Here is an 83296-nt window from a genome sequence, read left to right on the forward strand (position 1 = left end):
TATTTAGATTATGTTACTTTCACTTTAACAGCAAGTAATTATGGACCTAACGATGCAGCAAACGTTAAAGTGTACAATACATTACCTAAAGGATTTAATTATGTGTCAGATGACTCTAACGGTAAATTTAATTCTACCTCAGGATTATGGGCAGTTGGCCCTTTAGCTAACGGTGCATCAGCTATATTACATATAGTGGCGCAAGCTATGATTTCTAATGCTACAGTAACTGATACTGCTAATATAACTGATCCAGATCCTACTAACACTACCGAATTCTATGATCCAAATTCTAGTAATGACAATGCAAGTGTATCAGTTGATGTAGGGCCTGCTACAGACCCTGCTGTAACTATAACTGCATCAGCTCCACGTTGTAACTGTTTAGATAAAACTACATTTACTATAACTGCACGTAACAACGGACCAAACAATGCAACAGGAGTAACTGTAATGACCACACTGCCTGCAGGACTTAAATTTGTATCTGCCGACGGTGCATATAATTCAACAACAGGGACATGGACTATTGGAAATTTAGCAAGTGGTGCAACTGCTACACTACACTTAGTAGCACAGGCTACTGGTTCAAGAACTACAGTAACTACTGCAGCATCTATATTTGGATATGAACTCGATACAAATGATACAAACAACAATGTTAATGTAACTACAATTTTGGATCCGGTCACTGACCTAAGTATAACCAAAACAGCTGACAAAACTACAGTTAACTACCTGCAGAATGTAACCTTTACATTAACAGCACATAACAGCGGGCCTAATGATGCAACCGGTGTTACTGTAACTGATAAGTTACCTACAGGACTTAAATTCTTGTCTGCTAGTGGTAACGGCACATATAACGCTGCAACTGGTGTATGGACTATTGGTAATTTAGCTAATGGTGCAACTGCTGCCTTAAAAATAGTAGCACAGGCTATTACATCAAACACTAAATTAACAAACACAGCTGTTATAAACCCGAACACTGGTGCAAACGAAAGTGATTTAAACACTACTAACAACCAGGCTAATGTAACTGTAAATGTGAATCCTGCTTCAGATTTAAGTATAACTAAAACAGTAAGCAATGCAAACCCAAAATATCTACAAAATGTAACCTTTACATTAACAGCACATAACAACGGTCCAGATAACGCTACTGGTGTTACTGTAACTGACAAGTTACCAGCTGGACTTAAATTTGTTTCAGCTAGTGGTAATGGTACATATAATGCTACAAGTGGCGTATGGACTATTGGCAATTTAACTAACGGTGCTGATGCCATATTAAAAATTATAGCACAAGTTACTATTTCTAATGGTAAGACTACCAACATAGCTGTTATAAATGAAACCAACTACGATCAGAACAGTACTAACAATCAGGGTAATACAACTGTAGTTGTGGGTCCAGCTTCTGATCTTAGCATCACTAAAACAGCAAGCGCCAGCAAAATTAACTATTTAGGACAAGTAACTTTCACATTAACAGCACGAAACAATGGACCTGATGCTGCTACTGGTGTTACTGTAACTGATAAGTTACCTACAGGACTTAAATTCTTGTCTGCTAGTGGTAACGGTACATATAATGCTACAACTGGTGTATGGGCTGTTGGTAATTTAGCTAATGGTGCAACTGCTGTCTTAAAGATAGTGGCACAGGGTATTGTTGCAAACACTGCATTAACCAATGTCGCAATTGTAACCGGAACAAACTATGATCAGAATTCAACCAACAACCAGGGTAATACAACTGTAACCACAGGTCCAGCTTCTGACCTTGGTATAACTATGACAGTTAACAAACCACATCCAAAATATATGGAGTATGTGACTTTTACTTTGACAGCAAGCAATTATGGACCTAATGCTGCGCCAAACGTTAAAGTATACGTTACATTACCTAATGGGCTCAAATTTATCTCAGCTGATGGTACATATAACGCTACATACAACTCAACAACTGGATTATGGTCTGTAGGTCCTATGGCTGTTAACACCAGTCAGACATTACATATAGTAGCACAAGCTATGGTCTCAAACATAGTATTGACAGCTAAAGCATACATAACTGACCCTCCAGAAGATCTAAGTGAATTCTTTGATCCCAACAGTGACAATGACAATGCAGATACCATATTGGATGTAGGTGCAAATGGTTCATCAGATACAGGCACAGATACTGGTACAAATACGCCATCAAAAACTATTCCGATGCAAAAAACAGGATTTCCCATTGCGGGAATGTTACTGGCTGCATTAATGGTTTTTGCTGGAATAAGACCTAAAATGAAATAAAAATAAAATTTTTTGGCTCGAAAATCAAAGCATGCAAACACCTTGTGTTTTGCTGTCGAAATTAAAATTTCGACAGATTTTCGAGGGTTTTTATTTTTTTAATGATTTAATAATTCAAATGTATTTTTAACTTGTTCTAAAATTATAATAATTTAGTTATTGAATATGTAAATGTAATTATTTTAAGTTTACAGCTAGATTAAGTTATAATATTTAACTTTGCTTTACAAGCAGGGCATATTCCTTTTTCTTTAATTTCGTTACTTACAACTTCAAACCCATTTCGCAGTATAACCATTTTTCCACATTCTGGACAAAATGTGCTTTCTTCACCACCTGTAGAAACATTTCCAACATATACATATTTCATTCCCGCATCTTTTGCAATTTTATAAGCTCTCTGGAGTGATTCTACTGGTGTTGGTGGTAATTGGCCTAATTCATAGTATGGGAAAAATCTTGTAAAATGTAGAGGAACTTCTAATCCTGTTTCATCTACCATGAAGTTCACTAAAGCTTTAATATCTTCTTCAGAATCGTTGTACCCAGGTATAATTAAATTTGTTATCTCGATATGGATTTTATTTTCGTAAAATCTCTTTATATTATCTAAGACAGGTTGAAGCCTGGCCTGGCATAAATCCTTGTAAAACTTGTCAGACATTCCTTTTAAATCGATATTGGCAGCATCAAGGTATGGACTTATCATTTCAAATGATTCTTTACTCATGTATCCATTTGTTACATAAATTGTAGCTATTCCTTCTTTTTTTGCAAGTTTTGCTGAGTCATATGTATATTCAAACCACATAGTTGGTTCATTGTAGGTCCATGCAATGGATTTACATCCATATTGTTTGGTGAGTCTTATTGCTTCTTCAGGAGGTAGTTCCTGTGTTGGAATTTCTTCTATATCTACCTGTGAAATATTCCAGTTCTGGCAGTGTTTACATCTAAAGTTGCAACCCACTGATCCAATGGAAAAAACAGTTGAACCTGGGTAAAAATGGAAAAGAGGCTTTTTTTCGATGGGGTCTACGGCTACAGATGATGCAGCAGCGTAATTTAGGGCATAGAGTTTTCCATCCATGTTTGCTCTCATACTGCAGAAACCAGTATCTCCTTCCGCAATAACGCATTTTCGGGCGCATATTTTGCAGTTCATGGCACCATCTAATTTATCATAAATAAGGACTTCTTTTTTCATGATTACTCCCCCACTAAACCTTTTTATTTATAATTTAATCAAGAAGTTGGATATCCATATTGTAATATAATTATATTTGATTTGATATAAAAATAATTAGATGAGTATTAAATGATAATATGTTGGGTTAATTAGAATATTAAATAGAATCAATGGTTTAATTAACCTTTTTTAGGGGATAAATGTTCGTAGCCGTGGGGTTTAATTATGTTCTTTGTCCCATCTTTATGCAGAATTTCTATTTTTCCAGAAGATGTTACATTTCCTATTTCATAGAGCTGGATTCTTTCTTCAATTTGTTTAAAGCATTCTTTTTTAACAGTTAAAAGAAGTTCAAAATCTTCGCCATAGTAAAGAGCAAATTCTAGCGGATCTTTACCTGTTTTGTCTGCTACTTCCAGGATTTCTTCAGGGATAGGGAGCATTTCTTCATTTAATGTCATGCCGATTCTGTGATTATTTGCATTTACGAGCTCATCAATTTCACTTACCAGGCCGTCTGTTATATCTGTTGCAGAAGTTATAAAGCCACTTTTTGCAAGTAAAATTCCTTCATTTACTCTTGCTTTTGGATTTAAGGCATGTTTCAACAGGTGATCTTTGTAATTTGGATTCAAATCTTGAAATTTGTTTTTATTAAACAGAACCTCAAATCCTGCAGCTGCAAGTCCAACAGGACCGGTGATAGCAATTATATCTCCGGGTTTTGCTCCATCTTTCATTAAAACGTTTTCTTTTTGAACAATTCCTAAACATGTTCCACAAAGAGTAAGCTCCTGAGATTCATTTGTATCTCCTCCAATGAGCTTCATATCATATTTTGAACACATATCCAGAATGCCTTCAATTAGCTCTTCAAATTCATCAAGTAACATGTCTCGTGGCAGCCCCATGGAAACAATGATTCCTATTGGTTTAGCACCCATTGCAGCTAAATCGCTCACATTTACGGTTACTACCTTTTTACCAATCTGATCATGATTCATATCATCTGGAAAATGAGTAGATTTAAAAAGCATGTCTGATGTGGTAACTAGATACTGATCTCCTAAATTGATAAGTGCTGCATCATCACTTAAGCTTTTAAAGGAAAATTTATCTAGAAAAGTAGAATTAAATTCGGATTTTTCAGCTTTACTTAAAATCCGTTTTATAAGTCCTTTTTCCCCAACATCTGAAATTTTACGGGGCATTATTTTAACCTTGTTTAATTATAATTAATATTTAAAAAAGAAAAAAATATTAGAGGGCACTTGCTACCCTTTCCTTGATAATGTCAACAAGTCTTGCATCAGCGCCAAGAGGTTCAGTGTATATAATTTCACCTTCAAATTCAATTTCTTCTTGTTCTTCCTCTTCTTCGTGGCTGTGGCCGTGGTCATGGCCATGTGAATGTTCATGTCCATCATCTAAACCTAGGATATGTGGAATGTCTTGTTTAGTATGAACTCCATGTGCTAAAAAGACTGGTGTTACTATTATCTTTTCTACACCTTCTTTTGAAAGCTTGTTTATTGCAGAAGGTATTGAAGGTTTGGATATGTTCATAAATCCTACTTCAACAAGATAATTGGAATTCTCTTTGTACATTTCAGCAATCTGGCTAACTACATCTTTTCCATAGGGCAGCCTGCTTCCATGTCCTATAAGTAAAATACCTATTTTAGCAGTTTTTGAGTTTGAATTTGTATCCATATGATATCACTCCATCATCGCCTTCTTCTTTAATCTTTCTAAAGACCATTTCAACTTCATCACCTATTTCTACATCTTCGGGGTTGCAGTCAACAATTTGGCTTGTTAATTTTGCCCCTTCTTCAAGCTCAATTATGGCCACTACGTATGGCGCAATGGTCTTAAATTCATCTGTAGGAGTATGTATGACAGAATAAGTATGGATTTTTCCTTCTCCTTTGAGTTTTAGGTCTTCTAGTTCACCTTTTCTTCTGCATTCTGGGCATATGACTCTTTTTGGGAAAAAAACTGTTCCGCATTGTGAACATTTTGATCCAATTAGGCTGTACCTCTGTGGTATGTGGCGCCATCCTCTTACTATATCTTTCATTTGATTCCTCCAACGTTTTCAAAGTGAGTTGATATAACTCGGGTTAAATTAATTATAATAATTAATTATTATAATTTAAACTGTAAGTTTAGATGTCTTTTTGATCTATTTATATATATTTGTTAGCAATTATAAGGGCTAACTACAATAAAATTCTTTGGTTTTTATTTTCTAAAATAATATTAATTTTAAATTTAATAATATCATGACAGGATAAATTTTATGATATGGGTTCATTTGAGATTAAAAGACAGTAATATCAAAATTAAGTACTTTATATAACTTTATATTATAGTAATAAAAATATGTATTAATAAAAAGGAGTTGTATAAATGAATAAGCCATTTTTACGGATTATATATGGTTTATTAATGTTTGCAGTGTTTCTTTTATTTAAAATAAATGTCAGCTATTTTTTATGCTTCATTGGTTTAATATTCATGGTAGTTGGTGTACAAAGATATCTGGATTACAAAAATAAGATCTGTATTTCATTGGCAGCTGCATTAAGTTTGGCAGGACTGACTTCAATATATGTACAATATAAACTTAATTATATTGTAGTGGGATTGTTCATGTTAGTATTGATTGTTTTATTGATTTCAGATTTATCATATCCACGAAAGGAAGATATTATATAATCAAACTTTATCCATGTTTAGTTTTGAATAGTACTAATTTTGGTGTAATATTGATTTATACAGGTTAAATTTAATGATGTGATTCAATTTACGATTAAAAGTGGTAATATCAAAATTAAGTACTTTATATAGCTTTATATATTGTAATAGAAACAAGTATTAATTGATATTGTTGTTATTGGCTTATTATTTTCAATAATTTATGCCATTATTTACAACGGATAATTGATTAAAGTGACATGAATGGATCAAAAAGGATATTTAATGAGTGGATTGACCTTTCTACTTATAATTCCTGTTTTCCTTTTAATGGCTGTTTTTGTAGATATGGTTCACACTGGCAGCGAAACTCAAAGTTTAGGGGTACAGTCTGATGTAACATTTTACACAGCAAAAGACATTGAAGGTAACATACCTATTCTAACTGAGAAAATCCTGCAAAAAACCACAGATAATGTCGTTAAGACTGGAATTCCACTAACAGATAGCAGGAACGCTATTAAAAGTAGTTTACAGGAAGAAATGAATCAGTTATCTGAAAGATACGGGAACAGTGGAAATATAAATGTCACATGCAGGATATGGTCTGTAAATCCCACATCAGATCCTTTTAAAATTGAAGTTAATTCAACAGTTTATGTTCAGAAAGGTAACGTAGCTCATAACGAGCATATAAGCCAAAATGTTTCAATTATAGACTCAAATTATCCTATTCAAGATCCTCTGCCTTTTATAAAGTGTAAAAACTATGGGAAAATGACCAATACAAGTACAAAAATTTGTTATGGCTCAAGTCTTGCAAGCCTTTTGAAAGTTAAACATTTAAAAAATGCCAATATTTATGAAAATGCTACATCTCCTCTTTTCATTAAGAAATGCCCATATGATCCGTATATAAATCACGGGAAATCTCTTCATTTTGTGGTGCTTAAAAACTGCATAGATAACGGTTATTTTCATGAAAGCAGTGATGGGTCCTGTTTTTTATGCAGATTGGAAGGTAAAGCCGTATGTTATCATTACGGGTTTGAAACATTTATAGTGCCATCTAATTCTTCTGATTCGCGATTAATGTATGCTCCCTGTTCAATCGAGCATGTAATATTTGATGATTATCCTTATTCTGGAAAAGGAATTGTATATTATTCAAATAAGTCTAATTACTTTAAATTATTTTTAGATAATGGACATAGGCAGAAATACGGCTTACCAAAATATTAAGTGATTAAATGAGAAAAAAAGACTTTAAAAAGGATAACAAAGCACAGATATTTTCACTTGATGTGCTGCTGGCTCTCATTGTAATTACAGTTATACTGGGTATTTCTGCAGATGCTATGGACATGGTAAGCTATAAAGCGCAGGATTATTCATCAAGGCTTTCACTTGAAAGAATAACTGCAGATGCAGCAGATACACTCATAAAATCTTCAGGATCGCCTGATAAATGGGAAGAATATAGAATCAGTGGTAGTACTGTGCCAGGACTTGCAAAAAAAGAGGCAAACCAGACGGTTCCAAATACACTTTCATTTCTAAAAATTTTAAAACTGAAAGATAATTATGCTCCGCTTATGTATGGCGGTCTACTACCCTATTGTGTTGATTCCAGCATGGTGATCTATCCTATAGATCTATCATTGAGCCCAATCATAGTGATGAATGATACAGTTCCAGAGAGTGCTTCGGAAGTTGCAGTTGCAAATAGGACGGTATTGTGTGAATTTATGCATATATCTGCTGTAGTTAAAATTGGAAGACATAAAGATCAACATGGGCTTGGTGAACAAGAAATTGAAGGGGAAGTTTGCCCACAAACAGGTCATAATTCTAAAACAGGAGATCGGGGATGGACATGTCATCATTTTAATGTTACTGGAGGAGATTTAAACTCAACAGACTTTTATGTAGTTACTGATCCTGCATATGTGGTTGATTCTGCAAGGTGGGGAATTGATAGGGCCGACGCTCCTGGAGATTGTAATGAAAAATTTAATAGTGGACCGGTACTGGTAAATGATAAAATATGGAATGTCATGGGCAACAATACAAAAGCTGTTTTATGGTTCCATGTTTTAGAGGGGGATTCACGGGATAGTTTTGATAGTTACGTCATTGGTGTCCCAAGGGGAACACCTTTAGATGATGTGAAACTTAGTTATTTGGGACCGCAGCCGTGTTTTTTTGTCTTAAAAGTTTGGTATTAAATTTCAATTAGTACAATGAAATTTACATTTCTATTTAATTTTTAAAAAAACTAAAAGTAAACCAGAATACATTATATTTTAGTTATATATTTAAATAAAAAAATAAATTAGCACAGTAGCGCATGCTAAAATGCTTTTTTTACTCTAATTAGGATATAATTTATCTAAATTTGATAAAATAAGATTTAAGGAAAATTTTGATAGTTAAATTGTTAGTATTCTCATGTGAATGTCCTTAAATCAGGTAGAATTTGATTATATGAGTCTACAGCTGTGCTTCTTTGTCTTGTAGGTTTGGTACTAACTTTCATTAAAAAAATAGTGCAGGGGGTGGGATTCGAACCCACGAAGGCCTACACCAATAGGCCCTGAACCTATCCCCTTTGACCGCTCGGGAACCCCTGCAGCTTAAAATATAAATTTCATATTTGAATTTATCTAAACTCTCAAAAATAAATATTGTAAATAGTTTGATGTTATCTATCTAATATTTTTTCTATAAAAACGTTTCGTGATTCCTGTACAATCTCAAGTAGTGTTATTTAGTTGAATATAAATGTTAGATTAAAGACTTAAGAATATGCAATTTACAAATAAAATTAAAATTTCCCAATTATTTTTAGATATTGCTACTTTTTGGTCTTTTTACTCATCCGTCTGTAACGAATAGGTTCTTCAGGGATCCTTTTAGGTTTGTGAAGTTTTTTCCTATCTCTTTTTAAAACAGGCATATTAACACCATTGAGCAAGTTTAAGGTGAATAATTTATTTACGTGCTAAAGTAACTTGAATTCCAGTTTCAGATCCTACAGATATTCCGCTGGACCCTAAAATGGATACTTTCCCGTCTAAATTAACACCAACTGAAAAAGTTATTTTATCTACTTGAAAATCGTTGGGCACTGGTTTTGATTCTGATAAAAGGCTTAAAACTTCAACTAAACGGTCATTAAATTCTTTTTGGACTTTATCAAAATCCAGTTTTTGCGGTTGTCCAATGAGATATCTGTTCATATCTTCCATTGCACCTCCATACTCTCCTGATTCGCTACTTAATGGTTCATTAGTTACTCCCACTTCAAAATCAGGTATAATAAATTGAATTGTTAACGGTTTTTCAGGTTCTGCCATATTATCATCCTTTTAAATTAAGTAAATATTATATCAATTTTAGTATTTTCTTATATATGATAAGCAAAATATTTATTATTTGCCTTATAAATTAAAAGAAATATGGCCCTCTCTAAAGTGCTACTCACTTAATTAGCCTTTCAAAATAGCAAGTTTTGAGGTTACAAAAAAAATTATTTTGGGAGAGGTTAAATATAAAAAGAACATAATGTAACTATAATAAAATCTAGTTTTTTTACTGATTTATCAATATAGTTATGGAGGATTAAAATGGCATTTAAAGACCTTTTTAAATTCAACAAAGGAAAAACAACATTTGTATTTATAGGTGGAAAAGGAGGAGTCGGTAAAACAACAGTATCTGCTGCAACAGCATTATGGTTTGCAAGACAGGGTAAAAAAACTCTTGTAATTTCTACAGACCCTGCACACTCCCTTTCTGACTCTTACGAGAAAAATATAGGACACAATCCAACACCAATAGCTGAAAATCTAGAAGCAGTGGAAATCGATCCTGAAATTGCTATGCAAGAATATCAAGCACAGATGGAGCAACAGAAAGCAATGAATCCAGGTATGGATATGGGAATGCTCCAAGATCAAATGGATATGGCTTCAATGGCTCCTGGTATTGATGAAACAGCTGCATTTGATAAATTCATGCAGTACATGACTACTGATGAGTATGATATCGTTGTATTTGATACTGCACCAACAGGGCACACTTTAAGATTACTTTCTTTCCCTGAAATGATGGATTCATGGGTTGGAAAGATGATTAAAATCAGGCGTCAGGTTGGAAGTATGGCCAAAGCATTTAAAAACATCATGCCCTTTATGGGTGATGAAGAAGAAGAAGACCGTGCTTTAGAGGACATGGAAGAAACCAAAAAGAGAATACGCGAAGCAAGAGGCGTTATGGCAGATCCTGAAAGGACTTCTTTCAAGACCGTTGTTATACCTGAAGAAATGTCAATTTATGAATCGGAAAGGGCTATGGAAGCTCTTGCCAAGTACAACATAACTGCTGATGGTGTTATTGTAAACCAGATCCAGCCAGAAGAAGCTGACTGTGAGTTCTGTGCTGCAAGACGTAAAATACAAGAACAGCGCCTTAAAACTATCCAGCAGAAGTTTGGAAATCAGGTTATAGCACAAATACCTCTTCAGACAGAAGAAGTTAAAGGTATGGAAAAGCTTACCCATATTGCAGATATTCTCTACGGCGAACCAGAAGCAAACCCTGCTTCTAATTAATTAATTTTTTAAATTCTATTCTTTTTATTTAATTTTGTAAATTCTTCTGAGTTTAAAGCTATTTTTTTTAATAATTGCCTGAAAAAATGAACATTTTTCATTTATGATTAATAAAAATTAAGTATAATCTATTATTTTTTTTGATATTTCCAAAGATTTCGCGTGCTTTTGGAAAAATCCTCAACTTTTACAAAAATGTTGGTAATTTTCCCAAACCTTTATAAGTGATCATTGGTATACAGTAACCTGCAATAACCAAACAGGTGTTGGATAAACAATGGATGATATAGACACGGCTATACTCCGTTCCTTAATTAAGAATTCGAGAATTACAATATCTCAAATGTCAAAGGAAATTGATGTTCCTGATGCAACCATCTCCAACCGGCTTAAAAAGCTGGAGGCAGATGTAATAAAGCGTTATACAATGATACCCGACTGGCAAAAAATTGGCCTTAGCATAACTGCTATAATCATAATTCAAACAGAATCTGAAAAGCATGAATTTGTTAAAGAAGAGCTATCAAAGCTTGAGGAGGTATCGGAAGTATACAGTGTATCGGGAGAGTACGATATTCTCATTAAAGTTTGGGTTCCAGGTATTGGAGAGCTCAATAAATTAATAAACCGCAAGATCCGTTCAGTTGATGGTGTTGAAGATTTAACTGAAATGATTGTAATGGAGCGTGTTAAGGAAGATATGGTTCCCATAATCCCCGGGACGGAGTGATAGCAGTATTAATTGGAGGATGGTACGATGCGTTTTCTAAGTGAAATCATGAAAAAAACAGTAGTTGACCTCGACGGCAACAAAATTGGAAAGTTTAAAGACTTTATAGTATCAGTAAATATACTTTACCCGCTGGTTGAGGCAGTAAGCATACGTACGTCCGGTAAAAAAGATATACTTGTTTCATGGGAAGATGTGGATCATATAAACAAAGAAATTAAGCTTAAAGTTAAACTTGAGGATATTAAAGAGTATAATCTTAAAAAAAGGGATATTAAACTTGTAGAGGACGTCCTCGATAAACAGGTTGTTGATCTGGAAGGTAAAAAAATAAGAAGGATCAACGATCTCCAATTGTCAACTACCAGAGGATACTACAGACTTATCGGAGTAGATATAAGCTTCAAAGGTATATTAAGGCGCCTTGGTATTGAAAAGATTGCAAGCAGCCTTAAAATAAACCTTCAAGAAGATTATATATCATGGATGGATGTGGATGTACTTGAAAGTGATATCTCTCGTTTAAAATTAAAAGTGCCAGAGTACAGCTTAAAAAAGCTTCATCCTGCAGATATAGCAGAAATTGTAGATCAACTGAGTATTAATGACTCAATTACAATTATAAATTCACTTGATGATGAAGTTGCAGCTGATGCCTTGGAAGAAATATCTCCTGAAAGGCAAGTTAGCCTTTTTGAAGAAATGGAAACTAAGCGGGCTGCAGACATCCTTGAAGAAATGTCACCTGACGATGCAGCTGATTTAATAGGTGAACTTTCAGACGACCGGGCGCAGGAATTACTTAAATTAATGGATCCTGAAGAAGCAAAGGACGTAGAATCACTTTTAAAGTATCCGGAAGATACTGCCGGTGGAATAATGACCACAGAATTTGCATCGGTTAAAGAGGGCCTTACAGCACGTGAAACTCTTAACGCGCTTAGGGAAATGGCCAAAGAAGTAGAAAGTATTTATTATATCTATATTTTATCTAATTTTAATTCTTTAGTGGGTGTTATGTCTTTAAGAGAGCTGCTGCTTGCTGATCCTGAGCAAAAAATTGCAGAAGTCATGCATAGAGACATAATATCAGTCGATGTAATGGAGGAAGAGCATGATGTGGCGAAAAAAATTGCAAAATATAATTTACTCGCTCTTCCTGTAGTTAAAGATGAAAATAAAATTCAAGGTGTTGTCACTGTAGATGATGCTATAGACATTGTACTGCCTACTGCATGGAAAAAACACGTTCCAAGAATGTTTGGAAGATAATGGGGGGTTTAAATGGATATTCGAATTTTTACAAGAGTATTTAAACACCCTATTATTTTGAGTTTAATCGTTTTTCTTTCAGTAATGGGTCCGGGAATAATAACTGCTAACGTTGACAATGATGCTGGAGGTATCACGACATATTCGCTGGCAGGTTCCCAATTTGGATATGATCTAGTCTGGCTTTTTATTCCAATGATTATAGCTTTAGCTATTATTCAGGAAATGGGCGTGCGAATGGGTGTTGTGTCAGGTAAGGGTCTTGCAGACTTGATACGTGAGAAGGTAGGGTTAAAACTTACATTTGTCATGATGATTGCCCTGCTTGCTGCTAATATGGGTAATATTTTAGCTGAATTTTCAGGAATAGCTGTAAGCAGCGGAATATTTGGAGTTCCTAAATTTGTTGCATTACCTGTAGCGGCATTATTTGTCTGGCTTTTAGTGGTCAAAGGTACTTACAAAAGTGTTGAAAAGGTTTTTTTGTTAGCATCGCTGGTTTACCTATCTTATATTGTAGCAGGTTATCTTTCACAGCCTGATTGGGCTTTAGCTGCGCATAATATAGTATTTCCACAAATAGTCCCTAACACTGCTTATATTACCATGGTCATAGGACTGGTTGGAACAACCATTGCTCCATGGATGATGTTTTACATTCAATCTTCTGTTGTAGAAAAGGGAATAACTTTAAAGAATCTAAAATATTCCAAGTTAGATGCAGTATTTGGGGCAATAGTCGTAAATATCGTGGCATTTTTCATAGTGATAGCATGTGCAGCTACCATAAATGCCAATGGAATTCAGGTTAACGATGTTGTAGATGTTTCAACTGCACTTGTTCCTCTTGCAGGGCAATATGCAAGTTTACTGTTTGCTTTTGGATTTTTAAACGCATCTCTATTTGCAGCAAGTATCCTGCCGTTATCTACAGCATATTACGTATGTGAAAGCTTAGGATTTGAAGCAGGCGTTTCTAAAAGTTTTAGAGAAGCCCCAGTATTCCATGGATTATATCTTGGGCTTATAATACTGGCAGTCATAGTTATCATGCTTCCAAATGTGCCGCTGCTCTCTATACTGTACCTTTCACAGGTTGCAAACGGTATTTTATTGCCCTTTTTACTTATATTAATGCTGTTAATCATTAATGATAAACATATAATGGGAGAACATGTAAATTCAAGGTTATTTAATTATATAGCATGGGCTACAGTTGTAATTGTAATGGGGCTAAGTATAAGCCTTGTAGTAACTTCATTTTTCCCTACATAAGTTAATTTTTTTAAAGGGCTCTTAAAATATTTTTTTTTATTAAGTGAGTTTAAACTTATCTAATTTCGGGATTATAATTTTACTATATCTGCATATCAACTTGTATACTGTAAAAAAGGATACTTTTAAAATTATATCCTATAAAAACAGTCTTATTTAAAGAATTATAAACATACTGATAAGTGAATCTTTAAAATATAAACTGTGATTAAGATGGAAGGAGAATTTAAATTTCCCAAATTAGATGTGCAAAATGCTGTAGAAAAAATATGCTGCTTCATAAAAAGTAGATTAGAAGAATCAAAAGCCAATGGTTTAGTTATAGGGCTTAGTGGGGGAATCGATTCTTCAACAGTAGCTTACCTTTGTGCGAGGGTAGTAGAAAGTGATAATATACTTGGGCTAATACTTCCGAGTGAAACTACATCTAAAGAAGATATAGAAGACGCAAAGGCAGTTGCAGAAAATTTAGGAATAAAATACAAGAATTTACATATAGACCCTTTAATTGAACCTTTCCCCGAATTGTGCCCTGAGTGCAGCGGCAGTGCACTTGCAAATGGAAATTTAAAAGCACGAATACGGATGATGCTTCTTTACTACCATTCAAATTCAATGAATAGGTTAGTTATGGGAACTGGAAATAAAACGGAGCTATTAGTGGGTTATTTTACAAAATATGGGGATGGTGGAGTGGATATTTTACCGATAGGTGATCTTTACAAGACCCACGTAAAAGAAATAGCTGAATATATTGGTGTTCCCAAAAATATAATTGAAAAAGCACCTACTGCAGGTTTGTGGACAGGGCAGACTGATGAAGATGAGCTTGGAATCACATATGATCTTTTAGATAAAATACTGTACCTCATGGTCGATGAAAACTTGAGCATTCCCGATATTGTAGAGCGCCTTAAAATTGAAGAAGATGAAGTCTTAAGGGTTAAAAACATGGTGGAATCATCAAAACATAAGTTATCCTCACCCTCCCTTATTGAGATTGATTAAATTTATTTTAAATTTTTTTTATTTAAAAGAGGTAAATGATGTATGCTTTAGTTTATATAACCACATCTGGAGAGAAAGAATCTAAGAAAATAGGAAGAACTATTGTTGAAGAAAGATTAGCAGGTTGTATAAATATAATATCTACAATTGAGTCTTTGTACTGGTGGAAGGGGGAAATAGAGGAAGATAAGGAGTCTATTCTCCTTGTAAAAACTAAGGTAAGCAACATAGAAAATATTATAAAAAGAGTAAAAGAAATTCACAGTTATGAAAATCCTGCTATTTTAGCAATTCCAATAATCGAAGGTTCTAAAGAGTATTTAGATTATTTAGATGGTGAAATTAGATAAAATTACAGAATAATACGAATTAATTACTTTTAGGTGATTACTTGAACGAAATAGAAAAGAAATGGCAGAAAAAATGGGCAGAATCACACTTATTTGAATCTAATCCTGATAATAAAGAGAAAATTTTTCTAACAGTAGCATATCCCTATCCAAGCGGAGCAATGCACATAGGACATGGAAGGACTTACACAGTGCCTGATGTATATGCAAGGTTTAAAAGAATGCAGGGCTATAATGTTCTTTTCCCAATGGCATGGCACGTAACAGGTGCTCCAGTTATAGGTATTGCAAAAAGAATTGAAAGGAGAGACCCATGGACACTAAATATCTATGAAAATGTCCATAAAGTCTCAAAAGAAGAGCTCAATAAATTTACAGACCCGGAATATATTGTAAAATATTTCAGTACTGAATACCACGATGTAATGCAGAGTATGGGTTACTCAATAGACTGGAGAAGGGAATTCAGAACTACAGACCCTCATTACAAAAAATTCGTGGAATGGCAGTTTAGAAAACTTAAAAGCAAAGGATACATAGGTAAAGGAAAACATCCAGTAAAATACTGTCCAGAAGAAATGAACCCTGTAGGGGACCACGACCTTCTGGAAGGGGAAGGTGTTGCAATAAACGAGCTCACCCTCGTTAAATTCAAGTTAGGCGACGACTACCTTGTAGCTGCAACATTCCGTCCTGAAACACTTTTTGGAGCTACTAATTTATGGTTAAATCCAGATGAAGAATACATCCGTGTAAAACTACACGATGAAAGCTGGATAATAACTAAAAAAGCATTTGATAACATCATCCATCAAAAAAAGGATGTTGTCATTGACTCGTCTATTGATGCAAATGGGTTAATAGGTCAATATGTAAAAAACCCTCTAACTGATGAAGAACACATTATACTCCCTGCTTCATTTGTAGATCCTGGATATGGTTCGGGTGTTGTTTATTCCGTACCAGCACACGCTCCTGCAGACTACATAGCACTTAAAGATCTCAAAGAGAACGAAGAACTGCTTGAAAAGTATGGTATAAGAGAGAAAGTGGAAAAAATAGAGCCAATCAGCATTGTAAAGCTTGAAGGGTTCCGTGAATTCCCTGCTCAAGAAATAATTGAAAAGTTCGGTGTTAAAAACCAGAAAGATCCAAGACTTTCTGACGCCACAAATGAACTGTATAAACTGGAACATGCAAAGGGAGTTATGGCAAATATTCCTAATTATGACGGCTTAAAAGTACCATCTGCAAGGGATGAGGTTATAAAAAATCTTCTTGAAGCCAAAAAAGGGGATGTAATGTATGACTTTGCAGAAAAACCTGTTGTATGCAGGTGCGGTACTGAATGTGTAGTTAAGATACTTGAAGACCAGTGGTTCCTTAAATATTCAGATGAGCAGTGGAAACAGAGCACATATAACTGCCTTGCTCAAGAAAACATAGTTCCTGCAGAAATAAGGGCTAATTTTGAATATTATATTGGATGGTTAGAAGATTGGGCCTGCAGCCGCCGGTTTGGGCTTGGGACAAAAATGCCTTGGGATAATCAATGGTTAATAGAACCTTTAAGTGATTCTACAATTTATATGGCTTATTATACAATTGCAAAGTACATGAAGGATATTAATCCTGATGATCTTGACGATTCATTCTTCGACGATGTATTTTTAGACCTCGGAAAGTACTCTGGAAACGTAAAGGATCCGCTTTTTGAAGATATCAAGCATGAATTTAACTACTGGTATCCTCTAGATTGGAGACTTTCAGCTAAGGACCTTGTTGGAAATCACCTTTCATTCCACATGTTCCACCATTCCGCAATATTCCCTGAATACAAGTGGCCGAATGGTATAGTGGTCTTTGGAATGGGTCTTCTTGAAGGAAACAAGATGTCATCATCAAAAGGAAATGTAATCCTTTTGAATGATGCTATAGAAACCTACGGGGCAGATGTGGTAAGGCTCTTTTTAATGGCATCTGCAGAACCATGGCAGGACTTTGACTGGAGAGAAAATGAAGTAAAAGGAACTAAAAGGCGTTTAGAATGGTTCTCAGAATTTGCAGATCGCGTGGCTGAAATTAAAGGGTCTCCTGTATCTTTAAAAGACTTTGAGTTAGGGGAAGTTAAAAAGCCCATAAATAAATGGATTTTAAGCCAGTTTAACATGAGAATTAAAGATGCAACAGAAGCACTTGAAGGATTCCAGACAAGAAAAGCGCTGCAGGAATTATTATTCATATTTAAAAAAGATATTGATCACTATTTCCACCGTATAGAACATGAATTAGGGGATAGAGAGGCAAAAGGAGAAATTTCAAACGTTTTAACATACATATTAAACGGTTGGATACGTTTAATGTCTCCATTTGTACCTCATACATCTGAAGAACTGTGGAGCAAACTTGAGGGGGAAGGATTTGTATCAAATGCACAGTGGCCTAAATATAATGAGGATTTAATAGATGAAAAAGTTGGGAAGGCCGAGGAAATTGTACAGGGACTTGCAGGTGATATAAACGAAATAAAGAAAATTACAGGTACAGAACCAAATAAAATCCACATTTATGTAGCTCCTGAGTGGAAATGGAAGGTTTTCGAAATTGCAAAAGATATTGGAAGGCCAGATATAGGTAGAATAATGGGTGAATCCATAAAACAAAACCTGCATGATAATAAAAAAGAAATTGCAGATTTTGCAAAGAAAGTGGCAAGGGAAGTAACTAAAATTAAATATGTAGGTCGAATTGATGAGTGTTCCATTATTGATGAATCACAGGACTTCTTATCAAGCGAGGCAGGTGCGGAAGTGCTTGTATATGAAAAACCTACCTATGATCCAAAGGGTAAATTCAAAAATGCAATGCCTTACAAGCCGGCTATTTATATAGAGTAATATCAACGGATATACTCTTTTTTTAATTTTAATTGATTTGATAAAAACAGCATTTTTTATCTTATTATGAAATAATCATTAAATTTGGTGCAGCGGGAATTATCTGGCTTAATTTTATTAGGGTAATATGTCAAAATTACAATTGGATAAACGCAATACAGATAAAAGCTGTTTAAGAGATGTATAAAATGAATAACAGCAACTTTGATAGTAATTATAAAATACCATGGAATATCATTATAATTGCAATAGTTTTGAACTTCTGTACTTGGGCATTTTTATTTGTTACTCCACCACTGGGAACTATACTATCAGCCGATTTGCATATTTCTCATTTTCAGACAAGTTTACTTTTCAGTGCCCCTATACTTATGCTAGCTATAGTAGCAATTCCTGCAGGTATTATTGCTGATAGGATAGGCTTAAAGAGGGCAATTGGAATTGGTGCCATTGTTGCATGTATCGGCGCGGTGCTTAGGGGAACAGCATCAACTTATTCTGGGTCACTCATATTTTCGATCATTTTTGGCTTTGGAATGGGATGTACATTTGCAAACCTGCCAAAACTCGCTCGATCATGCAGTTCCAGCCAGCAGACAAGTTCTGTCATGGGATTTATCACGGGTTTCGGACTACTTGCAGGTATTGGGACAGCTCTGGCTATTACAGTTCCACTGATTTATCCGCTAACTAACAGTTATCAGGGTGTTTTTTACGTGTGGAGTGCACCGCTGCTCGTTGCAACAATTTTGTGGTGGGTCGCGGTACGTGAACCACCTTGTCCGAGCGCCGAAATTGAATCTGAACAAACTGGATCTGTAGGGCTAAAGGATGTATTAAAAGATAAAACGCTATGGCTTCTGGCTTTTATACTTTTACTCCATAATATATTCTTTTATACATGGTCGGGATGGCTTCCAACTTACCTGCTGCAAAAAGGAGTTAGTTTAGGCCTTAGTGGGCTGTTAACATCAGTTATGCTGTGGGTAGGTGTCCCGACTGTAATATTGGTGCCAGTGCTGTTTTCAAGGGGCAGTATGTCGAAAAGACTGCTTATATGGGTGCCCAGTTTTATATTTGCTTTCCTTGCAATATGGATATTATATGCCTCCGAACTTGCCATCTGGTTTATAATGGCAATTGCAGGAGTTATAAACATCTTACGTTTTAACACATTACTCAGTTTACCTGTAGAAATCATGCCAAAAAAGCATGCAGGGGTTGCTGGTGGTGTTGTTGTAGCAATTGGTTATATCGGTGCGGTAATTGGGCCCAGCATGACTGGACAAATTCTGGACATTACTGGAAGTTTCCAGATTGTTTTTGTTATCTTAGCAGTGTTATCCTTGATAACAATGGGTTTAACTTTCTTAATTCCTTCAAATAATGAAAAAAAAGTACCAAATACGAAATAGAGAAATAATTTTTGGGTTTTAAGTGCTGAAAAATTTCGTAGTGGTTTATTATAGTGACTTTCAAATTTAATTCTTATTTTTCGTTACATTGGCATGATTTATTCATTTAAATCTGATTTTATCAAATATTATTACTTTTTTTGAGCAAATTAAATTTAATATGTCCTTAATTTACATTTAAACAGATTTAACACTTTAAATTTGAAAAATGATAAAATATAATAAATATTAAATCCATATTAAATAATGGAATTTTGAAGCTTATGGCAATATGTACAAAATTTTAGTGTTGATTTAATCAACAGTTTATGTGAATAACACACAATATTCAATCCATGAGCAATCTAATTTAAATTGTATCTTAAGGGAGTAAAAGAATGTTTTCTAAAGTACCTATAGATATTAATAAAATAAAAAGAGAAAATCAAAATCTAGACCAAGAACTCCTACGAGTAGCTATAATGGCAGAACTGGATGCTATTAACCTTTATGAGCAGATGGCAGACATGACTGACAATGAAGATCTTAAGGCTGTTCTTACAGACGTGGCTCAAGAAGAAAAAACCCATGTTGGAGAATTCCAGACAATGCTTTTAAGAATGGATGAAGAACAGGTCAAAGAGCTCGCAAAAGGTAAAAACGAAGTTGAAGAATTAACTGGGAAAAAATAATTAATTAAAGCAGCTTAAACGAATTTTAAGCATAAATTTACTATTTTTTTAACCCTTTTTTATAAAATTTTTAAGTATTCCAATTCCTTCAATTGCGACTTCAACAGTATCTCCAATATTCATGGGGCCAACACCTGGAGGAGTTCCAGTTGCAATTACATCACCGGGTTTAAGGGTCATTACATTTGATATGAATTCAACGAGCTCATAAACGTTAAATATCATGTTTTTAGTGTTTGATTTTTGTTTAAATTCTCCATTGAGTTTAAGTGAAATATTTTGATTCATTGGATCTAAATCGGTTTCAATACAGGGCCCTATGGGACAGAATGTGTCAAAGCTTTTTGCCCTTGTCCACTGGCCGTCTTTTCTCTGTAAATCTCTTGCTGTCACATCGTTTAATGCAGTATATCCTCCTATATAATCTGCAGCATCTTCTGATTTCACATTTCTTGCTTCTTTAGACAAAACAATGCCAAGTTCACCTTCAAAATCAACTTGACTGCTTGAGGCAGGATAGATTATGTCATCTAAATGCCCAACTACTGATGTTGGGGGTTTTATAAATATTATGGGTTCTTCTGGAAGGTCCATATTGAGTTCAGCTGCATGGTCCCTGTAATTCAAGCCAACGCACACAATTTTGGATGGTGAGACTGGGGGCAATATATTCACTTCTTCAACTTCATAGTTAGTATCTTTTTGGAACTTTCCGATGTTTCTGGAGTTAATTGCTTCTATGGTTGAGCATGAAAGTTCTGTTATATTATTGCCTTTTAATAACCCTGTTTTTTTATGATCATCCTTTAAAAATCCTATAATTTTCATAAATTCACCTTAATCACTCTGGAGTTAATGATATCTATTTATGCAAAACAAAACTAATAAATTAGCTTCTCAACTTTTTATATCCAGTAAAGTCTGAATTTTTTCAAGACGTATACAATTTGTAGAAAATAACTGATTTTAAAATTACAAATTTTTTTTATTTTAAATCAAAATGGATTAATAATCCCATGTAACCTTTAGAAGTATAGCAAGTGCTATGAACTCTATAATACTGCTTAAAAATTCGTGATTGCCGGAAATCATATCGCTATCTAAAATTAAAAGAGCAACGGCAAAGATACTTCTAAGTAGCAGGAATGAGGCAAATAACATAAGGCCGATTGTAAACCCTATTTTTATCTGCCTGTAACTTTTGATATAAAGATAAATTAACCCGAATAAAAGGCCCATATTTAAAAATTCTACGCATATGGCTCCAATTTCCGCTGCTCTATATCCTAATAATTCTATTGTCATGTTAGCTCCATTAAGTAGGTACTGTAACTGTTATATTGTTTCCAGTCCATGAATTCAGGATATCATAGTAAGTTATTTTCCATTCTCCTGAACTGTATGTTGCATTGATTAAGGCATAATATGAATTCCATTTAAACCTTTCAACAACTGGAAGGTCATTTGCGGTATTAATGGCATTTTGTGCTGAAGTGTAAGATCCATTTTCAATTGAAGGGGTATTATATATCATGATGTTTGATTCTTGATTTTGCAGGGTGTTGTACTTTGATACTATGTAACTGCTATTTTGTGAATTGCTTTTTACAACGTCCCATATAAACATGTCCTGGGTTGGATAAGTGGATAAATGGTTGTAACTTGAGTTTAAAGTTAGAGTCTCGGCACTAATTGCATTTGATTTCTCATAAGCCATTACGCATCCAAATGATACTAAAACAATCATGAAGACTGCCATAGCAGCTCTTTTATATTTTTGATTTACTTTCAGGTAAATTATAAGCAGTGTAATTACTGCAAGAACGGTTATTATAATGTCAACTGCAGGGTATATTTCTGCAGCATACCTGGTAATTGAAAGGGGATAAAATAGGGGAATACCTTTTGTTGTTAGAAAATCGAGGAATAAATGAATAACTGCCCCAAAATATGCAAGTGCAATGGTAGTTTTTGTAAATTCCACTGATATATTTCGCCTTATTATGCTGCTGATAAATCCATTTATCTGCTTTCTTGATAGTACATACAAAAAGAGCGTCGAAGTTACGAGCGCAAAGATAAAAGAATGTGTAATGCCCCTGTGTGCAAAAATAAAAAGCTGGGGAGATAATAGTCCAATCCATGTGACAAAAATAGTGTCAAAATCAAGTGAAATACCACCAAAAGCCCCTGCAAGTTTATTCTTGCTTCCAACAGCTGCTAAAATAATATATGGCACTAAGAAATGTGTTATTAAATCCATTTTATCTCCCTTATAAATATTTATATTGAATTGTATTTGATTTAAGACCAATTGTTACTAAGCTTTTAAATCTTTAAAGAGTATCCCGCCATAAAAGAAGAAAGGAGGTTAAATCTTTGATTTGACACATCTTGGAGGTTATCCCACCCACTCTTTAAAGTTATGATTAGATATTATTCGTTTTCTCCTCTAAAATTTTACCGTCACGCACTGTAATGATCCTGTCGGCCATATTTGCAACGTATGGCTCGTGTGTTACCATAACAAGAGTTACATTTTCCTTTTTGTGAAGATCTTTAAGTAAATCTAAAATAATATCTCCTGTTTTAGAATCTAAAGCCCCTGTTGGTTCATCTGCCAGAATAATGGAGGGATTATTAACTAATGCCCTTGCGATGGCTACACGTTGTCTTTCTCCGCCTGAAAGTTTGGTCGGCCTTTGATTGATCCTGTCCTCAAGATCTACTGATTTTAAAAGTTCTAAAGCTCTTTTTTCCATGTCTTTACCTGAAATGGAGGTCCCAATCATGGGGATCTGGACATTTTCAAGCACTGTAAGGTTTGGGATCAGGTTATGGAGCTGGAACACAAAGCCAATTTCATGTGATCTAAATTTACTTAGATCCTTGGTTTTGGTCAGGTCAATACCTGCTACTTCGACACTGCCTTCACCAGCAGTGTCAAGTGCCCCGATCATGTTAAGGAGGGTTGATTTCCCAGAACCTGACGGCCCTATAATGGAAACAAATTCTCCTTTTTTAATTTCAAGATCTATTCCATTTAATGCTTTTATTTTGCCTTTATCATAGCTTTTTTTGAGGCCTTTAATCTCAATAATGTTTTCATTATTCATAGCGCAGTGCCTCCGTTGGTGCTAGTCTGCTTGCCCTGTAAGCTGGATAGATTCCTCCAATGATTCCTACAAGGAAGGCAATTCCAAATGCTCTTAAGAACAGATCAAGCGAGAATACTGGCTTAATCATGGTTCCAAATGTTGCAGAATATGATAGAAGGACTTCAACGCCTACTACGCCTATAATAGTACCGACTATGGCCGCCATGATGGTAAGTACAATTGATTCACCCAGTATCATACCAAGTATTCGTCTACCTCTCCATCCTACAGCTTTTAGAACTCCAATTTCACGTGTTCTCTCGTATACTGACATTATCATGGTATTGATAACTCCAACCCCACCTATAACTATTGCAAGGAGTGAAATTGCCCATGTGGCTGTGTTAATGGCTCCCAGTGCGTCATTTATTCTGCCTGCCTGATCTGCTGCGGTTACTGTTGATAATTCGTTAGGATAAGTATCTTCAATGTGCTGGCTTACTTCTGTGACATTGGCATTTTCAGTTACTTTAACTGCAATGGTACTGATTTTACCGTCGTTACTGGTTAAATTCTGGAGCGTATTTAAAGGCATAAATGCTCCTGCATCCTGTATGAAACTACCTGTTTCGTATATTCCTGTAATTTTAAAGTTTTTATTAAATAGGGTGATATTATCTCCAACTGACTTGTTAAGATCTTCAGCAGCTGTTTTACCTAGTATGATCTCGTTTGTACTTCCATTTGAGTATATCGTTCCATTTACACTGTCTACTCCCATGAGATTTAACTTACTGTCGTCTATACCGCTTATGGAAAGACCATTACCTGAGCTGCCTTCTATATTGGCTGTAGCCCTTAAAATGCCCGCAGTTTCTTTAACACCGCTTATATTTTGGATATCTGTTGCACGGCTTTCATTGATACTGCCTGATGTTGATCCAAATTCGTTAGAACCAGTATGTGTTACTGTAATTTCAGCAGCCCCTGCTTTAAGGGTGCTTTGTGTGGATGCCTGAAGACCACTGGTAACAAGGCCCAGTGCCACAATAGTTGCAATCCCAATTGCAATACCCACAATTGCAAGGGAGGTTCTTGTTTTATTTCTGAATGGATTTTTTATAATTAATCCTAAATAATTCATGATTCAATACTCCTGTCTGAAATTTTATAATACTTAACTGACAGCCATTTTTTTAATAACCAGTATTTAAATAAGTTTTTCAAAATTAGGTGTAAATTATATGCAAATCTTTTACAAATCTTTTTATAAATTAACATAAAAAGCGCTGATTTTAAGTAATATGTATTTTATGGCATGTGTGGTGGTTTTTAGACTTAAAATATATGTAAAAGAGGCTTTTATCTGCATGTCTATTTTTAAATTGAGTTTAGTCTGTGTTCACTAGTTTAAATTTAGGACTCATAATGTAAATGTCTGTGATTGGGATACAATTTAGTTTAAACACGCCTTAATTATGGAAAATATCAATATTATGCCTTTTTTTGGAAAAAATAGTCCATTATAATGCTTTATTTAATTGAGGGGAGTAATGTAATGTAAATACATATTCAAATGTTCCATTTTATGTAAATACCATTTGCTATGGCTTTATTTTCTTAAATAAGTAACGGAATGTTTACATTGATTTATGTTCATGATAAATATCTCTAATACATTTTTAAAACAATAAAAAGGTTATAATACATATTTTATGGTCATTTTAAACCAAAATATTTATATATGCTTCTTTTTAGAACATAATAATGTCTGAAAATTGATTTAAAGGCGTAAATCTAACTATATATTAAATTTGCGGGAAAATTTATTATCTTTATGGTAAATTTTCAGATATTTGGAGGCGGTACAATTAAGCGAATTTCGCGTTTTGCATTTGCTGGCCTGTTAGCGTTAGCACTATGTGTTTTGCCCATTTCAAATGGGTTAAGTTATTTAGGCGAATCACAGGCGAATATTATTGGCGATTCAAATAATGTAAATGGAGTTTCAGTTGCAGAAACTCAAAAATCGATGGGAGTACAGGTAAATGCGGCTAGTACCGTATATAAAAAGGTATATACAAAAGTAAAGTATAAATCCTGGTATAAGTCATGGTATAAATCTTGGTACAAGTACCACGGTAAGTGGAAATACAAGTGGAAGTATACCTGGAAATACAAGTGGAAATACAAATGGGTAGTAACATACAAAAAAGTTACAACATCCAGTTCGACTACTACTACCTCGAGTAGCGTTAGTTCAGCTAGTACATCCAGTAAATCTAACACGACCAATAGCTCAAGTTCTAATTCTAGTACATCTAGTTCCTTAACAAAATATCTAAAAGCCACAACGAACTGCCAGTCAACCAGTACTACTATAAAATCAAAGGCTAAATCAATTACAAATGGTAAAACATCTAGTTATACCAAGGCAGTAGCAGTATATAACTATGTAAGGGATAAAATAGGTTATTCTTTCTATTATAATACTAAGTATGGAGCGATAGGTACTCTTTCTAAAAAAACGGGAAATTGTTGTGACACTGCTCATTTACTAGTTGCTCTTTCAAGAGCTTCGGGATTGCCTGCTCGATATGTACATGGTTACTGTAAATTTTCAAGCGGTAGCTGGTATGGTCATGTCTGGGCGGAAGTATATGTAAATGGTAAATGGTATAAAGCAGATGCAACCAGTTCTAAAAACTCATTTGGAGTTGTAAATAACTGGAAAACATCGACTGCAACAATATATGGTAAATATGCATCGTTATCGTTTTAGGTAGCTATTTACTATTCTATTTTTTTTGAATTTTTAACTTTGAAATAACTATCTGATAAAATGGACTATTTTAGAAATGTATGGCAAAAATAGTTACATTAAAACGTTATAACTGGCTTTAATAGTCCCAAGTAATCTTCAGTAGTATGGCGAGCGCTATAAATTCGATAAAACCACCGATCAGTACCTGTTTACCTGTTAACATGTCACTATCTATAATTAAAAGTGCAATGGTTAAAATACTTCTAATTAAAAGAACTGATGCAAATAGTATAAGCCCTACGGTAAACCCGATCTTTATCTGCCTGTAGCTTTTAATATAAAGATAAAGTAATCCTGATAATAGGCCAATATTTGCGATCTCTATGCAAATAGCTGCTGTTTTAATTAATGCTAATCCAAATAGTTCCAATACCATTTTAATCCCTATAAATCAATTATTCTTTTTCCCATCTTGTACTTGTTTCCAGATGGTTTCAAAATCCATGTAATTTTTTTCCATATTCTCTGAAAGGAAGTACATCTTACCGTATTTTTCTCCAGCAGATTTAACGACTTCACTGTCTTCTAAAATTTTTATATGATGCCTAATTGTTCTGTAATTGACATTTAGCTCTTCGGCAAGCTGATGTGCATTGTAAGGTCGTTCCTTTAATTTTTTAATAATTTTAGCACGGTTTATTCCTCCCCTCGTACCAAGGATTAACCACCAAAGCACTTTTTTCATAATTTATCCCTTTTTGCATTATTTGAAATGATTTTTTAAGATATTCTGGTTTAATTCCTTTAAATTATTTTACTTTTAATCAATAAATAATAACTGGATTGTGCAGTATGATTAACAGGTTAAATTTTAAAAAGGGATTATGTCAGTTAATTAAAAAAAAAGAAATTTGAAGATTATATTTTAAAAAATTAAAGTATATAAGGTTGAAGGAAATCTCTCAAAAATTCGAAGAATTTTTGGAGCAGCAAATCTGAAAGATTTGCATGCTTCGATTTCCTGAACCCAAAAACATTCGGTTTTTGGATGCACCCACCCACCCTGTAATCATAGAAAAAAAGTTAAGCGACACCAGTTTTAGCTATAATTACCCGTACTTTTGATTTAGATACTCTTTAATTTTTTATTGATTCCAAGTGCTGTAATATGGAGTTTTATACATTAAAAACTTTCTAACATCCAAAATTTTTGATTTCGGAAGTTGAAGGAAAATTAAAAATTTTCCTGAACCCCAAACACTTCGTGTTTGGAGGTTTTCCCGCCCTATTGTCCTTAGATGAACCAACAAAGTAGAGGACAAAATTGTTACATTTAATAGTCTCTTATGATTGAAAGGGGACTAAAAGAGGCATTACCTCGCATAGGAGAAATATTAAATGATTTATGGATACTTGCAAAACTGTCAAAAATCTATGGTTTTTGCGGCCGAGGAAATAAATTTCCTCCGGCGTAGAAAAATGTTGTCAAAATTTTCAATTTTGACACCGCGAAAATCAAAGATTTTTCGCATGCCATGCATTTTTCTACAGCTTTGTTTTGCGCTCCGAAATCGTAGCTTACAAATCTTCGATTTGTGCTCCAAAAATTCTTCGAATTTTTGAGAGATTTCGAGAGCCAACAAAAAACGAAGTTTTTTGTGGCGTCAAAAACCTACAGTTTTTGACAGCTTACAGGGTTCCCACCAGCCCTGCAATTAAGATTCAATTTTTAGCTTTTTTTGTATCACCACCTGTATTTATTTATGGTTGGAATGTGTTCTACCACAAAGAACTTAAATTATCACACAAAAATACATTCAGCATTTTCGTTTCTTGATATCACCTTCTTAAACATGTTTAGAAAGTCTCCCACCCAATATACGGAGATTAACCGCCCGCCGCTTTCCTATATTAAACATGTGCTTTTCAGCCTTTTATTTCACCATCCAATACTGTTATAATTCTATCTGCCATAGTGGCTACGTCTGGAGAGTGTGTTACTATAATCAAGGTTACATTCTCTTTTTTGTGGATATCTTTAAGTAAATCCAGAATGATCTCCTGTGTTTTTGAATCTAAGGATCCCGTTGGTTCGTCTGCTAAAATAATAGAGGGGTGGTTGACAAGAGCTCTTGCTATCGCAACCCTCTGTCTTTCACCACCCGAAAGCTTTGTAGGTTTTTGATTGATTTTATTTTCAAGATTCACCGATTTTAAAAGTTCTAAAGCTCGCTTTTCCATCTGTCCATCTGAAAGAGGTGTTTCAATCAGGGGGATCTGGACGTTCTCAAATACAGTAAGGTTTGGGATCAGGTTATGCAGCTGGAACACAAAACCAATTTCGTCTGATCTGAACTTACTTAAATCTTCACTTCGAGTTAAATCAGTACCTGCTACACTTATACTGCCTTCGTCTGGGTTATCAAGTGCTCCGATCATGTTAAGGAGGGTTGATTTCCCAGAACCTGACGGCCCTATAATGGAAACAAATTCTCCTTCTTTAATTTCAAGATCTATACCGTTCAATGCTGTTATTTGTCCTTCTTCATAACTTTTTTTGAGGCCTTTAATCTCAATGATGTTTATATTATTCATAGCGCAGTGCCTCCGTTGGTGCTAGTCTGCTGGCCCTGTAAGCTGGATAAATTCCACCTAACAAACCTAGGAGCAGTGCAACGCCAATTCCTTTGAGCAGCAGGTATGCTGAAAATGCAGGTTCAATTCCCATCATAAGGTGGGTGGCAGATATAATTTCTACAATACCTATTCCGACAACAAGGCCTACCACAATTGCTATTACTGCCAGGACCAGGGATTCTCCCAGTATCATGGTCATGATTCTCTGTTTAGTCCATCCAATGGCCCTCAGAACTCCTATTTCTCGTGTTCTTTCGGAAACTGCCTTCATCATGGTAACAATGACCACTATTCCTCCGACTAAAACTGCAAGCAATGAAACTGCCCATGAACCCGAATTGATAACATCAAGTCCATTATTCATCCTGTCCATTCCTGATAGTGATGTTGATGTCGATAATTCATTTGAATATTTCTGTTCAATGGTGTCGGCTAGATCTGTAGCACTGGTGCCGTCTGCTGCCTTAACCAGGATCAATGAAACTTCTCCAGTGTTTCCTGTGAGATTTTGGAGTTTTGAAAGTGACATAACCACTCCCTGGTCATCCATGAAGTTGCCTGTTTCGTAGGTTCCTACAACTTTGAAAGTTTGATTGGATATGTTTAAAGTATCCCCTACGCTTTTATTCAATCTTTGAGCGGCTGTTTCGCCGATTATTACTTCATTTCCGTTACTGTATGTAGTACCATTGGTTATAACAATGTCATCCATGCTCAGATCACTGCTGTCAATTCCTATTACGCTGTACATGTTCATTCGGAAGTTTCCTTGACCTTGGGGATTTGCAGATTCACTTGTACTATTGCTGCTGTTACTGTCACTGGTGCTGTTATCACTCAAGTCAATGTTTGTTCGTAGAACTCCTGTTGCATTAGCAACACCAGATATCTGCTGGATCTCGGTAACTGTAGTCTGATTAATTAACTGCTGACTGCCGCCACCTGAAGGCCCTCCACCTCCCTCTGGACTTCCTCCTCCCCCACCAGTATTTCCGGATATCACTGAAAAATCAGCAGCACCGGCAGTCAGTGCTTTTTGGGTAGATGCAGAGAGGTTGTCAGTTACAAGACCGAGTCCTACCACCGCAGCGACGCCTATAGCAATTCCAAACACTGCCAGTAAACTCCTTGATTTATTCCTAAATATGTTCTTTATAATCAAATTCCTGAATTTCATGCTCTTTTGTTTAAATAGCCATAGTTAAGTAGTTATTCCAGATTTAAGTCCAAATTTATACTAATTATACCCAAATCTCTACCAAATTATTTTTACATATCCATAAAATTAGAAACAGCTACGGATCACTAAAAAAATAAAATCCTATTTTTCAGCCTTGGAAATATTTCATAACTATTTTAGAATTTAATTCTAAATTTGGACTAGTATGTGGCTTATTATATAAAAACAGCGGAATTCCGGCATATTTTGGGCTAAATTTGGGAAAAGCTTTATATTCTTTCTGGCTCTTAATTGGAGCATAGATATTATTAAAAAACTTTAGCAGTGTGAAATATTCATGTTTACAAAAATTAAAGAAAAATGGTGGATTATAACCTTATTCAGTATATTTGTATTCTCATTTATACTGGATATGTATGTATTAACGCGTTATAACTTATCTTACGGAATGGACGGTCCTTTTTATGATCTTCAGGTTTTGAATATACTTAAAACAGGCCTTCCTGCCAGTAATGATCCTCCGCTTGTTTACTATATGCTTACTCCTTTTGTACTTATAAGTGGAAATTCTTTTCTTGGAATAAAAATTGGAATGGCTCTTCTTGGGTCACTTATGGCATTTCCTGCATTTCTACTTACAGAGATGTTTGGTGAAAAGATTGACATAGAATCTAAGATCCCTGCCCTTTTAAGTGCATTTCTAATAACTGTAAACATATTTTACTTCCAGCTGATTGGAGATTTCATGCAGAATTTAGTGGGTGTCTTTTTCCTGCTCCTCTTAATATATTTTGCAGTTAAGTGGCTTGAAAATCCAAAAGAATGGAAAAAATATGGAATTCTGGCGATTACGATTCTTCTATGTAACATATTTATACATATTTATACGGGAATACTTGCAGTCATTCTGTTTATTTCTCTTTTATTGTTTAACTGGATTTTAATATCTTATAAAACAGGAAAAGTAGAAATGAAAGGTTTAAAAATATTGGGAATAGTTAGTATTTTAGTTATAGGGGGATTAGCAATTTTATTTGCTGTATATCCATATATGTTCTCTAAATTCACTACTGTACTTTCATTCCTGAATAATTCATCTACAAACAGTTCTAATTTAACTGGGGGGAATTTTGTTAATCCGGTAATATTTTTAACTGTTCCTTTCATTTTAGGAGTGCTTGTTACTATATATATTTTCTATAATGGGCTTAAAGAAAAGATAAATGTAGAAAGAAAGGTAATAAGTAGAAAGACGCTTTTGGCATGGGCTTATTTAGTACTGACAGTAATTTTAATTAGTTTAACTGTGGCGCCTTCAGTGGACTCTCAGTATAAAAGCAGGTTCATAGAGTTGGCATTTGTTCCAATTGCCCTTATGGTACCATTAGGCTTAAAATTCATTGAAAACTGGCTGTCAAAGATATACCCTTCTAAAAGAAGGTTAAAATTAGGGTTAATAAGCTTAATAGCAGTTATATTTGTTATATCAAGTTTTTATACCGTTACTGGAGAATTCTCAAGTATGGGGCCAAGTATAACTTCTGAACAGTATAATAATTTGGTTTCTCTCAAAGAAAATCTTACATCTAATAACATCGACACAAATGGTATAATACTGGTCAATGATTATCATACTGGTTACTGGGTGGAATATGTACTTGGAATGCAGGTGGAAACAGGAAACCTGAGTGAAATTCAGAAAGAATATCCAAATCGAACTATATATGCGGTTACTTTGACACAAAATGGCCAATCTCAATTAAAAGGAAATTCCGAGTATTTATGGAATCCGCTGCTTCCTTATTCATTCCCATTTGTAGGATGGAACTTTGATAATTCATTTAATTCAACTGGTGGCCAGAAACAGCTTTCACAAAACATGTCTCCTCCAGGAGATTTGGGAAATGCAACTGGGCAGAATCGATCTGGCACTCCTCCAAATGGTTTAGGAAGTAATAGGCAAAATGACAAAAGTTCCACATTTAATGATACTGGAACGGGTCCAAATAGTGCTGCAAGTGGCGTAAATGGTCCAGTTAATGGAGGTTCATCTGGAGGTATGTCAGATCAAAACTTAAACAGGATAATATCTGATTATGGGACCTTAATTTTCAGTGGAAGTAATTTTAAGATATATAAAATATCTTAACTCCCTATTTTAATAAAATCCTTAAAATATTCTATGGGGGGAACGATTTCGCAGCAGATAAAATAAATTAAACTTTTTAGCGTAAATATAATTTATAAAATGAAGCTTGAGAAAATATTACTACTTCTTTTATGTGGAATAAAGCTAAGTCTATATTTCTATATCTAAAATTAACTGATAAATTTCTATTTGAATTTACTCTCTAATTCTCTTTAAATTAAAATTTAATATTTTTAAAATTAGCATGCTAAAATATAATTAATTCTAAATTAAAATAAAAAATTGTTTTACCTCTATTATTAGAGGTTGTTAAAATTCAGAATGAATTTTGTAACCTCAAAAATCCTACGGATTTTTGGAGGTTGAAGGAAAACTTACAGTTTTCCGAAACCTCAAAAAAAATTTTCAATTTTTTTTGGAGGTTGAAGAAAAATTCTATGAATTTTTCGAAACCTCAAAAACCTCTGGTTTTTGGAGGTGACCCACCCACTGTGCAATATAATCTTCTATGAGCGAAAGGGGATTCAAAGAGGCTAAGCCTCACATAGAAGATATTAAGCGACATATTTGGATACTTGCAGGTGCCCGCCAACCTGCAATTAATATTCTGTTTTTAATTTTCTTGATATCACCTGTAATTAGTTCATTATTTTATATTGAGAGGTTTCAGTATATGGAAAGATGGTGAGATGATTTAACCTCTCAATATATGTAATTATACTTTTAACTTATTTGTTCCCGATTTTTAATAATTCGGTTCATGTACTTCACGTTTTAATGTTGGAGTGCTAAATTTAAGTATTTATTCCAGATTTATACCCAAATCTATACCAAATGTTGCTGTGAAAAGAAGCTTATCAAAATATTACTAATTTTTTTAAGTGATTTAAAAAAAAAAGAAATGATATCTGATGTAATTATATCAAAATACTGATCTTTTAGGTAATATTTAAAAAAAAGGAATGAATACTTAATTATAATCTAAAAAAGGGGTAAAATAAGTTTAGTCCAATGTGATCTTTAAAAGGACTGATAGGGCTATAAGCTGGATCACATTAATGGAAGATAACGGGAATTGAGGTCGATCTATATCAAAACCATGTTGTCCCATGCCCATAACCAGATTTAGGATCAAAAATCCGGTAGATACAACGTTTTGAATTAGTAATAGCGAAGCAAATATTAAAAGGCCCATGGTAAATTTGGATTTGAGCTGCCTGTAATTTTTCATGTAGATATAAATTAATGCTATTAATAAGCAGATATTTGCAATTCCAACTACAATAGATAAATATGAGGTTCCTATGCCTCCGATATCAATTCCATTCGGGCCTATATGAAATGGTCCTAAAGTGATACCGCCGTCATTTAAACCACTATCTATATGCGGTGCACTATGCCCTATACCAATATCGGGGTTCATATTTGTACCGTTTGGCACTTTTGTAAAATGTGGGCTAATATCTGTACCATTTGGCGTTGCGTTTGTGGAATTTTGTATCATTTTATATCCTCTACTATCTCAATTTTTTGCATTTTAAATATCTACTTTTTCCCAATTTGTTCCCAAATCTCGTTGAAAACATCATAGTTTTTTTCCATATTTTCTGTTAGAAAATACATTTTACCGTATTTTCCTCCTGTGGACTTAATGATGCCGTTGTCTTCTAAAACTTTAATATGGTGCCTTATAGTTTTATAATCAAGCTGAAGTTCTTCAGAAAGTTGGTTTGCATTATATGGTCTATCATTTAACGACTTAATTATTTTGGCACGGTTTAATCCGCCTTTCATTCCGGCGATTAACCACCACAACAGCTTTTTCATGTAATCACTTATGAGAATTAGGACATTGCTCTATTTATTTTTATGACTTAAAAACTTGATTAATAAAATTATTTTTGCTCATGTATATGAATTATACTTTAATTAAATTGTAATTTTGATATAGTAATTATCGTAACATGTAGTTGATAATCCACATGAAAGATATAATTTACATTATTTACATAACTTTCATAGATGATTGATTTATATTATTCGCTCAATTGGTACAACCAGAATATCCTTTGCACCTATTTTTTTAAGCCTGTTTACGGTATTAAAGACTTCACGTTCATCTACAACTGCCTGAACTGCCACAATGTCTTCATTTGAAACAACTTGAGAAACAGTTGGTCCTGTAAGCCCCGGCATTGCTTTTTTAACATCTTCAAGGGATTCTTTATTGACGTTCATCATGACGAGTTTTTTGCCCTCTGCATCTAGAACTCCTTTTATACCTGTCCGTATGGCTTCTATTTTTTCGTTTTTGTCTTTAAAACTTTCTTTATTTGCAATTAGTTTTATGGAACTTTCAAGTATGGTATCTATAATCTTAAGATGATTCATTTTGAGTGTTGTGCCTGTACTTGTGAGATCTGCTACAATATCTGCAACACCTATAAAGGGCGCAATTTCGGTTGACCCGCTTAATTCAACTATTTTGACGTTTATACCTTTATTTTTCAGGTATTTTTTTGTCAAATTAGGAAATTCTGTGGCTACAATGGCACCGTTATCTATGTCTAGTATGTTGTTAATTTTAGAATCTTCAGGTACAGCTAAAACAAGTTTAGCACTTCCAAAATTAAGATCCTCTAAAATTTCAACATCTGCTTCTTTTTCTTCTATTAAATCGAGGCCGGTTATTCCAAGGTCTGCTGCGCCGTCTGCAACAAATTCTGGAATATCTGCAGCCCTTGTAAACATAACACTTGTATCTTCATCATATGTTTCTGAGAAGAGCTTTCTATTTGCCGTATCTTTAATACCAATTCCTGCTTTTTCCAAAAGTTTAACTGCAGGATCACTAATTCTTCCTTTTGATGGAAGCGCTATTTTTAACTGCATATGCGTCCTCCCTGTAAAGTTGATTAAATAATTATCATTATGGTGAATAACTAAATTATTGCTAATTCAGGTTTACATTTGTTTTAAACATGCAAAAACTATGGATTTTTGCTGTTAAATAATCGGAAGATTATTTAAACATGATTAAATGAATTTAAGGAATATATATTTTATAAGTCTAGTTCGTTATTCACTATAAGTAATTTGGCATGTACTTTATATATTTTGGATAAAGGTTATTAAAGGCTTTATGCCCAAATTGAAATTGAATACAATAATATTGTCTTATATTGTACAATGTGTACTTTTAAAACTTTGGTAATGATAGGTTATTAACGGATTTATATCATACAAAATATAGGATAATTTAATACCAATCTACTTTATGCAAAATGTATTTTTAGACTTTAATAAATAAGATAGTAGATATTTATGTAAATTAATCTAAAATTTAAACATTAAATGGTGGTCCCATGGAAACAAAAAGTATTTTGATAGATAACGTTACTATACTGGGCGGTGAGATTAAAAAAGGCTCAGTAATTGTAGAAAATGATAAAATAGTAGAAATAACTGAAAAATCAGGATCACACAGCGCTGATGAGGTAATAAAGGGTGAAAAAAAAGTTCTAATGCCAGGACTTGTAAATACACACACTCATCTTTCAATGACACTTATGAGAGGACTTGCAAATGACTTACCACTTGATACCTGGCTAAATGATCATATATGGCCTGTAGAAGCCGAATTAAACAGAGAAGATTGTTATGCTGGGGCTTTACTGGCATGTATTGAAATGATAAAGTCTGGAACCACCACATTCAATGATATGTACTTTTTTATGGATGATGTTGCCAAAGCAGTTGATAAATCTGGCTTAAGAGGAATGCTTTCATATGGAATGATTGATTTTGGAGACGAAGAGAAGAGAAAGGCTGAATTTAAAGAAACCATGAGGATAATAGAAAAATGCCATGATACTGCAGATGGTAGAATAAAAGTTGTATTTGGGCCACATGCTCCACATACATGCTCCACTGAGCTTTTAAAAGAAGTAAGGGAAAGGGCAAGTAAATTGGGGCTTAAAATACATATTCATGTTAATGAAACTGAATTTGAGGCGGATCAAGTAAAAGAGTCTTATGGTGTAAGGTCGTTTGAATATCTTGATGAAATAGGTTTTCTGGCCGATGATGTTATAGCAGCACATGCTGTATGGCTTTCAGATAAAGAAATAAAAATAATTAAAGAAAATAATGTGAAATTATCCCACAACCCTACAAGTAACATGAAATTGGCATCAGGAGTATCACCTGTTTCAAAATTAATTGGCACTGGAGTAAATGTATCTTTGGGAACTGACGGTGCAGCCTCAAATAACAATTTAGACTTATTTGAAGAGATGAAGCTGGTAGCACTGCTTCAAAAAGTGCACACTGGCGATTCTACAGTTCTTCCAGCTGAAAAAGTGTTTAATATGGCCACAATTGATGCTGCTGCTGCTTTAGGTCTTGAAAATGAAATTGGAAGTATTGAAGTTGGGAAAAAGGCTGATCTCGTACTTGTGGATATGAAAACTCCTAGTTTAACTCCATTTAGGCATCCAGTATCTCATGTTGTGTATGCTGCAAATGGCGGTGATGTTGACACTGTAATTTGTAATGGGGAGATCTTGATGAGAAACAAAGTATTAGAGGTGCTTGATGAGACTGAGGTAGTTCGGCTCGCTGAAAATGCTGTAGAATAAAACCGTGACTATAAATGCACTTTTGAACTATGGAAGTACTTTTTTTTATTAAATGTTTTATAATTTGAAGTTATTATGTCATAAGTACAGTTTATCCAGAGTATATATTGGACTTCAATAATAAATAATAACTATTTATGTAAATTAATCTAAAATTTAAATATTAACCGGTGGTTCCATGGAAACAAAAAGTATTTTAATAGATAACGTTACTATACTGGGCGATGAGATTAAAAAAGGTTCAGTAATTGTAGAAAACGATAAAATTGTAGAAATAACAGAAAAAACAGGCTCACACAGTGCTGATGAGATAATAAACGGCGAAAAAAAAGTTCTAATGCCTGGACTTGTAAATACACATACTCATCTATCAATGACACTTATGAGAGGTCTTGCAGATGACTTACCTCTTGATACATGGTTAAATGATCATATTTGGCCAGTGGAGGCTAATTTAACAGGCGATTACTGTTATGCAGGTGCTTTACTGGCATGTATTGAAATGATAAAGTCTGGAACCACCGCATTCAATGATATGTACTTTTTTATGGATGATGTGGCGAAAGCAGTTGATAACTCTGGTTTAAGGGGCATGCTATCCCACGGGATGATAGACCTTGGGGACGAAGAGAAGAGAAAGGCCGAATTTAGGGAAACCATGAGGATAATAGAAAAATGCCATGATACTGCAGACGGGAGAATAAAAGTCGCATTTGGGCCACATGCACCTTACACATGTTCAACAGAACTTTTAAAAGAAGTAAGAGAAAAAGCAAGTAAATTAGGGCTCAAAATCCACATTCATGTGGCTGAGACTGAATTTGAAGTTGGACAGGTAAAGGAGTCCTACGGTGCAAGACCTTTTGAATACCTTGATGAAATAGGTTTTTTAGCAGATGATGTAATAGCAGCGCATGCTGTATGGCTTTCAGATAAAGAAATAAAAATAATTAAAGAAAATAATGTGAAATTATCCCACAACCCTACAAGTAACATGAAGCTGGCGTCAGGAATATCTCCAGTTTCTAAATTAATTGAAAGCGGTGTAAATGTATCATTGGGAACTGACGGTGCAGCCTCAAATAACAATTTAGACTTGTTCGAAGAGATGAAATTGGCAGCACTACTTCAAAAAGTCAACACGGGGGATTCTACAGTGCTTCCAGCTGAAAAAGTGCTTGAAATGGCCACAATTGATGCTGCTGCTGCTTTAGGTCTTGAAAACGAAATTGGCAGCATTGAAGTTGGGAAAAAGGCTGATCTCGTACTTGTGGATATGAAAACTCCTAGTTTAACTCCATTTAGGCATCCAGTATCTCATGTTGTGTATGCTGCAAACGGCGGCGATGTTGACACTGTAATCTGTAATGGGGAAATTTTGATGAGAAATAAAGTGTTAGAAGTGCTTGATGAGGCTGAAGTGATTCAGCTTGCTGAAGGTGCTGCAGAGGAACTTTTATCAAAAAGCTGATTTCCATAAATAAGCTGGTCTTATTTGATATCGACAAAACGTTAATAGATAGGTCAATATGCCACCATGTGGCATTCTCCTATGCTTTTAGAAAGGTTTATGGTGTTAATGTAGATATCAGCATCATTAATTATGCTGAAATGACCGATCCGCAGATCGCAGTTGAAGTTCTTAAGTGTGTTGGGCTTGATGGGAATTTAATTAAGGCTAAGCTAGATGAATGCAATGGAAGCAGTTGTTGATTATTTTAAAGAAAATGTAGAAAGAGAAGATATTCCTGCTTTAGATGGGTCAAAAGAACTTTTGGAGTATTAGAAAATAAAGTACTCATTGGTTTAATTACCGGCAATTTAGAGCAAATTGTCTTAGAAAAAATGAAAAAAGCAGGTTTAAGTCGTTATTTCAAGGTGGGCTGATTTGGAAGCGACAATATAAATAGGACAGAGCTAGTTAAAACTGCCATTAAGAGGGATAGGGATGATCATGATTTCGATGGCAGTGAAATTTTTGTTTTTGGAGATACTCCCGTGATATAAAAGCAGGGTTTGAATCAGGTGCTAAGACTGTAGGGGTTGCAACAGGGAGATATTCAAAAGATGAACTTAAAGATTCAGACGCTGATTTTGTTTTTGATAATTTAACGGATAAAAAAGAAATATTGAATGTTATACTTGAAAATTCTTAATTTTAGCTTTAAATAGAATTAAACCTATTGTTTTAACTAGATGATCTGGCAAAATAAAAATAATTGGAATTCAAATTATATCTTATCTCCTAATTACATTATTGATTGTAATGGCTATAAGGAGCAGCACTGGCCATATTTCAAGCCTTCCCATCCAGAAATCTATGATGAAAACTATTTTTACAAGTACTGGCGAATCAGGAGTCATAATCCCGCTTGAAAGCCCAACGTTACTTAAAGCAGATGCTACTTCAAAAATGACTCTTGATATGTCGGAGTAATATATGAGGGTTATAATCACGCTTATTATGTATATTACAAGGTATGTAAACACAAATGCACTTGTTATTCTTAAAACATCGTCTGTAATCTGTAATTCAGTGACATGGTGAACTTTTTTAGCCATTACAGCTTTACCTGGTAGTATAAATGATTTGACCTGCCATGATATCCCTTTTAAAAGTACACCCAACCTGAGCCATTTAATACCCCCACCAGTAGATAGTGAACCAGCACCAATTATCATGATTATGGTGAGGAGAAAAGTACCGAGACCAATCCATTGGCTCAGTATATCTGGATAAAAAGCTGTTTGCAGACCTGTTGTAGATATGGCAGAAACCATCTGGAACAGGGCAAATCTGAAGTTGAGCAGCAAGCTATTTCCATAAACATGGTTGTTGTACAGTACAAATGTCACAAGAATTGTTGAGACCACAATAAGTGAAAATGCCACTTTTGTTTCTATATCCCTGAAGTATTCCCTCCAATTTCCTTTTAAAATTGTGTAGAGTAGGGCGTAGTTTGTGGCTCCAAGTATCATTATAATCATGGCTGCTATTTCTATCCAGATGCTGTTATAGAATAAAAGGCTTGTATTATGCATTCCAAATCCACCTGTGGATAGGGTGGTAAATGCATGGAAAATAGAATCAAAAACATGCATACCTGCCGCTAAATAGAGAGCTATGGCAATTGCAGTAAATGAAACATACATGTAAACTACGACACGGGTTGATTGTTTAATGCTGGGTCTTAAACGTTCTTCTCTACCTTCTGCAAAGTAAAGGCGCATTACATCAGCACCAGTGGATCTAAAAATGGCCAAAAGTAGGAATATGATTCCAAGACCTCCAATCCATTGAGTAAAAGCTCTCCAAAAATTAATTGTGTAAGAAATAGCATCTATATTTGAAAACATGCTGAAACCAGTTGTTGTAAATCCAGACATGGCTTCAAAATAAGCATTTAAATAAGATAAATCTCCTGAAAAAAAGTAGGGTAACGCACCAAGTGCACATGCAATCAACCATATGGCAGTTGAAAAAACCATTGCACTTTTAATGGTCATTTTTATTTCTGTTTTAAATAATTTAACAAAAGTAAAGCCAATAACTGCACTTATAGCAGCTGAAGATAAAAAAGGAACTATATATCGGGGCTCATTATAAATAAGAGAAACTAAAATAGGAACTAGCATTGCAGCTCCAAGAAGCATGCAAACATCTCCTGTGTAATGAAGGATAGTTTTAACTTCTCTCCTACTCAGCCTATGAACCCTTTGCATTTAATCACATTCTAGGTCGTGAACATCTGCGTAACTTTTTTCACGGCATTTGCCTTAACAAGTACGGAAATAAGGTTATTTTCATTTAAAACCATATTTTCCTTTGGAATAATGATGTTGCCATTATTATGAACTGCGGCAATTATATAATCATCTGTGGGACTCACTTCTCTAATTTCTTTACCAATTACCTTTTTATTTTTCACGGTAATGTTTATCATTTCTGCATTTCCCTTTCCAAGCACGATTAGATCGGCTATATTGGGTCTTGTTATCACTTTCTCAAGGTAACTCGCTGCAGTAAGTTCGGGACTTACAACAAAATTGATACCTACTTTTTGAAATGCTTCCTCATGTGATATATCGCTTACCCTTGCTATAATTTTTTCTATATTATAATCCCTTACAAGAATACTTGATAACAAATTAGCGTCGTCATTCCCTGTAGCTGCAACAAAAACATCTGCATCACCAATATTGGCTTCTTCGAGAATCTTTTTATTGGTACCATTACCACAGATAACCAGTGCATCTAGTTCCGTCGCAGCATTATTACATAATTCTTCACTTTTTTCGATTATAGTAACATCGTTACCATTTTCAATTAGTTTTGAGGCCAGGTTAAGACCTACTCTTCCTCCGCCCATTATTACTACATACATAAATACACCTTATCAATAATTATAGTTTAAATCGTTTAAATAAATACTTAAAACGGTTATAAGTTTGAAATAAAATGTTATTCTACATAAATATAGTCAATAAACTTTACTTTAAGTTCATACTGGCTATGCAACGGTTTACTAATTTTTTTTATACCGATTCATGTAATTTGACCAATGTTATATATAAACTTTATCTTCCGATATCTTCCGACTGGTTAAATTCAAGGTCTTAAACTATTTTTTGCACTAAAGTAGACATTAAATTGGGGTATATAAGTAAAACCTGCCGAATAAATGGACTAAAGACATATGAATTTGTAATATGTCTTGCTAATTTATTAAGAGTAATACTAAACTATAACATGTACTTTTAATTATTTGGATATGGTCCCTGTACGCAGTAGATAACCTATTATAACGACGATTATGAAGATGAGGGTGCAGGCGATTATTATTTGAACTGCTGTTATCCTTTCCATTTTTTGATCTTTGGATTTCCCCTTTATTAATTATTCTATGTTATGTATTATTTACAATGAATACTGTTCCTTTTATATCAATTTTTAGAATAGTTTCAACATAAAAAAAATTAAAACCTCTTTAATGCACCTAATGATGCTTTTATTAAAACAAGTACTGGAATTATTTCAATTCTTCCAATCCACATGTTAAATATCAGGAAAATTTGGGGAATTTGAGGCATTGTTGGGGATGTAATTCCCATTGAAAGCCCAACGTTTCCCTGCGCTGAAATAATTTCATATAATGAGTTTAAAGCATCGTATCCATACTGTACAAATACAAGCCAGCTTATGAATATGAAAAGAAGATAAATAAATACATAAGAACTTGCTTCTCTAACTTCTACATCTGTTACAGGTTTTCCAGATATTTTTTTGGGTATAACAGAACCTGCAGGAGAAAGTACCCTTAAAAGTTCCCAATAATATCCTTTTAAAATTGTAACTATCCTTATAAGTTTTACTGCACCTGAAGTTGATCCTGCTGAACCTCCAATTATCATTGCAGCTATGAGTATTATTTTCACGTATTGGGGCCATGCTACCTGGGCACTTGTGGATGGAATACTGGATCCAGTACACGTAATAGCAGATATTACATGAAAAACAGAATCCATGGTGGTAAGATGTGCATTTATGAATATAAGGGTAGAGAATATAAATATTATAATAATCATTGCCTGAAACTGGATATCCCGAATCATATCTTTTACTTTGCCTTTTAAAACTCTATAATGGACAAGGAAGCTTGTAGCACCAATAATCATGATGACCATGGTTATTAAATTAATTAAATTGCTGTGAAATCCTCCAATGTTGTCGTTATAAACTGACATACCGCCGGTTGATAAATTGGTCATGGTGGTGTTTATAGCATTGAATATGGACATTCCTGCAAGAACATATAAAACAATACCTAAAATTGTATAAAACAGATAAATCCACCACATAGTTTTCACAGTGCCTGTGATACTCGGTTTAATTTTTTCTTCTCTGGCTTCGGATTTATATAACCTTGAAGCAGATGTTCCTGGACGTATCAAAATTCCTATAACAACAATAACAACTCCAAGTCCACCGATCCATTGTGCAATGCTTCTTAAAAATAAAACCGATTTAGGAACAGTTTCAACATTTAATATGGTGAGTCCAGTAGTCGTCCATGCGGACATACTTTCAAAATAAGCGTTTAAAAAGTTAATATGTGTAATATTCATTAAGATAAGGCTTCCGATTAGAGCTGCCCAGAGCCATGAAAGGGCAGCTATCATCATACCATGCTTAAGCCCCATTCTTCTATTTTTGCCCCTGAGAGATCTTCTGAGAATGTAACCTACTAAAATTGAAAATCCTGATGGAATTAAAAAAGAGATATAATTACCTTCATTATAGATTAAAGCAACAAATATCGGTGTTAAAGTTACTACACCAATACCAATCATTATTAATCCTAATTGCTCTAATATTACAAATAAATCTTTTTTTCTCAGTTGACCAATCATTGATACCGTATATATAATTTTCGGCAGAGCATATAAATTTAATCATTATTACAATATTTTGGCTTATTTGAAAATTGCATATAATCAAGAGGGTATGTTAAGTGAGTATGTGTTTTAAAAGAAAATAAAAGTTATTTTAACCGTCTGATTAAATATTTCCTTAATTCATCTGCAAAAAACATAATTGGAATAAATGTAATTACATATAACCATTCTATTATTCCAAGTGGAGCAGTTCCAAATACGCCCTGCAGTTGGGGTATATAAAGGATTGCGAGCACTATAGCGGCTTCAAATATAATTCCTCTTATTATCCAGTTATTCTTAAAAACTCCAATTTTAAATACTGATGTCCGTGTAGTCTGAATTGTTAACAGGTTCCCTATCTGGCCCATTACAATACCAACGAAGACAATTGTGGTGGCTTTAATGTATAATGGGTCTGAAAAGGGGAGGGTCTGTCCAAAGTGCCACCCGCCGCCGTAGAGCACCCAGAAATATCCAGACATTACAAGTACTGCTTCAATTAATCCAAGGAAGATATATCCTCTAAGCACTACATGCAAATTCAAAAGTCTCTCTTTTCTTGGCCGTGGCGGCCTTTTCATTACATCCGACTCTGGAGGCCCTCTCCCCAACGCAATTGCAGGAAGAGTATCTGTTCCTAGATCTATTGCAAGTATTTGCATGACTGTAATTGGGAGGGGGATAGCAAACATGGCTGTAAGTACAAATGGTATAATTTCGGCAGTTTCATGGGAGAAAATATAGGTTATAAATTTCCTTATATTTTCATAGATGGTCCTGCCTTCTTTTATGGCAGATACAATTGTCGCAAAATTATCGTCAGTTAAAATCATGTCTGAAGCTTCTTTAGCTACATCAGTACCAGTTATTCCCATTGCAATCCCTATATCTGCTTTTCTAAGTGCCGGTGCATCATTTACACCGTCACCAGTCATTGCTACAATCTCATCTTCATCCTCAAGTATAGATGCAATCCTCATTTTATGCTCTGGAACAGCTCTGGCAAATATCACGTCACACCCAGAACTGAGAAGCTGTACGATTTGCTCGTCTGACATCTCACTTATCTCTTTTCCCTTTACCACCTGGCAATCGCCGCTTATGATGCCGATTTCTTCGCCTATAGCTCTTGCTGTAAGCCCATAGTCTCCAGTTATCATTATAATTCGTATTCCCGCACCATGACATTGTTTGACTGCTTTATAGACTTCTGGACGTGGAGGGTCTTGCATTGCCATCATACCAAGAAATATCATGTCTTTTTCAACAGTTTCTGGCCTGTAATCATTGAAATCATTGGGTAAATTTTTATATGCTATTGCAAGTATTCTAAGGCCTTCTTCTGCAAGTTCGTCATGTATTTTGATTATATTTTCTTTTTCTTCTGGGGACAGAGGCCTAATTTTTCCATCCTCAGAAATTTGATTACTTAAAGAAATTATCTTTTTGGGGGCCCCCTTAATATATGCAACCTTTTTATCCTCTTTTTGATGTATAGAACTCATTGATTTCCGTATAGAATCAAATGGGAGTTCAATTATCCTTGGAATTCTTTTTATCTCTTCCTTCGGATTAAACCCGCTTTTGCATGCTGCAACAAGTAGTGATGCTTCTGTGGGGTCCCCCAATATTTTCCATTTTTTACCCTCACTTTGGGGTTTAATTAATTTGGCATCATTACAAAACGCGGCTGTTCTCATAAGCAGTTTAAGCTCTTTCATTTCATCATAAGATATTTCATTACCTTTATGCAGGAATTTACCTTTAGGTGTATATCCTGCACCTGTTACGTCAATTAATTCATCAGGTATCCAGATTTTACGGACGGTCATCTCATTTTTAGTAAGTGTCCCTGTTTTATCTGTACATATTATGGTTGTAGAACCCAGGGTTTCGACGCTGGAAAGACGTTTTATGAGTGCATTTTTACTGACCATTTTTCTAGCGGCTGCAGCAAGTGCAAGGGTTACAGTAGGGAGAAGGCCTTCTGGAACATTTGCAACAGTTAAACCTATGGCAAAAAGAAATGCAATGTTTAAAGGGAGATTTAAAACAAGTATATTAACTCCAAACAGAGTGAGGCCCATTAAAATTGCTATAATTGCTATTAAACGTGCCACTTTGTTTATTTCTATCTGCAGTGGGCTCTGTACTTCTTTCACAGTTTGGGTAAGAGACGCTATTTTGCTGAACTCAGTGTTTCTGCCTGTTGAAAAAACTACTGCCTTTCCAGAGCCAGATGTCACGCTGGTACCTGCAAAAATAAGGTTATGCATCTCAATAAATGCATGGTCTTCACCGCTCATGCCATCAGGCGTTTTACGTATAGGCCGTGATTCTCCTGTGAGTGTAGAATTATCCACCTTAAATTGGGATGCCTCTATAATCCTTGAATCTGCTGAAATATTGTCTCCTTCATCAAGTACAATTATATCGCCAGGTACCAGTCCTGCTGCAACTATTTCCCTTTCTTTACCTTCTCTTATTACCTTTGCGGTTGAGGGAAGGATTTTTTTGAGGGCTTCTGTTGCTTTTTCTGCCTGATATTCCTGCCAGAAGCTGAAAATAGCGTTTATTATAATTACTCCAATAATTGCAAATCCTAATTGGGGAGTTCCAGAAATAAAAGCTAATATACTTGCAGCCCATAAAAGAAGGGCAAGAATATTGTAAAAATTCTCTAAAAATTTGAATATCAACGGCTTTTTCTTGACTTCTTCAATTTGATTTGGCCCATATTTTTTAAGCCGTATTTGAGCTTCATTCTCACTTAAACCATTGGATGTTGTATCTAGTTTAGAATATACCTCTTTAGGAGATGGTTTATATATATCCATCTCTTCTTTGGATGGTTTATTTTCATTCATGGTTACACGCAGGCAGAATTTTCCATGATTTCATGTCTCAAGCCGTAAATTTTATTTAAACACTTAAAATTATTTGTTAATAGGTAAGTAAAATGTATTATAATCTATGGTTTTTAAAACATAAAATAGTAGCGGAATATTTTTAAATGTACTGGGGGTAAAATAAGTTACGGTAGCTAATATATACTTTATTCTGGTTCATTGATATCTTGAAATAGGATAAATCTTTCTATTTTAAGCTTATCTAAATTTCATTAATCCTTATATTAATAAGTTAATCCGGACATAATATTATTAATATAATATTAGTAATGTGGGGATTTTTATGAGTTATTTCAACGAGGAAATAGAAATAATGGATCGAAATGACCTTGATGCCCTTGTTGAGGAACGTATTAAGTATACGGTTGAATATGCCTATGACAATTCTCCTTTTTACAGAAAATGGTTTAAAGAAAACCGGATAAACACGTCCGATATCAAATCTCATGAGGATTTGAGAGAACTGCCTATAATAACCAGTAAAACATTGAGGGAAAAGCAGCCTCCAGAGACTGAAGATTTTGAATTTAAATGTATAGATTGGGACAGCATATATACGATCCACGAAACAAGTGGAACCAGTGGAGTGCCTAAATCTTTCTTTCTTACATGGGATGACTGGAACAGATATGCTGAAAAATACGCCCGTTCATTTGTATCACAAGGTTTCGGCCGGGGAGACAGGGTAGTGGTCTGTGCATCATATGGGATGAATGTAGGGGCCAACACAATGACGCTGGCTGCTCAAAAAATAGGAATGGCAATTATTCCTGAGGGTAAATGCACGTTTCCAGTCCGCATAATAAAAAATTACCAGCCTACGGGTATAGTGGGCAGCATATTCAAGCTTCTGCGCCTTGCAAAACGAATGGAATCAGAAGGAATTCCACCTCAAGAATCCAGTATCAAACATTTAATTGCAGGTGGTGAAAGCTTTGCAGAGGAATCACGAGCATATTTGGAAGAAATATGGGGTGTACCAGTTTACAATACCTATGGGAGCACTGAGGGGACTATGTGTGGGGAATGTTACGTAAAAGCAGGTTTACACGTACCTGAAGATCTGGTACACCTTGATGTTTATGACCCTCAGCTTAAAAACTTCGTAGATGAAGGCGAATGCGGTAGAATAGTTTTAACAACCCTTTTGCCAGTTGGTCAAAAGACTGGAACTCTTCTTTTGAATTATGATACTGAAGATACCACCATAGTTTTAAGCAGAGAGAAATGTAAATGTGGCAGAACTCATATGCGAATTTCAAATCCGCAGCGTGAAGCAGAAACAGTTTGGGTAGCTGGAAATCCGTTTAATAAAGTGGATATAGAGCAAGGAGTGTTTCAGAGGGACAATATGGAATATCTAACAGGAGAATATGAAGCATTTCTTTACGGGGATGAAATGGAAACTACAATGAGAGTTAGCATGGAGTGCAGCGACCCTGTAAATTGTGATGAAGATATGATCAGTGAGAATTTTATTAAAAGTTTCTTTAAATTTAAGCCAGGTATTCGGCAGGCATATTCAGATGGTACATTTAATGTAGTCTTTAATTTTACTGGTGCCGAAGGCCTTGAATTTTATAAGATCAGGGGAAGGCCAAAGCGTTTGGTGGACCGCCGGTGAGATTTAAATAACTGAATTATTTTTTTTAAATTACAATGAATTATTTTTATTTATATGAATGTGAGAACATACAGTAATAGAATACTTATTTTTACACTTTTAAAAATAATCCGGAGAAAAAACTAATGCTTAACGCGGAAACTTATATCACCAGACAGAAAGGAATTGGTGGGAAAATTAGGACAAGATACGAAGATTTTTACGTTGAAGAAATACCAGAATCAGAACCAAGTGGAACAGGAGACAACACATGGTTTTTTATTGAAAAAGTTGGAAGAGATACACTTGAGGTTGTACTGGATGTCGCACGTGAACTGCACATAGACAGAAAAAGAATGGGCTTTGCAGGAATGAAGGATAAACGAGCAGTCACAAGACAGTGGCTGTGTGTTTCAAACTCAGAAGTTGAAGACATTGAAAAATTAAGAGACAAGCTTTACAAAGTTGACATACTCAAGATAATGAAAAACGAGAAAAAGTTAAGGATTGGACAACTTGTAGGGAATAAATTCAGGCTTCTTATAAGAGATACAGAAGATCCAGAAAAAGATAGTCAACTAGCAACTGAAATACTGGCAGAACTCTCAAAGACAGGGGTCCCTAATTACTACGGCTGGCAGAGGTTTGGTAAAAAGAGATCCAATACCCATCTCGTTGGAAAAGCATTACTTGAAAATGATTTAAAAAAAGCAGTTGATTGTTATATTGGAAACCCTTATGACGAGGAGAGGGAGCATATTAAAAAACCAAGACAGCTGTATGACGAGGGAAAATGGGAAGAATCACTTGAAGAAATGCCGGGGAGCATGAGATATGAAAAAATGATGCTTAAAACCCTTTTAAAGGAAATGAAAAAGAAAAATATCGAAGATATTGATTCTTTAGATGAACATGCTTACAGGCGCGCCATATCAAGCCTTCCAAAACCGTTAAGGAGAATGTTTGTCCACGCTTATCAGTCATTTTTATTCAATAAAGCTGTAAGTGAAAGAGTTAAGCTTGGAATCGATAAGTATGTTGAAGGTGACATAATCATCGACAATGAAGAACACTTAGTCCATGAATTTGGGGATGACATAGATGAAAGAATAAAAAACTTTGAAGTCCACCCTACAGCTCCTCTTTTTGGAAGTAAAGTCCCACTTGCCGGTGGAGAGCTGGGCGAAATGGAGCAGAAAGTTATAGATGGAGAAGGGGTTACTTTAGAAGAGTTTAAAGTCCCTAAAATGCCTAAACTTGGAAGTCATGGGCTGAGACGTGCGATTAGATTTAAGATATGGGATGCCTCTGCTAAGGCTACTGATGAGGGAGTTCTTGTAGAGTTTTCAATTCCTAAAGGCTGTTATGCAACGGCTGTTTTACGGGAAATAATGAAAAATGAAGTTGTTTAAGATTAAGAAGATTTAACACTACTTCTTATCTTTTAGAAACTGTTTTTTGATTTTAAATTTTTGGGATAAAATTCAACTGATTTAAAAAATAAAGGAGTATTTATTTAAAAATCTAATTATAATTCTTGCAGCCTATCTAAAGCTTTTTCCATTGATTGTACATGCCTTATTTTGATTTTATTGTATAATGCAAAGCCCATTTCTCTTAAATACAGTTCTACATTCCTGAAAGATGGTGCTTCTATTATATAAAATATTTCGTGTTCCAATGGGGGATACACTGCAGATATTATTTTAATTTCATGTTTTTTAGCGAGTTCTTCTCTTTTGCTGGAATGCTCCTTAAGTTTCTTTTTAGTCTCTTCACTAACAAGGTAACATGCTTCAACAGGATGGGTCAGGTGTGCCATAAACATTGCCATAAATTCACTCTCCTTAACTTTATTAATTATCTATATATTTTTATTAAAATTTATTATTTACTAATTTAAAAAATCGCTTTTGGTGTCTTTATCTAAAAATAGAATGTTTGAAATCCATAATGATGTTAATGAAGGTTAATTAGTGACATATATTCTTAGAAAACTGGAATATTGTCCTGTACTGATAATGATAAAAATTATATTGGTGATATTTTAAAGTATAAAAGTGAGCTAAAGACAGATTTATGCTTATAATACTTGTAAATTAAAGGTTAAGTTGGTATTTAAGTTATGAATTAACTTAAAAATTTTAAATTCAACTTTTGAGTTAAGGAGATGAAAATTATGGGATATATAACACTTTCTTACGCGCTGGAAGAAACTTCTCCCGTTCATATAGGTTTAAAGGAGCCAGAGATGGTTCGCAGTAACCAGATTGTAGATGGGAAAGGTTATAATACATACTTGATAAATGTTGAAAACCATTCTGGAACACATGTAGATGCTCCTGGCCATTTTTTGGAAGACGGCAGGATAATCTCTGATTATAATCAGGATGAACTGGTTTTTAATAGTCCTATTATTGTTGATATTCCAAAGGGTCCAAACGAGCTTATGAAAATATGGGATGTATCTAAAATAGATTTTAATAATGCAGACTGTATTTTGTTCCGTACTGGATTTGAAAAATTCCATGAGAATGATCCAGAGAAATATCTTACTCAAAACCCTGGAATATCCCCAGAAGTTGTCTATTTCATAAGAAAAAACCTTAAAAATGTTCGATGTATTGGCATAGACTGTGTATCTATGTCCAGCTATCAAAATCCACAATCTGGAAAAGAAGCACACGTAAACGCATTTAAAAAGAGCAAGGATTTTGGTGAACCGCTGCTTCTAATTGAAGATATGAAATTAGGTAATGTTAAAAATGGAGATTTAGAAAGTATAATTGTTGTCCCGTGGCAAATCAAAGGGATTGACAGCGCTCCGTGTACTGTGGTTGCTAAATTAAAGTAAATTTTTAGTTATTCCTTTGCATACTTTTCAGGGTCTTCCTCAAACTTTTTTTTACAAAGTGGAGCGCAGAAATAATATTTCTTCCCTTTATATTCGCTTACATTTTTTGCAGATTTTTCATCCACTTCCATCATGCATACTGGATCTAAAACCATTTTTTCACCTCATTTGACAGTTTTTAATCAGACTACTCAAAAATTAACTTTAAAATTATTTTTTTAATATGATTAAAGAAATTAATATTATTTTTTAACTATAAAAATAGAAGAAAAATAGAGTGTTCAGTTATTTCGTACACTAATTTCATTGAGTCATTTCTACTTTCTCTTTCTTTGCAGGAGGTACATACCCTTTTAATAACAGTGAAAGAGTTAAAACAGATACTGAACTAAGTGCCATTGCAAGACCTGCAAATTCTGGCCTGAATGTAATTCCAAAGAAAGGGTAGAGCACCCCTGCTGCAACAGGAATAAGCACGGAGTTGTATGCAAAGGCCCAGAATAAGTTCTCCTTTATCCTTCCCATCACTTTTTTACTTAACTGAATACCAGCAAGTGCATCCATGATGTCGTTTTTTATAAGGACAATTTCACCGCTTTCTATGGCTATATCTGTACCACTTCCTATAGCTATTCCAACATCAGATTGTGCTAGTGCGGGAGCATCGTTAATACCATCACCAACGAATGCTACAACTTCACCAGCCTCTTGAAGCCTCTTAACCTCTTCGGATTTATCCTGGGGCAGCACTTCTGCAATTACATTTTCAATTCCAACCTGCTTTGCAATTGCACCGGCTGTTTGTTTGTTGTCTCCAGTTATCATGACAACTTTAAGACCCATTTCTTTGAGCTTTCCAATTGCATCTTTGGTGGTTTCTTTTAATGTATCAGCTATAGCAATTGCTCCGGATAATGAGTTATCTGCAGCAACTAAAACTGCTGTTTTGCCTTCATTTTCAAATTTAGATAGTTTTTCTTCAGCTTCGTTGGGTATTGTAATATTTCTATCTTTAAACAAGGTTCTATTTCCTATTATAATTTCTTTACCTTCTACCACTGCTTTTACCCCTTTTCCTCCAAAGGTATTGAAATTCTGGCTTGTTTCTATTTCTATATTTTTTTCCAGTGCTTTTTTAACCACTGCTTCTGCAAGGGGGTGCTGTGAATTTTTTTCAACACTGGCAGCGAGTTTTAATAATTCTCTGTTATCAGTTCCAATTGGGGCTATATCTGTAACCTCAGGCTTGCCTTTGGTAAGTGTACCTGTTTTATCAAACACTATGGTGGTAAGCTTTTCAGATATCTCGAGGGCTTCCCCATTTTTAATCAAGATCCCAAGCTCTGCTCCTCGTCCAATACCTACAGTTATGGCTGTAGGTGATGCAAGCCCAAGTGCACATGGACATGCTACAACAAGAATGGAGATCAACACAGTAAGTGCGAAAAGAAGGGTAGCTCCTGATAAGAAGTACCAGAAGAGAAATGCTGCAATTGCTATAGTTAAAACAGTTGGGATGAAATAACTTACAGCTTTATCTGCAATTCGTTGGACAGGCGGCTTTGAGCCCTGAGCATTTTCTACAAGTTTTATAATCTGAGATAATACTGTATCTTTCCCAATTTTTAGAGCTTTGAACCTTAATACTCCGTTCTGATTAATGGTTCCCCCAACAACGGATTTTCCACTATTTTTAAATGCAGGAATTGGCTCTCCAGTAATTGCAGATTCATCTACATAACTTTCACCGCTTACAACTTCTCCATCTGCAGGGATCTTTTCACCAGGCTTAACAACTACTGTATCACCCATTTGAACATCTTCAATGGGAATTTCCATCTCATTACCACTGCGAATTACAGTGGCAGTTTTTGCCTGCAGTCCTATTAATTTTTTTATAGCAGTTGACGTCTGTCCCTTTGCCCTTGCCTCTAAATATCTTCCTAAAGCTAGAAATGCAGCAAGCATAAGTGCTGTTTCATAAAATAGGAATTGTTGAGTTAGTATAATATTAAAAGTGCCTAGAAGGCTTGATCCATAAGCTACTCCAATTCCCATGGAATACATAACATCCATGTCAAGGTTCCTGTTTTTGAGGGAACGGATGCCTGCTGTGAATATGGGGTAACTCACGTATATAAATGGAAGAATGGAAACTATAAGCATGAAGTAAGGCATTGGGATTGGAAGGGGGATATTTAGATACATTAAAGCCATTAAAGGGATTGAAAATCCAAAACCAACAATTATTCGGTTTCTTTTGTCTTTAAGGTCTTTAGCTCTTACTTTTTCTTCAAGTTCTTCTGTTTTTTCTCCTTCAATGCCAAGATATTGGTATCCAAGATCTTCAATTGCATTTTTCATATCTGTAACTGTTGTAATTTCAGAATTATAAGTAACATAAGCTTTTTCAGAGGTTAAATTAACATTAACATCACTGATCCCATCAAGTTTTCCAAGAGCTTCTTCTATGGCTTTTACGCACATTACACAGCTCATTCCTCCAATCTTTAAAATAACATGATCATTTGCCACACCATAACCAGCATCTTCTATGGCATTTTCCAATTCAGCGAGCTTCAACTTTTCAGGATCATATTCAACAGTGGCTTTTTCAGTTCCAATGTTTACCTGAGCTTCTTCAACTCCTTCAAGGTTTTTTAGAGACTTTTCAACGTTTAAAGCGCATGAAGCACAGTGCATTCCTGAAACTTTAATCTCTGCTTTCTTTTTGGATTGTTCTGCCATTTGTTTACCTCTTAATCATGATTATACTATTTTAATTTTGTTTTTATTGATTAATAATTTTTTCTAATAGTTTCAATTATGATTTAAATAAAGAAAAAAGTCCAAAATAAAATAATAATGGGGGGTATGAGTAATGCTTTGGTGATACAAATCTTAAATTTGATAATTAAGGTTTTATCAAAGCTTTTTTAATTCTTAACTCATTAGAATCTATTATATTTTCTAAGTTTCAGTGATTAATTAATCACGTCGTAGCCTGCTTCTTTTACAGCTTCTTCTAGTTTTGAGAGTTCCACTTTTTTAGGATTGTATTTAACAGCGGCTTTTCCTGATTTTAAATCTACTTTAACTTCTTTGACCCCATCTACATTTTTTAAAGATTTTTCAACGCGTGCTACGCAGTGGGCACAGCTCATTCCTGAAATTTTAATTTCTGCTTTTGTTGAATCAAACACTATTTAACTCCTCCTCAGTTCTTATTATTTGATTTTTAAATATTTTCGGTTAAACAATGATTATATAACTCTTTTTAATTATTTTTAACTAAAATTTTCAATTAATTTATCTATAATATATGAATTCCACTAGTTGTATTTAAATTAGGTATAGACAAAACGGTTATATAGTACACTTTTGTATACCAACTATCAACAAAAGTACCATTGGAATATAAGTAGAATACATGGATTATTTTTGTATACGGGCGTAATAAGTAACTGATGTGATCTGATGACTGAAAATAAAAAGTACTGCTGTCCAGTAGCTGCAGCAATAGATGAAATAGGTGGAAAGTGGAAACCACTAATTTTGTGGGCATTAAAAGATCAAACGTTAAGGTTCAGTGAAATTAATAGAGAATTACCTGCTATAACACAACGCATGCTTACAAAACAGCTCCGGGAATTGGAAAGAGATAACTTAGTTAACAGAAAGGTCTATGCAGAAGTGCCTCCAAAGGTAGAATACTCCCTTACCGCAAAGGGCAAATCAGTTATACCTATTTTAAAATCACTCTGTGACTGGGGAGAAGAATACTGTAAATCTAAAATCTGTTTAAATGTGTTAGATTAAGTCATACTCCATTATTTTTAATTTTAATCCGACTGTTATGGATATGTCTAATTTTATAACAGTAGTTATATACTTAAAATTAGACTGTCTATATATAACTATTGTTATGTTAAATTAAAGATTTAACATAACAATCTAATGAGATATCAATCATTGATTTGGTTTAATTTAATTAAATTAGTCATTGAATTTAAAAAAAAGATGAGATACATCGTTAAAATTCGCAATTTCAAGCAGTGATGGAAAATTTATAGATCTGCACTTGGCAAGGTTCGGTTTTCTTGTATTTGAAATTAAAGAAAGTGGAGATCATGAATTCAGTGAGCCAGTAAAAACATCCCGCCTTCAGATGATCCCAATTTGTTGGAAAATCATGATAAAGCGCTTGCAAAGAGTGTTGATTTAATTTCAGATTGTGATGTAATACTTCCAAGCCAAATTGGACCTTCTACATCTAAAGCTCTTCTATCATGTGGAGTAAAGTCATACTCTGTTTTGAATTTTATGATAGAAAAAGCTTTAAAAAAATTAGCTTCTTCAAAACTAATTTCTAGACCAATACCGCGGCCTGTAATTCATTAAACTTGAAAAAGTGTAATATTTGGAAAAATTGTATAATTAACAGGTTGAAAAGAGGTATTCGGCGGTTACAGTTAAATTTGAAAATTATAAATAATTTTGTAGATATACTATTACTATATGTTTACACGATATTTTAGATTAGTTTCTAAAACAGTGAAAACAATTTTTTAGAATTTAGTTTCTATTGATTTTATATGTATTAGCTTTAATATTCAAATATATTCTATTTGGAGGATTATTAATGGTTTCTGAAGAAGAACAGCGTAAAAAAGCGGTAATGGAACAGGAAGTTGAAATTATAAAAAGGATGAGTAAGATCAAGCATAAAATTGCAGTAATGAGTGGAAAAGGGGGAGTGGGTAAATCCACAGTATCGGTAAATTTAGCTGCTGCCTTTGCTAAGAAGGGGTATAAAACAGGTATTATGGACGCAGATGTACATGGGCCAAATGTTCCAAAGATGCTGGGAGTAGAAGGAAAAAATTTAGGTTACAGTGAAGATGGTATAACACCTGTTGAAACTGAAGAAGGAATAAAAGTCATGTCTGTAGGATTTTTTTTATCTTCACAGGATACTCCTGTTATATGGAGAGGCCCTGCAAAAACAGGGGCAATAAAACAATTTTTTGCAGAAGTTAACTGGGGTGATTTAGATGTTTTAATTATTGATAATCCTCCAGGCACTGGAGATGAGCCTTTAACTGTTTTACAGACTGTTCCATTAGATGGCGTCGTTTTAGTTACCACGCCCCAATCTGTAGTTCAGGAAGATGTAATCAAGGGTGTTAATTTAGTTAAAAATCTAAATATTCCAATTATTGGAGTTATTGAGAATATGTCCGGTTTTATCTGCCCCCACTGTGAAAATGAAATTTTAATATTTGGTAAAGGTACGGGTACTAAACTGGCGGAAGAAATGGACATTCCTTTCCTTGGGAGACTGCCTTTAGATGTAGAAACAGCAGCTTCTTCTGATAGTGGGAATCCTGTTGTAATTAAAGAGCCGGAATCAGAGATTTCAGTTAGGATATCAAAAATTGTGGATAAAATTGAGTCACAAATTATCAGCAAGTCTTAATTTTAACTTCAATTCTTTTTTGAAGAAATATGACTTCATTTAAATTAATTTTAAAAACAGAGATGCTTAATTAATAACAAATATGGATTCCTATAATTCTGGCATGCAGTTATAAATAATAATAGTCCATAATAAAATAATAAAATTCATCATGTCATGTTCTGGTGAAACTCATGAGAAAGATTGTAAAATTAGCCATTGTTGGAATTATTATGGCATTATTTGTATTGTTTTTAGCTTTTTTTGCTGTATATGAAGATAATCTTGTAGGGAAAGGAAAGTATCAAAATGTTTCAGATGCAACGGGCAATATTGAACTTCCCCTTATTGAAAAAGGAATTCCCTATCTGGATGCTGTAGATATGGCAAATATTATGTTAACTAAGGAGAGCACGCTGAAATTAGCATGATATAAACAATTTTTTAGAACTTAATCTGGAATATTTATAGTTACGGAACTTCCATCACTAATATGGAACCTTTCTTTAAGATTTTGAGGAGCTATAAACTCAACAACATCTTTTGAATGATGAGTTTTTTCTGGAAAAATCACTGCCCCTTCAACTTCATCATTTAGAGTTGCTTTTTTAAATTTAACATCACCAAAAGTTTTTTCACCTTTTATTTCTGGAATATCACTTTCTAAAAGTTTCTCAACCTTTTGTGAATCATTATCTTCAACATGGACATTCAACGTACCAATGAATGGCTTGAAATGAAGTTTATCTTCAAATTGATCCCTGTAAATTGATTGCGACATAAAATATGCGCCTTTTTTTGTTCCTGAAACTACAATACCTTTAATTTTCATTTAAATCACATTTTTACATTATAATATCAATAATTTTTAAAATAGATCCGCAAGCTTATTTTCAAATAAAAAATAAATTAGGTAAGTTATCTTGATCTGGATTCCATTTGCCTGTCGGCCGATCCATCTTTGCAGTGGTAAACAGTGGAGAAATCAAAATCTGATGAAACTGTACAGTCCTGGCAGTTACACCCTTGTTCATTTTCAAAACATCTTATTTCATCACCTGCGGAGCAAAATACTCCTAATTTTCCGCTCTGCATGCACTCATTGTAGGTAGGGCATGCATTACAGATGCACTTTATCATGGTTTCTTCATTTTTTGGGACTTTTGCCATATTATCACCTCATTTATGTGTTTCTGGAAATATGCATTATTTCCTTCAACTTCTATCTTTAGTATGTAATATTAAATTTATAAAACTTATTACATAAAATTTATTGGTTATTAAATTGCTTGTAAAAAGTTATCTAAAAATGTTAATTAGGATAAAAAGTGATAATAAAAAGGTTAAGTCGTGTTTCGATGATTTTTTGTTTACTTTAACAGCACCCCTTCCCAGAGATTATTATCCTATCTGTATTTATGTAAAATATCGTGTTCTCTCGCAATTTTGCCATTTCTTGTTACAATGATTCCAAATGCATCAATATCTAGATTTTTAAGTAGATCACCCACTGAAATACGGTTTATTTTAATATCTTCTTCATCATCATCTTTTCCAGATACATTAATAATTTTTAGCTGCATTGAATCATTTGAATTATTTTAGTACATTCAATTGAGGTTTTTTTAACTTTAAGAAATTGAAAGTACACATATAAATTTTTAATATCCATGCATCATACCATGGCCCGTATTATTACCGTAGTGGCCGTGATAGCCTCCCATATAAGGTGTGTACATCCACATCCATACAAAAATAGCTACTATGATTACTACTGCGATAATTAGCACGATTAATACAATTGCAGTGTTTCTATCTATAAAATCACATCCAACTTTTATGTCCCAAAATTTTTCAATTTATTTCTCTATTTTCAAGAATCTTGAGTTAAAAGCTACAATTATGGTACTTACTGACATTAATATGGCCCCTGCTGCGGGAGTTAATATAATTCCATATGCAAAAAGAATGCCTGCAGCGATTGGAATTGCAAAAACATTGTATCCAGTTCCCCATAGTAGATTTTCGATCATTTTACGGTATGTAGATTTTGCAAGCTTAACTACATAAACAGTATCAAGAGGATTGCTCCTTACCAAAACAACATCGCCAGCTTCAATGGCAACATCAGTCCCTGCACCGATTGCAATTCCCACATCTGCCTGTGCAAGTGCAGGAGCGTCGTTAATACCATCTCCAGTCATAGCAACAATTAATCCTTCAGATTGGATTTCTCGAACTTTTTGGGCTTTTTCATGGGGTAAAACCTCTGCATAATATTTATCAAGGCTAATTTCCTTTGCTACCCACTCTGCAACCTCTTTTCTATCTCCTGTAATCATTATACATTGAATATCCATATCTTTTAGTTTTTGTACTGCTTCTTTGGACTCTTCTCTTATAATATCTGCAAGTGCAATTGCTCCTTTAAGCCTGCCTTCAATAATTACAAAAATGATAGTTTTTCCTTGAAAGGAGAGTTCATTTAAATTTTCATTTGAAATAGGGATGTTCTTTTCCTTTAAGTATCCTGGACTAACCACTTCAACTTTTTTGCCTGCGATGATTCCTTGAACTCCTTTTCCCGGGATTGCTTTAAAATTTTCAACATTAAAAGTTTCCTTTGCAGATTTTATGACTCCCTTTGCAATAGGGTGTTCAGAGTAGGATTCAAGTGAAGCTGCATATTTTAAAATCTTATTTTCACTGTATTCACCCAAAGGAAGGATGTCAGTCACGCCGAATTTCCCATGTGTAAGTGTACCTGTTTTATCAAATACTATGGCATTTATGTCTCTTGACTTTTCAAAAGATGCGCGATTTCTTATTAAAAGCCCATTTTGTGCAGATAATGCTGTTGAAACCGCAACAACAAGTGGAACTGCTAGTCCAAGTGCATGAGGACATGTAATTACCATTACAGTTACAGCCCTCTCCAGCGCAAACTCAGAGCCGAATGAAGTAAAGATAAACCAGACTAGAAATGTTAAAAATCCACCGCTAAGGGCAACTACAGTAAGTCCTGTTGCGAAGCGGTCCGCTATATTCTGTGTATGTGATTTACTTTCTTGAGCTTCTTTAACAAGGTTTATAACCTGTGATAAAAATGAGTCTTTTCCTGTTTTTTTAATTTCAACTGTAATAGATCCATCTCCATTGACTGATCCGCCGATTACTTCAGCATTAACATCTTTAAAAACCGGCTGTGATTCACCTGTAAGCATTGATTCGTCAATAGAAGTGTTCCCTTTAATAATTTCACTGTCTACAGGGACTTTTTCGCCGGGTTTAATAAGCACATGATCTCCAACCGATAATTTATCTAATGGAATATCCATGGTACTTCCATCATCCATTAGTTTATGGGCACTTGACGGCATGAGCTTAACCAGCTTCTCAAGAGCTCTGGAAGCGCCCATCACAGATCTCATTTCCAACCAGTGACCTATAAGCATAATATCAATTAATGTTGCAAGTTCCCAGAAAAATACTTCGCCCATGAGACCAAAAACTACTGCACTGCTGTATAAATAAGCGCTAGTAATTGCAACGGAAATTAATGTGTCCATTCCTGGAACTCGTAGTTTTAGTTGATTGTAAAACCCTTTAAAAAATGGATAGCCGCCATAGAAATAAACAATGGAAGATAAAATAAATAAGACATATGAATCTCCTGGAAATCTAATTGATGTGCCAAATCCAATTAATTCTTGAATTGTAGGGGATAAAATGAGTATAGGTACAGTTAAAATTAATGATATCCAGAATCTTCTTTTTAAATCTTCAAGCATACCTTTATGGGCATGCTCACCATGTATTCTGTGTTCCTCTTCCATTTGCTGGCCACAAACAATGCACTTACCCTTTTTACCATGTTTTTCATGATGCATATGTTCCATTTCATGGTTAGAATCATCTTGATTAATTTTAACTCCTCCGATGATGTCCTGAACTAGTATAATATAATATGTAAATTTAGTATTATAACGGTTTTGTAGAATATCCTGCGGATTCATTTAAAAAAGAAGAATTTTAATTTTTTAAAGATTAAAAATAAAAATAGATGAATTAGGATATTATTTTCCTAAAACACGATTTAAATGATAATTTAAATCTCATTTGACTTATTCATATTCTTTTGCAAGGTTACTTTGATACAGGTTGTGGTAATATGATTTGGTGCTTGAATTGACTTCCGTATAGTTTTCGTTGAGTAAACCATGGTTGTAGTAATATTGTAACTGAGAAGCGTGTCCTAGTTCAAAGTTTCTATAGGGGTTGTTGAAGTATGGGGTGAGCATTCCTGAAATCATGTAGATATAAGCAGGAATTATCCCGTATGTTTTTGTTAGTACCTGGAAATATAATGGGAATCCATCTCCAGGTTCTAAGACCGGATTACCAATTCGAACATTTCCATGATAAGCCATTGGAATTGGGCCTTCCTGGCCGTGTTCTTCGGCAAGTTCATTTACATGGGCCATCATCTCGTCGTAAGTGTCGTAAACATGACCGTCAGACATGTACTTATATCTGCCGTCTGGAACACCAAATAAAGCTACTTTAAACGAGTCTAAAAAGTCAATATGATTTAAACTTACTGAACCTGCACCTTCAGTGTCGATATAGGCTACTTCAATTATGTAAATATCCCCTTCCTGGTAACTACGATAATTGGAACCTCCATACATGTGTACAATTAAACCTACTTTAGAACCGGTTTTATTAACCTGCTGTGCAAAAAGCTCAGAGTGGGGATGTCCTGGATAAAAGTCAGGGTTAGATAATTTAACGAATGAAAGTCTTCCTAAAGGCTCAATAGGGCCGTTTGAAACTGTAATGTAAGAGTAACCTATAATGAGGGCTAAAATAGCCAGTGCAATTAACCACCATTTCATTTTTTTTCTCCAGTAAAATTAACAAAGTCATCTAAATGGAATTTATAATTGAAATTTTCCATTTATGTAACTATTTTTCAATGTGATTTACATATTATAAATTTTAAATTAGCGCTCATGTTTAAATGGTTGTGCCGATGTTACTTTGAATTTTTATGAGTTATATGGTTAAGTAAATTACACTCTTCCAAATATAGTTTCATATAATTAATTGATATTATAATTTAACATAAAGCATGAAGTGTGCACATGATCATGGACATGGGCGTATTAAATATGAAGTAATTAAATTTAGATTTTATATTTATAAATCTTTCTAATTTTAATAATAAACTAATTTAATTTCTTAACTGCTAAATGCAGAAATAAGCTCTTAATTTAACTATTTTTTATAAAGTGATGGTGTCCAAATAGTATAATTAAGTGAGAGAATGTATTTTTGGATAGTTTACATTTACATTTTTAAATTATGAAATTGTAGGATATATAAGTTGCTAAACTGCATTTTTGACATTTATCTTCCCTAAATCAGTTAATAAGGTATTTAAAATTAGAATTATATAAAAAAATTATATAAATAATTAATATGCTTCAAAATGTAATTTAAGGGGGAAATAATTAATTTCTGAGGTCTTTTACAATTTTTCCATCTTTCATTACCAGTATTATGTTATCTGGATTTCCAAGAGACTTTATATGGGCAATAGGGTCCTTTTTACAGATTATAATATCTGCTAATTTGGAGGCTTCAACTGTACCAATTTTGTCCTCATATCCAATGCATTCAGCGGCGGTTTTAGTCCCTGCTACTATAGCTTCTTCTGCACTCATCCCCATATCACATAAAAAGCCTAATTCCTCCAGATTAATTCCATGGGACACAACACCGCAGTCAGTACCCATTGCAATGCGAACACCAGCTTCATAAGCTTTCTTTATATTTTTTTTATGTATATCAACTATTTCAAGGGCTTGTTCTATTCCCCATTCAGGTAACTCGCCTGCTTCAGCAAGTTTTTTGTTATGGTGCATAACTACAAATGTCGGCACCAGGTATGTGCCCTGATCTATCATCATTTGAATTGCTTCATCATCCAGGTAACTTCCGTGTTCTATTGAATGAGCACCTGCTTTAAGGGCATTTTTAATCCCTTCAGCCCCATGTCCATGTGCCATTACTTTTATGCCCTCATGATTTTCCCCTTCTTCCACCACAACTTTCAATTCTTCCACTGTAAATTGTGTATGTTCTGGCCCGTCATTGGCACTCATAACTCCGCCTGTGACCATTACTTTAATAAAATCTGCTTTGCAGCGGATTATTTCCCTAACTCTTTTACGCACTTCTTCCACACCATCACAGATATGTTCGGGGAGACCTGGGTAAGAAATTTTAATATCAAAACCCGAAGCACGCCAGAAATCAAAATGGCCGCCGGTTATAGAAAGGGGCATTACACTGATCAGTATCCGGGGGCCTAGTATCAATCCCTGTTCGACTGCCATTTTAACGCCTAGATCTGCAAGGCCTGCATCTCTTACAGTGGTTACACCTGCTTCAATTGTTTTCCTGCAGTTTTCAGCGCCTTTATAGAAATAGAGTGAAAGGGGATCGTAGAGCGTATCTTTATCTTTAAACCCGTTTGCCATTAAGTGCATATGGGTGTCTATGAATCCCGGCAAAATGAACATCCCGCCGGCGTCAACCCTTTTGATTTCCTCCTCAGGCAGAGAAATCGAGTTTTCCTCACCAACTTCAACAATTTCGTTATCTTTAATTAAAATAGCTGCATTGAGGAGAGGTTCATCTCCAGTGCCGTTAATTAAAGTCCCGTTATGGATAAGAGAATATGCTGTCATTTTTTGCCCCGGTTTTTACATATAATTGCCTTCCAAATCAGAGTAAAACAAATTATATTATGGTGCTCATTGAAATTAAAATTTTTGATACAATTATATTTCTAAAGGATGTATAGAAATAAAGCTATTTATGGGGTTTTTGTGGTAATTTGGGCATTATGGATTGTTTATTAACTAGTATGGTCTTTAAGATAAAATTATTTTCATGATACTGATGATTCTGGTTTTTTTATAGTTTTAATAGTACAAAATAATGCTATTCTGTAGATGTTCTTCTCTTTTTAAATATACATAGAAGCTTAAAATTATTTTTTAATTGATTTAGAACAAGAATATCTAATTATTTATGAACAGAGAATATAATTCTTTCCATTTATCTATAATAGTAAATAATATTATTATCATCTGGAAAATACTTATTTAACATAAAGAAAGGGGAGATAATTTGAAGAAAATAGCACCAATTCTAGTTTTAATTTTAATCGTAGCTGTTATTGGAATTTCTGGATGTATTGATAGTTCTTCAACTGGGCAAGCGATAGATCCTGTTCAGGACATATATTTAGATCAAATAACAAGTCCATATCAACAAGATGGTGGATGGAGTGTTAATGCATGGATAACAAGTAAAGCTCAAAAGTCATATGCAAACATTACATTTATAGCCACAGGTTATACTGTGGATAATGAAGTTATAGGAACGGATAAAGTATTTGTACCAACTTTAGATAATCAATATCAAAGTACAGGATGCGAAGCAGATTTTCCTAATGCTAAGAAAAAATTAGATCATATTACAATACAGGTTATAAACGCAACACCAATAAGTTAAATCTTTTTTACCTTCATTTTTTTATAGGTATTTGTTTTAGTGCCTTTTCGGCGTCTTCGTAGGTTACAATGGTTCTACCGTCTTTTGCAGCGATTTCTTTTGCTATTTCGCCAATTTTTTCAAACCTAGTTTTAAATTCATCAATTAAAAGAAGAACATCGAGAGATGTATTTTGCAATTTTTCGATTTCATCTGATTTTGTAACGGTTCTTTTTGTTTTTATCATATTTTCTATGAGTGCAGCGGCCAATTCGTTTTTAATACTCTTCATTTCATGTTTCAAATCGCTATTTTTAGCTTTACTCATTCCAAACACCTTTTCAAACTATACTTTAAACTACTTATTTTTAACTTGTTGCTTTGTTGCTATATAATAATAAGTAAACATATAAATACTTACTTGATGCTTTGAAGAAAAAAATAAGTACATATTCAAAAACATATTTTATAATGTCGCGAGAATCAGAGGAAATTAAACAATTAGAGAAGAACTGGTCAGAATCAGAAAGAATCATGGTTAGGGGTATGGTAACCAAAGAAGCTGCAGAATTCCTTGAAAATGAAGCGTTTAAAGATTTTGGAATGATGAAAAAAGGAGCTATAGGGATGGAGCTCACTAAATTGATTTTGATTGCGCGTGACTGTATAAAGAAACAAGAAAAATAACTTTATTTTTATTTAAGTAAAATACAGCTACTATTTTTCTTATAATTAAATTTAGTACTTTTCACATGGAAAAAAGTTATTATTTGTTTTAAATTAAACAAAAAGGAATTTCTCCTCCTTTTTCAACAGTATTCTATTTTAAAAACTAAAAGGCACTAATGATCGAGATCATTTAAGATCACGGTCATCCTTAACTCTTTTTAAGAATTAGCTTATTTCTGTATTTATAAAATAGTAACTTTTATACTTACTTTAAATAATAACAGCAATAGGTGTTATTATGAGTAAATATATGGACTCATTGAATGCATATTTAAAAAAACCTAATGAAACTTATTTGATATGTAAAGGTTTGGTAGATCATATTGATGTTCAACATATTATGGAATTAACAAAAGAATATGAAGAGACAAAAGAAAACGGAGATTTAGTTAATCAAAAATATTATTTAGAAATTATTTTTTCAGAAGTTGAAAAATTATCTCCTGAAATGAAAGATAAGCTCAGTAAAGCATTATGCATCTTAAGTTTGGAACTTACAATATTGCTACTTAATGATCATCAGTATCAAGATGCTATAGATCGTTTAGAATTAACAAAAAATATGTCAGGATATGCGAATCTTGAAACTATAGGGAAATGTTCATTAAATAGACTTCTTTCTTATTCTAAGTTACTTTTGGGCTTAAGTGATGAATCTAAAGATCTTATACTTGAAGCTAAAGAATTAAACCAGAAGCTGATTAAAAATGCAGGTAAAATAACTTCTGGAGAGTTAAAAAAGGAAATTTTAGATGATAAACAAATCATTGAAGCATGGGAAAAAGACAATATTAAAACTACAATTGAATTTGAAATTCCTTTTCCATTAATAGTTACAGATGAACCTATTGAATTTGAATATGATGATGTCAAACATATTATAGAAATAGAATTATTTGAAAGCCCCGTAAGTCCTATTCCAAGTAAAGGATGCTTTGCTGAAATTGTAGAAGATAAATATGGTCTTGCTATTAGATCCAAAGTAAAATTAACTTCATTTAGGTATGTCAATCCTTATGAAATAATTGAATTAAAAATTTTAGCTCAAGATAAAAAGACATCAAAGGCAATTCTTGAAACAATTAAAGTGATGAATTTTTTTATTGAAAGATACAGAGTTACTACTAATAATTATTGGTTAGAAAATATTTTTCATAAGATGATTCCTAATTATAAAGGTATGGTAACTGCGGGGAATATTAAAATACATACTATTAGGAACTTTCATAGTCAAAGGATTAAAATTAGCTTAGGAAATCCATGGTTATCCCAAGAAAAATTAGAAGAACTTATGAATAATCTTAAAAAAGATAGATTAGATTTATGGAATTCTTTATTACTTGATGCGAAAGATTATCTACTCCGTAGAAATTATAAAGAAGCAATTTATGCTATTAATGGAGCATTTGAAAACTATTTAATGTTAAAGGCACAGGAAATTTTGAGTGAAGCTTGGGGTAACAAAAATGCTATGGAATATTTGGATGGTATACCTGACTACAAATATCATAAACTAAAAAATTGTATGGATGAAGAAACATTTAATAAAGCTGTTAAAAAGGATTTGATAGCTCCATATGTTCCTTCAACTTATCAAATACTGAAAGAATGTAATATTGTTCGTCCTTTTCCCATTTCTCGTAAAAAATTGAATAAATTAGTTGATAAAATAAGGAAAAAAAGGAATGAAGTAATGCATGGAGATAACCTAAATGAAGATTTAGAAATAATAGTGTTTGAAGCGATTAAAAGCTTTGAAGATTTCGTTAAATTATTTGATTAACCTTAAATTAGAATATATATTAGTATAGATATATTCTCAAAATTAGGGTAAACAAATTATGGATAATTTTTTTATTTTAGGTTTTCGTACTCATTAAAATTGAAATATAATAAGTTACTTTTCTAACGCTCTAACTCAAGAAGCTTAAAATAGAATTTAAATGATTTAATTAATGATTGATAAAAGCGGTTTCAAACTAAATAGAGTAATCTCACCTGAAACCAAATATATGCACCTTATGGAAGCAATTCAAGAAGCTGAACTTAGATTTTTACTTGCTAGTTTGAAAGGTGAAACTTTTCATGTTTCTGGAAAAGGCCATAACTAGATTCAATTAAAGTTACCAAAAAATAGATTTAACGCTTTTTTGTGAAAGTTCTCAAAGTAATACTAATACAAATTAATTACTTCCATTTTTAATACAAAGATGGGCATATTTATATAACCTCAAACAAACATACATGAAAATGGTGTGTATATATGGTTATTTGTAGTAATTGTGGGGAGAAAAATGATGATTCCGCTAAATTCTGTCAAGAATGTGGAACTCCTTTAACAAAAGACTTGAAAATAACTAAAGATGAAAAAAATGGACATAAACATTATATTTATGCTTTAACAACGATTATGGGCGTTATTTTGATTATATTGGATTCATTAGGGATAATTAGTAATCTCTTATTGGTCCCTTTAGGTCTTATATTAACAATGGGGGGATTAATTAGACTATTTCCAAAAATAATTAGACCTAAAGCTATCTTGATTGGATTAATAGCTTTTTTTGTAATTCAAAATATATTGTTCATATTGTCAGTCATGTATATTGGCCATTTATCCATCTCTGGGCAGTTTAGCATATTTCTTATTTCGATACTGATTAGTGGGTCTATGGCTGGTTATTTTTCGGGTAAAAGTTATTTGAATGGATGTATAATCGGTTTAATAATAGGAATGGTCTATTCAATTGGATTTACAATGGATTACTATTCTTTTATAGGTGGTTTTATGACCTTAACAATATTTGGATTAACCGGCGGTCTAATCGGAGTTGTAATATTCAGAAAAAATCATAGTTACAAAGTTTTAGATTAAATAAAATAAAAATATTGGATATTTTTTTGCATGCGGATCCTATCTATTATGTGATGTATCTAATTATTAATAGTAAACATTAAAAAGTGATATTCCAATGATAAATATAGCAATTATTGCTATAATTGCGATGATTGGGCCAAATTGCTTTGTTTGTTTGACACGTTCGTAATCTATTTTTCCAGGGAGACCACCAATAAGTGACATCCCTGGGAATTGTATAAATCCGAGCAATATGGCCGGTAATTTATTGAATCCATCTGGAGATTCTATGATTGAAAATAAGACTGCTGCTATTAGCCCCATATAAATACTATATCTTATTTTTTTGTCTTTACTGAAATAAGTAGCTATAAAACCTCCAAGTATAAATGCAAAAATAAACATAGCATTTCCCACTAATGGGGGTGCATCAAACACTAAGGGAATCATAACCAATAGGAGGGTCACAAATAATCCCAAAATTATAGATATGAGCGGGTGAAGTTTCATAAATTAAATTCTTCCTATTTTTTACATTAATCTTTTGGTTCTACAGATAATATATGAAAAATAGTGAATCATTACTAAGACAATTAAAAAGACTATTTAAGAAACCCTAAAACGAGCTCATTCTAAAAATTAAATAAGAATTCAAAAAATAAATCAAATCTATTACAGTCCTACTTTTTTAGTACCATAAAGTATGATATCTCCAAAATTTAATAATAAATAGAAGGGCGGTACAGCACCTCTATTTAATGCCCTTAATATTATTTTAGAGAAATTCGCGCTTCCATTATTGAAAATGAATTTAATTGTTTTCTTATTTAGGGGTATACTTATGGTATACGGGTATATTTATAAAATTGTAAATTATAAAACGAATAAAGTGTATATTGGCCAAACTACAGGGAAACCAGATAAAAGGTGGAAAGACCACCTTAAAAAATTGAGAATGAATACGCACCACAGCCGCCATTTACAAAACAGTTTTAATAAATATGGAAATGTTTTTAATTTTCAAGTTTTAAACTACGCCACATCAAAAAAAGCATTAGATAAGCTTGAAATGGATTATATTGCCAGATATAAAAGTACTAATCAAAAATACGGCTATAATATGTTAATTGGCGGTGGAGGGGTAAGACACACCCCTTCAATGAAAAAACATAAATCTCTACTTTTAACTAGAAACAACCCCATGAAAAACCCGGAAACAGCTAAAAAGATGGGTGAAACCGTCAGAAATAGCGGAATTGTAAATGGTAAAAATAATCCAAGATATAGGCAGGATCTCCCAGATAATTCTTATTTAACATTTTTATATTGGGATTTACTTTTGACATTGATGAAATAGCAAAACTGTATGATACTCATGCCTCGACTATACAGCGCAGATTACAAAAGCATGGTACGGTAATTAAATCTGAATCATTAAGAAATGTTAAAGGATTATGCAGGCTTAGCAGGTATAATTTTAGTTATAGGGAAGTAACCGATGCTCCAATTATTATAAAAGATTATCCTGGAGTTAGCAGGCATAAATCGGGAAGATGGGTTATTGCGTTTAGTATTAACAAAAAACAGCATAAATTTGGTTCTTTTTTATTAAAGGAAGATGCTATTTTTGAATGTAAACGGTTAAGGAAAGAATACGGCGTAATGTTGTTATAACTTTTATTTCATCTTTTTAAACTAATTTGAATATTTAATACTATTAACAAACACCTCTAAAATAAAATAACTATTTTTAAGATTGTATATTAAAATGATAAGTCGTATAAAATGGGTTAGAGATTAATATCCTGATTATAATATTGGTTTTAGATTATTGGATAATAAAATAATTTTACTACGGAAAGTGTTAACTAATACTTCTTTTCCATGGATATATGATAATACTAATAGTTCTGCCGATGAAAAATCCCACCTAAATGGATATAATCTAAAAAAATCATTATGCATGTCGTTGGGTCACTAGAACTATTTTATTTGATTAGCTAGGGGAATATAAATGGATAAAAGACTATTGGTGATCTTGGTATTTGTGGTTATTGGGATGGCTGTTCTTACTTATGGCTACACTCAACAAGATCAGAATACAATACAAAGCAGTGTGATTCAAAATGACACAATTCAAAATGCAACACAGAATAATACAACTCAAAATAGTGAACAAAAAGATGTAAAGGGCACTTTAAAAGATTATGATGCAACAATAACTCAAAAAGGACCCAGTACTCCTCAAAAAAGAGGTACAAGTGTATCTATATCTTACACAGTAACAAATAAAGGGAAAAAGACAATTTATGATGCAGAAGTAGGGGCTCAAGAATTTGATAGATATATTGGTACTTTGAAACCGGGCCAAACTAAAAAATATACATACATGGAGTATATACCGACTGATAAAGACTTAACAGAGTGGTTTGAAGGAAGTAATGTTAAATTGACAGGTTCATTGGAGTTAGGAAGCATTATACTTACTTTTAAAGATGATAAGGGCGTTTTACATGGAGTACGTTCTAATCAGATTTCAATAAAACTGTTGAATTAATCCGATTTTTTCTTTTTTATTGCTTTGAGGTATACTATGAATGAAAAGCTGATGGCAGTCTTGGTGTTCGTAATTCTAGGAATGGTTGTTTTAACTTATGGTTACACTCAACAAGGTAATTATACAAAGCAAAATAACACAGTTCAAAATGCAACACCTAACGGTACAGTTCAAGATAATGAAACAAACGTAGATGGTGCAAGATATAATGATGTAACCATAACTCAAAAAGGGCTTAGAACACCTCAAAAAAGAGGTACAAGCGTGCCTATATATTATACAGTAACAAACAACGGGAAAAACAAGGTATATGGTGTTGAAGTATGGTCTCAAGATTTTGGAAAAGATATTGGTACTTTAGATCCTGGCCAAACTAAAAAATATACATATATGGAATATGTTCCAACTGATAATGATTTAGCATCGTGGTATGATAGTGGTGTTAAATTAAACAGCCAGTATACAATTGGTGGCATTTATCTCAGTTTCAAAGATAGTAAAGGTGTTATACGCAGGGTGCAGTCTAATTCAATTGAAATAAGATTATTGAATTAATTCAATTCTTCTTTTTTTTTAAACTTGATATTTTTCAAATCAAAAATCAGACAATTTACTTATTTTTTTTATTTATTGGCGCTTAAATTTGTAAATATATGGGATTTTCCTGTATTAACATGTTTTATATGTAGTTATCTTTTAAATTACAATCTCAATCCAGTTAATCGAGAAATCACCGTCTTAAATTGAAATCTATATAATAATTTATAATACTGCTGGTTATCAAAAATAGTAATATAGAATCATTAACAAATAATACTACAGTACGGATCGGTTGGTGATTATATGCTGGATTTGGGGATAAAAAAAAGTGGTAAAGAAAGGACTGAAAATTATGCTGTTAAATATTTAAATGAATTAGTGCCTCAAGAAGAAATTTCCGGTGAGATTTATGTGGGGGATATTAAAAAAAGAGAGGTCAAAAAGAAAGAGATAAATGAGTTTTATATAATAATAACAGACCATGATACTCAGGTTAAATGGATTTGTGGGCTTATAACTTCTTATTATCCTGAAAATGGCACTATTTATGGTGAAAGGGGAGGAAGGGTCTACAGTTTTATTGACAGTTTAAATCATGTTGTTAATAAATCCATGACAAATTTGGAAGATAGTTATTCAGTTGACTTTGAAACTTTTAGAAAATCTGTTAATGATAATATCTCTCGGGTCACGGTTAAAGCTGTTGCACCATCGAGTATAAATGCTAAGGCGGTTAATTTAGAAGTTATCAGTGTTCAGCTTAAAGATAACCCAGAAACCCAGAGGGCGTCTACTCTGCTAGATATCACTGATGAATATCCACAGCTTAGAATGGCAGTTACTAACATTATGGATAGAAAAGAAAAAGTTACCCGTGAAAGTATTGCTGCTGAATTGAAATCTTTATTTGACAATAATGAAATGGGAGAAAGAGAATATAATCACGGGTTAAAAGAGCTTGATAAAATGAATAAAGGGGGATAAACATAAAATTTCATTTTTATTTACATTTTTAACTTTATTAATGCTTTTATTTTCATAGAAACTAAATATTTTGTCATATTTTATTTTCCATATAATTTTATGTTATTTAACTCTATTTAATTTATTAATAAATCAATTTTATCAGTATTAAAGTCTAAATAATGTATGTTAACTTTCAATTACAACTTAAAAGGTTATATAATAAACTAATCTTATTTTGTGGCTTTAAGACAATTAATATTAATTTAGGATACTGCTTCTTTGATGTGTGGAGTTATGAATCTCATATGATAAAAAATAATAACTAAAAAAAACAAATTGTTCTTTATCAACTTGATGTATTTGATTGATTTCTTATCTTTAGATAATGAGTAATTCATTATTTTAATTAATTAAAATATAAATTAAATGATAAATTCATACTATTGGCATAAGATGGCAATGATAATAATTATTATTTGATTTGAAGGGGAAAAATATGTCTAAAGAGATTTTAAAGCTTTATGGGAAAGTAAGAGATGATTTAAAGTTTCTCACAGCTTCTGATGTTAGAACAAGGATTATTATAACTTTAAATGGTGGATTAAAAAGTTTACGCGACCTTAAAGACGAAACAAATTTGAGTTCAGCAACTATTTTACATGGAATGAACCAGCTCGATGAAAAAAATTTCATACTTAAACAGTCTGGAGGTTATTCCCTTTCTCAAACCGGCAAAATTGTCGCAATTCATTTAATAAGCCTCATAAAAGCTTCCACCTCTCTGGGAGAACTTGAAAAAATATTTTTAAGGCATGAAATAGAGGCTATCCCTGAATATTTGCTTGAAACTATTGGTAGTTTAAAAAACTCGGTAGTAATTGAGTCTACACCTACAGATGTTATGAAACCCCATACTGTTTATGCCGAACTTTTATCAAAGGCCAAAGAGATTAATTACATATCTTCAGTCCTTCTTCCTCAAAAAATAGAGATGTTCGAGGATTTACTGGAAAGCAGTTCACTGCAGCTTATGGTAACACCGGAAATACTGGATAAATGGATCGAAATAAAGGGCAGAGAAAACTTAAAAAAAGCGACTGAAGAAAAAGATTTTAAAATATGGAAGATAGATGATGCAAGAATGTCTTTTACAGTAACAGATAAATTTATTGCACTGGGCTTGTTTTCAACTGATGGAATATACGATCTTCATAAATATTTAATAGATGAAGATGCTGAAGCGATTGAATGGGGAAACCGACTGTTTGAACATTATTTAAAGAAAGCTGAAGAGGTTAAACTGTAGTTTAACTGGGTTAAGGGTTAAAATTAAAAATCATCGGAGTGTATTAATAAGATGAAAGTTACTCGGATTTTGATAATAGAAGATAATTTTAAAGATGTCCGGTTGATACAGGAAATGCTTAAGGAAATTCCTTCATTTAGTTTTGAGTTTAAACATGTGGAACGTCTGGATGAAGGACTTAAATCTATTAAAAATGATGAATTTGATGTATTATTACTTGATCTTAATCTACCGGACTCCTTTGGGATTGAAACATTCATTGAAGCATATAAAAATGCCCCTCATCTGCCCATTGTAATATTGAGCGGTGCTGCTGATGAGGAAGCTGCATTGGATGCAGTACATGAAGGAGCTCAAGACTATCTGATGAAAGGAGAAGTTGATGGTAAATTACTGACACGTTCTATATTTTATGCAATTGAAAGGAAACAGATAGAAGAAGAGCTGGTAAAACACAGGGATCATCTGGAGGAACTGGTTGAAAAGCGTACTCTTGGACTGAAAGAAGCAAATAAACAACTTAGAATAGAAATAAATGAACGTAAACGGGCAGAAGAAGAAATTAGGGCATCTCTAGAGGAGAAAAAGATACTTCTCGACGAAATTCAAAGCAGAATTCAAAATAGTCTGCAGACAATTATAAGTATAATAGACAGTGAATATTTGCAAAATGGATGTAAGAATTCCAATGAGTTTAATCAGGAAATTGAAAACCGTGCAAAAGCTGTTGAATTAATTAATGAAAAGCTTTGCCAGTCTGAGGATTTTGCAATGATTGATTTTGCAGAGTATATTATAGATCTTACAGATTATTTATTTGATTTCTATGGGGTCAATTCTAATTTAATCAATCTTGAGACGGATATTGAAGGTATACCCCTTGATATTGATGTTGCAATTCCATGTGGCCTTATTATTAATGAGCTTGTTACAAATTCTATTAAACATGCATTTAAATCTGAAATTAAAGGGAAAGTACAAATTAAATTCCATTCCAACGATAAAACATGGTTAAGTGTGTCTGACAATGGTAGTGGTCTCCCTGAAAGTTTTGAACTTGAACATGCAGAAACTTCGGGTTTAAGACTTGTAAATAAATTAGTAAAACAGCTTAATGGAAGAATTGAACTTAATGTCAAGGGCGGAACTGAATTTAAAATTGTTTTTTAATTTTTTTAACCTTTTAAAAATTCATTTAAAACATTTTAATTACTCTTATTTTTAAATACTAACTTTTTTAAGCCTATTTTTTCCAAAAAGCCACAGCTTAAAGAAAAATATATTAGGGATTATTAATAAAAATATAGTATAAATTAATAATAAAGGGGGTGAGAACTATGATAGTTAGCTGGAGAGCAGTAATCATAGGGGCTATTATAGCCATAGTACTTGCAATAATTTTTGGAATGGTTTCTCTCATTTATGGTCCAATGATAGCAGTGTTAATAGCAGGTATAGTAGTGGGATACATGGTTGATACAGATATAGTAACAGGAGCAGTGCATGGTGGAATAGCAGGCCTTATAGGAGGAATAATAGCCTTAATACTGGGATTATTAATTGGTTCCTCATTTGGTTTAGCCGGATCAATAATAGGTGCAGCTTTAATAATTGCATGGATAATTGATATTATTGTAGGTGCAATTGGAGGCATTATAGGTTCTGCAGTAACTGGAAGAAAAATGTAATTTTTTTTATTCTTTTTTTAGATATTAATGAAATAATCTCGTTTTATGGGAATTAACCATCTTTTTTTATATGATGATAGTCTAACTACAGTTATATTTTAATTGAGGAATTAACATGGTAAACTGGAAGGCAGTAATTATTGGTTTTATTCTCACAGTTATTTTTACTTCAATTTTAAACCAGGTTATTGGAAGTTTTGGTTCATATATTGGTGTTATAACCGCAGGTATAATTGTAGGGTACATGGTTAATTATAATTGGATGAATGGAGCTATTCACGGCGGATTAATTGGAATTCTTGGGGGGATAGTTGCTGTAATCATTGTATTAATTGTGGGGGGAGGGCCCTATATAATGGAATCATTCGGTGTTCTTTTACTGGTTGAGATAATTGCTGATGTAATTTTAGGCGCGGTTGGGGGAGCTTTTGGAGCTATGATAACGTAAATAAGTTGTTTTGAATTATCATTTTAAGTGATCAAATAAAAAATTGAAATTCAGGTTGTTTTTTAATTAATTAGAGAATATTTTAAGTATTTAAGAAGAAAATACAAAGTGTAACTATATTAAAAACTAAGGAAGTCAAAACATGGTCAACTGGAGAACTGTAATTATTGGTTTCATTTTAGCGGTAGTATTATCTGAATTTCTGGGATTCATTGGATTAACCATTGGGGCAGCTTTTGGATCAAATGGGGGCAATACTGGACAAATTATTGGATATCTTTTAGCAACCATATATGTTGGTTACAGTATTGATGGGAATTATATAAATGGCGCAATTTATGGTGCAATTATAGGTTTCATTGGGGGATTAGTATCTTTAATTGTTACAGGAGCCATTTTTGGAACTTTTGTAGTAACCACTGGTTCACTAACAGTTTTAGTGCTAGAATCAACACTTTATGGTATTATTGGGGCCATTGGCGGTATTATTGGGTTCATCATCAGCGTGTACTTCTCAAGAAAAGAAGAGCCTGCAGTTTAAAATCTTAAAATAGTTATGAAAACTGTTTTTTTTATTTTTTTATAGATTAACTTTTTTAAAGGTTTAAAAGGTTAATTTAGACATGTAAACAGGGTTAAATATTTTCAAATATATCTTGGGACTAGTTTAACTGCATGGCATGTATTTTGTTAAGTTTGGATATAGATTTAAAAATAAATAAGAAATGTATTAATATTTAAACATAGATAAATGAAAATGGGTGAAATGATGGTTGAAATAAAATCGACACCCATAATAAATGGTATAATCTTAGCAATAATACTGGCAACGCTCTTTAAAATGATATCGGGATCATGGGGCGAATATGCAGGTGTACTTTTAGCAACGATATATGTAGGTTTTTCTGTTAGTGGAAACTATACAAATGGCACAGTTCATGGTGCACTAGTGGGTACTATAGGGGCAATAATCGCAGGAATCTTTTCTATTATGGGTTTTAAAGCGTTATTGGGAATAATGGAAGCAGCAGTTGGGTTGGATGCAATGATTTTATTAATCGTTATCTGGACAGTTGTTGGAGCTATTGGTGGAACAATAGGGGTCATTATAAAAGAATCAGGAACATCAAAAGAAAAACCTGTAACTTAATAATATCAGATATAACCTTTAATTAACTGAAAATATCTTATTTTTTGTTTTAATTAATCTAAAATAAAATGATTTTAAACTGAAAAACGTCTTTATTGGATTTATAACTACATTGATGTGGTATGATGCAGGTGCTTGGGCATATCTGCATTTTAAGAGGTTTGCTACATGTATTAGAACCAATAATTGCCGGTTTCCTTGTTGTGTATATAAATGATATGTTATGTGGATAATATCATAAATAGAAATATTTCAAGCGGTTTGGCGGGCTTTGCAGCGGTATTTATAATTTTGGGCATAAGAGAGCTAGTCCCTGTTTTTAGAAGTTATTTAGAACTGTTAATTGTTATTATGGCTATCTGTGCAATTAGGGCATTGTAATTGGTGCAGTACTTGAATTAATCGGGTTGGATCTTAGGAACATTGGCTAAGGGGCAGATTTTGAAAATAGAAGCTTAAATTAGTTATATTAAGTTATTATCTTATATTTTTCATTTATTTTTTAAAATTCATTATTAAACTAATGGGATTACCCTGTAGCAAAATAAGTATTTTAGGGATTAAGGACATAATGCATACTGACTCAAGATTGAGGTGATAAAATGACTGAATGGACAGCTGTTGGAATAGGTGGAATAGTGACTGCTGGTTTAACTATTGTTCTTGCCCTTGTGTTTTTCCCATTGTTCTTTTTAGGGCCAATAGTGGGCGGTTTTTTAGCAGTTTATTTGATGAAAAATGAATTTGAAAGTGGTATAATAAATGGCGCTTTAGCGGGAGTTATTGGTGGTTTAATAATTGGAATTCTCTCACTATTTGGTATTGGGATAATAGCTGCCGTAATAGCAATTTTAGCGGCACAAATAGGACTTGCAGTAGGAGCACTGGGAATTTTAATTGTAATTTTCTTTACAATACTTGCAGTGTTCATATGTGGAATTCTTTCTGCTATTGGCGGAGCTATAGGAGAATATGTACAATCTGCAGGTAGAAGAGGATATGAAAATTATTAAAGAATGAATCCTTAAATTCATTCTTACTTCTTTTAAAATAAGTATATTGATTTAATAAGTCAAAATCATAGTTCAGTTTATTTTTATAATGCCCGAATCAGCATCAACTTCAACAATATCTCCCTCTTTTAAAATATTTAAAATATCTGCATCTGGTTGGTCTACCATGGGTATTTCTGCCATTATTGCGCCTGTTGCAATAATAGGTTCAGCTTTTAATGATATTATCGCACTGGGAGCGGTTTTATTTTTTGCCATCTGGAATATAACATAAGATCCTACAGTGGATCCTTTTCCAGAGGGAATTACAAGAATTTTTCCACTTATTTTTTTACCGTACAATTCATGCTGTGAATCAATTATAACTCCTGTTTTTGGGTCTACTCCACCTAAAAAACTTATAGAATCTTTTGTAACTATAACTTCTCCCCGGGCATGTCCTTTAGAAATTTTTCTACAATTTATAACCTGTTTTTGCATAAAATCACGTTTTAATCAGTAAAATAATTATATGAATCAATTTAACGGTTTAGTTAAATGTATCTAATATTTAATCAAACAAAATTATCTAGTATTTTATCTGTTTTATAGGTAACTTTTAACTGGCAACACATAAATCAGCGGTTTTAAGGATGTCTAATATGAAGATTCAATTCAGCGTTATATCCAATAATTAAAAAGAAAAATAAAGAAAAAATTAAATAATGATTTTACTGTAGTTCTAACTTGATCCCGCCGATTTTTGGCCTTAAGAAGTTATATATCAATGCTAAAATTGCATATGCTATAAATGCACCTACCATGAATCCGATTGTAAATCCGGCCAGGAACATAACTCCTATGATGGCAACTCCATATAGTGCGCTGATTATAACTGCGATTATTCCAATGATAATTCCGCATATAGCTGCAATAATTGCAGTTATTAACGCCAGCTGTACTGGTGCAACTGACAGTATCTCATACATATTTTCTGCATCTGCTGTAAATTCAAGCTTAATTCCACCAACCCTTGGCGCTATTAAGTTGTATAATGCAGCTAATATTACATTTATTACAAATACAATTACAAATGTTGTTATTGGCAGTATTATAATGGATAATATAGATCCTATAACTCCAAATGTTCCTAATGAGGATATGCTTTCTGCAGTTACATTTGTCCCGTTTAGCGGCAGTGAACTTGCTATTTGTGATACTACAGGGATGTATGCTGCAACTAAAGGCATAACAATTAAGGCAATTATAAGTACAAAAATTGCTGAAATGGTAGAAGTTATTAGTGCAAACGGCATCACTGGAATCGATTTTATTTCCCTTAGATCTTCAAGTCCAAGTTTAATTCCACCAAGTTTGGGGACTAATAAATTGTAAATTAATGCAAATAAAAATGACTGAAGGACTCCTAGAACAAAGCTGCCTACCGGTGAAGAAACGATAGATGCAATGTAAAACCATAGTGCAGTTGAGTTAGCTGCAGTTGGTGAGATTGCAAAGGGTATTAGTCCTAAAATTAATGTAAATATTGCATACAGGAAAGCCCATACTGCATTAATAGATGATGTCATTAATGTGTAAGGAACAATTTCAATTGATTTGATTTCTTTAATGTCGACCATGCATTTACCTCCAAAATCTTTGAGTGCCGTACAAACGAAGCTTGCAAAAAACAAAGTTTTTGCTGCATCGAAAATCGTAGATTTTCGATAGTTTCGTGGCTTCGAGACAAAGCTTGCGAAACTCTGTTTCATGCATTCAAAAGACTTTCAGTCTTTTGATGCTTTGAACACTTGTGTTCAAGGGCTCCGAAATCGGAGCTAACAAAACCTTTGGTTTTGTGCGTTCAAAATTCGTAGAATTTTGGAAGATTTCGAGAACTCCAAAAAACCTTTCAAACGTTTTCAATATGCGGAAAACATAGCTGTCGAAAATCTCTGATTTTGACAGTTTTCCTCAAACTCATTTTAAGTTATTCTAATTTGTAATTATTCACTGGTTTATATAACATTTTCTTTAATTTTAAAATCATTTAATTGAATTTCAAAGGTGATATTTAACTAAAAAATATGCTAAAAGTTATATAAACTTAAAAAATAGGATTTAATGTATTACCAATTTTAAAATTAAAAAATAAAAAAGTAGGGAATTAATTTATTCAAGTTCCAGTTTAACTGCACCAATTCTTGGAGCTAATGCATTGTAGAATATTGTTATCAGCGCGGTTCCTATGAAATACATTATGAAATAACCAACTATGGATGCTATTAGTGCTCCAACTCCTCCAGCTACGTTTCCATTTGCACTGAGTGAGGCTAGATCTGCAAGTCCTCTGAGAAGCCCAAATATAGTGAAAACGATTGCTACAGCCAGTGATGCTGGTACAACAGGTATAGAAGTCAGGTTTTTCAATGTTCCAGTAACTGCATCAAAGTTTAACTGTATTTTAGAAACTTTTGTGGCTATATAGTTGTAGAATATCGCTGCTAATGCATTACCAATAAATCCAAATATAAACGCCATTATTGGCAGTCCAATAATGAGGATTATGGCTAAGAATACTCCTCCTGCTGCTACAGCCTGTCCTGTAGGGATGGTCATGTTTGTAGCATTGGTGGCGTTGGCAATAGCCTGTGATACAACTGGGATGGAACTGCTTAAAGCTGTAAATACTGGTGTAATTGCAGCTGCTAAAAATACTCCTATAATAAAGGCCCATATTGTTTCTATGGCTGCTAATATTAGTGAAAACGAAACTACAGGGATATTTGTTACTTCATTTCCTTCTAATCCTAGTTTTATACCACCTAATCTAGGTGCTAAACCATTGTAAAGCAGTATAGTGAAGAAACTTATAGCTAAGTATATAAAGAATGCTGCTATGGGATATATTATAATTAAAGCGGCTCCTGCGGATGTAATAACTGATCCAAAGACACTAGCTTGAGGGACTAAGGCTGCTATGATTCCGAATGCGATTAAAGTTATTATAGCTGCAATAAATGCCAGAATTGCATGTATCGATGATGACATCAATGTGAACGGTGCTAATTCCACAGATTTAATTTCTTTTACATCTACCATTTTTTTACCTCCTTTTAAGTTCTAATTATACTTAGTTTATATTTTGTGACATTAACATATATTTTTTTCTATTTGAATCCTGAAATAACTCTCTTTGTTGAAAAATTAGTGGAGTTAAGGATAAAATCATGTCTCGGGTGCTTAATTAAAATAAACAATTTAAAAAAACTAAAATGGTGAGTTAATATGAAAATGAGTTTCTAAATAAATTGGAAGTTAAATAAGTAATGCCTGTAATAAACAATAAAAAAAGAAATAATATGGTTAGAACCATTCTTTTGAGGCTTCCAGAACATTATCTACTATTTTAACAGATGATCCGATGTAAGTGTGAGGATCCATTATTTCTCTAATTTCAGCCTCTGATAAATACTGTTTAATTTCATCATTTGTTAAAACTGTATCCAGCAGTCCCGTATTTTTTTCGTAAGCTTCCATTGAACAGTCTCTTGCCAGGGCATAAGCTGTTTGCCTTCCCATTCCTCTTCTTGTAAGTTCTGCCATGAATCTTTCTGCCATTATTAGTCCGTGGGTACAGTTAAGGTTTCTTTCAATGTTTTCTGGATAAAAGACAAGATTGTTGAGTAATTTGTTTGTTAGATTGAGTATGTAATCTGTAAGGATACATGACTCCGGAAGAATTATTCTCTCACAGGAAGAGTTTGTAAGGTCTCTTTCATGCCATAATGGGTTGTTTTCAAGTGCAGGAGTAACGTAAGAACGTATTACTCTGGATACTCCATTGATTCTTTCTGCTGTAATTGGATTTCTTTTATGAGGCATTGTGCTGCTGCCGACCTGTTTTTTAGGGTCGAATTTTTCCCCAACTTCCTTAATTTCAGTCCTTTGAAGACTTCTAATTTCTACAGCAATTTTGTCAAGGGTACTTGCTATATTTGCAAGGTCCATAATGAATTCTGCGTGGTTGTCCCTCTGCACGATCTGGTTTGAGATTAAAACTGGTTTAAGGTCTAAGATTTCAGATACTCTTTTGTGAACATCTAAACCCTCTTTACCGAGCGCTGCTATAGTACCAACTGCACCAGTTAGCATACCGACGCATAAACGGTTTTTACATTCGTCCATTCTTTCAATCTGCCTGTGGAACTCATCCGCCCATAATGCAAATTTCATACCGTAAGTTAGTGGAAGTGCATGCTGTCCATGGGTTCTTCCAATACAAACAGTATTTTTATGTTCTTCAGCTAGATTAAGAAGGGTTTTAGTAACTTTAACCAGTTTTTCCCTTAAAATTTCTATTGATTCTCTAAAAAGAAGTGACTGTGATGTATCGATTATATCATTGGAGGTTGCTCCAAAATGAACATATTCTCCTGCATCTCCTTCACATGCTTCTGCAAGAGCTTTTACAATGGATGCAATATCGTGATTGGTTTGTCTTTCAATCTCTTTTACTCTTTCCAGTGTAACATATTTTGTATTTGCTTTTTCTCGTATCTGGGATGAAGCTTCCTTTGGAACTAATCCAAATTCAGATTCTGCTTCTGCAAGTGCAGCTTCAACATCGAGCATTTTTTGAAGTTTATTTTCTTCTTCCCAGACATTTCGCATTTCTTCTGTTCCGTACCTGTATTCAATAGGGTGAATTGCCATGTGTATCTCTCTAGTCTAAAATTTTTTAATTAAGTTGATACTGTAAAACGTAGTGCTATACAGATTACTCCTAGTAGTGCACTTCCAATTATGACCTGTTCTGGTGTTAATTTAGGTCCTCTTGTTTCTTCTTCGAAATACCTTACAAGGCCGGCTCCACTTGGTGGGAGACTTTTTTTATCTTTTTTTGCCATAAAATCACCGATTAGCTTTATTTATATTATGAAAATTAATTCTAATTTGATATTAAATATATCATTAAATTAATTTAAATGTTATATATCCTATAAATTTAGGGATATAAATATTTAAGAAATATTCTAATTTTTTCTTAAATAGTTTCAATAAAACATTACCATACTTTTTTATAAAGCTATATAAAAGTTATTTGAGATATTGCTCCTTTCTTTTGTATAATAATTAGTATTAGATGTTTATTTTTAATCGCATGCCTTTGTTTATAATCTATTTGTAATTCCGCGTTTTTATATGGTGATTTATCATAAATTCCATTTAAGTGGAGATCATCGATTTCTTCGGTAGGGGTATGCTTGATAGTAATGAATAATAACTATAACACTGTCCTTTGATTTATTATGATTTTTTAATATGGTTTAAGAAAAAACAAAAACATTTATAAACAATAACCGACAGTTATCCTAAATTATGACCAGTGGTTTTATAAAATATTTACCATTGGTTATAAATTACCTAAAGTTTAGGAGGTTGAGGAAAACCTATGGTTTTTCGAACTTTCGAAAATCTGTCAAATCTTAAAAAAATCTTTGATTTTTCATGTTGAAAAATGCAAAGCATGCAAACACTTCGTGTTCGCTGCTACAAAATCGAAGCTTACAAACTTCTGGTTTGTTCATTCGAAAGCAGAGCTTCGGTGCCCCGAAAATCTGTGATTTTCGAGAGCTCCAAACCCGAAGGGTTTGAGAGATTTTGTAAATATCTTTCTAACTTTGATTTGACGTTTGCGAAACTTGTTTCGCAACTGCAAAAATTTAAATTTTTGCACGCCACAAAAATCAAAGATTTTTGTAGACTTCGATTTTCGAATGCCCGAACATTTATGTTTGGTGGCCTAAAATCAAAGAATTTGGAGGTAATAATATGAAATTTGGTATAGAATTTGTTCCAAATGAACCTATAAGCAAAATAGTTAAATTAGTCAAATTAGCTGAAGATGTAGGTTTTGAATACGCGTGGATTACAGACCACTACAACAACAAGAACGTGTACGAAACCCTGGCATTACTTGCCGAAGGAACTGAAACCATCAAAATGGGTCCTGGTGTAACCAACCCATATGTAAGAAGCCCAGCAATAACTGCTTCTGCAATTACAACACTTGATGAACTTTCAAACGGAAGGGCTACATTAGGTATTGGTCCTGGTGACAAAGCAACTTTCGATGCATTAGGAATTGAATGGACAAAACCAGTAAGCACAATTAAAAGTGCAATCACCATGATGGAAACATTAATGGCTGGTAAAAAAACAGACAGCGGTGCACAATTAGGTGGTACCAAAGCTGTTCAGGAAAAAATCCCAATTTACATGGGTGCACAAGGTCCTATGATGCTTAAAACCGCTGGTGAAGTATCTG

General features: G+C 33.6%; 87 protein-coding genes and 1 tRNA gene (1 of these 88 only partly in view). 47 read left to right on the forward strand and 41 right to left on the reverse strand.

Annotated elements, in window-relative coordinates; all coding sequences use genetic code 11:
- Positions 1 to 2307, forward strand: partial view of a DUF11 domain-containing protein gene (locus tag ASJ80_RS15540; RefSeq protein ID WP_069583808.1) — the 3' portion only. The gene continues 1638 nt to the left of window position 1, outside the view; 2307 of the gene's 3945 nt are visible here — the last part of the coding sequence; its start codon lies beyond the left edge, outside the window; it ends in the stop codon at positions 2305 to 2307.
- Positions 2308 to 2506: 199 nt separating this feature from the next.
- Here ASJ80_RS15540 and amrS read toward each other — a convergent pair whose 3' ends face one another.
- The 4 genes from amrS to ASJ80_RS15560 all read right to left on the reverse strand — a co-directional run bounded on the left by amrS (position 2507) and on the right by ASJ80_RS15560 (position 5579).
- A complete protein-coding gene (amrS, locus tag ASJ80_RS15545) occupies positions 2507 to 3514 on the reverse strand; it encodes an AmmeMemoRadiSam system radical SAM enzyme (RefSeq protein WP_069583809.1) in 1008 nt (335 codons plus the stop codon).
- 161 nt (positions 3515 to 3675) lie between these two features.
- Complete coding sequence (thiL, locus tag ASJ80_RS15550; RefSeq protein WP_069583810.1) at positions 3676 to 4707, reverse strand: thiamine-phosphate kinase; 1032 nt, start codon at positions 4705 to 4707, stop codon at positions 3676 to 3678.
- Between the two features lie 49 nt (positions 4708 to 4756).
- Positions 4757 to 5209 (reverse strand): sirohydrochlorin nickelochelatase, encoded by a 453-nt coding sequence (gene cfbA / locus ASJ80_RS15555; RefSeq protein WP_069583811.1) that lies wholly within the window; start codon positions 5207 to 5209, stop codon positions 4757 to 4759.
- Complete coding sequence (locus ASJ80_RS15560) at positions 5178 to 5579, reverse strand: Zn-ribbon domain-containing OB-fold protein (RefSeq protein ID WP_069583812.1); 402 nt, start codon at positions 5577 to 5579, stop codon at positions 5178 to 5180. The genes cfbA and ASJ80_RS15560 overlap by 32 nt, the downstream gene beginning before the upstream one ends.
- A 332-nt stretch (positions 5580 to 5911) precedes the next feature.
- Between ASJ80_RS15560 and ASJ80_RS15565 the strand changes: the two genes are divergently transcribed.
- From ASJ80_RS15565 to ASJ80_RS15575, 3 genes are all read left to right on the forward strand, one after another.
- Positions 5912 to 6220, forward strand: coding sequence for a hypothetical protein (locus ASJ80_RS15565; RefSeq protein WP_069583813.1), 309 nt, complete (start codon positions 5912 to 5914; stop codon positions 6218 to 6220).
- 243 nt (positions 6221 to 6463) lie between these two features.
- Positions 6464 to 7441, forward strand: coding sequence for a hypothetical protein (locus ASJ80_RS15570; RefSeq protein ID WP_069583814.1), 978 nt, complete (start codon positions 6464 to 6466; stop codon positions 7439 to 7441).
- A gap of 8 nt (positions 7442 to 7449) precedes the next feature.
- The gene (locus tag ASJ80_RS15575) at positions 7450 to 8427 is read left to right on the forward strand and encodes a hypothetical protein (RefSeq protein ID WP_069583815.1); all 978 of its coding nucleotides are present in this window, start codon (positions 7450 to 7452) and stop codon (positions 8425 to 8427) included.
- A 221-nt stretch (positions 8428 to 8648) separates the two neighbouring features.
- On the opposite strand, the gene ASJ80_RS17770 is transcribed toward ASJ80_RS15575, so the two are convergent.
- From ASJ80_RS17770 to ASJ80_RS15585, 3 genes are all read right to left on the reverse strand, one after another.
- On the reverse strand, positions 8649 to 8774 hold the full coding sequence (locus tag ASJ80_RS17770) for a hypothetical protein (RefSeq protein WP_255360690.1): 126 nt from the start codon (positions 8772 to 8774) through the stop codon (positions 8649 to 8651).
- Positions 8750 to 8832, reverse strand: a tRNA-Leu gene (locus ASJ80_RS15580). Before ASJ80_RS15580 ends, ASJ80_RS17770 begins: the two co-directional genes overlap by 25 nt.
- 360 nt (positions 8833 to 9192) lie before the next feature.
- Positions 9193 to 9558 carry a Pepco domain-containing protein gene (locus tag ASJ80_RS15585; protein WP_069583816.1) on the reverse strand — a complete coding sequence of 122 codons (366 nt, stop codon included), beginning with the start codon at positions 9556 to 9558 and terminating at the stop codon, positions 9193 to 9195.
- A 270-nt stretch (positions 9559 to 9828) separates the two neighbouring features.
- On the opposite strand from ASJ80_RS15585, the gene ASJ80_RS15590 reads away from it, so the two are divergent.
- From ASJ80_RS15590 to ASJ80_RS15630, 9 genes are all read left to right on the forward strand, one after another.
- Complete coding sequence (locus tag ASJ80_RS15590) at positions 9829 to 10815, forward strand: TRC40/GET3/ArsA family transport-energizing ATPase (RefSeq protein WP_069583817.1); 987 nt, start codon at positions 9829 to 9831, stop codon at positions 10813 to 10815.
- Between the two features lie 277 nt (positions 10816 to 11092).
- Positions 11093 to 11545, forward strand: a complete 453-nt coding sequence (locus ASJ80_RS15595; RefSeq protein WP_095652123.1) for an Lrp/AsnC family transcriptional regulator — start codon at positions 11093 to 11095, stop codon at positions 11543 to 11545.
- A gap of 27 nt (positions 11546 to 11572) precedes the next feature.
- Positions 11573 to 12817 carry a magnesium transporter MgtE N-terminal domain-containing protein gene (locus ASJ80_RS15600; RefSeq protein ID WP_069583819.1) on the forward strand — a complete coding sequence of 415 codons (1245 nt, stop codon included), beginning with the start codon at positions 11573 to 11575 and terminating at the stop codon, positions 12815 to 12817.
- 12 nt (positions 12818 to 12829) lie between these two features.
- Positions 12830 to 14092, forward strand: a complete 1263-nt coding sequence (locus ASJ80_RS15605; RefSeq protein ID WP_069583820.1) for an Nramp family divalent metal transporter — start codon at positions 12830 to 12832, stop codon at positions 14090 to 14092.
- A 213-nt stretch (positions 14093 to 14305) separates the two neighbouring features.
- Complete coding sequence (locus tag ASJ80_RS15610) at positions 14306 to 15100, forward strand: NAD+ synthase (protein WP_069583821.1); 795 nt, start codon at positions 14306 to 14308, stop codon at positions 15098 to 15100.
- Between the two features lie 38 nt (positions 15101 to 15138).
- Positions 15139 to 15450, forward strand: a complete 312-nt coding sequence (gene cutA / locus ASJ80_RS15615; RefSeq protein ID WP_069583822.1) for a divalent-cation tolerance protein CutA — start codon at positions 15139 to 15141, stop codon at positions 15448 to 15450.
- A 41-nt stretch (positions 15451 to 15491) separates the two neighbouring features.
- On the forward strand, positions 15492 to 18347 hold the full coding sequence (gene leuS, locus ASJ80_RS15620) for a leucine--tRNA ligase (protein WP_069583823.1): 2856 nt from the start codon (positions 15492 to 15494) through the stop codon (positions 18345 to 18347).
- 188 nt (positions 18348 to 18535) lie between these two features.
- On the forward strand, positions 18536 to 19762 hold the full coding sequence (locus tag ASJ80_RS15625; RefSeq protein WP_069583824.1) for an MFS transporter: 1227 nt from the start codon (positions 18536 to 18538) through the stop codon (positions 19760 to 19762).
- A gap of 377 nt (positions 19763 to 20139) precedes the next feature.
- The gene (locus tag ASJ80_RS15630; protein WP_048081637.1) at positions 20140 to 20433 is read left to right on the forward strand and encodes a ferritin family protein; all 294 of its coding nucleotides are present in this window, start codon (positions 20140 to 20142) and stop codon (positions 20431 to 20433) included.
- 48 nt (positions 20434 to 20481) lie between these two features.
- Here the strand turns inward: ASJ80_RS15630 and ASJ80_RS15635 are convergent, their stop codons facing one another.
- The 5 genes from ASJ80_RS15635 to ASJ80_RS15655 form a co-directional block, all read right to left on the reverse strand.
- A complete protein-coding gene (locus ASJ80_RS15635) occupies positions 20482 to 21261 on the reverse strand; it encodes a fumarylacetoacetate hydrolase family protein (protein WP_069583825.1) in 780 nt (259 codons plus the stop codon).
- 177 nt (positions 21262 to 21438) lie between these two features.
- Entirely contained in the window at positions 21439 to 21738 is a 300-nt protein-coding gene (locus tag ASJ80_RS15640; protein WP_069583826.1) for a hypothetical protein, read from the reverse strand.
- 10 nt (positions 21739 to 21748) lie between these two features.
- The gene (locus ASJ80_RS15645; RefSeq protein WP_069583827.1) at positions 21749 to 22696 is read right to left on the reverse strand and encodes a metal-dependent hydrolase; all 948 of its coding nucleotides are present in this window, start codon (positions 22694 to 22696) and stop codon (positions 21749 to 21751) included.
- Positions 22697 to 22862: 166 nt separating this feature from the next.
- Positions 22863 to 23549: an ABC transporter ATP-binding protein gene (locus tag ASJ80_RS15650; RefSeq protein WP_069583828.1), complete on the reverse strand. Its 687-nt coding sequence runs from the start codon at positions 23547 to 23549 to the stop codon at positions 22863 to 22865.
- Positions 23542 to 24675, reverse strand: a complete 1134-nt coding sequence (locus ASJ80_RS15655; RefSeq protein WP_069583829.1) for an ABC transporter permease — start codon at positions 24673 to 24675, stop codon at positions 23542 to 23544. The genes ASJ80_RS15650 and ASJ80_RS15655 overlap by 8 nt, the downstream gene beginning before the upstream one ends.
- 693 nt (positions 24676 to 25368) lie before the next feature.
- Between ASJ80_RS15655 and ASJ80_RS15660 the strand changes: the two genes are divergently transcribed.
- Positions 25369 to 26313 carry a transglutaminase-like domain-containing protein gene (locus ASJ80_RS15660; RefSeq protein WP_083240957.1) on the forward strand — a complete coding sequence of 315 codons (945 nt, stop codon included), beginning with the start codon at positions 25369 to 25371 and terminating at the stop codon, positions 26311 to 26313.
- A gap of 118 nt (positions 26314 to 26431) precedes the next feature.
- Here ASJ80_RS15660 and ASJ80_RS15665 read toward each other — a convergent pair whose 3' ends face one another.
- Positions 26432 to 26731, reverse strand: coding sequence for a hypothetical protein (locus ASJ80_RS15665; RefSeq protein WP_069583830.1), 300 nt, complete (start codon positions 26729 to 26731; stop codon positions 26432 to 26434).
- Positions 26732 to 26746: 15 nt separating this feature from the next.
- Complete coding sequence (locus ASJ80_RS15670; RefSeq protein ID WP_069583831.1) at positions 26747 to 27040, reverse strand: ArsR/SmtB family transcription factor; 294 nt, start codon at positions 27038 to 27040, stop codon at positions 26747 to 26749.
- A 601-nt stretch (positions 27041 to 27641) separates the two neighbouring features.
- Here ASJ80_RS15670 and ASJ80_RS17775 point away from each other — a divergent pair.
- Positions 27642 to 27770: a hypothetical protein gene (locus ASJ80_RS17775; RefSeq protein WP_255360691.1), complete on the forward strand. Its 129-nt coding sequence runs from the start codon at positions 27642 to 27644 to the stop codon at positions 27768 to 27770.
- A 451-nt stretch (positions 27771 to 28221) separates the two neighbouring features.
- Here the strand turns inward: ASJ80_RS17775 and ASJ80_RS15675 are convergent, their stop codons facing one another.
- Positions 28222 to 28890, reverse strand: coding sequence for an ABC transporter ATP-binding protein (locus ASJ80_RS15675; RefSeq protein WP_069583832.1), 669 nt, complete (start codon positions 28888 to 28890; stop codon positions 28222 to 28224).
- Complete coding sequence (locus ASJ80_RS15680; protein ID WP_069583833.1) at positions 28883 to 30109, reverse strand: ABC transporter permease; 1227 nt, start codon at positions 30107 to 30109, stop codon at positions 28883 to 28885. The genes ASJ80_RS15675 and ASJ80_RS15680 overlap by 8 nt, the downstream gene beginning before the upstream one ends.
- Positions 30110 to 30449: 340 nt before the next feature.
- On the opposite strand from ASJ80_RS15680, the gene ASJ80_RS15685 reads away from it, so the two are divergent.
- Entirely contained in the window at positions 30450 to 32261 is a 1812-nt protein-coding gene (locus ASJ80_RS15685; RefSeq protein ID WP_069583834.1) for a glycosyltransferase family 39 protein, read from the forward strand.
- A gap of 508 nt (positions 32262 to 32769) precedes the next feature.
- A complete protein-coding gene (locus ASJ80_RS17225) occupies positions 32770 to 32949 on the forward strand; it encodes a hypothetical protein (protein ID WP_069583835.1) in 180 nt (59 codons plus the stop codon).
- 315 nt (positions 32950 to 33264) lie between these two features.
- Here the strand turns inward: ASJ80_RS17225 and ASJ80_RS15695 are convergent, their stop codons facing one another.
- From ASJ80_RS15695 to hisG, 3 genes are all read right to left on the reverse strand, one after another.
- Complete coding sequence (locus ASJ80_RS15695) at positions 33265 to 33765, reverse strand: hypothetical protein (RefSeq protein ID WP_245837603.1); 501 nt, start codon at positions 33763 to 33765, stop codon at positions 33265 to 33267.
- 41 nt (positions 33766 to 33806) lie between these two features.
- Complete coding sequence (locus tag ASJ80_RS15700) at positions 33807 to 34088, reverse strand: winged helix-turn-helix domain-containing protein (protein ID WP_069583836.1); 282 nt, start codon at positions 34086 to 34088, stop codon at positions 33807 to 33809.
- 204 nt (positions 34089 to 34292) lie between these two features.
- Positions 34293 to 35153 carry an ATP phosphoribosyltransferase gene (gene hisG / locus ASJ80_RS15705; RefSeq protein WP_069583837.1) on the reverse strand — a complete coding sequence of 287 codons (861 nt, stop codon included), beginning with the start codon at positions 35151 to 35153 and terminating at the stop codon, positions 34293 to 34295.
- A gap of 473 nt (positions 35154 to 35626) precedes the next feature.
- Here hisG and ASJ80_RS15710 point away from each other — a divergent pair, with 473 nt between their 5' ends.
- From ASJ80_RS15710 to ASJ80_RS17920, 4 genes are all read left to right on the forward strand, one after another.
- A complete protein-coding gene (locus tag ASJ80_RS15710) occupies positions 35627 to 36901 on the forward strand; it encodes an amidohydrolase family protein (protein WP_095652124.1) in 1275 nt (424 codons plus the stop codon).
- A 178-nt stretch (positions 36902 to 37079) separates the two neighbouring features.
- Positions 37080 to 38372: an amidohydrolase family protein gene (locus tag ASJ80_RS15715; protein ID WP_095652125.1), complete on the forward strand. Its 1293-nt coding sequence runs from the start codon at positions 37080 to 37082 to the stop codon at positions 38370 to 38372.
- Between the two features lie 68 nt (positions 38373 to 38440).
- Positions 38441 to 38614 (forward strand): hypothetical protein, encoded by a 174-nt coding sequence (locus ASJ80_RS17230; RefSeq protein WP_176720258.1) that lies wholly within the window; start codon positions 38441 to 38443, stop codon positions 38612 to 38614.
- Between the two features lie 290 nt (positions 38615 to 38904).
- Entirely contained in the window at positions 38905 to 39057 is a 153-nt protein-coding gene (locus tag ASJ80_RS17920) for an HAD hydrolase-like protein (protein WP_083240980.1), read from the forward strand.
- A gap of 82 nt (positions 39058 to 39139) precedes the next feature.
- On the opposite strand, the gene ASJ80_RS15725 is transcribed toward ASJ80_RS17920, so the two are convergent.
- From ASJ80_RS15725 to ASJ80_RS15740, 4 genes are all read right to left on the reverse strand, one after another.
- Complete coding sequence (locus tag ASJ80_RS15725; protein ID WP_069584006.1) at positions 39140 to 40624, reverse strand: TrkH family potassium uptake protein; 1485 nt, start codon at positions 40622 to 40624, stop codon at positions 39140 to 39142.
- An 11-nt stretch (positions 40625 to 40635) separates the two neighbouring features.
- Positions 40636 to 41286 (reverse strand): potassium channel family protein, encoded by a 651-nt coding sequence (locus tag ASJ80_RS15730; protein ID WP_069584007.1) that lies wholly within the window; start codon positions 41284 to 41286, stop codon positions 40636 to 40638.
- Positions 41287 to 41878: 592 nt separating this feature from the next.
- Positions 41879 to 43312 carry a TrkH family potassium uptake protein gene (locus tag ASJ80_RS15735; protein WP_069584008.1) on the reverse strand — a complete coding sequence of 478 codons (1434 nt, stop codon included), beginning with the start codon at positions 43310 to 43312 and terminating at the stop codon, positions 41879 to 41881.
- A 131-nt stretch (positions 43313 to 43443) separates the two neighbouring features.
- Positions 43444 to 46206, reverse strand: coding sequence for a cation-translocating P-type ATPase (locus tag ASJ80_RS15740; protein ID WP_338036881.1), 2763 nt, complete (start codon positions 46204 to 46206; stop codon positions 43444 to 43446).
- A 325-nt stretch (positions 46207 to 46531) separates the two neighbouring features.
- Between ASJ80_RS15740 and ftsA the strand changes: the two genes are divergently transcribed.
- Positions 46532 to 47872: a coenzyme F390 synthetase gene (gene ftsA, locus ASJ80_RS15745; RefSeq protein ID WP_069584009.1), complete on the forward strand. Its 1341-nt coding sequence runs from the start codon at positions 46532 to 46534 to the stop codon at positions 47870 to 47872.
- Positions 47873 to 47997: 125 nt separating this feature from the next.
- Complete coding sequence (truD, locus tag ASJ80_RS15750) at positions 47998 to 49263, forward strand: tRNA pseudouridine(13) synthase TruD (RefSeq protein ID WP_069584010.1); 1266 nt, start codon at positions 47998 to 48000, stop codon at positions 49261 to 49263.
- Positions 49264 to 49379: 116 nt separating this feature from the next.
- Here the strand turns inward: truD and ASJ80_RS15755 are convergent, their stop codons facing one another.
- Entirely contained in the window at positions 49380 to 49685 is a 306-nt protein-coding gene (locus tag ASJ80_RS15755; protein WP_069584011.1) for a hypothetical protein, read from the reverse strand.
- Positions 49686 to 50030: 345 nt separating this feature from the next.
- Between ASJ80_RS15755 and ASJ80_RS15760 the strand changes: the two genes are divergently transcribed.
- On the forward strand, positions 50031 to 50705 hold the full coding sequence (locus tag ASJ80_RS15760) for a cyclase family protein (RefSeq protein ID WP_069584012.1): 675 nt from the start codon (positions 50031 to 50033) through the stop codon (positions 50703 to 50705).
- An 8-nt stretch (positions 50706 to 50713) separates the two neighbouring features.
- Here ASJ80_RS15760 and ASJ80_RS15765 read toward each other — a convergent pair whose 3' ends face one another.
- The 3 genes from ASJ80_RS15765 to ASJ80_RS15775 all read right to left on the reverse strand — a co-directional run bounded on the left by ASJ80_RS15765 (position 50714) and on the right by ASJ80_RS15775 (position 53908).
- On the reverse strand, positions 50714 to 50860 hold the full coding sequence (locus tag ASJ80_RS15765; protein ID WP_069584013.1) for a YHS domain-containing protein: 147 nt from the start codon (positions 50858 to 50860) through the stop codon (positions 50714 to 50716).
- A gap of 148 nt (positions 50861 to 51008) precedes the next feature.
- Positions 51009 to 53453 carry a heavy metal translocating P-type ATPase gene (locus ASJ80_RS15770; protein ID WP_069584014.1) on the reverse strand — a complete coding sequence of 815 codons (2445 nt, stop codon included), beginning with the start codon at positions 53451 to 53453 and terminating at the stop codon, positions 51009 to 51011.
- A 236-nt stretch (positions 53454 to 53689) separates the two neighbouring features.
- On the reverse strand, positions 53690 to 53908 hold the full coding sequence (locus tag ASJ80_RS15775; protein ID WP_083240975.1) for a heavy-metal-associated domain-containing protein: 219 nt from the start codon (positions 53906 to 53908) through the stop codon (positions 53690 to 53692).
- Positions 53909 to 54182: 274 nt separating this feature from the next.
- On the opposite strand from ASJ80_RS15775, the gene ASJ80_RS15780 reads away from it, so the two are divergent.
- The 4 genes from ASJ80_RS15780 (at position 54183) to ASJ80_RS15795 (ending at position 56594) form a co-directional block, all read left to right on the forward strand.
- Positions 54183 to 54524: a winged helix-turn-helix transcriptional regulator gene (locus tag ASJ80_RS15780; RefSeq protein WP_069584015.1), complete on the forward strand. Its 342-nt coding sequence runs from the start codon at positions 54183 to 54185 to the stop codon at positions 54522 to 54524.
- Positions 54525 to 54884: 360 nt separating this feature from the next.
- Positions 54885 to 55106 (forward strand): NifB/NifX family molybdenum-iron cluster-binding protein, encoded by a 222-nt coding sequence (locus ASJ80_RS15785; protein ID WP_069584016.1) that lies wholly within the window; start codon positions 54885 to 54887, stop codon positions 55104 to 55106.
- 241 nt (positions 55107 to 55347) lie between these two features.
- Positions 55348 to 56184 (forward strand): Mrp/NBP35 family ATP-binding protein, encoded by an 837-nt coding sequence (locus ASJ80_RS15790; protein WP_069584017.1) that lies wholly within the window; start codon positions 55348 to 55350, stop codon positions 56182 to 56184.
- 173 nt (positions 56185 to 56357) lie between these two features.
- Positions 56358 to 56594, forward strand: coding sequence for a hypothetical protein (locus ASJ80_RS15795; protein WP_069584018.1), 237 nt, complete (start codon positions 56358 to 56360; stop codon positions 56592 to 56594).
- Between the two features lie 20 nt (positions 56595 to 56614).
- On the opposite strand, the gene ASJ80_RS15800 is transcribed toward ASJ80_RS15795, so the two are convergent.
- The 7 genes from ASJ80_RS15800 to ASJ80_RS15820 all read right to left on the reverse strand — a co-directional run bounded on the left by ASJ80_RS15800 (position 56615) and on the right by ASJ80_RS15820 (position 62921).
- Complete coding sequence (locus ASJ80_RS15800; protein ID WP_069584019.1) at positions 56615 to 56995, reverse strand: DUF120 domain-containing protein; 381 nt, start codon at positions 56993 to 56995, stop codon at positions 56615 to 56617.
- 86 nt (positions 56996 to 57081) lie between these two features.
- Positions 57082 to 57333: a DUF2769 domain-containing protein gene (locus ASJ80_RS15805; protein WP_048081608.1), complete on the reverse strand. Its 252-nt coding sequence runs from the start codon at positions 57331 to 57333 to the stop codon at positions 57082 to 57084.
- A gap of 236 nt (positions 57334 to 57569) precedes the next feature.
- Positions 57570 to 57746 (reverse strand): hypothetical protein, encoded by a 177-nt coding sequence (locus ASJ80_RS17240; protein WP_176720259.1) that lies wholly within the window; start codon positions 57744 to 57746, stop codon positions 57570 to 57572.
- A gap of 78 nt (positions 57747 to 57824) precedes the next feature.
- Positions 57825 to 57953: a hypothetical protein gene (locus ASJ80_RS17780; RefSeq protein WP_255360697.1), complete on the reverse strand. Its 129-nt coding sequence runs from the start codon at positions 57951 to 57953 to the stop codon at positions 57825 to 57827.
- 69 nt (positions 57954 to 58022) lie between these two features.
- Entirely contained in the window at positions 58023 to 60062 is a 2040-nt protein-coding gene (locus ASJ80_RS15810; protein WP_069584020.1) for a copper-translocating P-type ATPase, read from the reverse strand.
- Between the two features lie 225 nt (positions 60063 to 60287).
- On the reverse strand, positions 60288 to 61061 hold the full coding sequence (locus ASJ80_RS15815) for a hypothetical protein (RefSeq protein ID WP_069584021.1): 774 nt from the start codon (positions 61059 to 61061) through the stop codon (positions 60288 to 60290).
- Positions 61062 to 61679: 618 nt separating this feature from the next.
- On the reverse strand, positions 61680 to 62921 hold the full coding sequence (locus ASJ80_RS15820; RefSeq protein WP_069584022.1) for a metal-dependent hydrolase family protein: 1242 nt from the start codon (positions 62919 to 62921) through the stop codon (positions 61680 to 61682).
- Positions 62922 to 63366: 445 nt separating this feature from the next.
- On the opposite strand from ASJ80_RS15820, the gene ASJ80_RS15825 reads away from it, so the two are divergent.
- The gene (locus ASJ80_RS15825) at positions 63367 to 63753 is read left to right on the forward strand and encodes a hypothetical protein (protein WP_069584023.1); all 387 of its coding nucleotides are present in this window, start codon (positions 63367 to 63369) and stop codon (positions 63751 to 63753) included.
- A 13-nt stretch (positions 63754 to 63766) separates the two neighbouring features.
- On the opposite strand, the gene ASJ80_RS15830 is transcribed toward ASJ80_RS15825, so the two are convergent.
- Positions 63767 to 64060, reverse strand: coding sequence for a hypothetical protein (locus ASJ80_RS15830; RefSeq protein WP_069584024.1), 294 nt, complete (start codon positions 64058 to 64060; stop codon positions 63767 to 63769).
- A gap of 143 nt (positions 64061 to 64203) precedes the next feature.
- Here ASJ80_RS15830 and ASJ80_RS15835 point away from each other — a divergent pair, with 143 nt between their 5' ends.
- The 4 genes from ASJ80_RS15835 to ASJ80_RS15845 all read left to right on the forward strand — a co-directional run bounded on the left by ASJ80_RS15835 (position 64204) and on the right by ASJ80_RS15845 (position 67336).
- Positions 64204 to 64419: a hypothetical protein gene (locus ASJ80_RS15835; protein ID WP_069584025.1), complete on the forward strand. Its 216-nt coding sequence runs from the start codon at positions 64204 to 64206 to the stop codon at positions 64417 to 64419.
- 280 nt (positions 64420 to 64699) lie between these two features.
- Entirely contained in the window at positions 64700 to 66244 is a 1545-nt protein-coding gene (locus ASJ80_RS15840) for a hypothetical protein (RefSeq protein ID WP_069584026.1), read from the forward strand.
- Positions 66245 to 66416: 172 nt separating this feature from the next.
- Positions 66417 to 66572, forward strand: coding sequence for a hypothetical protein (locus ASJ80_RS17245; RefSeq protein WP_176720260.1), 156 nt, complete (start codon positions 66417 to 66419; stop codon positions 66570 to 66572).
- Positions 66573 to 66724: 152 nt separating this feature from the next.
- On the forward strand, positions 66725 to 67336 hold the full coding sequence (locus ASJ80_RS15845; protein WP_069584027.1) for a zinc ribbon domain-containing protein: 612 nt from the start codon (positions 66725 to 66727) through the stop codon (positions 67334 to 67336).
- 66 nt (positions 67337 to 67402) lie between these two features.
- Here the strand turns inward: ASJ80_RS15845 and ASJ80_RS15850 are convergent, their stop codons facing one another.
- Positions 67403 to 67828, reverse strand: a complete 426-nt coding sequence (locus ASJ80_RS15850; protein WP_069584028.1) for a hypothetical protein — start codon at positions 67826 to 67828, stop codon at positions 67403 to 67405.
- A gap of 331 nt (positions 67829 to 68159) precedes the next feature.
- Between ASJ80_RS15850 and ASJ80_RS15855 the strand changes: the two genes are divergently transcribed.
- The 13 genes from ASJ80_RS15855 (at position 68160) to ASJ80_RS15910 (ending at position 76986) form a co-directional block, all read left to right on the forward strand.
- Positions 68160 to 68675, forward strand: coding sequence for a GIY-YIG nuclease family protein (locus tag ASJ80_RS15855; RefSeq protein ID WP_069584029.1), 516 nt, complete (start codon positions 68160 to 68162; stop codon positions 68673 to 68675).
- The gene (locus ASJ80_RS15860; RefSeq protein ID WP_069584030.1) at positions 68645 to 68992 is read left to right on the forward strand and encodes a hypothetical protein; all 348 of its coding nucleotides are present in this window, start codon (positions 68645 to 68647) and stop codon (positions 68990 to 68992) included. The genes ASJ80_RS15855 and ASJ80_RS15860 overlap by 31 nt, the downstream gene beginning before the upstream one ends.
- Positions 68993 to 69332: 340 nt before the next feature.
- Positions 69333 to 69875: a hypothetical protein gene (locus ASJ80_RS15865; RefSeq protein WP_069584031.1), complete on the forward strand. Its 543-nt coding sequence runs from the start codon at positions 69333 to 69335 to the stop codon at positions 69873 to 69875.
- A 36-nt stretch (positions 69876 to 69911) separates the two neighbouring features.
- Positions 69912 to 70430, forward strand: coding sequence for a hypothetical protein (locus ASJ80_RS15870; RefSeq protein ID WP_069584032.1), 519 nt, complete (start codon positions 69912 to 69914; stop codon positions 70428 to 70430).
- 288 nt (positions 70431 to 70718) lie between these two features.
- Positions 70719 to 71399: a hypothetical protein gene (locus ASJ80_RS15875; protein ID WP_069584033.1), complete on the forward strand. Its 681-nt coding sequence runs from the start codon at positions 70719 to 70721 to the stop codon at positions 71397 to 71399.
- A 478-nt stretch (positions 71400 to 71877) separates the two neighbouring features.
- On the forward strand, positions 71878 to 72687 hold the full coding sequence (locus ASJ80_RS15880; protein ID WP_069584034.1) for a helix-turn-helix transcriptional regulator: 810 nt from the start codon (positions 71878 to 71880) through the stop codon (positions 72685 to 72687).
- A 51-nt stretch (positions 72688 to 72738) separates the two neighbouring features.
- Positions 72739 to 73857, forward strand: coding sequence for a response regulator (locus tag ASJ80_RS15885; protein WP_069584035.1), 1119 nt, complete (start codon positions 72739 to 72741; stop codon positions 73855 to 73857).
- Positions 73858 to 74024: 167 nt separating this feature from the next.
- On the forward strand, positions 74025 to 74375 hold the full coding sequence (locus tag ASJ80_RS15890) for a DUF5518 domain-containing protein (RefSeq protein WP_069584036.1): 351 nt from the start codon (positions 74025 to 74027) through the stop codon (positions 74373 to 74375).
- Positions 74376 to 74490: 115 nt separating this feature from the next.
- Positions 74491 to 74823: a DUF5518 domain-containing protein gene (locus ASJ80_RS15895; protein ID WP_069584037.1), complete on the forward strand. Its 333-nt coding sequence runs from the start codon at positions 74491 to 74493 to the stop codon at positions 74821 to 74823.
- 142 nt (positions 74824 to 74965) lie between these two features.
- Positions 74966 to 75364, forward strand: a complete 399-nt coding sequence (locus ASJ80_RS15900; RefSeq protein ID WP_069584038.1) for a DUF5518 domain-containing protein — start codon at positions 74966 to 74968, stop codon at positions 75362 to 75364.
- Between the two features lie 228 nt (positions 75365 to 75592).
- Positions 75593 to 75973, forward strand: coding sequence for a DUF5518 domain-containing protein (locus ASJ80_RS15905; protein ID WP_069584039.1), 381 nt, complete (start codon positions 75593 to 75595; stop codon positions 75971 to 75973).
- A 213-nt stretch (positions 75974 to 76186) separates the two neighbouring features.
- Positions 76187 to 76354, forward strand: coding sequence for a hypothetical protein (locus tag ASJ80_RS17250; protein WP_176720261.1), 168 nt, complete (start codon positions 76187 to 76189; stop codon positions 76352 to 76354).
- Between the two features lie 221 nt (positions 76355 to 76575).
- Positions 76576 to 76986, forward strand: coding sequence for a DUF5518 domain-containing protein (locus ASJ80_RS15910; RefSeq protein ID WP_069584040.1), 411 nt, complete (start codon positions 76576 to 76578; stop codon positions 76984 to 76986).
- A 72-nt stretch (positions 76987 to 77058) separates the two neighbouring features.
- Here the strand turns inward: ASJ80_RS15910 and ASJ80_RS15915 are convergent, their stop codons facing one another.
- The 5 genes from ASJ80_RS15915 to ASJ80_RS15935 form a co-directional block, all read right to left on the reverse strand.
- The gene (locus tag ASJ80_RS15915) at positions 77059 to 77466 is read right to left on the reverse strand and encodes a DUF126 domain-containing protein (RefSeq protein WP_069584041.1); all 408 of its coding nucleotides are present in this window, start codon (positions 77464 to 77466) and stop codon (positions 77059 to 77061) included.
- Between the two features lie 230 nt (positions 77467 to 77696).
- Complete coding sequence (locus tag ASJ80_RS15920) at positions 77697 to 78605, reverse strand: DUF3566 domain-containing protein (protein WP_069584042.1); 909 nt, start codon at positions 78603 to 78605, stop codon at positions 77697 to 77699.
- Between the two features lie 532 nt (positions 78606 to 79137).
- Positions 79138 to 80067, reverse strand: coding sequence for a hypothetical protein (locus ASJ80_RS15925; protein ID WP_069584043.1), 930 nt, complete (start codon positions 80065 to 80067; stop codon positions 79138 to 79140).
- A gap of 264 nt (positions 80068 to 80331) precedes the next feature.
- Positions 80332 to 81681, reverse strand: coding sequence for an adenylosuccinate lyase (gene purB / locus ASJ80_RS15930; protein WP_069584044.1), 1350 nt, complete (start codon positions 81679 to 81681; stop codon positions 80332 to 80334).
- Positions 81682 to 81710: 29 nt separating this feature from the next.
- A complete protein-coding gene (locus ASJ80_RS15935) occupies positions 81711 to 81875 on the reverse strand; it encodes a preprotein translocase subunit Sec61beta (RefSeq protein ID WP_069584045.1) in 165 nt (54 codons plus the stop codon).
- A gap of 925 nt (positions 81876 to 82800) precedes the next feature.
- Here ASJ80_RS15935 and ASJ80_RS15945 point away from each other — a divergent pair.
- On the forward strand, positions 82801 to 83296 hold a 496-nt coding region (locus ASJ80_RS15945; RefSeq protein ID WP_143747737.1), incomplete at its 3' end, for an LLM class flavin-dependent oxidoreductase.

The organism is Methanobacterium bryantii, assembly GCF_002287175.1.
Taxonomy (GTDB): domain Archaea; phylum Methanobacteriota; class Methanobacteria; order Methanobacteriales; family Methanobacteriaceae; genus Methanobacterium_D; species Methanobacterium_D bryantii.

Coding starts and splice junctions, on each gene's coding strand:
- amrS (WP_069583809.1), bottom strand. CDS start 3,514: ATGAAAAAAGAAGTCCTTATTTATGATAAATTAGATGGTGCCATGAAC.
- thiL (WP_069583810.1), bottom strand. CDS start 4,707: ATGCCCCGTAAAATTTCAGATGTTGGGGAAAAAGGACTTATAAAACGG.
- cfbA (WP_069583811.1), bottom strand. CDS start 5,209: ATGGATACAAATTCAAACTCAAAAACTGCTAAAATAGGTATTTTACTT.
- ASJ80_RS15560 (WP_069583812.1), bottom strand. CDS start 5,579: ATGAAAGATATAGTAAGAGGATGGCGCCACATACCACAGAGGTACAGC.
- ASJ80_RS15565 (WP_069583813.1), top strand. CDS start 5,912: ATGAATAAGCCATTTTTACGGATTATATATGGTTTATTAATGTTTGCA.
- ASJ80_RS15570 (WP_069583814.1), top strand. CDS start 6,464: ATGGATCAAAAAGGATATTTAATGAGTGGATTGACCTTTCTACTTATA.
- ASJ80_RS15575 (WP_069583815.1), top strand. CDS start 7,450: ATGAGAAAAAAAGACTTTAAAAAGGATAACAAAGCACAGATATTTTCA.
- ASJ80_RS15585 (WP_069583816.1), bottom strand. CDS start 9,558: ATGGCAGAACCTGAAAAACCGTTAACAATTCAATTTATTATACCTGAT.
- ASJ80_RS15590 (WP_069583817.1), top strand. CDS start 9,829: ATGGCATTTAAAGACCTTTTTAAATTCAACAAAGGAAAAACAACATTT.
- ASJ80_RS15595 (WP_095652123.1), top strand. CDS start 11,093: ATGGATGATATAGACACGGCTATACTCCGTTCCTTAATTAAGAATTCG.
- ASJ80_RS15600 (WP_069583819.1), top strand. CDS start 11,573: ATGCGTTTTCTAAGTGAAATCATGAAAAAAACAGTAGTTGACCTCGAC.
- ASJ80_RS15605 (WP_069583820.1), top strand. CDS start 12,830: ATGGATATTCGAATTTTTACAAGAGTATTTAAACACCCTATTATTTTG.
- ASJ80_RS15610 (WP_069583821.1), top strand. CDS start 14,306: ATGGAAGGAGAATTTAAATTTCCCAAATTAGATGTGCAAAATGCTGTA.
- cutA (WP_069583822.1), top strand. CDS start 15,139: ATGTATGCTTTAGTTTATATAACCACATCTGGAGAGAAAGAATCTAAG.
- ASJ80_RS15625 (WP_069583824.1), top strand. CDS start 18,536: ATGAATAACAGCAACTTTGATAGTAATTATAAAATACCATGGAATATC.
- ASJ80_RS15630 (WP_048081637.1), top strand. CDS start 20,140: ATGTTTTCTAAAGTACCTATAGATATTAATAAAATAAAAAGAGAAAAT.
- ASJ80_RS15635 (WP_069583825.1), bottom strand. CDS start 21,261: ATGAAAATTATAGGATTTTTAAAGGATGATCATAAAAAAACAGGGTTA.
- ASJ80_RS15640 (WP_069583826.1), bottom strand. CDS start 21,738: ATGACAATAGAATTATTAGGATATAGAGCAGCGGAAATTGGAGCCATA.
- ASJ80_RS15645 (WP_069583827.1), bottom strand. CDS start 22,696: ATGGATTTAATAACACATTTCTTAGTGCCATATATTATTTTAGCAGCT.
- ASJ80_RS15650 (WP_069583828.1), bottom strand. CDS start 23,549: ATGAATAATGAAAACATTATTGAGATTAAAGGCCTCAAAAAAAGCTAT.
- ASJ80_RS15655 (WP_069583829.1), bottom strand. CDS start 24,675: ATGAATTATTTAGGATTAATTATAAAAAATCCATTCAGAAATAAAACA.
- ASJ80_RS15660 (WP_083240957.1), top strand. CDS start 25,369: ATGGTAAATTTTCAGATATTTGGAGGCGGTACAATTAAGCGAATTTCG.
- ASJ80_RS15665 (WP_069583830.1), bottom strand. CDS start 26,731: ATGGTATTGGAACTATTTGGATTAGCATTAATTAAAACAGCAGCTATT.
- ASJ80_RS15670 (WP_069583831.1), bottom strand. CDS start 27,040: ATGAAAAAAGTGCTTTGGTGGTTAATCCTTGGTACGAGGGGAGGAATA.
- ASJ80_RS17775 (WP_255360691.1), top strand. CDS start 27,642: ATGATTGAAAGGGGACTAAAAGAGGCATTACCTCGCATAGGAGAAATA.
- ASJ80_RS15675 (WP_069583832.1), bottom strand. CDS start 28,890: ATGAATAATATAAACATCATTGAGATTAAAGGCCTCAAAAAAAGTTAT.
- ASJ80_RS15680 (WP_069583833.1), bottom strand. CDS start 30,109: ATGAAATTCAGGAATTTGATTATAAAGAACATATTTAGGAATAAATCA.
- ASJ80_RS15685 (WP_069583834.1), top strand. CDS start 30,450: ATGTTTACAAAAATTAAAGAAAAATGGTGGATTATAACCTTATTCAGT.
- ASJ80_RS17225 (WP_069583835.1), top strand. CDS start 32,770: ATGAGCGAAAGGGGATTCAAAGAGGCTAAGCCTCACATAGAAGATATT.
- ASJ80_RS15695 (WP_245837603.1), bottom strand. CDS start 33,765: ATGATACAAAATTCCACAAACGCAACGCCAAATGGTACAGATATTAGC.
- ASJ80_RS15700 (WP_069583836.1), bottom strand. CDS start 34,088: ATGAAAAAGCTGTTGTGGTGGTTAATCGCCGGAATGAAAGGCGGATTA.
- hisG (WP_069583837.1), bottom strand. CDS start 35,153: ATGCAGTTAAAAATAGCGCTTCCATCAAAAGGAAGAATTAGTGATCCT.
- ASJ80_RS15710 (WP_095652124.1), top strand. CDS start 35,627: ATGGAAACAAAAAGTATTTTGATAGATAACGTTACTATACTGGGCGGT.
- ASJ80_RS15715 (WP_095652125.1), top strand. CDS start 37,080: ATGGAAACAAAAAGTATTTTAATAGATAACGTTACTATACTGGGCGAT.
- ASJ80_RS15725 (WP_069584006.1), bottom strand. CDS start 40,624: ATGCAAAGGGTTCATAGGCTGAGTAGGAGAGAAGTTAAAACTATCCTT.
- ASJ80_RS15730 (WP_069584007.1), bottom strand. CDS start 41,286: ATGTATGTAGTAATAATGGGCGGAGGAAGAGTAGGTCTTAACCTGGCC.
- ASJ80_RS15735 (WP_069584008.1), bottom strand. CDS start 43,312: ATGATTGGTCAACTGAGAAAAAAAGATTTATTTGTAATATTAGAGCAA.
- ASJ80_RS15740 (WP_338036881.1), bottom strand. CDS start 46,206: ATGAATGAAAATAAACCATCCAAAGAAGAGATGGATATATATAAACCA.
- ftsA (WP_069584009.1), top strand. CDS start 46,532: ATGAGTTATTTCAACGAGGAAATAGAAATAATGGATCGAAATGACCTT.
- truD (WP_069584010.1), top strand. CDS start 47,998: ATGCTTAACGCGGAAACTTATATCACCAGACAGAAAGGAATTGGTGGG.
- ASJ80_RS15755 (WP_069584011.1), bottom strand. CDS start 49,685: ATGGCAATGTTTATGGCACACCTGACCCATCCTGTTGAAGCATGTTAC.
- ASJ80_RS15760 (WP_069584012.1), top strand. CDS start 50,031: ATGGGATATATAACACTTTCTTACGCGCTGGAAGAAACTTCTCCCGTT.
- ASJ80_RS15765 (WP_069584013.1), bottom strand. CDS start 50,860: ATGGTTTTAGATCCAGTATGCATGATGGAAGTGGATGAAAAATCTGCA.
- ASJ80_RS15770 (WP_069584014.1), bottom strand. CDS start 53,453: ATGGCAGAACAATCCAAAAAGAAAGCAGAGATTAAAGTTTCAGGAATG.
- ASJ80_RS15780 (WP_069584015.1), top strand. CDS start 54,183: ATGACTGAAAATAAAAAGTACTGCTGTCCAGTAGCTGCAGCAATAGAT.
- ASJ80_RS15790 (WP_069584017.1), top strand. CDS start 55,348: ATGGTTTCTGAAGAAGAACAGCGTAAAAAAGCGGTAATGGAACAGGAA.
- ASJ80_RS15795 (WP_069584018.1), top strand. CDS start 56,358: ATGAGAAAGATTGTAAAATTAGCCATTGTTGGAATTATTATGGCATTA.
- ASJ80_RS15800 (WP_069584019.1), bottom strand. CDS start 56,995: ATGAAAATTAAAGGTATTGTAGTTTCAGGAACAAAAAAAGGCGCATAT.
- ASJ80_RS15805 (WP_048081608.1), bottom strand. CDS start 57,333: ATGGCAAAAGTCCCAAAAAATGAAGAAACCATGATAAAGTGCATCTGT.
- ASJ80_RS17240 (WP_176720259.1), bottom strand. CDS start 57,746: ATGCAGCTAAAAATTATTAATGTATCTGGAAAAGATGATGATGAAGAA.
- ASJ80_RS15810 (WP_069584020.1), bottom strand. CDS start 60,062: ATGGAACATATGCATCATGAAAAACATGGTAAAAAGGGTAAGTGCATT.
- ASJ80_RS15815 (WP_069584021.1), bottom strand. CDS start 61,061: ATGAAATGGTGGTTAATTGCACTGGCTATTTTAGCCCTCATTATAGGT.
- ASJ80_RS15820 (WP_069584022.1), bottom strand. CDS start 62,921: ATGACAGCATATTCTCTTATCCATAACGGGACTTTAATTAACGGCACT.
- ASJ80_RS15830 (WP_069584024.1), bottom strand. CDS start 64,060: ATGAGTAAAGCTAAAAATAGCGATTTGAAACATGAAATGAAGAGTATT.
- ASJ80_RS15835 (WP_069584025.1), top strand. CDS start 64,204: ATGTCGCGAGAATCAGAGGAAATTAAACAATTAGAGAAGAACTGGTCA.
- ASJ80_RS15840 (WP_069584026.1), top strand. CDS start 64,700: ATGAGTAAATATATGGACTCATTGAATGCATATTTAAAAAAACCTAAT.
- ASJ80_RS17245 (WP_176720260.1), top strand. CDS start 66,417: ATGATTGATAAAAGCGGTTTCAAACTAAATAGAGTAATCTCACCTGAA.
- ASJ80_RS15845 (WP_069584027.1), top strand. CDS start 66,725: ATGGTTATTTGTAGTAATTGTGGGGAGAAAAATGATGATTCCGCTAAA.
- ASJ80_RS15850 (WP_069584028.1), bottom strand. CDS start 67,828: ATGAAACTTCACCCGCTCATATCTATAATTTTGGGATTATTTGTGACC.
- ASJ80_RS15855 (WP_069584029.1), top strand. CDS start 68,160: ATGGTATACGGGTATATTTATAAAATTGTAAATTATAAAACGAATAAA.
- ASJ80_RS15865 (WP_069584031.1), top strand. CDS start 69,333: ATGGATAAAAGACTATTGGTGATCTTGGTATTTGTGGTTATTGGGATG.
- ASJ80_RS15870 (WP_069584032.1), top strand. CDS start 69,912: ATGAATGAAAAGCTGATGGCAGTCTTGGTGTTCGTAATTCTAGGAATG.
- ASJ80_RS15875 (WP_069584033.1), top strand. CDS start 70,719: ATGCTGGATTTGGGGATAAAAAAAAGTGGTAAAGAAAGGACTGAAAAT.
- ASJ80_RS15880 (WP_069584034.1), top strand. CDS start 71,878: ATGTCTAAAGAGATTTTAAAGCTTTATGGGAAAGTAAGAGATGATTTA.
- ASJ80_RS15885 (WP_069584035.1), top strand. CDS start 72,739: ATGAAAGTTACTCGGATTTTGATAATAGAAGATAATTTTAAAGATGTC.
- ASJ80_RS15890 (WP_069584036.1), top strand. CDS start 74,025: ATGATAGTTAGCTGGAGAGCAGTAATCATAGGGGCTATTATAGCCATA.
- ASJ80_RS15895 (WP_069584037.1), top strand. CDS start 74,491: ATGGTAAACTGGAAGGCAGTAATTATTGGTTTTATTCTCACAGTTATT.
- ASJ80_RS15900 (WP_069584038.1), top strand. CDS start 74,966: ATGGTCAACTGGAGAACTGTAATTATTGGTTTCATTTTAGCGGTAGTA.
- ASJ80_RS15905 (WP_069584039.1), top strand. CDS start 75,593: ATGGTTGAAATAAAATCGACACCCATAATAAATGGTATAATCTTAGCA.
- ASJ80_RS17250 (WP_176720261.1), top strand. CDS start 76,187: ATGATATGTTATGTGGATAATATCATAAATAGAAATATTTCAAGCGGT.
- ASJ80_RS15910 (WP_069584040.1), top strand. CDS start 76,576: ATGACTGAATGGACAGCTGTTGGAATAGGTGGAATAGTGACTGCTGGT.
- ASJ80_RS15915 (WP_069584041.1), bottom strand. CDS start 77,466: ATGCAAAAACAGGTTATAAATTGTAGAAAAATTTCTAAAGGACATGCC.
- ASJ80_RS15920 (WP_069584042.1), bottom strand. CDS start 78,605: ATGGTCGACATTAAAGAAATCAAATCAATTGAAATTGTTCCTTACACA.
- ASJ80_RS15925 (WP_069584043.1), bottom strand. CDS start 80,067: ATGGTAGATGTAAAAGAAATTAAATCTGTGGAATTAGCACCGTTCACA.
- purB (WP_069584044.1), bottom strand. CDS start 81,681: ATGGCAATTCACCCTATTGAATACAGGTACGGAACAGAAGAAATGCGA.
- ASJ80_RS15935 (WP_069584045.1), bottom strand. CDS start 81,875: ATGGCAAAAAAAGATAAAAAAAGTCTCCCACCAAGTGGAGCCGGCCTT.